This window comes from Streptomyces nitrosporeus (genome assembly GCF_008704555.1).
Classification (GTDB): domain Bacteria; phylum Actinomycetota; class Actinomycetes; order Streptomycetales; family Streptomycetaceae; genus Streptomyces; species Streptomyces nitrosporeus.
Map to the genome: position 1 here is coordinate 454812 of NZ_CP023702.1, position 114836 is coordinate 569647.

Consider the following 114836-nt stretch of genomic DNA (forward strand, 5'->3'; position numbering starts at 1 on the left):
GTAGGCGGCGCTCAGCGCCGAGGCGTTGGGCAGCAGTTCGGGGCCCACCAGTTCGCCGACGAAGGCCATCCGGGTGGGTACCTCGACGGAGTTGACCAGTCCGAGGCCGAGCGCGAAGAGGTAGATGTGGGTGAGGCGTGCGAGGTCCCCGAGGACGAGGACGGCGAGGAGCAGCGCGAGCAGCCCGGAGACGAGGTTGGCGAGGGTCAGCAGGGTCCGTTTGTCGTAGCGGTCGGCCAGCCTGCCTCCGTGCAGGGTGAACAGCAGGACGGGGGTGAACTGCAGGGCGGTGACGGTGCCGAGTTCGGTGGCGGAGTCGCCGGTCATCTCCAGGACGAGCCAGTCCTGGGCCACGACCGACATCCAGGTGCCGGCGACGGAGACGACCTGGCCGCCGGCGAAGAGCCGGAAGTTGCGGACGCGCAGGGCGCGGAAGGGGTGGGCCGCGGCGGCCGGTTTCACGGTGCGGCGGCGGGCCGGCCGGTGGCGCCGAGGCATTCCTCCAGGAATCCGAGGGCGCGCAGGTGGTAGGCGCGCGCGGTCGCCCCGAGGCTGATGTTGTGTCCGGCGCCGGGGAGCCGGTCGACGAGGACCCGGGGCGCGCCGGACAGCAGGGCGGTCAGCTCGGCGAGGTCGGCGTCGGTCTGCCGCCACCACCCCTCGTGTTCGGCGAAGGTGAGGCGCACGGGGGCCGGGACGCGGGGCAGCAGCCGGGGGGCGAGCTCTGTCCAGTCCGTGACGGAGGCGAGCTCGCGCCGGGGCATGGGAGCCACGATCTGCTCGGCCGCCCGGAAGGTGCCCGGGGGGTAGTGGTGCAGCGGGCCCCAGTTGAGGTGGCGCAGGCTGCGGTCGTGGCCCCGCACGAGCCGGGCCGCGTCGGCCGCGGGGCGGTGGCCGCAGCCGGACACGTCCAGGCCGAGCACGGAGCCGGGCGGGGCGTCGGCGGCCATCGCCAGGGCGACCTTCCCGCCGAACGAGTGACCGAGCAGGAAGAGGGGCCCGGCGGGGCAGCGGTCCCGGAACCCGTCGATCGCGGCCCGTACCGTGGTCACCTGGTCGAGCAGCGGCTGCCCCTCGGGCAGCCGGGCGGCCGAGGCCCCGTAGCCGGGCCGGTCCAGGGCGAGGACGGTGCAGCCGAGGCCGGCCCCGAGGGTCAGCAGGGAGGTGTCGGGGTGTGCCTGGCCGTCGAAGTAGCCGGCGCTCATCCCGCCGCCGTGCAGGGCGACGACCGTGGCCCTGGACGGCCGCCCTTCCGCGGGTGCGCTCAGCAGGGCGGAGAGCGGGAGCCCTCCCGCGTCGAGGCTGATCCGGCGTACGCCCGGTGAGAGCGCCTCCCGTGCCTGGTGGCCCGTGGGGCTGTGGGTCGTCGTCTCCGTCATGCCGCACCTGTCCTCGCCGTCGCGCCGCGGGGCGCCGGATTCCCAGAATCGGCCGTGTGCCCGGGCCCTGCAAGGCGCTCCGGGCCGGGAGCTGCGCCGTAGGACTCCCTCAGAGCCGCACGAGGTTTCCGGTGCCGCCCCGCCCCGGGGCCCCGGCCGGCCGGGCCGGCACCCGGGCGGCGTGGGCCGAGGCGGTCCGCCGCCTCCCGGTCCGGGGCACACCGCCCGGCGGGTGGGTCGGTGCCGTCCGGGAGGAATCCGCTCGTGCATGATGCTCGCCAGGAGCCGCGCACCGGAAGCCGGGCGGGAAGGACGTGACAGCTGTGGGCACGGAGCGGTCTGCCCTGGAGCACCGGCGGGCCCAGGAGCGTTCATGGCCGCCGCCCTGGCTGCGCCTGCTGCCGCCCGCGCTGATCGTCCTGACGGTGGTCCTCGACCAGGTGACACCACCGCGCTATTTCTTCGGGTCGCTGCTCTCCGCCTCGATCGTGCTGGCCATCTTCACCTATCCGCCGCTCGGTGTCGGCGCCACCGGCGCGGCCGGATGCGCCGCGCTGGCTCTCATCGAGGCGGTCGAGGACTACGTCGGACCGCAGACCGTCACCGTGCTGATCCAACTGGGCACGGTCACCTTGCTCTCCGTCGCCCTGTGCGTGGTGCGCTACCGTGCCGAGGACCGTCTGCGCCGTGTGCGGGCGGTGGCCGAAGCCGTACAACTCGCCCTGCTACGGCCGCTTCCGGCCCAGGTGGGGCCGGTGCGGATAGCCGGCTTCTACCGGGCGGCCGACGACGAGGCGCTCATCGGAGGGGACCTCTACAGCGTCCGTCCGACCCCCTTCGGGGTGCGTGTGATCGTGGGGGACGTCAAGGGCAAGGGCGTGGGCGCCACCCGGACCGTGGCCACGGTGATCTCGACCTTCCGGGAGGCGGCCCTGCTCCAGCCCACGCTCCCTCAGCTCGCCGACCGGATCGACGTGGCGCTGCAACTCGACCGGGACAACGTCAAAAGCCCTTCCGGTACCGGCGCCGCTCCGCCGCACACCACCGGGGAACCGGCGGAGACGGCGGCACCGGCGGACGAGCTCTTCGTCACCGCGGTCCTGCTCGAATTCTCCCCGGAGGCACGCGAAGTGCGGGTCCTGAACCGCGGTCACCAGCCCCTGCTCGTCATCAGCTCCTGCGAGACGTCCGTCGTGCGCACGGAGCACAGCCTGCCGCTGGGGATGGGAGACCTGCTGACCGAACAGCCGCCCGCCCTCACCCGCGTCCTGGGGCCCGACGACATCCTGGTCGCCTACTCCGACGGCGTCACCGAGGCACGCGATCCCGCCGGCGCCTTCTACCCCCTCCGCGAACAGCTCCAGGCCCACTGCGACGCCGGCCCCCGGCAGCCCTCCCCGTCCGGCCTCATCGACTTCATCCAGCACGACCTCGCCCGCTGGGCCCCCGCCCTCGCCGACGACGTCGTCGCGATCGCGCTCCAGCCCGCCCCGCCGGACCGGCGTTGACCCGCCCCGGCCCCGCACGGGGCCGGGATCCGGGGCGCGGACGCACCACCGCGCATCGGGCGGGGCCGCACCCGCCGTTCGCGCGTGCGGGGCGAGCCGGCCGGGCGGGACGCCGCGGTCCGGCGCCGGCGTGGCGCATGAGCGGAAGCGACGCGGAGGAGCACGCGTCCCGGACGGGCGAGGGGGCGTACGGCCCGGCGTCCGCGCACCGCGCGGCCCCGGCCGGTCCGGGTAACGGCCGGGTCACGGCGGAGGCGGCTCCGTCCGGTCTCATCCGGGGCCCGGGGGCCGGGCACCCCGCCGGACGGCGAGCAGGGCGACGTCGTCGGTGAGGTGCCCGTCGGTGTGGTTCCGGACGGCGTCGAGTACCAGGTTCAGCAGCTCCGCGGGGGCGATGCCGTCCGGATGGGCGGCGGCCAGCCGCTCCAGCCGGTGCCGCAGCGGGAAGAACTCCCCCGCCCGGTTCCGCGCCTCCGTCACCCCGTCGGTCACCAGCAGCACCGTCTCCTCCGGTTCGACGGAGACCCGGCGGACGGCCGGTGTCCCGCCGACGAGCCCGGCCATGCCGACCGGGGCCCCATCCTGCTGCGGCATCTGCCACACGCCTCGCGGGCCTGTCACGAACGGGCCCTCGTGCCCGAAGTTGACCAGCTCGACCGTGTGCGCGTCCTCCGCCGGGAAGGCGAGGACCACCGCGGTCGCGAAGCGCTCCGTCTCGTCGCCGCACGCCTGCCGCAGCAGGTTGTGCCGCCACAGCCCGTGCTCCATACGCCGGGCCACGAGGTCGAGGTCCTGTTCGTGGTAGCCGGCCTCACGGAAGGCCCCCGTCACCGCGCCCGCGGTCGACACCGCGGACAGGCCTTTGCCCTGGACGTCGCCCAGGACCACCCGGGCCCCGAACGGGGTGGCCAGCACGTCGTAGAAGTCCCCGCCGACCCGCGCCTCGACATCCGCCGCCCGGTAGCGGGCCGCGGACTCGACCCCGCCCCAGCCCGGCGGAAGCGGACGCAGGACGACCTCACGGGTGGCTTCCGCGGAGCTCTGCAGATGGCGGACGTAGGCGTGGGCCCGCGCCCGGAGCACCGCGATGACGAGCGCGAGGAGCGACGCGGTGACCTGGAGGAGGAAGTCCTCGGTCCGGATGTCCGCGGACGGGTGGGTGACGTCGACCCAGCGGTTGAGCGCCACCGCGAGCACCCCGAAGAAGAGGGTGACTCCCGGCGAGCAGACCCCGGAGGCCAGCAGCGGCACCATCAGCAGCCAGTTCGCCACATGGATGGCCGGACCCAGCTCGCCGAGGGCGAAGATGACGGTCAGACAGCTCATGGGAAGCACCCACGCGGCCCTCCCGTACCGCGTCAGCAACGGCTCCCGTTCTCCCGGCGGACGGACCGGGCGCCGGAACACGGCCCTGCGGCCCTTCCGGGCCCCGCGACGGTGTGTGTTCGAGGTCACCGCCCCAGTCTCCATCCGCCGGGCGCCTCCTCGCGGCACCCGCGCCCCCGGCGCGCGCCTTCCGGGCCGCCGCCGCGTTGGTCCCGGGGGCGCCGGGTGTCCGGGGCGGCGTACGGGTCGTCTGCCGCCGGTCGCGCCTGGTCCTGCGGACCGCAGGGCAGGGCCTGATGGCTTCGGTCGCCCTGGGGCGTGCCGAGGTCGAACGGCTGCTGTGGGAACAGGACGTGCGAGGGGACACCGTCGCCGTCGCCGTCGTCGTGTCGCGTCGTGTCGCCGGAGAACACCCTCGTCGGCGGTGACGTCGGCCGCGTCCGCCGTCCCGCCGACGAGTGGGAGGCCCGCGGGGCGGGGATCCGCGTGGTCGGGGCGGATGTCGCCTCGCACGCCGCACACATGGATCCCGTCCTGTCCGGCCTCGCCGACGCGCTCGCGGAGGTGACCGGCAGGACGCCGGTCACGCCGTTCTGCGGCACCGTCACCGACGCCCCGCGCGCTCAGGCCGGCTTCGGCTCCGCCTGCCGGCCGGACAGCCTTCCCCGGGCCGTGTGGTTCGGCGACGCGGTGCGGGCCGCGGCCGAGGACGCGTACCGGCTGTTCGTCGGGATCGGCCTTCACCTCGGGCTCGTCCACACGGCCCTGACCCGGTTCCCTCCGGCGTGGCACCGCCTCGACGCCTGCATCGCCGGCCGCACCGGCGTCGCCGGGATCATGGCCACACCGCTCGTGCGCACCGCCGCCGAGCCGGCCGCCCGTCTCCCAGTCGGGCCGGGGGCCGTGCGGCGTCCGGTGTGATCCCTCGTCGAGGCAGACGCACCGGCCGGCCCGGGGGCGTCGAGGACGGGCAGGCCCGCGAAGTGCTCACGGAACGGATCAGGGCCGGTTCCGGATTGCTCCGGTACCGGCCCTGATCTACGACTGTCTCCAGTCGGGACGACAGGATTTGAACCTGCGACCCCTTGACCCCCAGTCAAGTGCGCTACCAAGCTGCGCCACGTCCCGTTGCCCGTTTGACCTGGGGTTTCCCCCTGGCTGAGCGCGCATGAGAACAATACCCCACACGAGCGGGTGGTCACGAATCCCTTTCGCACTTGACCTCGACCTAGGTCGAGGTTGAACGCTGGGTGGCATGACGGACACGCCCGAAGCACCGGTGTACGGATACGACGACCTGCACCGGCTGATGAGCCTGATGACCGGCGACGAGAAGCACGGCCCGGCCGCCACCTCCACCCTGGACGCCCTGTGGGTGCTGTACGACCGGGTGCTGCGCGTCACCCCCGGCACAGCCGACGCTCCCGGCCGTGACCGGTTCCTGCTCTCCAAGGGGCACGGGCCGATGGCGTACTACGCGGTCCTGGCCGCACGCGGCTTCTTCGGCGAGGAGCTGCTTCCCGGCTTCGGCTCGTACGACTCGCCCCTCGGGCACCACCCGGACCGGGTGCTCGTGCCCGGTGCGGAGATCGGCAGCGGCTCCCTGGGGCACGGGCTCCCTCTGGCCGTGGGGAGCGTGCTGGGACTGCGGGCGCAAGGACTCGCCGGCCCGCGGGTCTGGGTGCTGACCGGTGACGCGGAGCTGGACGAGGGCAGCAACCACGAGGCGATCGCCTACGCGGGCCCCGCGGGCCTCGAACAGCTGCACACGGTGGTGATCGACAACGGCTCCGCGAGCTACGCCAGGCCGGGCGGCATCGCCGCACGGTTCGAAGCGGCCGGGTGGTCGGTCAGGACCGTGGACGGCCGGGACCACGGAGCGCTGTACGCGGCGTACACCGCGCCGCACCCCGGCCGCCCCCACGCGGTGATCGCCCGCGTCGCCCCGAAGAGCTGAACCGCACCCGCCCACGGCCGGAACCCGGCACCCGAGCACCCGAGGAGACCGATGGACACCATGCGCGACCGCTTCGTCACCACCACCACCGAGCTGCTGGACGAGGACCCCCGCCTCGCCGTGGTACTCGCCGAGATCAGCTGCGACGGTTTCCGGGCCGCCGCCCGCGCCCACCCCGGCCGGGTGGTCAACGTGGGCATCCGGGAACAGCTGCTGATCGGGGCGGGGGCCGGGATGGCCCTGACCGGGATGCGCCCCGTCATCCACACCTTCGCGAGCTTCCTGGTGGAGCGGCCCTTCGAACAGGTGAAGCTGGACCTGGGGCACCAGGCGGCGGGCGCCGTGCTCGTCAGCGCCGGTGCCTCCTACGACTGGCCGGCCGGCGGCTTCACCCATATGTCACCCGGCGACATCGCCCTCCTGGACACCCTCGACGGCTGGACCGTCCACGTCCCCGGCCATCCCGACGAGGCGGAGGCACTGCTGCGGCACGCCGTCGTGGGGGAGGACCGTGTCTACGTACGCCTGTCCCTCCAGTCGAACAGCCTGGGCCGCCCGGTGACCGGGGAGGGCTTCCTCACCGTGCGCCGGGGCTCTGCCGGTGTGGTGGTCGCGGTCGGCCCGATGCTGGACAACGTGCTCGCCGCGACTGAGGGTCTGGACGTGACCGTCCTGTACGCGACGACCGTGCGCCCCTTCGACGCGGACGGGCTGCGCGAGGCGGTGGGAGCGGGTGCCACGGCCGACGTCGTGGTGGTCGAGCCCTGCCTGGCCGGTACGTCGGCCGGCGCGGCCGGCGACGCCCTGGTCGCCCTCCCCCACCGGGTGCTGGGGCTCGGTGTGGCCCGCGCGGAGCTCCGCCGCTACGGACGGCTGGAGGAACACCTCACGGCCCACGGCCTGGACCCGCGCGGGCTGCGGACGCGGATCGACGCGTTTCTGCGTCCCTGACTCCCGGGCCGGGACGGCTCACGGATGGGCTCCGAACCCCGAGAACGGCGCCGGCGCCGTGGCGTTGATGAGGTGCTGCACCAGGGTGACCAGCGCCCCGGTGCCGGAGCTGGCGATCCTGGCGTCGCACAGCACGACCGGCACGTCGGCCCCGAGGTCGAGGGCCGCCCGCACCTCCTCGGGCTCGTAGCGGTAGGCGCCGTCGAACTCGTTGACGGCGACGATGAATCCGATGCCGCGCCGCTCGAAGTAGTCGACGGCGGCGAAGCACTCGGTGAGCCGCCGGGTGTCGGCCAGCACGACCGCGCCCAGCGCCCCCTTGGAGAGCTCGTCCCACATGAACCAGAACCGCTCCTGCCCCGGCGTACCGAACAGGTAGAGCACATGCTGGTCGGAGAGCGTGATCCGGCCGAAGTCCATGGCCACGGTGGTCGAGGTCTTGGACTCGACGCCGTCCAGGTTGTCGGTGCCGACGCTGACCTGGGTCAGCAGCTCCTCCGTGCTGAGCGGCGCGATCTCGCTGACGGCGCCCACGAATGTCGTTTTGCCGACGCCGAAGCCGCCCGCGACCAGGACCTTGAGGGCCACGGGGAAGTACCCGGAACCCGGGGTGCCGTCAGAGCTGTCGTCGTAGACCATCGAGCACTGCCTCCAGCAGGGATCGGTCGGTGGGCATGTCATGGAAGGCCGGGGCGTGCGCGATGACCGCGCCGCAGTCGGCCAGATCGGACAGGAGGATCTTGGTGATGGCCGCGGGGAGCCGGAGGTGCGCCGCGATCTCCGCCACCGAGGTCGGGCCCTCGCACAGACCGAGGGCCACCGCGTGTTCCGGGCCCAGGGGGACGTCGGGCTCGATGCCCGTGGCCATCATCAGGGAGAGCAGGTCGAGTTCGGCGGTGGGCCGGGTCCGGCCGTTGCTCACGGTGTACGGGCGGATGAGCCGGCCGGCCGCGTCGTCGAGCAGGGGCCCGTCCTGCGGGGCCGGCACGCTCACAGCCCCGGTGCGAACGGCGTCCCGGCGGTCTGCCGGGCCGGTGTCACCAGATAGGGCCGGACGCTCTTGACCAGCATCGCCATCTCGTAGCCGAGCACGGCGGCGTCCGCCTCCCGGCCCGCGAGCACGGCCAGGCAGGTCCCCGACCCGGCGGTGGACACGAACAGGAGGGTCGAGTCGAGTTCGACCACGACCTGGCGCACGTCACCGTTGTCGCCGAACCTGGCGCCGGCGCTGCGGCCCAGCGAGTACAGTCCCGCGGCCAGTGCGGCCATGTGGTCCGCGCTGTCGGGGTCCATGCCGTGGACGGACCTCACCAGGCCGTCGGCCGAGAGCAGTACGACGCTTCTCGTGTAGGGCACGCGCTGGGCGAGTCCGCCCAGCAGCCAGTCCAGGTCCGCGGCCTGACCGGCCTGCATGTCGCTCGTCATGGTGCATCTACTCCTTGAACGTGTTCTCGGGTCGTGGGTCGGGGGCGGGCATCCGCAGTTCCCCGAAAGCGGGTGCGGGCACCGTCCCGGAAGCCGCCGGACCGCGGACCGGCAGCGGGGCGAGGCCGTGCGGGGGCCGCCGGGGCCCGGCGGCCCCCGGGGGGACCGGGACGCCGGTGGTGTGCGGCGTGGTTTCCCGCGCCGGGGCGGGAACGACGGGGTCCTCGTCGGCCGTCTGGGCCTCGGCGAGATCCACCCCGCGGCGGAAGGCGGCCATCAGCCCCGGGTCGTGCAGGACGGTTTCGCCCTGGAAGGCGCGGGACGCGGGCGCCTCCTTGAGCTGTGGTGCGAGGTGTTCCTGGTTGCTGCGCCGGGGCAGCCGGGGGCGAGCGGGTGTTTCCGGGCGGGCCGCCTCGGGCGGCCTCGCGGTGCTGCCGTTCGCGGCCCCGGTGCCGTCGGCCGCCGCTCCGGCCGCCGTCCGGCCGTCTTCGGCCGGGGCCCCGCCGGGGGTTCCTTCCGCCGTGCCGCCGAAGAGCGCGGTGTCCTCGCCGTGACGCGGAGGCGTCGTCGTACCGCCCCCGCCGTACGGTGCGCCGGCAAGGTACGCGGCCGGGGCGCCGTCGCCCGTGTGCGCGGCCGCGAAGCGGTCGCCGACGGATCCGGGGGGTGGACCGACGGCGTCCGCCGTGCGCTCCGGCGGTGTGCCTCCGGTCACCGGCCCCTCCGGCCGGCCCGCCGGAGGGGCGGCCGGGCCGGGGGCGTCCACGCGCTCGGGGTGCGGGGCCCTGTGCTCATAGGCGTCCCCGGCCTGCCGGGGCGGCCGGTCGAGCCGGGCCGGTTCCTGCCGCGGGCGGGAGGCGGCCGGCGGTGCGGCCGTGCCGCCTCCGGCGGGCGGGCGGTGTACGTCGGCGGGCTGCGCCCGCGGCACCGCGCCGGGTACGGCGTCGCCCGCCGTACCGGGGTCCTCGTCGGCGCCCAGGAGTGCCTCCGGCAGGACGAGCACGGCTTGGGTGCCCCCGTAGATGTTGCTCTGCAGACGGACGGCGATGCCGTGCCGGCGGGCCAGGGAGGCGACGACGAAGAGGCCGATCCGGCCGTCCTGGAGCAGGTGGGCGACATCGACCCGGTCGGGGTCGTTGAGCAGCGTGTTCATCCGCTTCTGCTCGGGCCCCGGCATACCGAGTCCGCGGTCCTCCACCTCCAGGGCGAGCCCCGCGGTCACCCGCTGGGCCCGCAGCAGGACCTGGGTGTGCGGGGCGGAGAAGACCGTGGCGTTCTCGACGAGTTCGGCCAGCAGGTGGATGACGTCGGCGACGGCGTGCCCGTTCAGGGTCCCGTCGACCGGCGGCACCAGCTTGACCCTGGGGTACTGCTCGACCTCGGCCGTCGCGGAGCGGAGCACCTCGATCATGCTCACCGGGCTGCTCCACTGGCGCCGTGAGACGGCTCCGCCGAGCACGGCGAGGTTCTCCGCGTGCCTGCGGATACGGGTGGCGAGGTGGTCGACCTGGAAGAGGCCCTTGAGCAGGTCGGGGTCCTCGACCTCGTGCTCCAGCTCGTCCAGGATCTGGATCTCCCGGTGCACGAGGGACTGAAGCCGCCGCGCGAGGTTGACGAACACCTCGACCTTCTGTTCGTCACCGGCCTTCCGCTCGTCGCCGGTGCCGTGGGAGAGCCGGGACGCCTCGACGAGGGCGGCGACCGCCGCGTCCTGCCCTCGGTCCATCTCGTGGGCGAGCAGGTCGAAGGGGTCCTCCCCGGCCCCGGCGGGCCGGGCCGCGTCGCGCTCCGGCACGGGCCCGCCGTCGCGGAGCAGTTCCATGACCCGCTGGAGTTCGGCGTGGTGCCGGGCGGTGGTGCGCCGCAGGGCGAGGGCACGGTCGGACACCGCGGCGCAGACCCGGCCGGCCCCGACGAGGGCCGCGGCCACAGCCGCGACGGCCAGCGCACCGGAGCCGCCGAGCACCGCCAGGAGACCGCCGGACGGGCGGACCCCGGAGAACCGGATGGTGAAGATGACGGCGGCGGCACCGCTCAGCGCGGCGGCGACGGCCGGCAGCAGCGCCGCGCGCAGGATCTGTGGTCGCATACGGGCCTCGGGGGCGGGCCGCGGGGTGCGCGGCCGGCTCGCGGCCGGGTGCGAACGGCCACCCGGACGGCCGTGCCGCCCGCCTTCGCGGCGTTCCGGTCGCGCGGCGGGGGCGCGAAGTTGAGACATCATCGTCCTCGGTACGGGGGCACCAGGAATCGGCAGTTCGTGTGGTGACACCTAAGGGGGTCGGTCGGTCAAGAGAGTCAACGGCTGGGAGGGCCCGCTCGATATGGCTCGACCGATATGGCCCACCGTTGATCACCGGCCACACACGGTAGTCGTGAATCGTCCGTGTCCGGTGCGCAGTTGGCGAACTTGCCCGGGAGCCGTCCCGCTCTGGTATGACGTCCTGCACAGACTTCCGAATGCGCCCGACATTCCGATCGACACCACACTCCACAGTCGTTCGGACGCTCGAATTCATGGCGCTCCCGCCGCCCGCCGCCCGGCGGTGCGCGGGCCGGAGCGACGGCGGCACGGCGGACGCACGGCCGCCCTCAGCGCCGAAACCGGCCCCGTCCGTCCGGCGGGAGGCCGTGCCCGGCGAGCGGGCCGACGGCCATGCCTTCCGCCCGCAGGCCGCCGACCAGTTCCGGCAGCATCGCGAGCGCCGCCCGCCAGCTCCGCCTTCCCGACAGGTCGGCGTCGTGCAGCAGCACCGTGCCGCCCCCGCCGCGCAGCTGGCCGCGCACCGTGGCCAGCACCTCCCCGGGGGTGGCGTCCGGCTCCCAGTCCCGGCCCCAGGCCGACCACAGCACCGGCCTCAGTCCGCAGCGCCGTGCCGCGGCCCAGCGGCCCCCGGTCAGGATCCCGTAGGGCGGCCGGTACCAGAGCGGCCGGGTGCCGGCGGTCCGGCGTACCGCTTCGGCGGCGGCAGAGACCTCTCGCAGGTCCCGGCCGGGGGCGGGCGCCCAGGGGCGGCTGTGCGTCCAGCCGTGCACGGCGAGCTCGTGGCCGCGCCGGACGATGTCCCTGCCGAGCCCGGGATGGCGCAGCAGGCTCTCCCCCAGCACGAAGAACGTGGCGTGTACGGACAGCTCGTCGAGCAGTTCCAGGAAGTACGGGGTGGACCCGGGGTCGGGGCCGTCGTCGAAGGTCAGTGCCACCCGGTCGGGGTGGCCGAGGCCCGCCAGGGCGGGGAGGCAGGCCCGGCGCAGGCCGGGGAGCCAGGTGCCCGCGGGCACGACGTGGGCGGCCGCCACCAGTGCGGCGGCGGCCGCCGGGACACCGAGCGCCAAGGCGGCCTTGGGCTGTCCGGGGTGCATCGGGGTTCGTTCCTCCTCGTGCTTCGTCGCTCTCACCGGCCGCCGCCGCGTGCGGTGCCGGCCGGTGGCCGTGCCGCGTCCCAGTCGCCTGCGACGGCCGGGGAGAGGGAGAGCCCCACCGTCCCTGCGACCAGCAGGCCGATGCCCGCCACGGCCGTCACGGGGTGGGAGCCCAGTGCGACCCGCTCGCCGAAGAGCACCCCGCCCAGTGCCACGCTGACCAGTGCGTCCCCCAGGGTGAGGGACGGCTGCGAGGCCGCCAGCGAACCGGCGCGCAGGGTGCCCTGGAGCAGCAGCATGCTCAGCAGTCCGGCACCGCAGGCGGCGTAGAGGTACCCGGTGCCGAACACGGCGGCCGCGCTCTCGGGAACGCGGCCGGTCACCTCCTTCATGAGCGCGGCCGTGCAGGCGAAGCAGGTGGCCGTGCCGAGCCCGAGCACCGCCGCGGAGACCGCGCCGCGGAACATCCTGCCCAGTACGCCGAGTACGGCCACCGCGGCCACGGCGCAGGCGGCGACGGGCAGCCAGACGCCCGCCTGTCCGGTGCTGTCGCCGGTCGAGGGGCCGGCGGCGGTGAGGAAGAGGGCGAGCCCGGACGCCAGCATGAGGAAGGACAGCCAGGTGAGGCCGCCCGGCCGGTGGTGGAAGACGAAGGTGCCCAGCAGCAGGGTGAAAAGGAGTTCGGTGGCCATCAGGGGCTGGACCACCGACAGGCTGCCGACCGCCAGCGCCCCCGCCTGGAAGCCGGCGGACAGCCCCAGGGCCGCCGCCCCGGCCAGCCAGAAGGGACGCCGCAGCAGGCGTACCAGCCGGGCGGCCGCCGAACCCACCCGCCGCACCCGCGGGGGTTCCTCGGACTCGGTCTGCTGCATGACGGCCCGGCGCTGCAGGACGGAGGCGGCGGCGTTGGCGAAGGCGGCCAGCAGCGCCAGCAGCACGGCGAGGGAGCTCATCTGCCCGTCGGCCCGGGGCCGTCAGCCGAAACGGACGGCGAGCCGCCGGTAGAGTCCCGGGGCCACCGCGCGCACCGCGCCGGGCAGCCGCAGCCAGCCGGGGACGTGGACGTCGTCGCGGCCGGAGACGACGGCTTCCCAGACCGCGTCCGCGATCCGCTCCGGGGGCACCGGGCGGGGCCATGAGCGCGGGTACCGGGCCCCGCGGGTCGCGAAGAACGGGGTGTCGACCACGGCGGGGACCACCAGGGTGACGCGCACTCCCGTCCCCCGGAGCTCCTGGCGCAGCGCGTCCGCGAACGCCGCGACGGCCGCCTTGGCCGCGGAGTACACCGCCTCGCCGCGGACGGCCGTGGCACCCGCCACCGACCCGATCAGCACGATGTGGCCCCGGCCGGCCTCGATCATGCCCGGCAGCAGCAGCCGTACGAGGTGGACGACGGAGGCCAGGTCCACGGCGATGATCCGGTCGACGGCGGCCGCCGGCATGGAGCGGAAGGGGCCGGCCCAGCCGATTCCGGCGGAGGCCACGAGCAGATCGACCCGGCCGGCGGTGTCCAGGGCCTGCTCGGCCAGCTGCTCGGTGCCGGTGAGGGTCCTCAGGTCGGCGCGGAGCGCCGTCGCGCGGGCCGAGGCGGCCACCGAGGCCAGCCGTTCCCGGTCGCGGCCGCTCACCAGCAGCCGCCATCCCTCTTCGGCTGCGATCCGGCCGCAGACCGCGGCCCCGATCCCCGAGGAGGCTCCCGTCACCAGGGCGACGCCGGTCCGGCTCTCCCGCCCGGCCACGGTACGGCCGCCCGGCGTGTCACGGCGGACGGTGTCCGTTACGCGTGCCATGCCCTCTCCCTGTGTCGGCTCTGTGCGGTGCCGCCGCCTTCACGAGGTCGGACATGACGGGACATGAAGGCCGAGTCCGGGTATGGAGTATCCCGGGACCCGCCGGGCCCGCATCAGAGGTGATCGTGTGCGCAGGCCATCACCGGCGGACCGACCTCATAGCTGGACCCACTGTCTGCCGACGCCCGGGAGCTCGCAACCGATGAACGCACCGCAGGGACGCTTTCTGATCCTCAGCGCCGGGATGGGCTCGGGGCATCACGCGGTCGCGGCCGAACTGGCCCGCCGGCTGGAGGCCGGCGGCGGACGGACCAGGACCGTCGATGTCCTCGGCCTGCTGCCGCCCGGTGCCGGCCGCGGTCTGCGGACGTTCTACCGGACCGCCATCCACCACGCCCCGGCCGTCTACGCGGGGGTGTACGCGGCCTTCTTCCGCGCCGGCGAGGGCCCGCGGCCCGGGAGCGCCCCGCTGGCCGCCCTCGCGGAGCGCCGGCTGCTGGGGCTGGTCCGGCAGGAGCGGCCGGATGTGGTCGTGTCGGTCTTCCACCTCGCAGCCCAGGTGACAGGCCGGCTCCGGGCGCGCGGAGCGCTCACCGTGCCGAGCGCGGTGGCCGTCACCGATTTCGCGGTGCACCGCCAGTGGCTGCATCCGGGGAACGACCTGTACCTGTGTCTCACCCAGGACCTGGCGGACGGCGTGCGCCGGGCCGTCCGCCGTCCGGCGTACGCCTCCGGTGCCCTGGTGGCGCCCCGGTTCCTGGCCCCGGCAGACACCGCCGGGGACTGGCGCCGGCGTCTGGGGGGCCGGGGCCGCCCGCCGGTGCTGATCTCGACGGGCGCCTGGGGGGCGGGGGGCGGTGTGGGGAAGACCGCCCGCCTGGTGGCCTCGGCCGGCTACCGGCCCGTCGTGCTCTGCGGGAGGAACGACCGGCTGCTCCGGGAGGTGTCGCGGGCCGCGCCCGCGCACGTCCTGGGCTGGGTCGAGGACATGCCGGGGCTGCTGGCGGCGTCCCGCGCGCTCGTCGACAACGCCGCCGGCCAGACGGCGCTGGAGGCCATGGCGGCCGGGGTGCCGGTGATCAGCTTCCGGACGATCCCCGGGCACGGGAAGGCAGGTGCCCTGACGATGGCGGAGCAGGGGGTCTCCGCGTACGCCCCCGGCCCCGGCGCGCTGGTCCGGGCCCTGGACGCGCTGACCCGGCCCGGACCGGCACGGGAACGGCGGATCTCGGCGGCCGCGGGCCTCTTCGCGGGCGAGGGCGTACGTCCGCTGGAGGCCCTGCTGCGGCCGGCCGGGCGGCTCGGCGCGGGCTGAGCACGGCCTGCTCAGGCGTCGTCCGTCACCAGGTCCATCTGGAGGGTGCCGCGGGCCGGTGGCACATGGACCGGAGGCCAGTGGCCCCACCCCTCGGCGGGCTCCTCGGCCACGGCACGCCACCACGGTTCGACCGGTCCGGGGTCGGCGGGTTCGAAGGGCAGGCCCGGCCGGGGAGCGGCCATCGTCGCCCCTACGGACTCCATGGCCCGCATGGTCCACTCGGCGGGTTCGGCCCACGGGTGGAGCGCGAGGTTGAACGTGCCCCAGTGGATCGGCAGCATGACCCCCGCGGCCGGGTCGTCGCCCTGGAGGTCGAGATGGGCGCGGACGCCCTGGTCGGGGTTCATGTGGATGTCGGGCCAGGCGCCCGGGTCGGGCGCACCGTGCCTGCGGTCCGCGGGCCAGTTGTCGGAGTACGCGCCGATCTGGACCATGGTCGCGTCGAACGGGCCGTGCTCCGCGCCGATGTCGCGGAAGCCGGAGAAGTAGCCCGTGTCCCCGCTGTGGTAGACGCGGTGGTCCGGGCCGGCCACGACCCAGGACGCCCAGAGGGTGTGCTGCTGGTTGCGGAGCCCCCGCCCGCAGAAGTGCCTGGCCGGGGTGGCGGTGAGCCGGACACCGGCGACCCGGACCGACTCGTTCCAGTCGAGCTCGTGGATGCGGCCGACGGGCACTCCCCAGTGCTCCAGGTGCGCGCCGACCCCCAGCGGTACGGCGAAGACGGTGCCGGTGGCCGCGAGGGCCCTGATCGTGGGCAGGTCGAGGTGGTCGTAGTGGTCGTGCGAGATGACGACCACGTCGACGGGGCCGAGCGCGGCGGCCGGTACGGGCGCGGGGTGCAGGCGCTTGGGGCCGGCGAAGGGGAACGGGGAGCAGCGCTCGCCCCAGACGGGGTCGAAGAGCACCCGGGCGCCGTCGATCTCGACGAGCACGCTGGAGTGGCCGAACCACGTCAGCCGCAGGCCCGTCCTCGCGGGACGGGCCAGGTCCGCCACCGTGGTGGCGTGGACCGGCACCGGGCCGGCCGGAGCCCTGCGGGCCCGCTCCTCCTTGCGGAAGTACCCCCTGGCGAAGTCGGTCATGGAGCCGGTGGGTACGGTCCGTTCCTCCACCGGGTTCTGGAACACACCGTCGGCGAAGTGCGGTGAGCTGCGGATGCGGTCCAGCCGCGCCCCGGCCGGCTCCGCGCCGAAGGCGGCGGGCCAAAGCGAGCGGAGTCTTCCGCGGAGTGAGGGCTGGCGGTCGGCGCCGGTCACGGGGCCTCCTCGGGCAGTAGGGGGTGGTACTTCGTCAGGCGGGGCGGCACAGGCCACGGGGGGTCAACGCACCGGCCTGCTTCCACGTGCCCGTGCGGCGCGGTCTCACGCACGCGGCTGCCCGTAGACATGGCCGATGCGCAGGGTCAGCACGACCCTGCGGTCCTCCACCATGGCCCGGCGGTAGTCGTCCCAGTCGGGGTGCTCGCCCCTGAGGTCGCGGTAGAGCGTGATCAGTTCCTCCACCGTCCCGTCGTGGAGCTCCGCGGCCGGCGGGGTCAGTTCGGCGGTGGCGTCCACGGCGGTCCACGCCCACCGGTCGTCGCTGGTGACGTGGTAGCTCGCGCGTGGGTCACGGCGGAGGTTGCGGGTCTTGGCCCGGTCCTCGGTGACCGAGATCCTGATCACTCCCTCGCCGGGGTAGTAGGCGTGGTTCACGTTGGACAGCTGGGGCCTGCCGTCGCGTCCGAGGGTGACGAGCACGCCCCCCGTGTGTTCGCCGACGAGGCGGAGGAGTGCTTCCCGTCCGGGTTCGTTGTCCGTCATGCCGGTTCCAACGTCCGTGCGCGCCCGGGGATTCCGCGTTCCGGCCGGCACCGGTGCCGACGGGTGCCCGGTGCGGGCACGGGGCCGGTGCGGGCACGGGGCCATTGGATAGGGTGACGAGATGGCGAGGATACGGCTGAGTGTGGCGGAGCGGCGTGAGGAGCTCCTGCGCGCCGCCGTCGAGCAGATCGAGGTGCGGGGTGTGTCCTCGGTGCGGATCGCCGACGTCGCCTCCGTCCTGGGCGTGAGCAACGCCCTGGTCCTCTACCACTTCTCGTCCAAGGAGAAGCTGGTCGCGGCGGCCTTCGCCTATGCGGCGGAGGCCGACCTGGCCCATCTCCGGAAGCTGATGGCCCGTCGGACCAGCGCGGTGCGCCGGCTGCGGGCCGCGGTCCGCTGGTACGCCCCGACCGGCCAGGCCAAGGGCTGGCGGCTGTGGATCGAGGGCTGGGCCGCGGCGTTGCGTGACCCGGTCCTGCGGGAGGTCGCCGGTGACCTCGATCAGCAGTGGAAGGCGGAGCTGGCCGAGGTCATCGAAGAGGGCGCGGCCGCCGGTGAGTTCCACTGCGACGACCCCGTCTCGGTGGCGTGGCGGCTCACCGCCCTGCTGGACGGCCTGGCCGTCCAGACGACGTCCTACCGGGGTCCGCTCTCCCGCTCCACCATGCTGCGGTGGACCGATGAGGCGCTCGCCCGTGAACTGGGGATCGCTCAGGCGGCGCTGACCTCCTGAACGGTGACGGCCGCCTGAAGGGTGACGGCCGCCCGGGCCGCACACACGGGTGGTGCCCCCCGGCGGCACCGCCACGCGGCCCGTGCTCCACCCTGCCGTGGCGCCACCGTGCCGGACCGCTGCCGCGCGGGCAGCCGCGGGCCCGGCGCACCCGCCGTACCCGTGCGCGTCAGGTCTGGCGCGCCGGGGCGTACGCGTCGGCGTCCAGTCCGAAGGTCCAGGCGACCCCGGCCCTGGCCGTCCGCGTACCGGGCGGCACCCTGAGCCAGTAGGTGCGGCAGGTCCCGTCCGGCTCCGGCGTGGAGTTGACCACCTCGACCGTGACCACGTCCTCGTCGCCGTCGAGCGGGATCCGCCAGAGGATGCCGGTCTCGTCGCGGTGCACCGGTTCGGCGCCCGACTCGCTGAGGTAGCGGTCGTAGCCGTAGTACTCCAGCATCACGCGGCGCAGTTCCGCGTTGTCCTCGGCGCGTATCCGCTCGGGCGTCAGGGCCGCCAGCTCGTCCAGGAATTCGGCCGGGACGGGCATGCCCCGCCAGGCGTACAGCGCGAAGCCGTCGCGGTAGGCGAGTGCCGGGCCGTCGCCACGGTCGAGCCTGCCCGCCTCGTCGCGGTGGAGGTCCACCGGCCGCTCGCTGATGACCACGGCCCGTTCGTAGGGCCACCACCAGCCGGCGTTCCGGGCGACCCGGGCCAGGCCGGTCAGCCGGTCGCCGCGGCCGTCGAAGGCGGCGAGCCAGGCCGCGTCGTGCTGGCCGAGCACCGCGTCGAGCAGCACGAGGCGCACATCGGACTCGTCCTCCGGCACGGTGGTGAGTTCGGCGACGACCCCCGTCCGTATGCGCTCGGCCAGGGCGGCCGTGGTCTCCCACAGCTGGGCGCCGGTGGCGGACCACAGGGCCGACCAGCCGGCCGGGCCCAGTTCGTCGTACATGCGGCGGCGTTCCTCGGCCCAGGGGCGGGTGCGTACCTCCTCCCGCACCGAGCGTCCCGCGTCGGTGAGCTTCTCCACCGTCTCGACGGCCGCCCGGGGCGAGTCCGCCCAGATGATCCGCTCCGGTTCGGCGAGTCCGGCGCTCCGGTAGGCGAGCCGCACCCCCTCCTCGGCGGCGCTCCGGTCCGCCTCGCCCGTCTGCGCCGCCACGGCCCGCCAGTCGTTCACGTACTGCATCGGTGTCTCCCCGTATCCTTCTCGTCTTCTTCCGGCCGCGTTCCGCCTCCGGTGCGGCCGGGTGCCCGTCCCGGGGCCCGTCTGCCGCCCCGTCGTCCTGTTCCGTGCGGTTCCCACCGCCGTGGCGCCCTCGCCCCGGGGGCCGCCGCCGGTGTCAGTCCGCCACGATGCGGACGGCTCCCGGGGCGTACTCCCGTTGACGCACCACGCGGAACCAGCCCTTGGGGAGGGCTATCACGGCGTGCTCCTCGTGCACCACGCGTCCGCCCTCGGGGAGATGGAGCAGCATCGGACCGAACGGGCCCGCCTCGCGCAGGAGTCTGCCGGGCCCCTGGACCGCGTGGGCGTGGCCGGTGACCTCGCCCAGGGCGAGGACCAGCCGGCCCCGGCCGTCCCGCAGTTCGCCCGGCGCGTCGAGGAACTGCGCCGGCACCTCCGACTCCTCCAGCGCCATGATCAGCACATCGCCCTGCCGGTACACAGACGTCTCCCCTCCGAGGCGGCACCCTGTGTGCCGACCACGTACGGAACGCTACGGCGGGGGTCTGACAACGCGTCCGCCGGCCGGTCGCGGGACCCGGTACGGAGGGCGTTCCGCCGCAGGCCGGAGGGCGCGGGGGCGGCCGCGCGGGGGTGGCACGGCCGGCGGCACACAGGCCCGGCCGCACCGTTGTCAGTGGGACTTGATAGACCTTGCGGACAACAGCCGTCCTCAGCAGCAGGAGATCAGCGCGATGTCCGGTGTGGAACACGTAGACGAGTTGCTCGGCCTTCCGGCCCTGGACTTCGACCCCGAGGCCGACAGGGCCGCACTGCCCGCGGCGGGGGATGTGGCCTGGCGCCTCCGCGTCGAGCCGTACTCCTCCGACGGCCCGGCCTGGGAGGAGCTGTTCGCCGCCTTCCTGGAGGCGGTGGACCCGGCCGGGGTGCGGGCGCTGATCATCGGGCAGTGGGGGGAGTCGTACGAGGAGACCTCGGCCTACCCGATCGGCCTCGTCGTGGCCGCGGCCGGCCGTCTCACCTCGCTGGAGGCCGTCTTCGTCGGCGATCTGGAGATGGAGGAGGCCGAGATCTCCTGGATCGAGCAGTCGGACGTCACCGTTCTGCTCGACGCCTTCCCCGGTCTGGTCGCGCTCGGTGTCCGGGGCGGCAGCGAACTGGAGTTCCCGCCGGTCAAGCACGATTCCCTGCGGGCGCTCACCATCGAGACCGGCGGTCTGCCCGCGGCCGTGGTCCGGGGCGTGCTGGACAGCGAACTGCCCTCGCTGGAGCGCCTGGAGCTGTGGCTGGGGGTGTCCGCGTACGGCGGGGACGCCACCCTGGCCGATCTCGCGCCGCTCCTCACCGGCACCCGCTTCCCCCGGCTCCACCACCTCGGTCTCTGCAACAGCGAGCTGGAGAACGAGATCGCGTCCGCCATGGCCTCCGCGCCGGTCGTGGCCCGGCTGCGGACCCTGGCGCTCTCCGGGGGCACGCTCGGCGACGAAGGCGCGGCGGCGCTGCTGGAGGGCCAGCCGCTCACCCATCTCGGCACGCTCGATCTGCACCACCACTTCCTGACCGAGCCGATGGAGCGCAGGGTCACCGAGGCCCTGGAGCCGCACGGGGTGCGCGTCGACCTGTCGGAGCGGTGCGAGCCGTGGGACGGGCGCGGTGCAGCCGGGCGTTACACGACGGTCGCGGAGTGAGCGGGCGATGACGGTGACGAGCGCCGTGCCGTCCCCGGCGGGCGGCACGCCGCCCCTCGCGGTCGTCGGTGTCCCCGGCAACCGCAGGGTGGCCCTCTTCCAGGACGCGGTGCGTGCGGCCGGACTGCCTCCGGCCCGTGTCGTGCCCTGGCGCGAGGTGCTGGGGGGTGAGGCGGTCTTCCGGCCGGGCGAGCTGGTCCGGGTGGACTCGCCCGGCGAGGACACGGAGACCGAGCGGCTGCTGCGCGGGGTGGACGACCCGACCCGGGTGGAGGGCTCGGCCCTCTGGTACACCCGGTTCACCGCCGCCGTACGGGACGTGGCCGCCCGCGCGGCATCGGCCGGCGCCGTACTGCTGGACGATCCCGGCGACATCGCGGTGCTCTTCGACAAACGGCTGTGCCACGGTGTCATGGACGCCGCCGGAGTCCGGGTACCGGACTCCCCCACCTCCGGAGCGGGGGCCGCCCCGGTGCGCGGCTGGGCGGATGTCCGCCGGCTGATGGCGGACCACCGGATGCCGCGGGCGTTCGTGAAGCTCGCGCACGGATCGTCCGCGTCCGGGGTGCTGGCCGTGGAGACGGCGGGCCCCGGCCGGGCCCGGGCGACGACCTCCGTGGAACGGGACGGGGCCGGCCGCCTCTTCAACTCGCTGCGGGTGCGCCGGCTGACGTCCGAGCGCGAGGTGGCGGCGGTCGTCGACGCGCTCGCCCCGGACGGCCTGCACATCGAGCGCTGGCTGCCCAAGGCGTCCGTGCCGGGCGGGCGGGTGGCCGACCTGCGGGTGGTGGTCGTCGCCGGCCGGGCGACGCACGCCGTCGTGCGCACCAGCCGCTCCCCCATGACCAACCTGCACCTGGGCGGGGTACGAGGCGACCTCGACCAGGTGCGGGAGACGACCGAGGCCGCGGGCGGCGACTGGGCCGGCGCCCTGTCGCTCTGCGAGCGGGCCGCCGCCTGTTTCCCGGACACCCTGTGCGTGGGCGTCGATCTGCTCCCGGCCATCGGCTGGCGGCATTTCGCCGTCGGCGAGGTGAACGCCTTCGGCGACCTGCTGCCGCGTCTGACCGGCCTGCCGGGCAGCGGCGCGGAGGGGCTCGACACCTACGCGGCGCAGGTCGCCGCGGTGCCGGGGAGGTCCGGCCGCCGCACCGCCCGAGAAGAAGCCCCTGGCAACGACCGAGCAAGGAACCACCGTGCCGCCCCTGCCCTCTGATCCCGCCCTCCGTGCGCCCGGCGCACCGGACGTACCGGATGCCCTCTCCCCCGACATGAACGCGGTGGTGGGCAGCCACGATCTGCTGCTCGTCACTCTGGACACCCTGCGGTTCGACGTCGCGCAGGAGCTCGCCGCCGCCGGCCGCATCCCTCACCTGGCCCGCCATCTGCCCGGTGGCGCCTGGGAGAAGAGGCATGCCCCCGGCAGCTTCACCTACGCCTCCCACCAGGCGATCTTCGCGGGTTTCCTGCCGACTCCGGCGTCCCCGGGCCCTCATCCCCGGCTGTTCGCGGCGCGTTTCGCGGGCAGCGAGTCCACCGCCGGGAACACCTTCGTCCACGAGGCCCCCGACCTGCCCTCCGGTCTCGCCCGGGCCGGGTACCGCACGGTGTGCATCGGCGGTGTCGGGTTCTTCAACCGGCGGCCGCCGCTCGGCTCGGTGCTGCCCGGCATGTTCCAGGAGAGCCACTGGGAGCCGGAGTTCGGTGTCGCCTCGCCGACCTCCTTCGAGGCGCAGGTGGCCCGCGCCGAGCAGGTCGTGGCCGCGCTGCCGCCGGACCGGCGGCTGTTCCTCTTCGTCAACGTGTCGGCGATGCACCAGCCCAACTGGTTCCATCTGCCCGGTGCCACCGCCGACGCGGGTGACTCCCGCGCGACCCACGCCGCCGCCCTGGAGTACGTCGACCGGCACATCGGCCGCCTCTTCGCCGCCGCGAGCAGCCGCCGGCGGTGTTTCGCGATCGTCTGCTCCGACCACGGCACCGCGTACGGCGACGACGGCTACACCGGCCACCGGCTGGGCCACGAATCCGTCTGGACCGTGCCGTACGCCCACTTCTTCCTCGACCCGGGGGCATCCTGATGACCAGCACCACCGACATCACGGGCACCGCGGACGCGGGTGACCCGGCCGCCGGCGGCCCGTACCGGAGCTATGTCTACGCCTACCCGCACAAGACGGCCTACCGCCCCCTCGGCGGGCACCCCGCCGGACGGCCGCCGCTGAGGGAACTGTGGGCGGGCGAGCCCAAGGACGCGCTCTCCCTCTACCTCCACATCCCGTTCTGCGAGGTCCGCTGCGGCTTCTGCAACCTCTTCACCAGGATCGGCGCGCCCGACGAGCTGAGCACGCGTTACCTCGACGCCCTGGACCGGCAGGCCGGGGCGGTCCGGGACGCGCTGGGCGACCGGGAGCCGGTGCGTTTCGCCTCCGCCGCCTTCGGCGGGGGCACGCCCACCTTCCTCACGGCGGGTGAGCTGGAGCGGCTCTGCGACATCGCGGAGAAGCGGATGGGCGCGGATCTGCTCTCGGTCCCGCTGTCGGTGGAGACGTCCCCGTCGACCGCAACGGCGGACCGGCTGGCGGTCCTCGCCGGCCGGGGGGCGACCCGGGTGAGTATCGGTGTCCAGAGCTTCGTCGACGCCGAGGCCCGCGCCGCCGTCCGCCCGCAGCACCGCTCGGAGGTGGAGGCCGCCCTCGGCCGGATACGCGACGCCCGCGTTCCCGTCCTCAACATCGACCTGATCTACGGCATCGACGGGCAGACGGAGCGGAGCTGGCTCTTCTCGCTCGACGCCGCCCTGGCCTGGGGCCCCGAAGAGCTGTACCTCTACCCGCTGTACGTACGGCCGCTGACGGGTCTCGGCCGGAGCGCCCGGGTGGCCGGCGCCGCCGATCCTGCCTGGGACGAGCAGCGGCTGCGGCTGTACCGCGCGGGACGCGACCACCTTCTGGCCCACGGCTACGAGCAGGTGTCGATGCGCATGTTCCGCCGTGCCGGCGCTCCGCGGGCCGGGGCCGAGGACCACGCCTGCCAGACCGACGGCATGATCGGTCTGGGCTGTGGTGCCCGGTCCTACACCTCCACGTTGCACTACTCCTTCGACTACGCCGTGGAGATGCGGGAGATCCGGGGCATCATCGACGCCTTCACCGCCGCGGAGGACTTCTCCCGTGCCGAGGTCGGCCGTTACGTGACGGGGGACGAGGCCCGCCGGCGCCATCTGCTGCAGTCGGTGCTCCAGGCCGAGGGCATGCGGACGGACGGTTACCGGGAGAGGTTCGGGTCCGAGCCCTTCGCCGACTTCCCCCGCGAGCTGGGGCTCTTCGCCCGGCGCGGCTGGCTGGACCCGTCGGCGGGCCCCGGACTGCTGCGGCTGTCACCGGAGGGGCTGGCCCACTCCGACGCCCTGGGCCCGGAGCTGTTCTCCCCTTCCGTGCGGGCCGCGATGGCCGCGTACGAGGCGAAGTGAGCCGCCCGGTGGACGTGCGCCCGCCGTCCGTCGCGGCCCCGGCGGGATCCGGGGCCCCGACGGCACCCGACGGTCTGACGATCCTCTACCGCGGCCCGCTGGCCTCCTGCGACTACGACTGCCCCTACTGCCCGTTCGCCAAGCGCCGGGACAGCGTCGAGCGGCTGCGGGCGGACCGCGCCGCGCTGGAGCGCTTCACCGGATGGGCGGCCGGGCGGACCGGCGAGCGGCTGTCGGTGCTGTTCACCCCGTGGGGCGAGGGCCTGGTGCGCTCGTGGTACCGGCGGGCACTCGTCGAGCTGTCCCGGTTGCCGCACATCGGCCGGGTCGCGATCCAGACCAACCTCAGCGGCCGCACCGCGTGGCTGGCGGACGCCGACCGGGACAAGGCCGCCCTGTGGTGCACCTACCATCCGGGCCAGACCCCGTACGGACGTTTCCTCGGCCGGTGCCGGGAGCTGTCGGAGCTGGGGGTCCGCTTCAGCGTGGGGGTGGTGGGTCTGGAGGAGCACCTGGAGGAGGCGCGAAGACTGCGGGCCGCGCTGCCGTCCGAGGTGTACCTGTGGGTCAACGCGGCCGAGGGCCGCAGCTACACGGACGAGGAGGCCGGCCGCTGGACGGACCTGGACCCGCTGTTCCCCTACAGCCGGTATCCGCACGCCTCGGCCGGTCTGCCCTGCCGGACGGGCGAGTCGGTGATCTCGGTCGACGGTGACGGGACGGTGCGCCGCTGCCATTTCGTCCGGACCGAGCTGGGCAACCTCTACGACGGCAGCTACCGCCGCTCGCTCGGGCCGCGTGGCTGCCCGCTCCAGGTCTGCGACTGCCATATCGGCTATGTGCACCTGGAGACACTGCCGTTGTACGACGTCTTCGCGGGCGGTGTGCTGGAGCGGATCCCCGCCTCTCCGGCACCCGCCTTCCCGGCGCCCGCTGCCCCGGCAGCCGCTCCCCCGGTGCCCCTCCTCCCGGCGTCCGCCCTCCCGGCTCCGGCCCCCGCCGGGACGGCCGCGCCGGGCGGGCCCGCCAGAGCGGCCGCTGCCCGGCGTACGCTCCCGCTGCTCCCGCCCTGACCGGGCCCCGGGCCCGCGGCGACCTGCCGGGCCCGGGATCAGGGGCCCCGGGATCAGGGGCTCAGAGAGGCAGCAGGTCCGGACGCTTGGCTTCCACATGGTCTCCGGAGGACTCGCCGCGCAGCCGGCGTCCGATCCACGGGACGAGGTACTCGCGTGCCCAGTGGATGTCGTCGCGCCGGACCTCGAGGGTGCCCCGCTGCGCCTGCGGCGGCCACGCCTGGTCCGGATCGGCCGGCACGTCGAGCCCGAGCACCTGGGCCGCCCGCAGCGCCACCCGGGTGTGCCCCTCGGGCGAGAGGTGCAGCCGGTCGTCGTCCCAGGCCCGCCGGTCCTGCACGGACCGCAGCGACCACAGGTCGAGGACCGGGCAGTCGTAGCGGTCGGCGATGGCCCGGACATGGGCGGTGTACGTGGCCACCTTGCCGCGCAGGTGCCGGAGCACCGGGATGCCACGGGTGTCGAAGCCGGTGGTCACCATGACCGTTCCGACCGACCGCTTCAGGTCGGCGACGGCCCGCTCGAAGCGTTCGGCCACGTCATCGGGGTCGGAGCCGGGCCGGATGATGTCGTTGCCGCCCGCGCAGAAGCTCACCAGATCCGGTGCGAGCTCCTTCGCCCGGGGAACCTGCTCCTCGACTATCTGGTCGAGGAGGCGTCCGCGTACGGCGAGATTGGCGTACCGGAAGTGCCCGTGCGGATCGTCCGCGCGGCCGGTCGCTGCATCGGGGAGGGGGAGCTGGTCCGCGAGGAGGACCGCGAAACGGTCCGCCCAGCCGACGAACGCCCCGTCGGGGCCGGGGTCGCCGACTCCCTCGGTGAAGCTGTCGCCTATCGCTGCGTACGACCCGATGATGCCTCGTTGGTTGTTTCTCGAATCGTCTGCCACGGGCACACATCTTGCCTTGCGGAATGTGACCTACGCGACCGTAATAAGGGGTTGACGGGTGGTGACAAAGACCACCCGGTCAGTTTTTGGTAAAGGAGGAATAAGTGGGGCCGGCGAAGGCGCCGCGGCAGGGGCCGCCGTGGGACGGGCTCCCGGGACGGAGGGGTCCGGGAACGGCGGGAGGGGCGGTGCGCCGCCGCGCACCGCCCCTCCCGTCCGGATGGAGCCGTCCCGCCCGTCCCGGCGGGTGAGGCCGTGTCAGATGGAGACGCCGTGCGAACGCAGGTAGGCGATCGGGTCGACGTCCGAGCCGTAGCCCGGGCCGGTGCGGACCTCGAAGTGGAGGTGCGGACCGGTGGAGTTGCCGGTGGAGCCGGAGAGGCCGATCTGCTGGCCGCCGGTCACGCTCTGGCCCGCGGACACGCCGAGCGAGGACAGGTGGGCGTACTGGGAGTACATGCCGTCGCTGTGCTGGATGACGACCTCGTTGCCGTACGAGCCGCTCCAGCCGGCCGAGACGACGGTGCCGTCGCCGATGGCCCGGACGCTGGTGCCGGAGGCCGCCTGGAAGTCGGAGCCGGTGTGGTAGCCGCTGGACCAGCTGGCGCCGGAAGCGCGGTACTGCGTGGTGACGTTGGCGCTCTCCACCGGGGTGGTGAAGCCGGAGCCGCTGCTCTCGGCCGCCGGGGCCTCGGACGCCTCCTCGGCCGGCGCCTTCGCGGTCTGCGCGGCCGGGGTCGCGGGCGCGGTCTCCGCCGCCTTCTCCTCGGTGGCGGACTGCGCGGCGGCCTGGGAAGCCCCGGCCCCGAGGGTCAGCTTCATACCCGGGAAGATCAGACCGGGGTCGTCGCCGACGACGTCCCGGTTGTCCTGGTAGAGCTTCTCCCAGCCGCCCTTGACCTTCTGGTCGGACGCGATCTTCGCCAGGTAGTCGCCCGCGACCACGGAATAGGTCTTCGGGGTGCCGGTCTTCCCGGAGTCCGACGCGGCCGCGGCCTGGTGCGCGGCGGTGGCGCCGGCCGCGGGGGCGGCCTGCTCGGCCGCGAAGGCGCCGGTGGCGCCGATCAGCGGGAGGGCGAGAACGGCGCCGCCGGTCCCGACGGCGAGGACGCCGCGGACGATCGGACCGGACTTGGCACGGCGGTGCTTACCCTGTGCGGGCATGGGGGTTTCCTCTCCGGCGCCTGCGAGGTGAGCTGTCGGGTTCGGGCTGGAGATGCCCGGCCGCGTGGGGACGCGTCTTAACCCCGAGCCGTTCCGGATCGCTCCGGCCGGCGGCTTACCTGGTTCCCCCGCTCCTGCCACACGTGGTGAGTGCGGATTCCGGGCGGCGGCAGGATTAGGCGTTCCGTCCGGATTGACGGTGACCGTAAGCGAGCCGGGACGCCGGGAACAAGCCGCGGATTGCGCAGCGGAATGCGGGCCTCAATTCCGTGCCGGAATTCCGGTCACCCTCCGTGGATCACGGATCTTGGATTTCCGCGCGGGGTACGGAATGTCCACCGCGGATGCCGCCACACACCGTCACGGATATGATCCCGCTCACCCGCCTCCCACCATCTCCCGCACAAGAAGGGCATGTTCTCTTAAATGCACCAATACGGACATGCGGTATTCGGTGATCATTTCTCCGCCGGGATATCCGGCCCTGCGGGCGGGACGATCGCCGGACGCGTCGATGTCGTATCGTCGCGGGCGTGCCCCGTCGGCGAGCGGCGCCGACGCCAGACACCCCAGGAGTCCTTGTGACGCAGCTGCCAGAGGTTCCGCCGGCCGACACCGAGCTGACCGGCGTACGCAACTTCCGCGACGTGGGCGGGCTGCCGACCACGGACGGCCGCAGGGTGCGGTTCGGGCGCCTCTACCGCAGCGGCCACCTGGCGCACGCCACCGGGGCCGACACCGCGTTCCTGGCCTCCCTGGGACTGCACACGGTCTTCGACTTCCGCAACGCGGCCGACCGCAAGCTGGACGGGCACGACGTGGAGCTGCCCGGGGTCCGCAACGTCGGCATCCCGCTCTCCGACCCGGCGGACGGCGCCGAGTTCTGGCGGCTGGTGCGGAACGGGGACATCGGGCAGCTGCGGTCGATCCTGGCGGGGACCAAGGGCAGGGACCGCATGATCGCCTCCTACCGGACGATCATCAAGGACCGCACCGCGGAGCACAGCAGGGTGCTGCACGCACTGGCCGAGGACAGCATCCCTGCGCTGATGCACTGCGCCGCCGGCAAGGACCGCGCCGGCCTGTCGATCGCCGTGACACTGCTGGCCGCCGGGGTGGAGAAGGACGCCATCGAGGCCGACTACCTCAAGTCCGACGACGTGCGCCGCAGGTACCGGGTGCAGCGTGGCGACACGTCGGCGGCGGGCATGTCGGACGAGGTGGCGGAGTTGCTCGACCCGCTCTTCGGCGCGCACCGGGATTACCTCGCCGCGGCCTTCACCACCATCGAGGAGACCTGGGGCGGCACGGAGCGCTATCTGTCCGAGGGGCTGAAGCTGGCTCCGGAGACCCGCGAACGGCTGGTCGAGCGCCTGATAGAGGACGTCTGACACCGGCGGGGCGGCCGGTGCGCCTCGCGGCATCCGCCGCCCGGCTCCCGCCGGAGGCGGGGCACCGGGGTCCGGCGGCCGCCTCCCGGGAGCTCCGGGCGCCCCTTCCGTCCCCGTCCGGGGTTCTCAGCCCTCGCCCGCGACGGTGAACAGCAGGTAGAGGAAGGCCGCGATGACGTGACCGGCCACCAGGTAGGCGAAGAGCCGGATGACGACGCCGCGCGGCATCCTGCGTTCCTGGGTGTCCCGGTTCTTCGGCTTGGCGGGGCTGAGCGGGTCGTAGTGCTCTGAATCGGACATGGCATGTCCTCTCTTCCGCCCGGAGGCCGGAGGGAGACGGAGGGTTCGAGGTGGCCGGAGAGGGCCGGGGGCGCCGTCAGAGACGGTGGGCCCCGTCACCCAGGCACAGTTCCGCCACGGGGCTCTGCAGCAGGGTGTGGACGAAGAGCAGTTGGGCGCCCGCGCGGTCGAGTGCCGAGATCCGGTGCGGGGTGAGGGAGCCGTAGTGCGCGCTGTCCCCGGGATCGAGGTCGTGCAGCGTCTCCCCCAGGACGACCCGCAGCCGCCCCCCGAGGACGTAGAGCCACTCCTCGCCCGGATGTACGCGTACGAGGTCGCCCTGGGTCCCGTGGGGCACATGGACCCGCAGGGCCTGCATCGCGTGGCCGGAGCCGCCCGCCTGCCGGTAGCGCCACCCGTCCGCTCCGTCCGCCGCGGCGGACGGAGCCGCCCCGCCGCCGAGCGGCCCGCCGCGGACGATCGCGTCACGTTCGGGCGGCATCTCGCCGAGGAGCTCGGAGACCGTCGTACCGTAGATCCGGGCGAGCCCGAGCAGCATGGGCAGCGACGGCTGTCTGCGGCCCGTCTCGAGCCGCGAGAGGTGGGCCGGGGAGAGTCCGGCCCGGCGGGCGGCGGTCTCCAGGGTGAGACCCCGGTCGCGGCGCAGCTCCCGCAGGCGGGGGGCGACGCCCGGCACCTCGTCGGGTACCGCTCCTTCAGGGGGGTTCATGCCCTCCATTGAGCCAGCACCTTTCCTCTGAGGCAAATTCCTTACCTCAGGGGCAAATCTTGGGAGGCTTCCGGTGGGCCGGGCCGGCGGACGCGCCGGGCGGCGCCTTCACCGGTTGGCGACGGCCTGCTTCACGAGGGTCCGCCCGAAGTCCCACATCAGTCCGCCCCCGCTGTGCGCGTCGTCCATGACGGCCGTGAAGGCGTTCACGAAGCGGTCGACCTCGGCCTCGCCGATGACCAGGGGCGGAATCAGCTTGATCACTTCCAGGTGGTCGCCGGACACCTGGGTCAGGATGCGGTGCTTCTGCAACAGCGGTACGACGACCATCTGCGCGAACAGCCCCTTGCGGGCGGCCTGGAGCATCGTCCAGCGGCTGCGCAGTTTCAGCGACGAGGGCCTCCCGAACTCGATCCCGATCATCAGCCCCCGGCCGCGTACCTCGTGCAGCAGTTCGTAGCGGTCCACGAGCGCGCCGAGCCGCTCCAGCAGCAGGCCGCCGGTGCGGCGGGCGTTCGCGACGGTCTGCTCGTCCTCCATCACCGCGAGCACCGCGAGGCCGGCCGCCATGGCCTGGGCGTTGGAGCCGAAGCTGGCCGAGTGGACCAGGACCCGGTCCATGGAGGAGTACACCCGTTTGAAGATCCACTCCTTGCCGAGGGTCGCGCCGGCCGGCACGTATCCGCCGGAGAGCGCCTTGGCGACGCAGACCAGATCGGGTTCGACGCCTTCCTCGTGCTGGTAGGCGTAGAAGTCGCCGGTCCGGCCGAGGCCGGTCTGCACCTCGTCGGCGATGAGCAGCGCCTTGTGCCGGCGGAGGAGCTCCTGGGCCTCCCGCAGGAAGCCGGGCGGCGCCGCGTGCACCCCCTTGCCCTGGACCGGTTCGACGATCAGGGCCGCCACGTCGCCGCGCGCGAGTTCGCGCCGCAGGGCGCCGAGGTCGCCGAGCGGGACGGCGGTGTCGGGCAGCAGGGGCGCGAAGCCGTCCCGGAAGCCGTCCTCGCCGTTGACCGAGAGCGAGCCGGTGGTGAGTCCGTGGAAGGCGTGGACGCAGTAGAGGATCCTGGGCCTCCCGGTGGCGTACCGGGCGAACTTGAGCGCCGTCTCGACGGCCTCGGTGCCGCTGTTGCCGAAGAACACCCGCTCCAGGTGGGGGCTGTACGACAGCAGCTTCTCCGCCAGCAGTCCCGGCAGCGGCTGGCAGTCGAAGCGGGTGAGGTCGGCGAGCGAGGCGTCGAGCACGTCGTGCAGCGCCTGCCGTACGACGGGGTGGTGGCGCCCCAGCCCCATGACGCCGAATCCGGCCAGCATGTCGAGGTAGTCGTTGCCCTCGGTGTCCCAGAAGTAGGCGCCCTGGGCCCGTTCGTAGACCTTGTCGAAGCCGATGGTGCGGAGCATGCGCGGCAACTGGTGGTTGAGGTGGCGGGAGTGCAGCTCGTACCGTTCGTCGCCGCGTTCCGCCAGCAGCTTCGCCAGGTCGAAACCGCCCGGCCGGTCGTTCTTCATCTGCCCGTTCTCCTTCGGCATGTCACCCGCCCCGTGTCCTCCCGCCCGCCCCGCCCCGCCCGCCGTCTCCCGGGCGGCGGGGGCCGGAACGGTGCCCGGTCCCCGCCGTCCGTCACCTCAGCGGTTGGAGGCGATGGTGTCGCGCGCCGCCCGCAGGGACTCCTTCAGGGACGCGGTGGTGGCGAGGACGGCCGTCGGCTCGTAGCCGCAGTGCGCCATGCAGTTGGCGCAGCGCGGGTCCTTGCCCCGCCCGTAGGCCTCCCAGTCGGTCTTCTCGACGAGTTCCCGGTAGGTGGGGACGTAGCCGTCGCTCATCAGGTAGCAGGGGCGCTGCCAGCCGAAGAGGGAGTAGTTGGGAATCGCCCAGGCCGTGCACGGGAAATCGGCCTTGCCTTCCAGGAAGTCCAGGAAGAGCGGGGAGTGGTTGAGCCGCCAGCGGGCCCGGTTGCCGCCCGAGAACGCCTTCCTGAAGAGTTCGCGGGTCTGCTCGACGCCCAGGAAGTGCTCCTGGTCGGGCGCCTTCTCGTAGGCGTAGGCGGGCGAGATCATCATCTCGTCGACCTTCAGCTCGTCGTTGAGGTAGTCGAGGACCTCGATGACGGTCTGCGGGGTGTCGGTGTTGAAGAAGGTGGAGTTGGTGGTGACCCGGAAGCCGCGCCGTTTGGCCTCCTTCATCGCCTCCACCGCCTCGTCGAAGACGCCTTCCTTGGCGACGGACTCGTCGTGCCTCTCGCGCAGCCCGTCGATGTGCACGGCGAAGGCGAAGTAGGGCGAGGGTGTGAACCTGTCCAGCTTCTTGCGCATCAGCATGGCATTGGTGCAGAGGAAGACGTACTTCTTCTTCGCCACCAACTGGCGCACGATTTCGTCGATCTGAGGGTGCATCAGCGGTTCGCCGCCGGCGATCGACACCATCGGGGCACCTGATTCGAGCACCGCCCCGACCGCCTGCGCGACCGGCATGCGCTGCTTGAGCACACCGGCCGGGTGCTGGATCTTCCCGCAGCCCTCGCACGCCAGATTGCAGGCGAACAAGGGCTCCAGCTCGACGATCAGCGGAAACTTGTCCCGCTTGCGGAGCTTCTGTTCGAAGAGATACGTCGCAACCTTGATGGACTGACGGAGCGGCATGGCCATCTGGGCTCACCTCCTGGGGAGCAGCAAAGATCGGTGCCATTCATGAAAAGCCGGAAGGACAGCACGGAGGACACGGAATGCCGATATTCCACCGCGTACCGTGCCGATACGGACGAGCTCATGCTCCGGGGCGTCGACGACCACCCGTACGGCCGCAACCGGACGCGGCCCGGTCCGTACGGCGGTGCGGAGGGTCGCGGCGGACTCCATGTCCACCGCGACGGCGCCGGTGGCCCGCAGCCCGGTGCGTTCGGCGCCCCGGACGACGTGGTCGGAGCCGGCCAGCGGGCCGGTGTGGACGGTGCGCCCGGGCACCGCCCTGACGAGGGCGTCGACCAGTACGCCGGTACCGGCACAGGGGGTGGTGCCGCCGTGGTCGCGGGTCTCCTCGGCCACCACCAGGTCCCCGGGGTGCATCCCCGGGCCGAGGCCCGCGCAGAAGCCGGAGGCCAGGACGGCCGCGTTGCGGGACCCGTCCCGGCCGAGCGCCCACCGCACGGCGCTCTCGGCGGCCCGGGGCCCCATGCCGGTACGGATGACGGTGACCGGCCCCGAGGCGCCGCCCGCCCTGCCGGTGCGCAGGGCGAACAGCTCGATGCCCAGCGCGCAGGCGATCACCAGGGGCGGGACGGGCGGCGGCCTTCGGGGATCGCCCATGGCCTCACGCCTCCTTGCCGGCGGCCGCGGCCGTGCGGAGGGCGGACGGTTCGCCGTGGACGAAGCGTCCGAGGGCGGTCAGGGGGAAGACCTGCCGGTAGAGGTGGTAGTTGATGGAGAAGTCCCAGGGGAAGCCGGTCCCGGTGAAGTACGGCTCGTCCCAGGAGCCGTCCGGCTGCTGGGTCTCGGTCAGCCAGGTCACGCCTCTCCGTACGGACCTGCTCCCGCGTTCCCCGGCGGCGAGCAGCGCGAGAAGTGCCCAGGCCGTCTGCGAGGCGGTCGAGGCGCCGTGGCCGATCCACTTCTCCTCCACGTAGGACCGCAGGTCCTCGCCCCAGCCGCCGTCGTCGTTCTGGACGGACTCCAGCCAGGTGACGGCCCTGCGGACCGCGGGGTGGCCGGCGGGCAGCCCGGCGGCGACCAGGGCGGGCACCACCGAGCCGGTACCGTAGATGTAGTTGACGCCCCAGCGGCCGAACCAGGCTCCGCTCTCCTCCTGTTCGGCGAGCAGCCAGTCGATGCCCCGCCGGGTGGCGGGGTCACCGGCGCGGCCCTCGACGGCGAGCATCTCCACCACATGGGCGGTGACGTCGGCGGACGGCGGGTCGATGACCTCGCCGAAGTCGCAGAACGGCAGCCGGTTGGGGAAGGGGCTTGTGTTGTCGGCGTCGAAGGCGCCCCAGGCGCCGTTGCGGGACTGCATGCCGAGGTTCCAGCGGACGCCGCGTTCGATGGCGGCGTCGACCCGGGCCTGGTCGGGATGGCGGACCCGGCGCAGGGCCAGGACCACCTCGGCGGTGTCGTCGATGTCCGGGTAGTTGTCGTTGTGGAACTCGAACGCCCAGCCGCCCGGCGCCAGCCGGGGTCTGCGTACGGCCCAGTCACCGGGCCGTACGATCTCCTCGCCCAGCATCCAGTCCGCCGCGCGTACCAGGGCGGGGTGGTCGGGGGCCACCCCGGCGTCGGCCAGCGCGATGGTCGCGAGGCAGGTGTCCCAGACGGGTGACTGGCACGCCTCGATCATGCGGGAGCCGTCCTCGCGCCAGACGGCGAAGCGGTCCAGCGAGGCGAGCCCGGCCCGCATCACGGGGTGCCCGAGGTCGTAGCCGAGCAGGTGGAGGGCGATGACCGAGTAGACGGCGGGCGGCTGGATCCCGCCCCAGCAGCCGTCGTTCTCCTGCCGCTCGATGATCCACCGGGCCGCCTCGTTCATCGCCGCCCGCCTGAGCCGGCCCGGTGCGATCCGGTGGTAGGCGTGCAGGGCCTTGTCCAGGCGCTGGAAGAGACCGTCCCAGCTGGCCGCGGGTGCCATGGGCCGGGGCGGGTTCGGCCGCGTGGCGTCGGTGTGCAGTTCGTCGAGGGCGAAGGGCGCGGGGCGCACGGGCCGCTTCGCGGAGACGACGGTCAGCGGGACGATGGTCTGGCGCGCCCAGCATCCGAAGTCGTAGATGTTCAGCGGGACCCACGAGGGGAGGAACATCAGCTCGGGCGGGAGTTCCGGGAGGTCGTCCCACTTCCACCAGCCGAAGAGCGCCAGCCAGATCCGGGTGAAGACCCGGGAGGCGGCGATCCCGCCCTGTTCCCTGACCCAGCCCGCGGCCCGGCGCATGTGCGGGTCGTCCGGCCGGTCCCCCGCGAGGCGCAGTGCGACGTACGCCTCGATGGTGGCGGAGAGGTCGGGGGGGCCTTCGTAGAAGGTGTTCCAGGTGCCGTCGCCCATCTGTTCGCCCCGGATGAAGCGGGCGGCGGCCTGGACGGTGGCCGGGTCCTGGATGCCCAGGAACTGACGGAGCAGCAGGTCCTCGGCGTCCATCGTGACGTTGGTGGCGAGGTCCCCCTTCCACCAGCCCTCGCCGTCCTGCCTGCCGAGGAGGTGCTCCACCGAGCGCCCGGCGGCCTGTCGTGCGGCGGCCAGCACGTCGTCCGCCGTGATGGTGGTCTGTTCGGCCGTGGCGCCGGGGACCCCGCGAAGGTCGGTGGCCCCGGTGCCCGGGTCGGTCGTCGCTGTCATGGCTTCCCCTTCGTGCAGTTGGTCCTCTGCTGTGCTGGGGTCTCCGTCGGCGGGCACCCCCGAGGGGGCGCCCGCCGGCGACGCGCGTCATATCTGAATGGTCATCATCTCTTTCGTACGACGACGAAGTCGGCGAGCGCCGTGAGCTGCGCCCGCACCCGTTCCGGCATGTCGACGGCGTGCAGGGCCCCGAGGGCCACCGCGTGCTGGCGACGGGCTTCCTGAGCGGTCCACTCGCGGCCGCCCGCCTCCTCGATGAGTGCCGCGCGGGCGGCGAACTCCTCTTCGGAGAAGCTGTCGAAGTCGCTGCTCTTCGCGTCGGCGGACAGCAGGTCGCCGAGGCGTTCGGAGGCCGGTCCGCCCGCGGCGAGCGCGGCGACGACCGGCAGGGACTTCTTGCGCTGGCGCAGATCGCTCCAGGTCTGCTTGCCCGTGGACCCCGGGTCGCCCCAGATGCCCAGCAGGTCGTCGACGGCCTGGAAGGCGAGGCCCAGATGGTAGCCGTACGACTCCAGGGTGTCGGCCGTGCGGTCGTCGGCCCCGCCGAGCACCGCGCCGATGGAGACCGCGCAGGCCAGCAGGGCGCCGGTCTTGTTGCCCTCCATCTCCAGGCACTCCTCGACGGTGACCCGTTCGCGGTGCTCGTAGGAGATGTCCTGGGCCTGCCCGTCGATGAGCTTGCGGGTGGCGGTGGTGAGCCGTCGGGCCGCGCGGCCCGCCTCGACGGTGCCGAGCTCCAGCAGGATCTCGTTGGCCAGCGCGAAGAGCGCGTCGCCGACGAGGATCGCCTGGGCCGGGCCGTGCACCTTCCACACGGTGTCGCGGTGGCGGCGCTGCTCGTCGCCGTCCATCAGGTCGTCGTGCAGCAGCGAGAAGTTGTGCACGAGTTCGACGGCGACCGCGCCGGGGATCCCGGCCTCGGCCGGGGCGCCCGCCGCCTCGGCGGACAGCAGTGCCAGCGCGGGACGTACGGCCTTGCCCCCGTCGCCGTCCGCCGGGCGGCCGTCGGCGTCGATCCAGCCGAAGTGGTAGGCGGCGACGGTGTCCATGGGCTGCGCCAGCCGGTCCACCGCGGCTCGCAGCACCGGCGCTGACAGGGCCCTGCCGCGCTCCAGAAGCGCGGTGACGTCCGTGGTTTCCGCCACGGTGTCGAAAGCCGGGTTCGCCGGGGTCACAGACTCTCCTCTTGTTCCGGTGGTACTGCTCATGCCGCCTCCTGCAGCGGATGTCGGTGGGGCCGGCCGAGAGCGTGGAGCGCGGCGTCCGCGGCGGCGAAGCCACTGCGGACGGCACCCTCCATCGTGGCGGGCCAGCCGGTGGCGGTCCACGCCCCCGCCAGGTGGATCCCCGGCGCCCGGGTCCCGGGTCCGGGCCGCAGGCGCCCCACCCCCGGGGCGGGCGCGAAGGTCGCGGTCCGCTCGCGGGTGACGAAGAAATCGCGGATGCCCGCGCCCCGGGCGGCCGGAAGCAGCCGCTCCAGTTCGGGCAGGTACCGTGCGCGCAGTTCGGCGACCGGCAGGTCGATCTCGTCCTGGACCGCGGACTGCGAGACGGCGAGGTACTGGCCGCCGCCCTGGAGTCCGGAGGACTCCGTACGGTCGAAGACCCACTGGACGGGCGAGCCGATCGCGGCGAAGAAGGGCCTGCGCAGCACGGTGCGGTCGTAGACCACGTGGACGTTCAGGATCGGGGAGTCGGTCAGCTCCAGCAGCCGGCCGGGGTTGTCGATCGCGCCCGCCGGCAGCAGGTCGTGCGCCTGGCCCTGCGGTACGGCGAGGACGACGGTGTCCGCCCTCAGCGGCCCGCCGTCCGCGCCGACGGTCCACCCGCCGCCCTCGGCGCGGGTGAGGGAGGAGACCTTGCTGCGCAGCCCGATGCTCACGCCCGCGGACTCCAGGGCCTTGCGGGCGAGGGTGTCGTGGAGCTCGCCGAGCGGTACACCCGCCCAGCCGATGTCGGCGGCGCCGGGGTCGGAGAGCAGTCCGGTCCTGAACACCTTGGCGGCGAGCGCCATGGACGCCTGCGGTGCTCTGGCGTTGAGCGTGGCCACGCCGACGAGGTCCCAGAGGGCTTCGACGGCACGCCGCGACTGCCCGTTCCGGCGGAGCCAGGTCGCGAAGTCGATGGTGTCCAGGGCGGGGTCGGCCGGGTCGAGGCGGCCCAGCGCCAGCGCGGCGCGGGCGACGCCCGCCTTCTCGGCGAGCGACAGGTGGGGGTAGCCGGCGAGGCCCTGGGCCAGGTGCAGCGGGACGGGCAGCCCGGTGCGGCGCAGCCGTCCCAGCCGCGGCCCGCCGGGGCGTCCCACGTCGAGGACGGGCACGTCGAGGCGGTCCTGCAGGGGGGCCAGCCTGGTGCCTTCGATCCGGTCGAGGAACCAGCGGTAGGCGGTGCAGCAGCGCAGGTAGACGTGCTGGCCGTTGTCGACCCACAGATCGCCCCGGCGGAAGGAGAAGGCGAGCCCGCCGAGCCGGGGACGGCCTTCGAGCAGGGTCACGTCGAGACCGGCGTCGGCGAGCCGGAGCGCGCTGGTCACCCCGGCGAGCCCGCCGCCGACGACCACCGCCGTCGCCGGTGCGGCCGTCGGGTGGGGATCCCGGCCCGTCATCCGTTCGCCTTTCGCCGTGCCGTCGCGGTCAAGGACGCGCGGGAGGGACGGGGGGTTGCCCGTCCGGTGCGGGTCGCCGTCCCGCCGTGCGGCGGGCGGCCCGTCGTGGCCGTCATCAGGCGCGCCCCCTGACCGTGCGGCGCGCGATGTGCCGCGCGTCGAGGCCCGAGAGGCCGCGTACCGCGACGTAGGCCTTCTCGTGTCCGGGCAGCGAGACCCTGCCGCGCAGGACGGCCCCGGGGTCCCGCTCGATGCGGTCGAGGAGGCGGCGGTAGATGCCGGCCATGGCGGCCACGCAGGCGCCGCTGCGCCGGTCGAGCATCGGCAGCAGCCGGTAGCCCTCGGCGAAGAGCGCCCGCGCGCGCCGTACCTCGTAGTGGACCAGGCCCTCGAAGTCGGAGCCGGGCGGCGGGGCGGCCCGGTGGAAGCCTTCGGAGCAGCCGAACTTGGCGAGGTCGTCGGCGGGCAGGTAGGTGCGGCCGTTGGCCGCGTCCTCCCGGACGTCACGCAGGATGTTGGTGAGCTGGAGGGCGAGGCCGAGGGTGTCGGCGTACTCGGCCGCGCGGTCGGCGCCGGGCACCCCGGGCTGGGTCCCGAAGACCCCGAGGCTGAGGCGTCCGATGGCTCCCGCGACGCACCGGCAGTAGGTCCTCAGGTCGTCCCAGGTCTCGTAGTGCTCGCCGTGCACGTCCATCAGGACGCCGTCGATCAGTTCGTCGAGGCCGCCCAGCGGCAACGGGAACCTGCGGGCGGCGTCGGCGAGCGCGACGGCCACCGGGTCGGTGTCGTCCTCCTCCACATCGCCCTTCCTGATCCGGTCCAGGAGTGCGCGGGTGTCCTCCAGGCGGGCCTTCTTGGTCTCCGGTCCGAGCGCACCGTCCCCGATGTCGTCGACCCGACGGGAGAAGGCGTACAGGGCCGACATGGCCTGCCGCTTCGTGTACGGCAGGAGCCTGATGCCGTACGCGAAGTTGCGGGCCTGCTGTCCGGTGACCGCCTCGCAGTAGCTGTACGCGGCCTGTACCGGTGCCGACGTGTACGTCGTCTGTCCCTCCACGGTCCGGCTCACCTCTCTCTGTGGGCTCTTCGCAGGACTGCTCCCACCTCACGCAGCAGACGGGGTGCGGTGGGCTTCGGCGGTCCGGGCAGTACGTCGTGTCCGGCGGCGGTGACGGCGGCGAGGGCGGCACGGCCGCCGCCGACGAACCCGGCGAGCAGCAGCCTCAGCCTGCCGTCGACACTGCCCACCAGGGCGGTGCCCTCGGCCAGCAGCGCGTGGGCGCGCTGCGCCTCGAACGCGATCAGGGCCCGCACCGAGGCGCCGGCGGACGCCTGGGCGAGGTCGTCCTCGGCCACGTGGAAGCGGGCCATGTCCTCGGCGGGGAGATAGATCCGGTCCCGGGCCAGGTCCTCGGCGACGTCCTGCAGGTGCTCGACGATCTGCAGGGCGGTGCAGACGGCGTCGGAGCGGCGGACGCGCTCGGGGCTCGTCGTGCCGGTGATGGCCAGGACGAGGCGGCCCACGGGGTTGGCGGAGAGCTCGCAGTAGGCCTGGAGCTCCTCGTAGGTGCCGTAGCGGCGGACCTTCTGGTCCTGCCGGTTGGCCTCGACGAGCGCGAGGAAGGGGTCGGGGGTGAGCGCGCGGCGCCGCACGGTGGGGCGCAGCGCGCGCAGCAGGGGGTGGTGCGGGCCGTCGCCGGCGGTGGCGAAGACCCGGTGCAGGTCGGTCTCGAAGGCGTCCAGCACGGCGAGCCGGTCGTCGGCCTGCGCGGGGTCCACGCCGAGGTGGCGGGCGTCGGCTCCGCCGGGTGCGAGGTCTCCGTCGCCGATGTCGTCGACGAGGCGGGCGAAGCCGTACACGGCCATCAGGTCGTCGCGCCAGGCGCGGGGCAGGAAGAACGGGGCCACGGGGAAGTTCTCGTCCGCGGCTTTGTCGAGGGTGGCGGCGCCGGTGCGCGCCCGCGGGACACGGGTCACCGCTGGCCGCCCGACGCGGGGACGGCGAAACCACGTCGGAGCTGGAGATTTCCCATCATTGCCGTCATATCTCCCGTTCTACACTGCCGACCCAAAACATCCCTTTTCGGACACGCCGCTCGTTCTCTCCTGTGCGACCGCATCGGCGATCGACGCACCGGGGGGCGCGTATTACCACGAATGGCCACGAATCAGCACCGGTACAGCTTACGTTGTACACCTCGTACGGCCGCGCCCGGGGGCGGTACGCCCGGGTGCGGGAGCGCGCGTCCCGTCCACCTTCCCCGCAGGCAAGGTGGTTGGCGTCATCCGCCGGAAGGAGATACCCCCGCGGCACTGCCGCCCGTGGTGTACACCGCACGCATGCGGTGGCCCCCGCCGCGTCACCCGGCGGGGGCCACGGGAGCGGGGGTACCGCGGTTACTTGCCCGTCTCCCGCTCGTATGCCTTGAGGACCTCGTCGGTGGGGCCGTCCATCAGGAGTTCGCCCTTCTCCAGCCACAGCACCCGGTCGCAGGTGTCCCGGATCGTCTTGTTGTTGTGGCTGACGAGGAAGACCGTGCCGGCCTCCTTGCGCAGCTCCCGGATCCGCTCCTCGGAGCGCACCCGGAACTTGCGGTCACCGGTGGCCAGGGCCTCGTCGATCATGAGGACGTCGTGGTTCTTGGCGGCCGCGATCGAGAAGCGCAGCCGCGCGGCCATACCGGAGGAGTACGTCCGCATCGGCAGGGTGATGAAGTCGCCCTTCTCGTTGATTCCGGAGAAGTCCACGATGCCCTGGTAGCGGTCACGGATCTCCTCACGGCTCATGCCCATCGCGAGCCCGCCGAGAACGACGTTGCGCTCCCCGGTCAGGTCGCTCATCAGGGCCGCGTTGACGCCCAGCAGGGAGGGCTGGCCGTCGGTGTAGACCTTGCCGCTCTCGGTGGGCAGCAGACCGGCGATGGCCCGCAGCAGGGTGGACTTCCCGGACCCGTTGGTGCCGATCAGCCCGATCGCCTGGCCCCGGTAGGCCGTGAAGGAGACCCCGCGCACCGCGTGCACCTTGCGGACGCCGCGCGGTTCGCCCTTGCCGCGGCGCAGGATCCTGCTCAGGGCCGCGGTGGCGCTGCCCTTGCCGCCGCCCGTCCCGTTGACCCGGTACACGATGTGCACGTCGTCGGCGATCACGGTGGGCACGTGCCCCTTGGACGTTTCCTCAGCCACGGCCGTACCGTTCCTCTGCCTTCCAGAAGTACACGAAGCCCACGACACCCACGACGAGCGCCCAGGCCAGGGCGACGGCCCACACGTGGTCCGGCAGGTTCTCCGAGCCGTAGCCGTCGATCAGGGCGAAGCGGACCAGGTCCATGTAGACCGCCGCGGGGTTGTACTGCAGTACGTCGGCGATCCACCGGGGCTTGTCCGCCAGCATCACCGGGATGGAGAACATCACGCCGGAGGCGTACATCCAGGTACGCATGATGAACGGCATCAGCTGCGCCAGGTCGGGGGTCTTGCTTCCGGCCCTGGCCATGATCAGCGCCAGCCCGCTGTTGAACAGGAACTGCAGCGCCAGCGCGGGGATCACCAGGAGCCAGGAGAGCGTCGGGTAGCTGCCGAAGCCCACCGCGACCGCCAGCAGGACGATCATCGAGAACATCAGCTGCTGGAGCTGCTGGAGCGAGAAGGAGATCGGCAGCGAGGCGCGCGGGAAGTGCAGGGCGCGGACCAGGCCGAGGTTGCCGGAGATCGACTTCACCCCGGCCATGACCGAGCTCTGGGTGAAGGTGAAGACGAAGACACCCGTCACCAGGAAGGGGATGAAGACGTCCTGGGTCATGCCCTTCCTGGTCCCGAGGATCAGACCGAAGATCAGGAAGTAGACCAGGGCGTTCAGCAGCGGGGTGACCACCTGCCAGACCTGGCCCAGTTTCGCCTGGCTGTACTGGGCGGTCAGCTTGGCGCGGGAGAAGGCCAGGATGAAGTGCCGGCGGCTCCAGAGCTGTCCGATGTACTCGAACAGTCCGGGCCTGGCACCGCTCACGGCCAGGCCGTACTTGTCGGCCAGCTGGGACGCGCTCAGCCCTTCGTCGGCGGACGGGGGGGTGCCGAGCGCGAGCCCGCCGTCATGGGTCGTGTCACTCACAAGTCAGAACTCTCGTCTTCACAGTGCGCAGCGGGAGCGGGCGCGGCCAGGGCGGACAGGGGTCCCCGTACATATGTCTACAGCTCATGCTCTCAGAGGGAGAGCCTCTCAGATGACGGGTGGCCGGCCCAGTCTGGTCAGCCGCCACACCGTACGCCACCGCATGGGGCGCCGGGGCCCGCAGGGCTTGGTCCAGCCCTCCCGGAAGCCGCCGAACCACGCCTTGAGCGCGGGGCGGGAGGGCCTGCGCACCAGGGTGAGCAGCAGCCAGACCCCGACGTAGACGGGGACCAGGATCGCGGGGAGGTTCCGGCGGGCCAGCCAGACCCGGTTGCGGGCCACCATGCGGTGGTAGACCGCGTGCCGGGAGGGGGCGGTGGTGGGGTGGTTGAGCACCATGTCGGCGCGGTAGTCGATCAGCCAGCCGGCGTCCAGGGCGCGCCAGGCGAGGTCGGTCTCCTCGTGCGCGTAGAAGAAGTCGTCGGGGAGCGGGCCGACCTCGGCGATCACCCGGGTACGGACCGCGTTGGCTCCGCCGAGGAAGGTGGTGACCCTGGAGGAGCGCATCGGGTCGGAGGCCCGCAGCCGCGGCACGTGCCGCCGCTGGGTGACCCCGGTGTCGGGATCGGCGATCCGGAAGGTGATGATGCCCAGTTCCGGGTCGGCGGCGAAGGCCTGCCGGCAGAGCTCGGCGGTGTCCGTCTTCGGCAGCAGCCCGTCGTCGTCGAGGAAGAGCAGCGCGTCCACGTCGGAACCGGCCGGGCCGAATGCCTCGATGCCGACGTTCCGGCCGCCGGGGATGCCGAGGTTCTCGGGCAGTTCCACGGTCCGTACGCCCGCGGGGACGTCCGGTACCGGGGCGCCGTTGCCCACGACGACCACCTCGATCCGGTCGCCCTCCTGCCGGGCGACCGAGTCGAGCAGGGCACGCAGTTCGTCAGGGCGGTTGCCCATGGTGATGATGACCGCGCCGAGTTTCATGGGGGAGCTCACTTCAGTCTGCTGGACGCCAGGATCGACACGAGGTGCAGGAGGGTCTGCAGCAGGGCGATACCGGCCAGCACCGCCACCGCGAGGCGGCTGAAGAAGAGGTCGTCCCTGACCGCGTCGAGGACGGCCACCAGCAGGATGACCAGGGACGCCTCCACGCCGAGGATCAGCCGGTGGAACTTGAGCGCGCCGGCCGCCCTGCGGGCCAGCGCCATACCGGAGGAGCGCGGCTCGGACGCCGCCTCCTTGACCGGCGGCAGCCCGCCCTGGTGGCGGGCGACCCCGACCAGGTCGGTCTCCGCCTTGATCAGGATCGCGCCGAGCGCGGCGAGCGTACCGAGGAACGCCCACAGCCAGTCGATCCGGCCGGTGCCCCACAGGTCGGCGGCGCGCAGCCCGAAGCCGACCAGCACCGCCGCGTCGCACAGGTAGGCGCCGACCCGGTCCAGGTAGACCCCGCCGAGGGAGAACTGCTTCTTCCAGCGGGCGACCTCGCCGTCGACGCAGTCGAGCAGCAGGTACAGCTGGACCGCGAGGACGCCGAGCAGGGCCCCGGGGATGCCGGGCACCAGCAGGGCGGGCGCCGCGAGGACACCGGCGACGGTCATCACATAGGTCAGCTGGTTCGGGGTGATCCTGGTGTTCACCAGGTGCCGGTCGACGCGCAGCGAGATCTCGCGCATGTACAGCCGGCCCGCCCAGTGCTCGCCGCTGCGCCGGTCCTTGACCCCCGGCGGGTGCACGACGGGCCGGAGTTCAGCTATGGATGGCTTGTGCATAGTCGGCGTACGCGTCCCTGATCTGGTCGGTGGACAGGTTGAGGTGTTCCAGGATCGTGAAGCGTCCCGGCCGCGTCTGCGGGGCGTAGGCGACGGCCCGTACGAACTCGTCGGCGCTGAACCCGATCTCCTCGGCCAGGACCGGCAGCCGGTGGCGCCGGAGCACGGACGCCATGTACCGCGACTCCTCGTGGGCGCCGCGCAGGTGCATCGCGAAGCAGGCGCCGAGGCCGACCTGCTCGCCGTGGCTGGCCGCGCGCTTCGGGTACAGCAGGTCGAAGGCGTGGTTGATCTCGTGGCAGGCGCCCGACGCGGGCCGGGAGTCCCCGGCGATCGACATCGAGATACCGGTCAGGACGAGCCCTTCGGCGAGCACCTTGAGGAAGGCGTCGTCGCCGACCCCTCCGGGGTGGCGCAGCACGGCCTCGCCGGCCTGCCGGGCCATCGCCGCGGCGAGCCCGTCGAGGTCCTCGGCACGGACCGCGTGGGCCAGTTCCCAGTCGGCGACGCAGGAGATGTTGGACACCGCGTCGCCGATGCCGGAGCGGACGTAGCGGCCGGGGGCCTCGCGTATCACGTCGAGGTCGATGACCACGGCGATCGGCGTGGGGACCCCGTAGGAGCCGCGTCCGTTGTCGTTGTCGAGGGTCGCGACCGGGGAGCAGAGACCGTCGTGGGACAGGTTCGTCGCGACGGCGACCATGGGCATGCCCACGCGCGCCGCGGCGTACTTGGCCACGTCGATGATCTTGCCGCCGCCCAGGCCGACGACGGCGTCGTAGCGGTTGCCCTTGATGCCGTCGGCGAGCCGCACCGCGGCGTCGATGGTGCCGTTGCCGACCGGGTACCAGTCCGCCCCGGACAGCGCCGGTGCGAGCCTCTCGCGCAGCACCCGGCCCGACCCCTCGCTGATCGCGACGGCCAGCCGGCCGGACGTGGAGATCCGCTGGTCGGCCAGGAGGCCGGCCAGGTCGTCCAGCGCGCCCGGCCGGATGTCGACGACGACCGGCGAGGGGATGAGGCGGGTCAGTACCGGCACGCGATCTCCCTGCCGCGGGCCAGGTCGTCGTGGTTGTCGATCTCGACCCAGGTGACCTCGCCGATGGGGGCGACGTCCACGGCGAAGCCGCGGTTCACGAGCTCCTGGTAGCCGTCCTCGTAGTAGAGGTCGGGGTCGCGCTCGAAGGTGGTCCTCAGCGCGTCGGCGAGCTCCTCGGCGGCCTCGGGCTCGATCAGCGTGACGCCGATGTACTCGCCGGTGGCGGTGGCCGGGTCCATCAGCTTGGTGATCCGCTGGACGCCCTTGTCACCGTCGGTGACGACCTTCATCTCCTCGTCGGCGAGCTTCTTCACCGTGTCGAGGGCCAGGATGATCTTCTGGCCCTTGCCGCGGGCCTCCAGGAGCGTCTTCTCGACGGAGACGGGGTGGACGGTGTCGCCGTTGGCGAGGATGACGCCCTGCTTGAGGACCTCGCGGGCGCACCACAGGGAGTAGGCGTTGTTCCACTCCTCGGCCTTGTCGTTGTCGATGAGCGTCAGCTTCACGCCGTACGTCTCCTCGAGCTCGGCCCGGCGGGCGTAGACGGCCTCCTTGCGGTAGCCGACGACGACGGCGACCTCGGTGAGCCCGACCTCGGCGAAGTTGGCCAGCGTCAGGTCCAGGACCGTCTTGTCACCGTCCACGGGCACCAGGGCCTTGGGCAGCGTGTCCGTGTAGGGACGCAGACGGCGTCCGGCTCCTGCAGCCAGTACGAGGCCGATCATGCGAGTTCTCCTTCGTCGTGTACGGCGGGGGCCGAGGAGGACACCCAGAAGCGGATGGACTCCACGAGCACCACGAGAGCCACGGCGGCCGCGAGCGCGGTGAGCGCCGTGGTGAAACCTGAGCCCGGGACGAGCAGGGCGGCGAGTACGGCCACGACCAGCGTCCGGCCCTCGTGCCCGCCGACGGTGCGCACCAGCCACCGCGGTGGCGCGCCGGTACCGCCTCGGATGCGGTACACCGTGTCGTAGTGATGGTAGGCGACGGCTGAGACCAGCCCGAACGCCGCGGGGACGGCGTGCGGGACGTCACTGCGGGCGGCCAGCACCAGGACCGTGCAGTACTCCGCGGCCCGGAAGGCGGGGGGTACGAGCCAGTCCAGGGTGTCCGCCAGCGGCCGTGAGACGGCGAGCCCGGCGAGGACCGCGTACAGCACGGCCGCCCCTACGACGAGGAACCCGTCCAGCGGGGCGAGGAGCGCGGCACCGACCATCAGCAGGCCGGCGGCGAGGGCGAGCAGCGGGGCGGTGAAGCCGCCGCCGGGGCGCCGGAGCACCGCGCCGACCCCCTGGGCGAGCGGCCCGGAGTCGGCGAGGTCGGCCAGCGCCAGGGCCGCACGCTCGGTGCGCCGGGCCTTGCGGGTCAGCGAGCGCAGCAGGCGGCCCGCGGTGGTGTAGCAGGCGGCCAGGGCGCAGCCGGCGAGCAGGGCGTAGAAGACGATCCGGGGCGTGGTGAGGGCGGTCAGTACCGCGATCATGGCCCAGCGCTCCCCGATGGGGAGCACTATCATCCGGCGCGCCCACACGGTCCAGCCGACGCTGTCGAGCCGGTCGGAGAGGGCGGCGGTGGGACTGGTGTTGGAGACCGCGTCGTGGTTGGCCTCGTTGAACGAGAAGTCGACCACATGGCGGCAGGCCTGGAGCACCATCGCGCCGAGCGCCAGGACCCACACGTCGTCACCGCCGCGGGCGGCGCCGAGGGCGAGGCCCGCGTAGTAGGCGTACTCCTTGGCCCGGTCGAAGGTGGCGTCCAGCCAGGCGCCCATCGTGGAGTACTGGAGCGAGTAGCGGGCGAGCTGCCCGTCGGTGCAGTCCAGCACGAAGGACAGGAGCAGCAGGATCCCGGCGGCGACGTAGCCGCCGCGGGTGCCGGTGGCCGCGCTCCCGGCCGCGATCAGCGCGGTGATCAGCGACGCGGTGGTGACCTGGTTCGGGGTGAGGCCCCGGCGGGCGCACCAGCGGGCGATGTAGCGGGAGTAGGGGCTGATGAAGAAGGTGGTGAAGAAGCCGTCGTGGGCCTTGACCGCGCTGCGCAGCCGGACGGCCTCGTCGTCGAGCGCCGCCACGGCGGCCTCGGCCGCGGCCCGGTCCTCGGGGCCGGCGGGCACCGTGGCGGTGAGCGAGCCGAGCTCCGGGCGCTGTACGGCGGTGCCCTCCGCGTCCAGGGCGACGGCCAGCCGGCCGGGTACCGTGCGGTCCCCGTCGGCGGGTGTGCCGTCGGGCGGCGCCACGGGGCCGCCCGCCCCGACGGCGGACGCGGCACCGCGCAGGGCACGCAGCAGGGCGGTCCGCGCCCCGGGCTGCGCGGTGAGCGCTCCGGGGACGGCGGCGGCGGGGAAGCGGGGGTCGGTCAGTCCGAGCCTGAGCGCGTGGACATGGCCGACGAAGCGGGGGTCCACCAGGGCGACCCGCTGGTCGGAGGGGACCGCGGCCAGCAGCTCGGCTGCCCGTGCGGCATCGGCGGCGGCGGTCACCTCGAAGCCGAGTGACCGCAGATCGTCCTCGAGCGACGATCCGGGTACCGGCGCACCGGTGAGGATGGCGGTCGACAGACGAACTCACTCCTTGGCGGTGGCGGGTGACGGCGCGCGACAGTGCGGCCCGAGGTGGGCCAGCGGCTCGTCGGCTGAGGCTATCGGATGAACGGAAGACCGAGTTCACCGCCCGTTTGTGCTTCGTTCGGGTGAAGCGGTCATCGTGCTCGCGCCGTTCGCGATCATCATCGTCGATCGGCGTCTCGTCCGACAAACCGCGCCCTCTAAGCTGGCCGCCATGACGTGGCTGATCACAGGTGGTGCGGGGTACATCGGGGCTCATGTGGCGAAGGCCATGACCGGGGCCGGGGAGCGGGTGGTCGTGCTCGACGACCTCTCCTCCGGCATCGAGGGCCGGCTGGGCCCGGACGTGACCCTGGTCCGCGGCTCGGCGTCGGACCGCCCCCTGCTGGACCGGGTGCTGTCCGGGCACGGTGTCACCGGGGTGGTGCACCTCGCGGCGAAGAAGCAGGTCGGCGAGTCCGTCGAGGACCCCCTGCTCTACTACCGGGAGAACGTGGCGGGGCTGACCGCACTGCTGGAGGCCGTGGTCGCGGCGGGGGTCCGCCGCTTCCTGTTCTCGTCGTCGGCCGCGGTGTACGGCGTCCCGGACGTGGACCTGATCACGGAGGACACCCCGTGCCTGCCGATCAACCCGTACGGCGAGACCAAGCTGGCCGGGGAGTGGATGGTGCGGGCGACGGGGCGGGCGCACGGCGTCTCCACGGCCTGCCTGCGGTATTTCAACGTGGCGGGGGCCGCCGAGCCCGCGCTGGCGGACACCGGGGTCCACAACGTCGTCCCGATGTTCTTCGACCGGCTGACCCGGGGGGAGGCCCTGCGGGTCTTCGGCGGCGACTACCCCACCCCGGACGGCACCGCGGTCCGCGACTACATCCATGTCACCGACCTCGCCGACGCGCACCTGGCGGTGGCCCGTTCGCTCGACGGCCGGCCGGCGGGCAGCGACCTGACGGTGAACATCGGCCGGGGCGAAGGGGTCTCCGTACGGGAGCTGGCCGTCCTGGTGGGCGAGGTGACCGGGCTGCGTGCCGAGCAGGTGGTCGAGCCGCGCCGCCCCGGTGACGCGGCCAGGGCGGTGGCGTCGTCGGCGCGGGTGGAGTCCGAGCTGGGCTGGACGGCCCGGCGCGGGATGCGGGAGATGATCGCGTCGGCGTGGGAGGGCTGGTGCCTGCGCCACCCGGAGGCACGCGCCGAGTGACGCCCCCCCGCACCGGGCCCACCGCTCTGACCTGCATACGTTTCCGCAGGTCAGAGCAGATGACAACGGTGTTCAGTGCCGTGTTGCCCAGGGTCGCCGTCCCGTAGTTCACTGGCGGCAGCGGGCGGCCGGAGCCCGTGGTGCCGTACGTACGCGGGAGGGGTTTCGATGGGGGCTGGCCATGATCACGGGCACGCGCACGCGGGGCCGCCCCCGACGGGAACGGCCGCGGCCGCCTACCGGGGGCGGCTGCGTATCGCCCTGGCCATCACGCTCGGCGTCATGGTCGTGGAGATCGTCGGAGGGCTGCTCGCCGACTCGCTGGCGCTGATCGCGGACGCGGCCCACATGGCGACGGACGCGCTGGGGCTCGGGATGGCGCTGCTGGCGATCCACTTCGCCAACCGCCCGGCCGGCCCCAACCGCACCTTCGGTTACGCGCGGGCCGAGATCCTCGCGGCGCTGGCCAACTGCCTGCTGCTGCTCGGTGTCGGCGGCTATCTCGTCTACGAGGCCGTCGACCGCTTCATCACCCCGGCCGAGACCCGCGGGCAGCTGGCCCTGGTGTTCGCCGCGGTCGGTCTGGTCGCCAACGTGGTCTCGCTCTCCCTGCTGCTGCGCGGGCAGCGCGAGAGCCTCAACGTGCGGGGCGCCTATCTGGAGGTGCTGGCGGACACCCTCGGCTCGGTGACCGTGCTGGTGTCGGCGGGGGTCATCATGGCGACCGGCTGGCAGGCCGCCGACCCGATCGCCTCGCTGCTGATCGGTCTGATGATCGTGCCCCGCACGGTGAAGCTCCTGCGGGAGACCCTCGACGTCCTGCTGGAGTCGGCTCCCGCGGGCGTGGACATGGAGGAGGTGCGCGCCCACATCACTGCCCTGCCGGGGGTGCTGGGCGTCCACGACCTGCACGCCTGGACGATCACCTCGGGGATGCCGGTGCTGTCCGCGCACGTGGTGGTGCACCAGGAGATGCTGGACTCGATCGGCCACGAGAAGCTGCTGCACGAGTTGCAGGGCTGTCTGGGCGACCATTTCGCCGTCGAGCACTGCACCTTCCAGCTGGAGCCCAGCGGGCACGCCGAGCACGAGGCGAGGCTCTGCCACTGAACCGGGCACGGGGCGGGGCTCTGCCGTTGTGCGGGTGCCGCGTACCGTCGCGGTCCGTGCCCCTGCCGCCCCGCTGCCGGGCGGGTGGGGCTCCGGCGCTCGCGCCGGCTCCGGTGGCGGTCCGCCCGGAGGGCCCGGAGCGCCCGCGGCAGGGTGCGGGGCGCGCGGTGGTGCGGGGCGCGCGGTGGTGCGGGCGGCGCTGGACGCGGCGCGACCGGGCGGTGAGTTACTCGTACTGGTGATCGATCTGCTGCTCGGGCATCCCGGGTGCCACCCCGCTTCCGCCTCCGCACCGGCGTCCCGGTACAGGACCCGGCAGGGCTTCGGGGTGCCGGACAAGGCGATGACGACCCTGGTCCTGGACGTGCCGGTTCCGGTTCCGGCGGGCGCGGTCGCGCATCCGGCCGCCCCCGGGGCCCGAGCCGCCCCCGTTCCGCCGCGCCGGGCGGCCTCCCGGAGGGCGCGGCGGGACGGACATGCCCGCCCCCGAAGTGCGGACCGGCGGCTTTTGTACGGCAGACTTGTCCGGACTCCAGGGGTCCGGCGCACGAGGCCGGTCACCAAAGCGAAGGATGGGTATGCCGACCACACCAGCCACCGCGGCGCACAGCTCGTCGAACGGCACCGCAGACGCGATCATGCTCGAACTGGTCGACGAGAGCGGCACCACCATCGGCACCGCGGAGAAGCTCGCGGCTCACCAGGCCCCCGGCCAGCTGCACCGGGCGTTCTCCGTCTTCCTCTTCGACGAGCAGGGCCGGCTGCTGCTCCAGCGCCGGGCGCTCGGCAAGTACCACTCCCCCGGCGTGTGGTCGAACACCTGCTGCGGCCACCCCTACCCGGGCGAGGCGCCCTTCGCGGCCGCCGCCCGGCGGACGTACGAGGAGCTGGGTGTGTCGCCCTCGCTGCTCGCCGTGGCGGGCACGGTCCGCTACAACCATCCCGACCCGGCGTCGGGCCTGGTGGAGCAGGAGTTCAACCACCTGTTCGTCGGGCTGGTGCAGGAGGGGCTGCGGCCGGATGCGGAGGAGGTCGGCGAGACGGCCTTCGTGACCGCGGACGAGCTCGCCGAGCGGCACGCCGTCGCGCCGTTCTCGGCCTGGTTCATGACGGTGCTGGACGCGGCGCGGCCCGCGATCAGGGAGCTGACGGGTCCGACGGCCGGCTGGTGAGTCCGGGGGCGGGCGGGTCCGGGCCGGCGGCGGGTTCGCGGGTCGCGGGCCCGGCGGCCACGGAGGGTGCTCCGCCGGGCAGGCCCTCGCGGTGGTGAAGAGCGCGAGCGGGGCGGATGGCGGGCGGGAGGCCGCAGGGCGGCCGGGGCGGGGCTCAGAGCCTCGTCTTCAGCGGCAGCACCGCCCAGATGATCTTGCCGCCGTCCGCCGTGCGCTCGGCGTCGCAGCCGCCGCCCGCCTCTGCGGTGATCTCGCGGACCAGCAGCAGTCCCCGGCCTCCGGTCTGCCCGTGGTCCGTGATCAGGGCGGTGGGGCGGTAGGGGTGGCTGTCCTCGACCGAGACCCTGATCCACTCAGCCCCGATGGCCACCTCGACGGCCATCTCGGGCGAGAGCAGGGCCGCGTGCTTGACCGCGTTGGTGACGAGCTCCGACACGATCAGCAGCAGCCCCTGGAGGATGCCGTCCTCGACCGGTACGCCCTGCCGCGCGACCAGGTCCCGTACGGCGTGCCGGGCCTGCGGCACCGAGGAGTCGACGGTGGGCGCGGTGAAGCGCCACACACCCTCGTAGGGAGCGGCGGCCGGTACGGGGTGCTCCGGGTGTGCCTCCGGGCGGTCCGGGTGGGCGCCCGGAGGATCGGCGTGGTCCGGAACTCTTTCGCGGCTCTCCATGGACCGGCACCCGCTCTCGACTCGTCTGCCGTCACTGACCATCGATGAACGAGTGTCGGTTCCAGCGTGGTCCCATACCCACAGCCGACCGGAACTGCCCAGTTATAGCCGTAATTTGAGCATGTGGGTATGCCGGCGTCGGGTGATTGGACTGCTTCTCGTCCTGTTCGGGTGCCATCCGGTCCGTCACCGTGGAGACGGTCCTCCGGCCGCCGACGGCCGGCGGTGCGTGACTGCTTCGCGGCCCCTCGCCGGTCGCAGGTGCCGGCCACGGGCCCGGACGGTGTGGATAGCATCCGGCGCATGGATCTCAGGGAGCAGGCGCGGACGGCGGGACCCGGGCTGGCGCACACCGTCGCCGGTGGCGTCGCCACCGTCGTCATCAGCAACCCGGCCAAGCGCAACGCGATGACCGCGGACATGTGGCGGGCGCTGCCCGGTCTGCTGGAGGCGCTGGCCGCCGATCCGGACGTGCGGGTGCTCGTGCTGACCGGCGCCGGCGACACGTTCTGCGCGGGTGCGGACATCACCTCGCTCCAGGACTCCCCGGCGGGACCGCAGGCGCTCGCGGTCGAGGCCGAGGAGGCGCTGGCGGCCTTCCCGAAGCCGGCTCTGGCGATGGTGCGCGGGTACTGCGTGGGCGGCGGCAGCCAGCTCGCCGCCGCCTGTGACCTGCGGTTCGCGGACGAGGGCGCCTCCTTCGGGATCACCCCGGCCAAGCTGGGGATCGTCTACCCCTCCTCGTCCACCCGGCGGCTGGTCCGTCTCGTCGGTCCCGCCACGGCGAAGTTCCTGCTGTTCTCGGGTGAGCTCATCGGCGCGGAACGTGCCCTGCGTACGGGGCTGGTGGACGAGGTGCTGCCCGCCGGCGGGCTGGAGGAGCGGGTCGGGGAGTTCGCCCGGGTGCTGGTCTCCCGGTCGCAGCTGACGCAGGCCGCGGCGAAGGAGTTCGCCGACGGCCGGACGGACCGGGACGCGTACTGGTCGGCCGAGGCGCGCGGAAGCGGCGACACCGCGGAGGGTGTCGCCGCCTTCGTCGGGCGCCGGGCGCCCCGGTTCACGTACGCGGTGTCCGGGCGGCCCCTCACCGTCCGCCCGAGGACGGACGGCTCCGGCTCCGGCTCCGGCTCCGGCTCCGGCTCCGGCTCCGCAGGGTGACGTGTACGGCACCGGCGGGCGGGCCGCCGTGCCGCCGGTGCCGTGCGTCCCACATCACACCCGTACCGGGGTTCCGGTCCGTACCGACCAGTCAGTAGCGTGCCGTCATGAGTACTCTCCCGCCGCGTGCCGGACGCCGCTGCCACAACGCGCTCAACCCGCTGCACTCGTGTGTCTACTTCTCCCCCGACCTGGGCAAGGAGTTCGGCGAGCTCGGTCTGACGGACACGAGCGCCGTCTACTTCGCGTCCCGTGCCGCCGCGCTCGGCGCGGTCGGGCCGGGCACGGTCACGGCCGCCTTCTACAACTTCAGCCATGAGCTGGTGGCCCGTCATGTGCCCGCGGTGTGGTCGGTCCTCTCCCCCGCCGACGCGCTCGCCGCGCGGCTGCGGGCCGCCGACTCGACGCTGCGCCGGGTGCTCGGGGAGGAGGCCGTCTCCTCGCCGGAGATGGCCGAGGCGGCGCAGCTGGCCCTGCGCGCCGCGGAGGCCTGTACCCGGCACGCCAAGCCGCTGTACGCCGCGCACGCCGACCAGCCGGTTCCCGGCCGGCCGCACCTGGCGTACTGGCACGCGGCGTCGCTGCTGCGTGAGCACCGGGGCGACGTCCACCTCGCGGCGCTGCTGGCCGCCGGTCTCGACCCGGTCGAGGCGCTGGTCAGCCACACCGCGACGGGCAAGGGCATGTCGCCGCGCTGGGTGCTGGGGACCCGGGGCTGGCGGCGCTCCGACTGGGACGCGGCGGCGGAGCGGCTGCGCGGGCGCGGCCTGCTCGACGCGGAGGGCGAGCTGACCGAGGCGGGCACGGCGCTCAGGGCTGAGCTGGAGGAGGCCACGGACCGGATGGACGCGGCCCCGTACGAGCATCTGGGGGCGGCCGGTGTGGAGCGGCTGACCGAGCTGGGCCGCGGCTTCCTGTTCACCGCCGCGTCGAACGGGGCGTTCCCGGAGGGCATGATCGGCAAGGGCTGAGGACCACCGGAGCCGCCCGCGGCCGCCGGCCTTGTTGACCGCCGCGGGCCGCTCCGCCGCGGCCGGGCCTGTTTACGGCCGCCGTATCCGGTCAGGCGAGTACGCGTACCCCCTCAGAAGGAGACACATTATGCGTACGATCGCAGACGCCTTCCGCATGATCGGTTCCGCCGTGGGCACCGTGGTGACCCTGCCTTTCCGGTTGCTCGGCAGGCTTTTCGGCGGCGCGTCGCGCGGTGGCCGGGCCCGTAGGGCCTGACCGGCCGCGCGATCCGCCGGGGTGTGTCGGAGGAGGTCGCGCGACACGGCGCCCGGCCACCCGGCACAATGCAGGCGAAGGGGACCACCGGGTGCGGAACGCACCACCCGTGTGGCGCCGCCAGCACAGCCAGTACGGGAAGGCGAGTCGGTAAAACCGTGACGACGTCCATCGAAGGCAGGATCGCCGAGGAACTCGGCGTACAGGAGCGTCAGGTGAAGGCGGCGGTCGAGCTGCTCGACGGCGGGTCGACCGTGCCGTTCATCGCGCGCTACCGCAAGGAAGCGACCGAGATGCTCGACGACGCGCAGCTGCGCACGCTCGAGGAACGGCTGCGTTACCTGCGGGAGCTGGAGGACCGCCGTACCGCGGTCCTGGACTCCGTGCGCGAACAGGGCAAGCTGGACGCGGAGCTGGAGGCGCGGATCCGGGCGGCCGAGACCAAGGCGCGGCTCGAGGACATCTACCTGCCGTTCAAGCCCAAGCGCCGGACCAAGGCGCAGATCGCGCGCGAGGCGGGGCTGGAGCCGCTCGCCGACGGACTGCTGGGCGACCCGTCCGTGGAACCGTCGGCCGCGGCCGCCGCGTTCGTCGACGCGGACAAGGGGGTGGCGGACGCGGCGGCGGCGCTGGACGGCGCGCGCGCCATCCTCACCGAGCGTTTCTCGGAGGACGCCGACCTCACCGGTGAGCTGCGGGAACGCATGTGGTCCCGGGGCAGGGTCGTCGCGAAGGTCCGGGAGGGCAAGGAGGAGGCGGGCGCGAAGTTCGCCGACTACTTCGACTTCTCCGAGCCGTTCACCGCTCTGCCCTCGCACCGCGTCCTGGCGATGCTCCGGGGCGAGAAGGAGGACGTACTCGACCTGGTCCTGGAGCCGGAGGACGGTGAGGAGGCCGGGCAGCCGGGCCCCTCGGCGTACGAGAACATGGTGGCCCGCCGGTTCGGGGTCGCGGACCGGGGCCGGCCGGGCGACGCGTGGCTGCGGGAGACCGTGCGCTGGGCCTGGCGGACGCGGATCCTGGTGCATCTGGGCATCGATCTGCGGCTGAGGCTGCGTACGGCGGCGGAGGACGAGGCGGTCCGCGTCTTCGCGTCGAACCTGCGTGACCTGCTGCTGGCCGCTCCGGCCGGGACGCGGGCGACGCTGGGCCTGGACCCCGGCTTCCGTACGGGCGTGAAGGTGGCGGTCGTGGACGCCACCGGCAAGGTCGTCGCCACGGACGTCATCCACCCGCATGTGCCCGCCAACAAGTGGGAGCAGTCGCTGGCGACGCTGGAGCGTCTGGCGCGGGAGCACCGGGTCGAACTGATCGCGATCGGCAACGGCACGGCTTCACGCGAGACGGACAAGCTGGCCGGTGAACTCTGCGAGCGGCACCCGGAGTTGAAGCTCACCAAGGTGATGGTCTCGGAGGCCGGCGCGTCGGTGTACTCGGCGTCGGCCTTCGCCTCGCAGGAACTGCCCGACATGGACGTGTCGTTGCGCGGGGCCGTGTCGATCGCGCGGCGGCTCCAGGACCCGCTGGCGGAACTGGTGAAGATCGACCCGAAGTCGATCGGGGTCGGCCAGTACCAGCACGACCTGGCGGAGGTGAAGCTGTCGCGTTCGCTGGACGCGGTGGTCGAGGACTGTGTGAACGGGGTCGGGGTGGACGTCAACACCGCTTCGGCGCCCCTGCTCTCGCGGGTGTCCGGTATCGGTTCCGGGCTCGCGGAGAACATCGTGGCGCACCGCGACACCAACGGTCCGTTCCGTTCACGCCGGGCGCTGAAGGACGTGGCGCGGCTCGGCCCGAAGGCCTACGAGCAGTGTGCGGGCTTCCTGCGGATCCGGGGCGGGGACGACCCGCTGGACGCGTCGAGCGTGCACCCCGAGGCGTATCCGGTGGTGCGGACGATGGTGAAGCGGACGGGTGGTGACGTCGCCTCACTGGTCGGCAACACCGGCGTGCTGCGGTCGTTGCGGCCGGACGACTTCGTGGACGAGAAGTTCGGTCTGCCCACGGTCACGGACATCCTGAGGGAGCTGGAGAAGCCGGGCCGCGACCCGCGTCCCGCCTTCCGGACGGCCACCTTCAGGGAGGGCGTGGAGAAGATCGGCGACCTGGCCCCGGACATGGTGCTCGAAGGGGTCGTCACCAATGTCGCGGCGTTCGGCGCCTTCGTGGACGTCGGTGTCCACCAGGACGGCCTGGTGCACGTGTCGGCGATGTCGCGGACCTTCGTCAAGGACCCGCGCGAGGTGGTCAAGCCGGGTGACATCGTCAAGGTCAAGGTCATGGACGTCGACATCCCGCGGAAGCGGATCTCGCTGACGCTGCGGCTGGACGACGAGGCCGCGGCGGGCGGCGGCCAGGGGCCGCGTCGCGAGCGGAACGGCCAGGGCGGCGAAGGGCGCCCGCCGCGCCAGCGGCAGGGCGAACAGGACCGGCGGCAGGCGGGGCAGGGCGGAGGCGGCCAGGGCGGAGGCGGCCAGGGCGGAGGCCGGCGGCAGGGCGGCCAGGGGCGCCAGGGCGGCGACCAGGGCCGTGACCGGCGCGGAACCGGCGCTTCCCGGCAGGCGGCACCGGCCAACAGCGCCATGGCGGACGCGCTGCGGCGCGCCGGGCTGACCGGCGGGGCGGAGCGGGACGGCCGCAAGCGCTGAGACGGCACGCACGGCGGTGGGGCGGACAGGAGTTCCTGTCCGCCCCACCGCCGTTCGGCATGCGCCGACGGCCACGGGCTCCTGCCGTGGGGGGCGCCGCCCTACGGCCGGCACATCCGGCCGACACCTGACACCTGACGGCCGACACCTGACGGCTGACGGCTGACGGCCAGGCATAGAAAGCGGTTGCTACCCAAGCATTGACATGCTCAGGACCCGCCGTCACGCTGATGTCCAGCCCAGGGCACCCCCGGCCGCACCCGCCCGCCGCATCCCGGCGGCACGGGCCGCACCGGCCACCCCTCCGGCGACCCGGGGACCGGCCACACCCCCCGGGGCTCCGCACCGAACGATCCCCGGCACCACCTTCTTGACCGCACCCCAAGGGTGACGTACTGTCACCGTCGTTTTCATACATGAACTTGGTTCAGAATGAAGATCATTGCTTCTGGGCCGAGCTCATCCTTTACCCCCGCACACCCCCGACGAGGTGCCTGCGGACACCACCGCAGGCGGTGAAAGGAACCATCAGTGCGCACCAGAAATCAGCACGTCAGAAGGCGAGGCGGCCGTGCGGCCGCTTCGCTCGTGGCGGCCGTCGCCACGATCGCCGCAGGTCTCACCGCACTGTTCGCCACCGGCTCGGCCACGGCCGCACCGGCCACCGGCTCGTACACACTGAAGAACGCCGCCAGCGGACTGTGTCTGGGCGTACCCGGCGCGAGCAGCTCCGCGGGGGTCCAGCTGGCCCAGGCCGCCTGCAACGGGGCCGCCGGCCAGACCTGGAAGCTCACCGCCTCCGGCAGCGGTTACACGCTGACCGCCGCGCACAGCTCCAAGTGCGCCGGGGTGAAGGACGCTTCCACCAGTGCGGGCAAGGCGGTGGAACAGCAGAACTGCGGCGGTGCGGCGACCCAGGTGTGGACGCTGACCCCGGTCAGCGGCAGCACCTACCGGGTGGTCAACAGCAACGGCGGCAAGTGCCTGAACGTCAAGGACGGTTCGACGGCCGCCGGCGCCCTGGTCCAGCAGAACTCCTGTGACTCGGTGACCAGCAAGAGCTGGACCTTCACCGCGGCGGGCACCACCCCCACGGACCCGCCGACCGACCCGACCGACCCGCCGACGGACCCGCCGACCGACAAGCCTTCCTGGCCGGCCGCCAACGGCAGCCAGGCCGTCTCCTCGACCATGAAGGTCTCCGGCACCTACGACGGCGGCATGAAGCGGCTGTACGGCAGTGGCGATCTGGGCAGCGGCGGCCAGGACGAGGACCAGCCCGCGCTGATCGAGCTGGCGGACGGCGCGACCCTGCAGAACGTCATCCTGGGCGCCCCGGCGGCGGACGGGGTGCACTGCTCCGGCGCCTGCACCATCAAGAACGTCTGGTGGGAGGACGTGGGCGAGGACGCCGCGACCTTCCGCGGCAGCTCCTCCTCCACGGTCCGCACGGTCGACGGCGGCGGCGCGAGACTGGCGCAGGACAAGGTCTTCCAGCACAACGGCGCGGGCACCCTGGTCGTCAAGAACTTCCAGGTCGAGGACTTCGGCAAGCTGGTCCGCTCCTGCGGCAACTGCTCGACGCAGTACGGCCGTCACATCCAGCTGCAGAACATCTGGGTGACGACCCCGGGCGACTCACTCGTCGGTATCAACACCAACTACGGTGACACCGCGCGGTTCTCCGACGTCACGATCTACGACGACGCCGGCCGCGACCTGGACGTCTGCGTCAAGTACAAGGGCACGACCAGCGGCGAGCCCAGCAAGATCGGGTCCGGGGCGGACGGCACCAACTGCATCTACTCCTCGTCCGACATCAGCTACGTCGACTGACGCCCTCCGGCGGCACACCGGGCCCGCTCCTCCCGCCGGGAGGGGCGGGCTCCGGCGTCAGCGGGCCTCGACGACCTTGCCGTCGGCGACCTCCAGGCGGCGCGTCGTACGCACCGCCTCCAGCATCCGCCGGTCGTGGGTGACCAGCAGCAGTGTGCCGGTGTACGAGTCGAGTGCCGACTCCAGCTGCTCGATCGCCGGCAGGTCGAGGTGGTTGGTCGGCTCGTCCAGCACCAGGAGGTTGACGCCCCTGCCCTGGAGCAGGGCCAGTGCGGCCCGGGTTCGTTCGCCCGGCGAGAGGGTGGTGGCGGGACGCAGCACATGGGCGGCGCGCAGTCCGAACTTGGCGAGCAGGGTGCGCACATCGGCCGGTTCCGTGTCCGGCACGGCCGCGCAGAAGGCGTCGAGCAGGCTCTCGGTGCCGTGGAAGAGCTTCCGCGCCTGGTCGACCTCGCCGACGACGACGCCGGAGCCGAGCGAGGCGTGGCCGGAGTCGAGCGGCAGCCGGCCGAGCAGGGCTGCGAGCAGGGTGGACTTCCCCGACCCGTTGGCACCGGTGATCGCGACCCGGTCCGCCCAGTCGATCTGCAGGGTGGCGGGGCCGAAGGCGAAGTCCCCGCGGACGACGGCGGCGTCCCGGAGCGTGGCGACGACGGAGCCGGAGCGGGGCGCGGAGGCGATCTCCATCCGCAGCTCCCACTCCTTGCGGGGCTCCTCGACGACGTCGAGGCGTTCGATCATGCGCTGGGTCTGCCGGGCCTTGGCGGCCTGCTTCTCGCTGGCCTCGCTGCGGAACTTGCGGCCGATCTTGTCGTTGTCGGTGGCCTTGCGGCGGGCGTTCCGCACACCCTTGTCCATCCAGCCGCGCTGCGTCTGGGCACGGCTCTCCAGGGCGGAGCGCTTGTCCGCGTACTCCTCGAACTCCTCGCGGGCGTGGGCGCGGGCGCGTTCGCGTTCCTCCAGGTAGGAGGCGTAACCGCCGCCGTAGAGGTTGATCTGCTGCTGGGCGAGGTCGAGTTCGAGCACCTTGGTGACGGTCCGCATGAGGAACTCCCGGTCGTGGCTGACCACGACGGTGCCGGCCCGCAGCCCGGACACGAAGCGCTCCAGGCGCTCCAGGCCGTCCAGGTCGAGGTCGTTGGTGGGTTCGTCGAGCAGGAAGACGTCGTAGCGGGACAGCAGCAGCGAGGCGAGCGAGGCGCGGGCCGCCTGGCCGCCGGAGAGGGCGGTCATCGGCAGGTCGAGGCCGACGGTCAGGCCGAGTTCCGCGGCGGTGTCCTCGGCGCGTTCGTCCAGATCGGCACCGCCGAGGGCGAGCCAGCGCTCCAGCGCCTCGGCATAGGCGTCGTCGGCGCCGGGCGCCTGGTCGACCAGGGCCTGGGTGGCGTCGTCCATTGTCCGCTGGGCGTCGGCCACCCCGGTGCGCCGCGCGAGGAACTCGCGTACGGATTCGCCCGCACGGCGCTCGGGCTCCTGCGGGAGGTGTCCGATGTTGGCGCCGGGCGGGGAGAGCCGCAGTTCGCCGTCCTCCGGGCGGTCGAGGCCCGCGAGAAGACGCAGCAGCGAGGACTTGCCGGCGCCGTTGGCCCCGACGAGCCCGATCACGTCCCCGGGCGCGACGACGAGGTCGAGGCCGGCGAAGAGGGTGCGGTCGCCGTGCCCCGCGGCGAGGTCCTTGGCGACGAGAGTGGCAGTCATGAGGGTGAGATCCTAACGAATGGCGGGGGCGCCGTGGACGGCGCCGTGGCGTCCCGCCCCGCGGCGGGGCGGATCGCCGGGACGGCCGAGGGGCCGGGGCCCGGGAGGTCCGGGGGCCGGTGTGCGGGAGACCGACGGGAGTGGTGCGGGTGAGCGGCGTGACAGCGGACGTGATCGTGGTGGGCGGCGGGGTCATCGGGCTGACCACGGCCCTGGAGCTGACGCGGCGCGGCCACCGGGTGCGTGTCCGGTCCCGGGACGCGGCGCGGGACACCACGTCCGCGGTGGCCGGTGCGCTGTGGTGGCCCTACCGGATCGAACCCGAGGCGCTGGCCGGTGACTGGGCGCTGGAGACGCTGGCGGTGTACGAGGAGCTGGCCACGGCGCCGGAGGAGACCGGCGTGCGGATGGTGGCGGGCCTGCACGGGGGTGAGCGGCTGTCGGGGCTGGGGCCGTGGGCGCGGCGCCTGACCGGGGCACGGGAGGTGCCGGAGGGGCTCCGGGTGACGCTGCCGCTGATCGACATGCCGGTCCATCTGGCGTGGCTCCAGGAGCGGCTGGTCAGGAGCGGCGGGGTCCTGGAGCGCGGTACGGTCCAGGACTTCGCGGAGGCCGCCGCCCTGGCGCCGGTCGTGGTCAACTGCACCGGTCTCGGGGCACGTGCCCTGGTCCCCGACCTCGGGGTGCGGCCGGTGCGGGGGCAGCTGGTGGTGGTGGAGAACCCGGGCATCGAGGAGTGGTTCACCCGTGCCGACCCGGCGTCGAGCACGACGACGTACTTCTTCCCGCAGCCGGACGGGCTGGTGCTGGGCGGCACGGCCGAGGTGGACGAGTACGGCACCGGGGCGGACCCCCGTACGGCCGAGGAGATCGTGGCGCGCTGTGCGCGGGTGCGGCCGGAGATCGCCGGGGCCCGGGTGACGGGCCACCGGGTGGGGCTGCGCCCCTCCAGGGACGCCGGTGTGCGTCTGGAGGCCGGGACGCTGCCGGGCGGGGGCCGGCTGGTGCACAACTACGGGCACGGGGGCGCGGGTGTGACCGTCGCCTGGGGATGTGCCCGGGCGGCGGCCGCTCTGGTGGGGTGAGCGGTGGGGGTACGCCCTGGTGGAGTGAGCGGGGGGAGTACGCCCTGGTGGGCTGAGCAGGGAGCGTACGCCGCCGGAGGCGGCGCGCGGGAGCTTCCGGGCCCGGGCGGCCCGCGGGAGCTTCCGGACCCGGGCGGCGCGCGGGAACTTCCGAACCGGGCTGCCCGCGGGAACTTCCGGACCGGGCCGCTCCGCCGGTCCGGGGGCCGCGCCGGGAGAGGCCGCCCCGGAGGTGCGTGGACCGCCCCGCCCCGCACCGGTGGGGCGGGGCGGCCCACGCGGTCAGGCGGACGGGCCGGGCTTGTGCCGTTCGTCGCGGGTGATCTCGGTGGAGCCGCCGGGGCCGATACGGATCTCGAAGTCGCCGTCGTACTTGGCGTGCCCCTCGATCACCGCGGACTCGACGGCCTCCACCCCGAACTCGCGGCGGACGATCAGCGGGTCGTGCCGCAGGTCCCGCATGAGGGAGACGCACATCCCGAGCATGACGACGGTGAACGGCGCGGCCACCAGGATGGTGAGGTTCTGGAGCCCTGCCAGCGCGTCGCCCTGCCCGTCGCCGATGAGGAGCATGACGGCCGCCACGGCTCCGGTGACCACGCCCCAGAAGATGACGACCCACCGGGCGGGTTCGAGCACGCCCTTCTGGGAGAGCGTGCCCATGACGATCGATGCGGCGTCGGCGCCGGAGACGAAGAAGATGCCGACCAGGATCATCACCAGGATGCTCATCACGGTGGCGATCGGGAACTGCGCGAGCACCCCGAAGAGCTGGGCCTCGGCCGTGTCGCCGACTCCTTCGAGTTCACCGGCCCGTTCCAGTTCGATGGCCGAGCCGCCGAACACGGCGAACCAGACGAGGCTGACCGTGCTGGGCACCAGGATGACCCCGCCGACGAACTGCCGGATCGTCCGGCCCCGGCTGATCCTGGCGATGAACATCCCGACGAAGGGCGTCCAGGAGATCCACCAGGCCCAGTAGAAGACGGTCCAGCTGCCGAGCCAGCTGGCCACTTCGCCCTCCCCGGTGGCCTCCGTGCGCCCGGCGAGCTGGGGGAGCTCGCCGAAGTACGAGGCGATCGAGGTGGGCAGCAGGTCCAGCACGATGATGGTGGGGCCGACGACGAAGACGAAGACCGCCAGGATGAGGGCGAGCACCATGTTGATGTTGGACAGCCACTGGATGCCCTTCTCCACGCCGGACACCGCGGAGGCGACGAAGGCGGCCGTCAGGACGGCGATGACGGCCACCAGGAGTCCGGTGCCGGTCTTCTCCATCCAGTCCAGTTCATGGAATCCGCTGCCGATCTGGAGGGCGCCGAGCCCCAGTGAGGCGGCCGAGCCGAAGAGGGTCGCGAAGATGGCCAGGATGTCGATGATCCGGCCGGCCGTCCCGTAGGCGTGGCGTTTCCCGATGAGCGGTTCGAACACCGCGCTGATGGTCTGCCTCCGGCGCCGCCGGTAGGCGCTGTAGGCGATGGCGAGGCCGACGACCGCGTAGATCGCCCAGGGGTGCAGCGTCCAGTGGAAGAGGGTGGTGGCCATGGCGGTCTGCATGGCCTCGGCGGCGTCGGCGGGGCGGGTGCCGGGAGGCGGGTCGACGAAATGGGCCAGCGGCTCGCTCACCCCGTAGAACATCAGGCCGATCCCCATGCCGGCGCTGAACATCATCGCCACCCAGGAGACCGTGCGGAACTCGGGTTCCTCGCCCTCCTGGCCCAGTGAGATCTTGCCGTAGCGGCTGATCGCCAGCCAGAGGGCGAAGACCACGAAGCCGGAAGCGGCCAGCATGAAGGCCCAACCACCATTGTGGATCAACCCGTTGAGCAGCTCGGTGGAGGCGCTCTCCAGCGATTCGGTGGCCGTGGAGCCCCAGATCACGAAGGCCACGGTGAGCACCGCAGCGACGCCGAAGACCACACGGTCGGTCACCGGGCGGCGGCCGTGGTGCGGTTCGGCCGGGAGATCCGCCGTGACCGGCAGATACTCCCCCCGCCCACCCGTTTCCTGCTCGTCGTGTGTCACAAATGGCACCTTTCACGCATTGCGAGTATTTCGCTCTCCGTAGGCAGTACCACACGAGGCCCGGACGACAGCATCAACAAGCCGTAACCACTTGACCGTTTATGAAGGGATTCGCCTCCCGGCCGTGCTGACGGGCCGTACCGGCCGGGCGGTTAGGCTGACGGCGTTCGTGTGCTCAACTGTTTTCCGCTCCGGCCCGGCCGGGGCTCGCGCGTACGAGGAGCGCCTCTTGCCCGACCCGACCCTGGACCCGGCTCCCGACCCGCGGCACGACGTCCGGCCCACCCTGGAGGCGGTCGCGGCGCGTGCCGGGGTCTCCCGGGCGACGGTGTCCCGCGTCGTCAACGGTGGCGCCGGGGTGCGGCAGCCCCTGGTGGACCAGGTGCGCAAGGCGGTCGACGAGCTCGGGTACGTCCCCAACCACGCGGCGCGGACCCTGGTCACCCGGCGCAACGGCGCGGTGGCCGTGATCATCGACGAGCCGGAGTTCCGGATCTTCTCGGACCCGTTCTTCTCCCGGCAGATCCGCGGGATCAGCCGGGAGCTCAACGCGCACGACGCCCAGCTGGTACTGCTCCTGGTGGAGGGCCGGGGCGACTTCGACCGGGTCACCCGCTATCTGGCCGGTGGCCATGTGGACGGGGTCCTGGCCTTCTCCCTGCACACCGACGACGAACTGCCCGCGGTCATCAGCAGGTTCAGGGTGCCGACGGTCTACGGCGGACGCCCGGAGCGCACCGGGGCCGAGGGCGGCGCCGGGACGCCGCCGGTGCCGTACGTGGACTGCGACAACCGGGGCGGCGCCCGGGAGGCGGTACGCCACCTGGTGGCCCTCGGCCGGCGGCGGATCGCGCACATCGCGGGCCCGCGCGACCAGACCTCGGCGCTGGACCGGATCGACGGCTACCGCGACGTGCTGCCGGACGCCGGCCCGGAGATGACGGTGGAAGGCGACTTCACCGCCGAGGGCGGCGCGCGGGCGGCAGAGGAGCTGCTGGACCGCTGCCCCGGTGTGGACGCGGTCTTCGTGGCCAACGACCTGATGGCCTCGGGTGTCCTGCGGGTGCTGCGGGAGCGGGGGCTGCGGGTCCCCGAGGACGTGGCGGTCGTCGGCTTCGACGACATGGCCTCGGTCGCGGAGAGCACCGATCCGCCGCTGACCACCGTCCGTCAGGACGTGGAGGGCATGGGCCGGCTCATGGTCCGGCTGCTGATGGAGCGGCTGGACAGCGGGGCGGGCCAGTGGCCCGCCTCCGTGGTCACTCCCACCGAGCTGATCCTGCGCGACTCGGCCTGAGGGCGGCCCGTCCCGCACGGCGCCCTGCCCGCGGCCGGCGGCCGGGCGCCGTCCTCACCCCGCCGTGCCGCCCGTCGCGGGGCCCTTCACACGGCCCGCCGCACCGCCCGCCGCCCGCCACGCGGCCCGCGCGTCCCGGGCGAGCGGCAGATAGCGCAGCCGTTCGGGGAGTACCGGGACCACGCGCCGTACGACCCCGCAGAACCTGCGCAGCCTCCGCTCCTGGGCGTCGGTCCATTCGAGGCCGATGGCCTCCCGGGCGTCCGGCGGCATCAGCCCGACCGTGAGGAACCGGCGGAACCTGGCCAGCGGCGGGAACAGGAGGGGCCACAGCACCCGGGCGAGCAGGCGCAGCACACGTGGGCCCCGGTCGGGGGGCGGTACGGGGCCGTCGACGGAGATCAGGTCCTCGACGACGGCGGTGCGTTCGATCTCGTCGGCGAGGATCCCGCGGTAGTAGGGCCAGAACTCCTCGACCGTCCGGGGCATGTCCCGGTCGTGGATGCCGAGGACCCGGCCGACCTGGAGCCATTCCCGGTACAGGGCCCGCTCCTGTTCCCCGGTGAGCGGGCGGACCAGATAGCGGGTGGCGTGGCGGTAGACGGGGAATCCGGTGGCGTGCACCCACGCGTAGTTGGCCGGCTCCAGCGCGTGGTAGCGGCGGCCCCGGGTGTCGGTGCCCTGGATGGTGCGGTGCATTCTCCGCAGCCGGCGGCCCTCTTCCGCCGCGGCCTCTCCGCCGTACACCCAGAGCTGGAGCGAGCGCAGGGAGCGTTCGCCCCGGCCCCAGGGGTCCGTGCGGAAGACGGAGTGCTCGTCCACGCCCGCGCCGACGGCCGGGTGGGCCACCTGGAGGGTGAGGGCGGCGGGCAGCATGAGCAGGCCCCGGACGTCGCCGGCCAGACTCCACAGCACCCCGCCGGGCGGGGGCGGAGCGGCGGCCGTACGGCCGGTGTCCGTGCTGCTCATGCGGGGTCCCCTGTCGTCGGCGGGCGCCCGGTCCGGTGCCCGGCCTGCGTGTTCCAGTATGCGAGCGCGGACGGACCGCCGGCCCGTGGGGGCGGGGCCCGGGGCGTCCTGCGGGACGCGGCGGCCCGGGGCGGGGACCCGCTCGGGCGGCCCCGGGGGCTTTGTCCGCCGGGATCCGCTTCTTCGAATTCCTGTCAGCAGTGTTGACGCACCCCATGAAACAAGTCGATAGTATTTGTAACTTTGACTCCCGAGGGTGGGGAGCGGGTGTGCCGCGCCGCCGCGGCCGACGGCGCGGGCCGGGCCCCGGTGGTGCCCGCTCCACCCGGCTCACCACGCGCCCCGCGCCTGGACCGGCGCTTCCGTCCCACAGGAGGTTGTCAGATGGGCCGCTACAGCCGGCTACGCGAGATCCGCCGGATGGACCCGGCGCGTGACTGCGCCGAGATCCTCAGGCTGATGTCCCAGTACGAGTTCCCCTGGGACTACCGGCAGGGCATCAGCGTCGCCTTCCTGCGCGACTACGGTGTGCCCCGGATCTCCGTGCTCCTGGACCGCACCCAGGAGTTCGAGCGCAACGGCCAGAAGCGCTACGACGACACGGTCCTGTTCGGCTACGAGATGGCGGCGGACGGCTTCGGTTCCGAGCGCGCCCGTGCGGCGGCCCGCCATCTGAACCGTATCCACGGCAGGTACCGCATCCCCAACGAGGACTACCTCTACGTCCTCGCCACCACCGTCGTCGGCCCCAAGCGCTGGATCGACCGGTTCGGCTGGCGCGCCCTGTGCCCCCAGGAGGCCCAGGCGCTGGCCGAGGTGGGGAAACGGATGGGGGCGATGATGGGGATCGAGGGGGTCCCGGACACCTATGCCGGCTTCGAGGAACTGCTCGACTCCTACGAGCAGTCGATGTTCGCCTACGATCCGGCGAACCGCCGGGTCGCGAACGCCACCTTCCGGGTGATGGCGTCCTGGTACCCCGCGCCGCTGCGCCCGCTGGTGGCACGCTTCTCGCTGGCGCTGCTGGACGAACCCCTGCTGGAGGCGCTCGGGTTCGAGCAGCAGCCGCGGTGGGCCCGGTCCCTGGCCGAACGGCTCGTGCGGGCCCGTTCCCGCGCCGTCGGGCTGATGCCCGCCCGGCCCCGGTGGCTGCCGTCCAGGCCCCGGCCCCGCAGCTACCCCTTCGGCTACCGCCTCGACGACCTCGGACCGCACTGGGCGCGGAGCCGGCCGCTGGAGCCTCTGCCCCAGGAGCGGTGCTGACCGGTCCGGGCACCGCCCGCCCCTGCCGCCGGACGGTGCCCGGGCGCTACCCGGCGGCGCCCGGCGCCGCTCCCTGCCGCCCGGGGACGCTGATCAGCGGGACCAGATAGCCGCGGGCGAAGGCCCGTACCTGTTCGTCGTCGTCGAGGGCGAAGCAGCTGACGGGGTTGAGGAGGAAGGAGACGGTGATCCGCACCATGAGTTCGGCCACCGGTGTGGAGTCCGACTCCGGCCGTCCTTCGGCCCGTTGGGCGCGGTGCAGCCGGTCGGTGAGGTAGTCACGCATGGCGAGGAAGGCGGGGCCGCTCTCCAGGGTGAGGAAGGGGAGCATGATCTCCGGTTCCAGCTTCAGCAGGCCGCCGACCAGCGGATGCCGGCGGATGTGCCCCAGGACCGCGACGAAGCCCTCGACCAGCCGGTCCTCCATGGTGGGCAGGGCGGCCACCGCGGCGTCCACCTCCGCGACGAACCGGCGGTACTCCCGCAGCAGGCAGGCCGACACCAGGCTGTCCTTGTTGCCGATCCGCCGGTACACGGTGACCCGGGAGACCTTGGCCCGCTTGGCCACGTCGTCGACAGTCGAGCGGCGCAGGCCGAACGTCATGAACTGTTCGCGCGCCGCGTCCAGGATCTGCCCGGTGAGCGCGTCCGCGGGTTCCGTCTCCCTGAGCGCCGTGGCCAGCAGCGCGTCCTCGTGATCCGGTGACGTCATGAGCCCTCTCCGTTCCGCCGCGCCCGTGTGCCGCGAGCCCCTTCACCCTAAAGGGCCGGGCCCGCAGGTCCCCGCGGCTCTCCCCGTCCGCCGGGCCCGCAGGTCCCCGCGGCTCTCCCCGTCCGCCGGGCCCGCAGATCCCCGCGGACGGGCCCTCAGCCGTGGTCGTAGACGGTCACCGCGAGGCCGCGGGCGGCCAGCCGCCCGGTCACCAGGGGTTCGACACGGGACCAGGTGCCGCCGGCCAGGCCGCAGCCCATCCGCGGCATGTGCACGGAGGCCCCCAGCTCGACGGCCTTTTCCGCCACCTTCTCCAGGCCGGCGCCGAGGGCCTCGTAGCGCACCGGCACGCCCTTGCTGCCGGTGCGTACGCCCCGCTGGCCTATCAGGTTGGCCACCCAGACGTACGGCTCGACCTGGACGAACTGCACGGCGCCGAGGGCGAAGTCGTTGTGCGCGCGCTCACGGTGCCAGCGGCGGTACGCGGCCTCGGGGCCGGGCCAGCGGCGGGACAGGGCCAGCACGAAGCCCTTCCCCCAGCCGCCCAGGTCGTTGCAGCAGTGCACGATCAGCTTGACGCCCTTGCCCTGGGGGGAGGTGGCGTCGCCCCGTACATAGGTGATTCCCGGCATGGCCCCACCGTACGTGCCGCCACCGACAACGCTCCCGGCTGACGCGGGGCGCCGGCCGGGAGCGGGGCGGGGCGCCCGCCGGGTGTGGTGGCGGGCGCCCCGTGGAAGACGGCGCGGGGTTACTCCTCGCAGCTTCCGGCGAACGTCTCGCGGGTCACCACGTCGGTGTCGGCGGCGGTGGTGTCCAGCCAGGCGATCCGCTGTCCGTCACCGAGCGACGGGGCCAGCTGGGCGCCGGAGGAGCAGGAGACCCGGCTGAAGCCGTCCACTCCGGCCAGGAGGTCGGTGACCGTGGAGGCGTACACCTTGCCCGGTCCGGTCCAGGAGCCGAGCGCGCCCCATACGTCGTAGGCCGAGTAGGCGAAGTAGTCGTCGTTGACCGTGAACTGGGCCATGGCGGTGCCCTTGGGGAAGGCCGGCTTCACGGCCTCGGACAGGTCGTCGAGGGGCGCGGACCGGAAGTTGGTGGTCGGGAGCAGGCCGCCCGTCTCCCGCCAGAAGACACGGTCGGAGGTGAACTGGATGTCCGAGACGTGGTTGAAGAGCCAGCCCGGGATCCGGTAGGTCTGCGTGGTGCCCTCGGCGACGTCGTGCAGGGTCAGGGTGTCGCCGTCGCCGGCCGCCCAGGCGACCTGGCCGTTCTTCATCGCGAGCCGGGCTGCCCTGGTGCCGGTCTCCGGGGTCAGGTTGACCGTCCGGCCGTCGGCCTCGCGGAGCATGACGTCCTGCTCGCCGTCGGCGGTGGTGCTGATGTAGGCGAGCACCCCGTCGTCGGTCACGGGCTCGGTCTCGTCCGCGTCCGGGCGGTCGACGAGCTTCCTGACCGCTCCCTGCCCCTTGGCTCCGGTGCGGTAGACACCGATGCCGTCGGCGGTGATCCGGGTGAAGACGATGCGGTCGTCGTCGAGGGACGGGTCGAGAAGGTAGGCGTCCTTCTGGGCGATCTCGCGCTGGGGCTTCTTGCCGAAGCGGCCCACCGTGATACCGAAGGCGGCGCTTCCCCGGTCCCAGGCGACGGCGTCGCCGTGGCCGATCGCGTAGACGTCGCCGTTGATCTGGGCGGCCTGCTCGTCGATGCCGGCGTAGACCTCGTAGGCGGGCAGGACCCTGGCGCTCAGGGTGGTGCCGTCGTGCGTGCCGCTCCTGTACTCCCAGCCCTTCACGATGCCGTGGCTGTCGAAGGCCCGGCCGATCGCGGCGAGGTCCGCGCCGGAGACGCGGAGGGACCGGGCGGCGAGGGTGACCGCGTCACGCATGTCGGTGAAACCGGAGAGCGGGGTGAGGTAGTTCTGCGCCGCCCGGTAGACGATGCGGTCGGCCAGCTCGCTGTCGAGGCTCTCGCGTATGTCCCACAGCGCGCCGCCGACGATGGTGGAGTTGCGGTGCACCCCGCCGTTGTCGAAGTCGAGGGTCATGAGCTCGTAGTCCCGCTGGGCGTTGCGGCCGTCGTTGAGGTCGCGCAGGGCGCACTCCTCCAGCGGGACGGTGCCGTTGCAGAGGTACTCGCCGATGAGTCCGGACGCCGGGTCGTCCATGGCGATGCCCTTGTCGGCGGTCTCCATGGCGTTGCCGAAGTAGTCGGAGATCGCCTCGTTGAGCGCTCCGGACTGGTTGAGGTAGACGAGGCCCGCGGAGTGCTCGGTGACCCCGTGCGTCATCTCGTGGCCGACGACGTCCAGACCGACGGAGAGCGGGACGCCGTTCATGTGGCCGTAGACCATCTTGGAGCCGTCCCAGAAGGCGTTGGCGTAGTCCTTGCCGCCGCTGGAGACGTTGACGACGGAGTGGATGGTGCCGCCCCTGCCGTCGACGCCGTCCCGGCCGAGCCGGTTTCGGAGGTACTCGTAGACCTTCGAGGCGTTGATGTGGGCGTCCACCGCGCCGGATGCGGTGTTGGCGCCGTCGAAGCGGTCGCTCGCGGAGGAGGACGGCAGGACGTCCTCGGGCACGGGGCCGCCGGCGAGGTCCAGGTAGGTCTTGCGCTGCGCGTCGTAGGTGCGTATCTGACCGCCGGTCACGGGGTACATGGCGCGCGCCGAGTCGACGAGCGTGTACGAGCCGTCCGCCTCCTCGTTGACGTCCAGCTCCACCTCGCTGCCGTCCACCCGTACGCCCGTGCCTTCGGCGGGCGAGGCGCCGGCGGCGTCGATGTTGTCGTACGAGAGGGCGATCCCGCCCACATGGGCGTCGACGTACACCTCCTGGCGCACGGGGTTGCCGCCGGCCTCGCCGCCGGTGACGGTGAAGTGCCAGGTGAGCTTGCCGCCGTGGGCGTCGGGAAGCACGGTGAGGCCGTGGGACTCGGTGCTGCCGCCCCGGACGCGGGAGAGGTTCCCGTCGAGTGCGAACATCCGCCGCTTCGCGGTGGCCTCGCCGACCTCGGGGACCGTGGAGACCGTGAGGTCCGTGTAGAGGGTGCCGGTCGCCGAGGTGATCTGCCGGCCGCCGTCGGCCTTCTCGGTCTGGACGGCGTACTGGGCGCCGAAGACCGGGACGCCCTCGTGCTTCTGCTGGAAGCGCACCGAGGACTGCTTGCCCTCCTCGGTCGTCCGCACCGCCTTCAGGTCGGACACGGGCACCTTGTAGATGTCCTGATGGGCCTTCAGGTGCGCCCGGGCGGCCTCGGCGGGCGTGCCCTTCCGCGCGGCGTCGTCCAGCCCCTGAGTCATCCTCGGCGCCACCGGGACGGGGTCCTCGGCCGTGACGCCCGCGGCCGGGGCCTCGGGGGACGCCCAGGCGGGCGCGGCCAGCAGTGCCGAGCCCGTGGCGGTGGCGGTGGCGACCACGCCAGCCGCCAGCAGCCGTCGGATCCTTGCAGTTCTCACAGAACCCTCCACATCGCACACCCATCGGCGGAACGCACTGTTGTACGTTCCATCCGGTTGACGGGGTCGATCCTTCGGTATGCGGAGTCGGCCAACAAGGGATGGCGGCGGCGCGAAGACGCCGTGGCGCAATTACGCCTCGGGGGCCGTGGACCGTGTCCGGGCGGGGCCGTCGAGCCAGCCCTCCCGGGCGGCGTGCCAGCCGAGCTGGAAGCGGGTGGCGGCGCCGACCTCGTCCATCAGGGCGCGCAGCCGCCGCTGCACGGTGCGGTGCCCCATGCCCAGCTGGCGCGCGATGGCGGCGTCGGTCAGACCGACGTGGAGCAGCGCCACGATGTCCCGGTCGGTCCCGGCGGGCGTGGCCTCCCGGCCGTCGCCGGAACCGCTCAGCCGCCATCCCTTCTCGAAGTGCTCCTCGAAGAGCGAGCAGAGGGCGGTGAGCAGCCCGGTCCGGTGCACCACCAGTGCCACCGGCTCGGTCTCCCGTTCCGGGTTCAGGGGCAGCAGGGCGACCCGCCGGTCCACGATGACGAGTTTGATCGGCAGCCGGTCCGTGACGGAGATGTGCTGGCCCAGCGCGACGCACGAGGCCAGCACCGCCGCCGTCTCCGGGCGTTCCAGCCCTTCGCGTTCGACCACACTGCGCACGGTCACCCCGCGGCGCATCAGTTCCTCGTCCGCCTCGGTGTGGTTGTCCTCGTAGGAGAGCACCGCCGGCGCGTGCCTGGTCGGGACCAGGGTGCAGACCTCGTTCACGGCCTGGCGCTGCATCGTCAGGAGCCGGCGCCGGATGGCGGCCGGACCGGTCAGCACCTCGACGGGCACTCCCGAGGCGTGCGCCTGGGCCGACCGGTGCCGTTCGGTGAGGTCACCGACGAAGGACTCGACCTGGCGCAGCGCGGCCCGCCGGGACTCCAGGAGCGACCCGAGGGCCAGCACGGGTGACGCCGCCCGGTACCGGACGCTGCCGTCGGTGTCCGGCCGGCCGGCACTGGCGAGGCCGCGTTCGACGAGCGATTCGAGGGCCCGGGCCACCAGCGGACCGCTCAACGGCCCTTGGAGGGCCTCCGGTTCGCAGTCGGGGCGGTCCACGAGCAGCCGGTAGACCGCGTCCTCCGCCTCGTCGAGCCCGAGCAGCGTCAGCAGCGGGGCGTCCGGGTGCCCGGCGGGCGGGACGGCGGGCGCGTCCGCGGCCCCGCGTCCTTGCGGCGGTACGGTTCCCGGTCCCGGCGCCCCGCCGTCCCGCTCCCCCGCGCCCCCGTGTCCCGGCCGGGCCCGCGCGCCCTCACCACCCCTCACCCGCGCCGCCCTCCCCACGGTTCCTGTCCGGCGGTCACACTATCCGCTGGGCCGGGGACCGACACGGAGCTGTTCCGGCGACCGGGCCATGGCGTCCCCGCGTATCCTCTTGCCCGTGCCGGACTCGTCCCCGCACCGTGTCGCGGTGCTCGTGCTCGAAGGTGCGAAGCCTCTCGATGTCGGTATCCCCGCGCAGGTGTTCACGACCCGCGCGAGCATGCCGTACGAGGTGCGGGTGTGCGGTGCGGCGCCCGGTCCCGTGACCGGCGGCGACGGTCTGTCGTACCACGTCGCCCACGGTCTCGAAGCGCTCGCGTGGGCCGACATCGTCTTCGTCCCCGGCTACCGGCACCCGGACCGCGACGATCCGCCGCGGACCGTCGTCGACGCGCTGGCCGCCGCCCACCACCGGGGGGCACGGCTCGCCGCCATCTCGACGGGGGCCTTCGCGCTCGCCGCCACAGGTCTGCTCGACGGCAGGCGCGCCACGACGCACTGGCACTACACGCGGGCGCTCGCGGCGAAGCGCCCGCTGGTCCGGGTCGACGCGAACGTCCTGTTCGTCGACGAGGGCAGCCTGCTGACATCGGCCGGTGCCGCTTCGGGCATCGACCTCTGCCTGCACATCCTGCGCGGCGATCTGGGGGTGTCCGCGTCGAACCACGCGGCACGGCGCCTGGTGGCGGCTCCCTACCGCAGCGGCGGTCAGGCGCAGTACGTGCCGCGCAGTGTGCCCGAGCCGCTCGGCGAGCGGTTCGCCGCCACCCGGGAGTGGGCGCTGCACCGGCTCGGTGAACCCCTGACCCTCGATGTGCTCGCCCGGCACGCGGCGGTGTCGCCCCGCACGTTCTCGCGGCGCTTCGCCGAGGACACGGGGTACACGCCGATGCAGTGGCTCATGCGGGCCCGTGTCGATGTGGCCCGTGAGCTGCTCGAACGTTCGCAGCGGGACATCGAGCGGATCGCCGCCGACGTCGGTCTCGGCACCGGTGCGAATCTGCGGCTGCACTTCCGGCGCGTCCTCGGCACCACACCGAGCGAGTACCGGCGCACCTTCGCCCGGGGGCGGTAGCCCGCCCCGTGGCGTGATCCTTCCGGACCGTGGCGATCACGCCGCTGTCACCGGCGAACGCCGCGCGGGAGCCTGGTGGCGAACCCGGAAGGAGACCGCTCATGACCCGTATCGCCATCAACGGTTTCGGCCGCATCGGACGCAATGTGCTGCGTGCGCTGCTCGAACGCGACAGCGCCCTCGAGGTCGTCGCCGTCAACGACCTCACGGAGCCCGCCACCCTCGCGCGGCTGCTCGCCTACGACACGACGGCGGGCCGGCTCGGCCGTCCGGTGACGGCCGACGGGGACACCCTCGTCGTCGACGGCCGCCGTATCACCGTGCTCGCCGAGCGGGAGCCCGCACGGCTCCCCTGGGCCCGCCTCGGCGTCGACATCGTGCTGGAGGCGACCGGCCGCTTCACGTCGGCCGCGGCCGCCCGCGCCCATCTCGACGCGGGCGCGGGGAAGGTGCTCGTCAGCGCGCCGGCGGACGGCGCCGACGTCACCCTCGCGTTCGGGGTCAACACCGACGCGTACGACCCGGCCGCGCACACGATCGTCTCGAACGCCTCGTGCACGACCAACGCGCTCGCACCGCTGGCAGCGGTGCTCGACGAGCTCGCCGGCATCGAGCACGGTTTCATGACGACGGTGCACGCCTACACGCAGGAGCAGAACCTCCAGGACGGTCCGCACCGTGACGCCCGCCGCGCCCGCGCGGCCGCTGTCAACATCGTGCCGACCACGACGGGGGCCGCCAAGGCGATCGGCCTGGTGCTGCCGAACCTCGACGGCAGGCTGTCGGGGGACTCGATCCGCGTGCCGGTGCCGGTGGGGTCGATCGTCGAACTGAACACGACCGTCGCCCGCGACGTGACGCGCGAGGACGTGCTGGCGGCGTACCGGGCCGCGGCGCGGGGGCCGCTCGCGGGTGTGCTCGAGTACTCGGACGACCCCCTCGTCTCCTCCGACATCACGGGCAACCCGGCCTCTGCGGTATTCGACTCGGCTCTCACCCGCGTCGACGGCCGCCACGTCAAGGTCGTCGCCTGGTACGACAACGAGTGGGGCTTCTCGAACCGTGTGGTCGACACGCTCGGCCTCCTCGCCGCCGGCTGACCGGGGGCCGGGTGCGGCCGTTCCCGGTGGCCGGCGGATACGCCGGGGCATCGGGAACGGCCGCTCACCGGCGGTCCGCCCCGTCCGCCCGGAGGCCGTGCGCCCGAACCGGTTCACCGCTCGCCGGCGGCCTCCAGGACCGCGCGGAGACGCGAGAGGCATTCGCCGGCGAAGAGGGGGCGGGTGTCCCGGTAGTACGACACCCCGCTGATCCCGACGGCGACGGCCCACGCCCGGGCACGCAGCCATGTCGTGTCGTCGAGGCCCAGGGCGTCCCGGTACGTCTGCCGGGCCGCGGGCGGGAGATCCCACAGGGGCGAGTGCTCGGCGTCGGGAAAGCCGACCGAGAGGCCTCCGAAGTCGATGACGGCGTGGAGTCTCCCCCGCTGGACCAGGAGGTTGGCGGGTCTGAGGTCTCCGTGGAGCCACACGTGGCGGGCGGACGGCTCGGGCAGGAGGAGCGCTTCCTGCCACAGGTGCCGCAGGTGTGCGAGGCCGAGGCCCTGGACCGTCCGGCAGGCGTCGAAGCACCCGCTGATCCACCGGTCGCAGGCGCGCAGGCCGCCTCCGCGGTACCAGCTGAGCCCGCCTTGGCGGGTGGCTCCCATGAGGGGGACGGAGTGCAGGCTCCGCACGACCGTCGCCAGGTCGCTCCCGAAGGCGGCCCGGTCGGTGACCGACGCCGGGCCGGCTTCGTCACCGTCGATCCACCGGTACACCGACCAGGCGAGCGGGAACGCGGGGCCCGGCACGCCCTCGTGCACCGGCTCGGGGATGCGGCAGGGAAGATGCGGTGCCAACCGCGGCAGCCATGTCTGCTCCTCCCGTACGGCCTTCGCGTTGTCCGGGGCGCGTGGCAGCCGGACGAGCAGGTGGTCGCCGAGCCGGTACATCGTGTTGTCCGTGCCCGCGCCGGCCGGTGAGACGGGGAGGGCGGCCCATTCCGGCCGCTGTTCCCGCAGCAGTGACCGGACGACCGCCTCGTCCGCACGGACCTCGTTCTCATGGAGTGCCACGGTGCCGGCGTTCCGCCCGGGCTCCGCCGCCGCCAGTGGTTTTCCCGGGGCGCCCGCCGTCCGGAGCCCGGGCGGGGTCCGTCAGGCCGCGGTGTCCGGTGCGCGGTCCCTCCGGGCACTTTCACAACAGTGGTGCGACAGCAATACTGTTGGACCTGATCGACCGAGCCCGGCAGGACGGGCCCGTCCGCCACGAGGAGCAGCCATGGCCACCGGGACCGAGGAGCCGACGCTCACCGTCGACGAGCTGGCGGCGCGCGCCGGTGTGACCGTACGCACCGTGCGTTTCTACAGCACCCGGGGCCTGCTGCCGCCCCCGGTGATCGGGCCGCGCCGGGTCGGGCACTACGGTCCGGCCCATCTGTCGCGGCTCGCGCTGATCGAGGAGCTCCAGCACCAGGGCATGACACTGGCCGCCATCGAACGCTATCTGGAACAGCTGCCGCCCGATCTGAGCGCGCAGGACCTGGCCATCCACCGGGCCCTGGTGGCTTCCTGGGCGCCGGACGCCGCGGAGGACCTGGAGCGGGCGGAGCTGGAGCGGCGGGCGGGCCGGGCGCTGAGCGGGCCGGATCTGGACCGGCTGGCGGCGATGGGGGTCCTGGAGCACCCGGCCGGGGACGGCCCGTACCGGGTGGACGTGGGGCTGCTGCGGCTCGGGGTGGAGCTGCTGGACGTACCGATCGCGCACGAGACGATCCTGGCCGCGCGGACGGTGCTGATGGAGCACACCCGCTCGGCCGCCCACGAGCTGACCAGGCTGTTCCGCGACGAGGTGTGGAATCCGTACCGGGAGCGGGAGTCCGACCCGGAGCATGTGAAGGCGATGAAGTCGCTGTCGGCCCATATGCAGCCGATGGTGCTCCAGGCGCTGCTGACGGCGTTCCAGCGGTCGCTCAAGGAGGAGCTGCGGGCCGCGTTCACCGACGGGTGAGTCCGTGGTGGGCGCGGCCCGCGGGGGCGTGCCGGGTCAGTCGTGGAAGGTCTCGCCCTTCTCGGCCTTCTCCACCAGCAGCGGCGGCGGCAGGAAGCGGTCGCCGTACCGTTCGGCGAGCTGCCGGGCGCGGGCCACGAAGCCGGGCAGTCCGCCTTCGTAGCCGTTGATGTACTGGAGGACGCCGCCGGTCCACGGCGGGAAGCCGATGCCCATGACGGAGCCGATGTTGGCGTCGGCGACGGTCGTCAGGACGTTCTCCTCCAGGCAGCGGACGCTGTCCAGGGCCTCGGAGAAGAGCATCCTCTCCCGCATGTCCTCGAACGGGATCTCGCGTCCCGGCTCGGTGAAGTGCTCCCGCAGTCCGGGCCAGAGCAGGCCGCGCCGGCCGTCCTCGCCGTAGTCGTAGAAGCCCGCTCCCCCGCTGCGGCCGGGACGGCCGAACTCGTCGACCATCCGGTCGACGACCGCGTCGGCGGGGTGGGTGGCCCAGGTGCCGCCGGCCTCCTCGACGGCGCGGCGGGTCTCCTCGCGGATCCTGCGCGGGAGGGTGAGGGTGAGTTCGTCCATCAGGCTGAGGACCTTGGCGGGGTAGCCGGCCTGGGCGGCGGCCTGTTCGACGGAGGCCGGGTCGATGCCCTCGCCGACCATGGCGACGCCCTCGTTGATGAAGTGGCCGATGACGCGGGAGGTGAAGAAGCCGCGGGAGTCGTTGACGACGATCGGGGTCTTCTTGATCCGGCGTACCAGGTCGAAGGCGCGGGCGAGCGCCTCGTCACCGGTCCGCCCGCCCTTGATGATCTCCACCAGGGGCATCTTGTCGACCGGTGAGAAGAAGTGCAGGCCGATGAAGTCGGCCTGCCGCTCGACGCCTTCGGCGAGGACGGTGATGGGCAGGGTGGAGGTGTTGGAGCACAGCAGCGCGTCCGGCTCGACGATGTGCTGGATCTCCTGGAACACCTTGTGCTTGAGAGCGGTGTCCTCGAAGACCGCCTCGATCACCACGTCGCAGCCGGCCAGGTCGGCCGGGTCGGCGGTGGGGGTGATGCGGGCGAGGAGTTCGTCGCGCTTCGCCTCGGTCGTGCGTCCCCGGCTCAGCGCCTTGGCGAGCAGCTTCTCGCTGTACGCCTTGCCGCGGGCGGCGGCCTCGGCGGAGACGTCCTTGAGGACGACGTCGATACCGGCGCGGGCACAGGAGTACGCGATGCCCGCGCCCATCATCCCGGCGCCGAGCACGGCGACCTTGCGGACCGGCCGCTCCTCGGCACCGGCCGGGCGACTGGCGCCGGAGTTGACGGCCTGGAGGTCGAAGAAGAACGCCTGGATCATGTTCTTGGAGATCTGGCCGGTGACCAGCTCGGTGAAGTACCGGGCCTCGATGGTCTGGGCGGTCTCGAAGTCGACCTGGGAGCCCTCGACGGCGGCGGCCATGATGTTGCGGGGCGCGGGCATGGGGGCGCCCGCCAGCTGCTTCTTCAGATTGGCCGGGAAGGCCGGCAGGTTGGCGGCGAACTTCGGGTTCGAGGGGGTGCCGCCGGGGATGCGGTAGCCCTTGACGTCCCAGGGCTGGTGGGATTCGGGGTGGGCGTCGATGAAGGCGCGCGCCTTCTCCAGCATCTCCTCGGGAGTGGTCGCGACCTCGTGGACCAGGCCGTTCTCCAGGGCCCGGCGCGGGGTGTACTGGGTGCCCTGGAGGAGGACCTTGAGGAGGGCGTCGGTGAGGCCCATCAGGCGTACGGTGCGGGTGACACCGCCGCCTGCGGGGAGCAGGCCGAGGGTGACCTCGGGCAGACCGATCCGGGAGCCGGGGGCGTCCAGGGCGATGCGGTGATGGGCGGCGAGGGCGATCTCGTAACCGCCGCCGAGTGCGGCGCCGTTGATCGCGGCGACGACCGGTTTGCCGAGGGTCTCGATACGGCGCAGGGCGCGCTTGACGGACATCCCGGCGTCGAACGCGTCCTGGGCGTTCCCGGGGCCGATGCGGATCATGTCCTTGAGGTCGCCGCCGGCGAAGAAGGTCTTCTTCGCGGAGGTGTAGATGATGCCCCGGATGGAGTCCTTCTCGGCCTCGGCGCGGTCGGCGACGGCCTTCACGGAGTCCCGGAAGGCCTGGTTCATGGTGTTGGCGGATTGTGCGGGGTCGTCCAGGACGAGGGTGACGATGCCGGTCTCGTCCTGTTCCCAGCGGATGGTGGTGCTCTCGGTCATGGGTCTTCTCCGTAAACGGGGTCCGGGAGGGATGGCGTGAGCGGGACGGGTCAGAGACGCTCGACGACGGTGGCGATGCCCATACCGCCGCCGACACACAGGGTCGCCAGCCCGTAACGCTTGTCCCGGCGTTCGAGCTCGTCGACGAGAGTCCCCAGGATCATCGCGCCGGTCGCCCCGAGAGGATGCCCCATCGCGATGGCACCACCATTGACATTCACCTTGTCCAGACTCAGCCCCATCTCCCGCACGAAACGCAGGACCACCCCGGCGAAAGCCTCGTTGATCTCCACCAGATCGATGTCCCCGATGCCCAGCCCCGCCCTGGCCAACGCCTTACGCGTCGCCGGAGCCGGACCCGTGAGCATGATCGTGGGCTCCGAACCCGACACCGCCGCGGAAACGATCCGCGCCCGCGCCCTCAGCCCGTACCGCTCACCGACCTCCCCGCTCCCCACCACCACCAGCGCCGCCCCGTCCACGATCCCCGACGAATTACCCGCATGATGGACATGATCGATCTTCTCCACCCAGTGATACTTCTGCAGCGCCACCGCGTCGAACCCGCCCATCTCCCCCACCGCGGCGAACGACGGCCTGAGCCCGGCCAGCGAATCCGCCGTCGTCCCCGGACGCATGTGCTCATCCCGGTCCAGCACCAGCAACCCGTTACGGTCACGCACCGCAACCACCGAACGGGCGAACCGCCCCTCCTTCCACGCCACCGCCGCCCGCTCCTGCGACAACGCCGCGTACTCATCCACATCACGCCGCGAGAAACCCTCCACCGTCGCGATCAGATCCGCACCGACCCCCTGCGGCGCGAAACCCGTCTCGAAACTCGTCATCGGATCCATCGCCCAGGCACCCCCGTCACTGCCCATCGGGACCCGCGACATCGACTCCACACCCCCCGCCAGAACCAGGTCCTCCCACCCCGAACGCACCTTCGCCGCCGCCAGGTTCACCGCCTCCAGACCCGACGCGCAGAAGCGGTTCTCCTGCACCCCCGCCACCGAATCCGGCAGACCCGCCGCGAGCGCGGCGATACGGGCGATGTCGGAACCCTGGTCACCCAGCGGACTGACCACACCCAGCACGACATCGTCGACCGCCGCCGGATCCAGATCCGGGAAACGCCGGAGAGTCTCATGGATCAGACCGACGACCAGATCGATCGGCTTCGTACCGTGCAAAGCCCCATCGGCCTTGCCACGGCCACGCGGGGTACGGATCGCGTCGTAGACATACGCTTCGGTGCTCAAGACAGCAGCCTTTCGAAAAGGGTGGGCAGGAAGAGGTCAGCCGAGCAGGGAGCGGCCGATGATCTCCTTCATGATCTCGGTCGTCCCGCCGTAGATGGTCTGGATGCGGCCGTCGGTGAAAGCCCTGGCGACCCGGTACTCACTCATGTAGCCGTAACCGCCGTGCAGTTGCAGACAACGGTCGGCGACCCGCTTCTGCAGCTCCGTCGCCCACCACTTGGCCATCGAGGCATGGACCGCGTCCAGAGCCCCCTCGGAGTGGTCGGTAACACACCGGTCCAGGAAAGCCCGCGTGACAGCACACTCGGTGGCCATCTCCGCGATCTCGAAACGCACATGCTGCAACTTCGCCAGCGGACGCCCGAAAGCCTCACGCTCCTTCACGTACCGCGTGGTGATCTCCACCAGGTGTTCGGCGGCGGCGATCGCGGCGACCGCTATGCCCATGCGCTCCTGGGCGAGGTTGGTCATCAGGTGGATGAAGGCGCCGTCGCGTTCCCCGAGGAGGTTCTCCTTGGGGACGCGTACGTCGTCGAAGAAGAGTTCGGCGGTGTCCTGGGACTTCTGGCCGATCTTGTCGAGGTTGCGGCCGCGGGTGAAGCCCTCGGCCCCGCGCTCGACGACGAGCAGCGAGAGGCCCTTCGCACCGCCCTCGGGGGTGGTGCGGGCGACGACGATCACCAGGTCGGCGAGGATGCCGTTGGAGATGAAGGTCTTCGACCCGTTCAGCAGCCAGTGGTCGCCCCGGTCCTCGGCGGTGGTACGGATGCCCTGGAGGTCGGAGCCCGCCCCCGGTTCCGTCATGGCGATGGCGGTGACGGTCTCGCCGCTGCAGAAGCCGGGCAGCCAGCGGCGCTTCTGCTCCTCGGTGGCGAGGGTGGTGAGGTACGGCCCGACGATGTCGTTGTGCAGCCCGACCGCGAGGCCGGCCACCCCCGCGCGGGTGAACTCCTCGGCCAGGACCGCGCTGTAGCGGAAGTCGCCGTTGCCTCCGCCGCCGTACTCCTCCCCGACCGCCATCCCCAGCAGGCCCTGACGGCCCGCCGCCCGCCAGGCGTCCCGCGAGACGATGCCGTCCTGTTCCCACTGCTCGTAGTACGGGAGGACCTCCTTCTCCAGGAAGGTGCGGACGGTCCCGCGGAACGCCTCGTGTTCTTCGGTGAAGATCTGCCGCTGCACTTCGGGCCTCCTTGGGCCGGTTGGTTCGGTACGGGCGGGGCGGGCGGGCCGTGTGGAGCGGCGGGACGGGCGCTTCCGTCAGCCGGCGGCCCCTTCGCCGGGGGGCACGAGGCCGGGCACTCCCCATTCCTCCGCGACGGCCTCGGTGTCGGCACCCGGGCGGGCGGGCCCGCGGCGCACCGAGACGGGGGTCGCGGAGAAGCGGGGCGCGGGCGCGGGCTGGGTGAGGCCGTCGTGCTCCACGTAGGTGGAGCGGGCGGCGAGGTGGGGGTGGGACGGGGCCTCGCGGAGCGAGAGGACCGGGGCCACGCACGCGTCCGTGGGCTCGAAGACCTCCGTCCACTCGGCCCGGGTACGTGACGCGAAGCGCGCGGCGACGAGGTCGCGCAGTTCGGGCCACCGGCCGGGGTCGCTCCGGTCCGGGGCTTCTTCCCCGATCCCGAGCAGCGCGGTGAACTCCTCGTAGAACCGCGGTTCCAGGGGGCCGACGGCCATGTACCCGCCGTCGGAGGTCTCGTAGGTGCCGTAGAAGGGACAGCCTCCGTCGAGGATGTTGGTGCCGCGCCGGTCCTGCCAGGTTCCGGCGGCGAGCATGCCGTGGATCATCGTGGCGAGGTGCGCCGACCCGTCGACGACGGCGGCGTCCACGACCTGCCCGGTGCCGTCGGGCGTACGGGCGTGCTGGAGGGCGGCGAGGACGCCGACGACGAGGTAGAGGGAGCCGCCCGCGTAGTCGCCGAGCAGGTTGGCGGGTACGACGGGCGGCCCGCCGGCCCGCCCGATCATGGAGAGGGTCCCGCTGAGCGCGATGTAGGCGACGTCGTGCCCCGCCCGGCCGGCCAGCGGCCCGTCCTGGCCCCAGCCGGTCATCCTCCCGTACACCAGCCGGGGGTTGCGCTCCATGCACGCGTCCGGGCCGACCCCGAGGCGTTCCGCGACGCCGGGCCGGTAGCCCTCGATCAGGATGTCGGCGCGCCCGGCGAGTTCGAGGACCTGTTCGGCGCCGCCCTCTGCCTTGAGGTCGACGAGGACCGAGCGCTTGTTGCGGTTGGTGAGGTCGTACGCGGGGTCGATGCCGAGGACGGAGCCGCCCGGGCGGTCGACGCGCACCACGTCGGCGCCCAGGTCGGCGAGCAGCATCGCGGCGAACGGGCCGGGGCCGATACCCGCCAGCTCGACGACGCGCACCCCGGCCAGCGGGCCGCCCGGGCGGTGTCCTGTCGTTGACATCAAGCCCCCAGCGGTGTGACACAACTGATGTAACATCGATGATGCTAAGAAGAAGGCCCCCTCCGCACAACCCTTTCGGCCGAGCAAGCGCTTAGAAGTCCTGGAGCGATCCTCCCGCACCCGGGGCCTCCCGGCCGGGCAACGCCACGGCCCCCTCCGCTACCCTCTGGCAGCCAGAGCCGGTCATGACGACCGGTCCCGCTTCGGCGCCGGCCGCCACGGAGGCAGAGTGAACAGGCAGAACGGGGTGGAACGCCCCCTGGACATCGTCCTTTTCGGCGCCACGGGCTTCGTGGGGGCGCTCACCGCCGCCTATCTGGCCGAGCACGCCCCCGAAGGCTGCCGCTGGGCACTGGCCGGCCGCGATTCCTCCAAGCTGGAACGCCTCCGTGAACGGCTCGCCGCGGCCTTTCCCCGCTGCGCGGAGCTGCCGCTGGTCACCGCGGACGCCGACGACGACGGCGCGCTCGGCGACCTGGCCCGGTCCGCCCATGTGGTGGTCTCGACGGTGGGGCCGTACGTCAGGTACGGCGCGAAGCTGGTCGCCGCCTGCGCCGAGGCCGGCACGGACTACGCCGATCTCACCGGCGAGCCGGAGTTCGTGGACCGGATGTACCTGGAGCACGACGCCCGCGCGCGGGAGACGGGCGCCCGGCTCGTGCACGCCTGCGGCTTCGACTCCGTACCGCACGACCTGGGGGTCTGGTTCACCGTCGGCCGCCTGCCCGAGGGGGTCCCGCTGACGGTGGACGGGTTCGTCCGCACCCACGCGGTCTTCTCCGGCGGTACGTTCGCCTCGGCGCTCACCGCGCTGGGCCGTGGCCCGCAGACGGCCCGCGCCGCGCGGGAGCGCCGACGGCGCGAACCCCGGCCGGTGGGCCGGCGGGCCAGGGCGCCGCAGGGGTCACCGCACTTCAGCTCGGCGACCGGCACCTGGGCGCTGCCGCTGCCGACTCTGGACCCGAGGGTGGTGGAACGCTCGGCGCGGGCGCTGGAACGGTACGGCCCGGACTTCCGCTACCGGCACTTCGCCTCGGTGAAGCGGCTCCCGGTGGCACTCGGCGGGACGGCCGCGCTCGGGGCGCTGGCCGGTGCCGCGCAGGTCCCCCCGCTCCGGGAGTGGCTGATGAGCCGTTACGCGGCGGGCAGCGGGCCCGGCGAACGGCGCAGGAGCCAGAGCTGGTTCACGGTGCGCTTCGTCGGGGAGGGCGGAGGCCGGCGGGTCTTCACGGAGGTCTCGGGCGGCGATCCGGGCTACGACGAGACGGCGAAGATGCTGGCCGAGTCCGCCCTGTGCCTGGCCCTGGACGAACTGCCGCGGACGGCGGGGCAGGTGACCACGGCGGTGGCGATGGGGGACGCGCTGCTGGAGCGGCTGCGCTCGGCCGGGATCGGCTTCCGGGTGGCCGCGGCGCTCTGAGCGTCCGCACCACACGCGCCGGCCGTCGCCGGGGCTCAGAGCATCCAGGACGCGAGTGTGACGACCATGGAGACGGTCCATGCCGCACTCGCGAAGACGCCGAGGGTCATACCGACGGCGATCTTGCGCTGAGCCAGGCGAACGGTTCCGGTGCTCATACGGGGCGTGTTGTGGTCGATCATGTGTACCAGCCTGCCCTGAATGTTCGACGAACAACATCCGTACATGTACTCAGTCGGCAACAATCCGGCCGCGCCGGCGGCCGGATCAGGCCACGGCCTCCCGCAGCGCGGCCCGGCAGAGGGCGTCCGCCCTGCGAGTGGTCTCCGGCTGACGGAAGTCACGGGCCAGGGCGAGGGTGTGGGCGCACGCGTTGTCCAGTCCGGTGCGGTGGCCGACGGAGACGAAGACGGGTCTGGTGCCCTCCTGGGTGCGCAGGGCCCGGCCGACTTCCTCCTCCCCGTCCAGCAGCGGGCTGAAGTCGCCGCGGTGGGGGCCGGGTTGTCCGTACCGGAAGGTGAAGGGGTTCTTCGCGACACCGATCACGGGGAGCCCGGTGAGCACACCGAGGTGGCTGGCGAGGCCGAACCTGCGCGGGTGGGCCCGTCCGTAGCCGTCGCAGACGACGAGCCCGGGGTCGGCGGTGAGCGCCTCCAGCGCGGCGAGCACGGCCGGGATCTCGCGGAAGGCCAGCAGCCCCGGCACATAGGGGAAGGTGACCTTGCCGCGCGCGGTGGACCGGTCGACCACGTCGAGTGTGGCCGCGTCCAGCACGACGGCCGCCGCGACCACGACGTCCCGCTCCTCGTCGTACGCCACGTCCACGCCGGTGACATGGCCGGTGCCGGGCGGCGGCCCGCTCTCGTCGAGCACCACCCGCTCGCGCAACACGTCCTGGAGGGCGCGGGCTTCGGCTTCGTCTGCGGGCATCGGGAACGTCGTCATGGTGCGGCCGAGTCTAACGACGGCGCCGGCGGCCGGGCGGTCCGGTCCGTACCGCGAAAAGGACTGCGGGCACACCGGAAAGACGCCGCGGGTGCCCCGGGAAGGGACTGCGGGGGCCGTGGAGAGGGCACTGCCGGTGCCGTGGAGAAGGAGCCGCGGGTGCCGTGGAAAAGGGGCTGCGGGTGCCGTCGCCGCCCGGGGAGGATGGGGGCATGGAGCTGAGCGGGGACAGGATCACACTGCGGCCGGTGACCGGGGACGACGTCGCCGCCCTCGACCGGATCGTACGGGAGCCGGCCGTCGCGGCGTGGTGGCCGCCCCCGGACGGCTACGAGGGCAAGCTGGCCGTCGTCCACGGGGGCGAGGTCATCGGTGCCGTCCAGTTCTCCGAGGAGGGCGGCCAGGAGTTCCGCCGCGCCGGCATCGACGTGTTCCTGACGACGGGGCACCACGGGGAGGGACTCGGCACCGACACGGTCCGCACGCTGGCCCGGTGGCTCGTGGAGGAGCGCCGCCACCACCGTCTGACCATCGACCCCGCCGCGGCCAACACCGCGGCGATCCGCTGTTACGGCAAGGCCGGGTTCAAGCCCGTGGGGATCATGCGGTCGTACTGGCGCAACCACCGGACAGGCGTCTGGGAGGACGGCCTGCTGATGGACCTGCTCGCGGACGAGCTGACCTGACCCGGTCGCCCGGCAGGCGCGGAACGCGCGCTTTTGGCACCCGCCGTCCGGGGCCGACTTCCGATCATGCGCCGTTCCCCGGGCCCTCAAACGCCCCGGAGCACCCTCTCTCCGGGCCTGCACCATCCTGCTGTCCATCCTGCAGCCTCGTGCCAGCCGATGACCTTCCGTTCGCCCGGCCGCCTCGCCATCGTTGAGCGCACAGACGGCAGCACTCTCCGGCCGGGCCCCAGGGTCCGGGGGACCGCGCTGCCGTACGGACCCGGCGGCGCCCGGCGCCGACCGGGCTGACGGAGGAGGGAACGTGCAACAGGCAAGAACCCCCCGCTGGGCGGCCGTGGGGCCGCTCGAAGAGGGCGCCGAGGGCGAGGTGTTCGGCGGCGCGGCACCGATCGCCGCCACGCAGGTGGTCGTCACCGTCGCCGCCGCCGTGGTCGTCGCCTACGCGGCCGGCGCCATCATCGGCCAGACCGAACCCGTGATGCAGTGACCGGGCCCCGGCGAGCGGGGGCCGAGCGGCTCCCGTTCCGTCACACCGCCCCGGCCACGACGCGTGAGCTGGTCCCGGACGACACCGGAGACCCCGGTGCGGCCGCCGGTCCGGTCGCCTCGGTCGTCGTGGCGGAGTTCGGCGCCGTCGTGGCGGTCAGTTTCATCGGGGGCAGCGAGTACCCGCATCTCTGAGCGGGCCCCTCGCGCCACCGGCCCGGCACCCCACGCACCCGCGTGCCATCCGATCACACAAGGAGAAAGAGCATGAACGTCGCCCTGTGCCCGGTCACCCCGGCCACGTCGCGTCCGCTGTCCGAGACCGACACCGGCTTCACCCGCACGGAGGCCACCCCGGTCGCCGCCACCCCGGTGACCGCGGCGGCTTTCGTCGCGGGCATCGCGCTCGGCGTGGCCGTCTGCCAGGCGATCGGCTCGCAGGAGCCGGTCATCCAGTAGCCGCTCCCCCACCCGGAGAAGAACGACGAGGAAAAGGAGATCGACATGAGTGATGTGTCCTTTCTGCGGAGACCCGGCGCCCTCACCGACATCGGGATCGAGGATCCTGAGGGCCGGTACACCACCGCACACGCACCTGTCATGGCCACACCAGCAGTGGCATCGGGTGTGATCATCGGCTACGCCCTGGTGAACGCGTTCGTGGCCGGACGTGACGGCGGGCCCATCCAGCCCGTGCCGGAGATCGTCCTCGGCTGACGCAGACGTCCGGTCCCGGCACGGTCGGCGTACCGGCCGTGCCGGGACCGGCGAGGGCGGCCCGCCGGGGTCTCCCGCTCCGGAGCGCATCCGTATCCGGGTGGTCCGCACGCCGGGCCCCCGCCACCGGTCCACCCGGCGGCCGGGGCCGGTGCCGGTCACCCGGCTTCCGTCCAGGAGAACCTTCCATGCCTTCTTCCCCCGACAGGCCCAGAGCCTCCCGGCCCACGGTCCGGGCCGTGCTCTCGGCCCTCACCGGTCCTGTGCCCGTCTCCCGCACCCAGGCCATCGGCGCCGCCGAGCGCCTGGCAGCGGTGACCTCCCTGCTGTCCAGCCTGGAACACCTCACCGGCCCGGAGCACAAGCGGACGGGCGGACTGAACGACTGGGCCCTCGCCCGGCACGGCCACGCCCGCTACGGCAGGCCGCTGCGCAAGCTGCTCGACGCCGTGGCCGACGAGCGGACCACCCGGGTGCTGCATGCCGCCCGGGTGGCCGCGAGCGCCGCCCTCCTGCTGCCGGGCGACAGCCGCCGGCGCGGGGCCGCCAACCTCTTCCTCGGCGTCAGCGGGGCCCTGCTCTACCCCACCCACCGCTACGGCACCGACGGGTCCGACCAGGCGTCCGGCATGGTGCAGACCGCGACCGGCCTGGCCCGGCTCGTCCCCTCGCCCGCGGCCCAGGACGCGCTGCTGTGGTACGTCGCGATCCAGTCCAACCTGTCGTACGCCGTCTCCGGCTGGGTCAAGCTGCTCGGCCGGGACTGGCGCGACGGCTCCGCGCTGACCGGCGTCATGCGCACCAGGACCTACGGGCACGAGGGGGTCTGGCGGCTGGCCCGGCGCCACCCCCGCGCCGCGCGCACCCTGGCGCACGGCGTGCTGGCCCTGGAGTGCCTCTTCCCGGTGCTCTATCTCAAGGGCGGCCTGCTGGCCCGGCCGGTGATCGGCGCCGCCGCCGCCTTCCACGTCGCCAACGGCTTCGTCATGGGCCTGGGCAGGTTCGTTCCGGCCTTCACCGCGATGCATCCGATGGTCGCCTACACCAGCGCCCCGCGCAGCCACCCCGCGGTCGCCGGGCGGGACGACCGCATGCCGGCGGCCCTGGGCCTGCTCCTGGCGGGCACCGCGGCCGTCGCGGCCACCGTCGCCGCCCACCGCAGGCTGCGCGCCACCGACCACGCGTACGGCGGCACGGTCACCACCCGGCACGGCAACGAACTCGCCCACGACGGCACGGCCACCGGGCAGGGTTCCGGCCCGGTGACGGTCCTGGTGCACGGACTCGGTGCCCTGCCCGCCCACTTCAGCTGGTACACCAGGGCCCTCGGCGCCGGCGGACACCAGTGGCTGGCCTACAGCCGGGCCGGTTACGGGGCGAGCAGACGGCACGCCGGCACGCCGTACCACCTGGGGGAATCGGTGGACGACCTGGTCGACCTGGTCGAGGCCGCCGTCCCGGCGGGGCGTCAGGTGTCGCTGGTGGGGCACTCCCTGGGCGGTGAGATCGCCCGGCGGGCGGCCGTCCGGCTCGGCGGGCGGGTGCACTCCGTCGTCTACGTGGACAGCTCCCATCCCGAGCAGCTCGACCGGTCCGGCCAGCAGGGCCGGAACGCCCGCCACGTCGAGGAGATGATCCGCACCACCTCCGTCAGCCTGCGGCTGGGCCTCGGCATCCTCATGCAGACCCCCGACTGGGTCGAGAACCTGCCCGCCCCCGTGCGGAGCCGCGCGATGGCCGAGTACGCCGACCCCCGGGTGTGGACCGCCGCCCTGCGGGAATGGCGGGCCGCGGAGCGGGACTTCCGCTCCTTCCAGGGCCCCCTCCCCCCGCTGGACACCCATGCCCTGGTGCTCTCGGCCCAGCACACGGTGGACCGCGACCCGGACCATCTGCTCATGCACAAGGACCTCGCCGACGCCCATCCGCCCGGCCGGACCGTGCGCAGCGCCGTCATCGAGGCGGCCGACCACGACGGCATCCTGACCGACCCCCGGTTCGCCGCCGAGGCGGCCCGCCACCTCGTCGGCTTCCTCGGTGACACCACCGCCCGGAACACGGACGGGCGGCACCCCGCCCCGGCGGAACAGGAGGCCCGGTGAACACCACCGTTCTCACCCGTCCCACCCGTCAGGTGTTCTCCCGGCACTTCGGCGGCACCGACGGCACGGTCCGGCTGCTCGCCGGCCTCGCGCTGGTGGGCACCATCTGCTCCCAGCACCCGCAGCCGTCCTTCAGCAGGCTCATCCGGCTCGACGTGTTCTCCACGCTCTTCCCCAACTGGCGCTTCTTCGCGCCGAACCCGGCCCAGCACGACCTCCAGTTCTACTACCGCACCCTCGACGAGGCGGGGGAGACCTCCGACTGGGTCCCCGTCGAGGTCATCGCCGGGCGCAGGGCCCACCAGATCCTCTGGTTCCCCGGCCGCCGCGCGGAGAAGGCCGTCTTCGACCTGGGCGCCGAGGTGATGCGCCACCTCGACAAGGGCTTCGCGGTGGCCCGCGGCCTGCCCGGGTACCGCATCCTCTGCGCCTACTTCCGGGCCGGCATCGAGCGTTCGGGCGCCACCGGGGTGAAGGGCTTCCAGTTCACGCTCGTCCGCAACGCCGGCTACGACGACACCGAGGAGCCCGAGATCATCTTCGTCTCCCCCTACACACCGATGCGCGCCCCGTCCGCTCCGGCGGCAGAAAGCGAGAAGGCATGAGCACCGCCACCGCCCCGTCGGACACCGCGGCCCCCGAGATCGCGGACATCGGTTACGGCAGGGTCTTCGCCGGTTTCTACGACCGCCTCTTCCCCGAGGACGGCGCCGCCGCCCGTACGGCCGCGGCGCTGGCCTCCTGGCATCCCGGCGGTCCCGCCCTCGAACTCGGTGTGGGCACGGGCCGCATCGCCGTACCGCTCGCCCGGCTCACCGGCGAGGTCGTCGGGGTGGACTCCTCCCCGGAGATGCTCGAACAGCTCCGCTCCGCCACCGGTCCCCAGGACGCGGTGACCCCCGTGCACGGCGACATCCGCACCCATGACGACGGCACCCGCTACGGGCTCGTCTACTGCGTCTGCGGGACGCTGTCCCTGGTGCTCGACCCGGCGGACCAGCGCGCCGCGATCACCCGCGCGGCGCGGAGCCTCGCTCCCGGGGGCACCCTGGTGGTGGAGACCCACAACCCGGGCTTCGTCCGCACCCTGCACGAAGGGCTCAGCCGCACCTCCTTCTTCGTGCCCTACCCCGAGCCGGGGACGGGACTGCAGACCTACTCCACCCTGCTCCTCGAACAGAACCTGTGGCACACCTCCCATCTGCTGCACGAGCCGGGCGGCACCCGCATCGGGAGCGAGATCACCCGGCTCACCACACCGGAGGACGTCGACGCCTACGCGACCGGTGCCGGACTCGAACGGACGGGCCTGTACGGGGACTGGTCGGGCGGGCCGTTCGTCCCTGAGCGGAGCCCCGTCCACATCAGCCGCTTCACGCACGCCGCCGGCCGGACGGAACAGCCGTGACCGCCGCCACCGCCACCGCGGTACCGCGCGGGCTCGTCGCCGGTCTGACCCGCGACCAGCGCAGACTGCTGGCGGGCGGGGTGCTGCTGGGGTCGGCCGGGGTGGTGTCCACCCTCGTACAGCCCAAGCTGGTCGCCCGGCTCATCGAGGCGGCGGGCCGGCACGAACCGGTCGCCGCCCTCGTCGCCCTGCTGGCCGTGCTGTTCGTGGCGGACGCCGTGCTCTCCGCGACCCAGGGCTGCCTCATCGGCCGGGCCGGCGAGAACATCGTCCGCGAGGCGCGGGTCCGGCTCTCCGGCAGGGTCCTGCGCGCCGATCTCGCGTATCTGGACTCCCAGCGGCAGGGCGACGTGCACACCCGGCTGGTGGGTGACACCGCGCTGATGAAGATCGCGCTGACCCAGAGCCTCGCGCAGATCCTCCTCAACGGCCTGATCGTGGTCGGCGGGACCGTGATGATGGCTTTGATCGACGTCTGGCTGCTGCTGGTGACCGTCGGCTGCCTCGGTGTGGCGAGCGTCGCCTCCGTCGGGGTGGCCCGGGGCCTGCGCAAGGCGGCCCTGGTGAACCGCGCGGACACCGGTGAGTTCGGCGCGGACCTCCAGCGTGTGCTGGCCGCCCTGCCCACCGTGAAGGCGGCCGGTGCCGAAGGCCGCGAGGAGGACCGGCTCGCGGCGCTCGCGGACCGGGTGCGCCGGTCCGGCAACCGGGTCACCGTCCTGAACGCGCTGTTCTCACCCGTCCTGAACGTGGGCCTCCAGGTGTCGCTGGCCGCGGTGATGGGCATCGGCATGGCCCGGGTGGCCACCGGTTCCCTGGGGGTCGCCGACTTCACCGCCTTCACGATGTACCTCTTCTACCTCGTCTCCCCGCTGGTCCTGGTGTTCCTCTCGGTCGGCACCTACCAGCAGGGCCGGGCCGCCGTGCAACGGGTGGACGAACTGGCGGGGATCCCGCAGGAGGACGCCCCTCCCCCCCGGGGTGCCGCCGCTCCCGCCGCGCCAAAGGACGGTGACGGGCCGCCGGCCGGCGGCGCGGTCCACGAGGGCGGCCACCCGGCGGTGGAGTTCCGCGACGTCGGCTTCGGCTACGGCGACCGGCCCGTCCTGGAGGCGGTCTCCTTCACCGTCCCCCGCCGTGGGCTCACCGCGCTGGTCGGCGTCTCCGGCGCGGGCAAGACCACCGTCTTCCAGCTCATCGAGCGGTTCTACCGGCCCGGGCGCGGCAGCGTCGTCCTGGACGGCAAGGACATCGCGTATCTGTCCCCCGCCGAATTCCGCGGCCGCGTCGGCTACGTCCAGCAGGACAGCGCGGCCATGCGCGGCACCGTCCGGGAGAACATCGTCTACGCGGCACCCGACGCCACCGAGGCGGACATAGCCGAGGCCGTCGAGCTCGCCGGTCTCGGTGACGTGGTCGCGGCCCTGCCCGACGGTCTGGACACCCGCCTCGGCGACCAGGGGACCGGCCTCTCCGGCGGCCAGCGGCAGCGGCTCTGTGTGGCCCGTGCCCTGTTGCAGAAGCCCGCGGTGATCCTCCTCGACGAGGCCACCGCCCATCTGGACTCCGAGGCCGAGGCGGCCCTGCGCGACAGTCTCCGGCGCATCGCGCGCCGCTGCGCGGTCGTCGCCATCGCCCACCGCATCTCCACCGTGGCCGAGGCCGACCGCATCGTGGTCCTGGACGGCGGCCGGGTCCGGGCCGTCGGCACGCACCGGCAGCTCATCCGGGAGGACGACCTCTACCGGCGGCTGGCCGCCGCCCAGTTCGCGGACGGCGCCCGCGCCGCCTCCCCGGGGGAGGACGTGTCCGGTGCGCCGGTGGCGCTGCCCGCGGCGGGGGTCGCCGGATGACCCCCGGCCCCGCCGAGGGCCCGCCCCGGCGGGCGGGGAGCCCGCCGCCCGTACCCGGGGGCGGCCCGGCCGGTACGCTGCCCGCCCGGGGGCGGGGGTGCCCCCGGTGAGCGCGGTGGACGCGGCCGTCGTCGGCAGCGGACCGAACGGCCTCGCGGCCGCCGTCACCCTGGCCAGAGCGGGACTGCGGGTCGCGGTGTACGAGGCCGCCGGTACCGTCGGGGGCGGGCTGCGCGGAGCCGACCTCTTCGGCTCCGGCGTGGTCCACGACATCTGCTCGGCGGTCCATCCGATGGGGATGTCCTCCCCGTTCTTCAGGGAGTTCGGGCTCGCCGCGCGTGTGGACATGCTCCGCCCGGAGGTCAGCTACGCCCACCCCCTCGACGGCGGGCGGGCGGCCCTGGCCTGGCACGACCTGGACGCGACCTGTGCCGGGCTGGGACGGGACGGAGCGCGCTGGCGCCGGCTGATGGAACCCCTGCTGGCGCACGGCGACGACCTGGCCGGGCTGCTCCTCTCCGACCTGCGCCGCCCGCCCGGGCTCCGGGCCGCGCCGGCGCTGGCGGGCCGGGTCCTGCTCCACGGGACCCGGCTGGGGCCGCGGTCCTTCCGCGACGAGGAGGCACGGGCCCTGCTCGCGGGCGCCGCCGCGCATCTGACCGGCCCGCTGCCGTCGCTGCCCGGCGCCGCCGTGGGACTGCTGCTGGCCACGCTCGCCCACGGTCCCGGCTGGCCGGTTCCGCGCGGCGGCAGCCGGAGCATCGCCGAGGCGCTGGCCGCCGACATCCGGGCGCACGGCGGAGTGCTGCACACCGGGCGGAAGATCACCGACCTGCGGGAACTGGCGGGTGTCCGGGTGGTGCTGCTGGACGTCTCGCCCACGGCCCTGGCGGCCCTGGCCGGGGACCGGCTCCCCGGGGGCTATGCCCGGGCGCTGCGCCGCTACCGGTACGGTCCGTCCGCCGGCAAGGCCGACTTCCTCGTCTCGGAGCCGATCCCCTGGTCCGCCCCCGGCACCGGCCGGGCGGTGACCGTGCACCTCGGCGGCACCGCGGCGGAGGTCTTCCGCCAGGAGACGGCCAACGCCCGCGGTACGGCGGGCGAGCGGCCCTTCGTGCTGGTGGTGGACCCGGCGGTCGCCGACCCGGAGCGGGCCCGGCCCGGTCTCCGTCCGGTGTGGGCCTACGCCCACCTCCCGCACGGGTCCGCCCGCGACCCGCTCCCCCTCGTCCGGGCGGCGATCGAACGGTACGCCCCGGGCTTCACCGGCACCGTGGTCGCCGAACGCGGCATGTCCGGGGCCGATTACGCCCGTTACAACCCCAACTACGTCGGCGGGGACATCGCGACGGGCGCGATCGGCCTCCGGCAGAGCGTGTTCAGGCCCGTCGCCCGGTGGGACCCGTACCGTACCCCGCTGCCGGGCGTCTACCTGTGCTCCGCGGCCACCCCGCCGGGGCCCGGGGTGCACGGGATGTGCGGCCTGCTGGCCGCCCGCACGGCACTGCGCCGGGAGTTCGGCCTGCCCCTGCCGCCGCTGGGACGGGCCGGCGCCGGGGCGGACGGCCCCGGCGGGGCGGGGGCGGGGTGAGGGCGCCCGGCGGGGCGGGCGCGCGGCCGGGCCCCGGGTCCGCTCACACCCAGCCGCGCTCGCGTGCGAGCAGGGCCGCCTGGGCCCGGTTGCGGGCGCCCAGCAGCCGCAGGACGTCGGAGATGTGCCTCCGGTAGCTGCGCAGGGACATCCGGGCCTCCCGGGCACCCGCCTCGTCCTTGCTGGCGGCGCACATGACGGTGAGCACCAGGTGCTGGGTGTCGGTGAGCCGCGCGACCTCGCCGGTGTCGGCCGCGACCAGGCCGGCGAAGTCGGCCGCGGTGGCCCACAGCCGTTCGAAGAGTCCGACCAGGCTGCTCACCAGCCCGCCCTCCTCCGTGTACAGGGCTCCGCGTGCGGGGTCGCGGGCGTCGATGGGCACCAGGGCCGCGTGCCGGTCGTAGACGAGGATCAGCTCGGAGAGTTCGTCGGCGACCCGGACGGCCGCTCCGGCACGGTGCAGTTCCCGCAGGCGTGCCAGGGCGCCTGTGTCCGCGAGGGCTGTGAGGCGTACGAGGACGCGTACCCGGACCTCCTTGCCCAGCCGGCCGGGGCCGAGGTGCTGGGCGTACGCGGCACTCTCCGGCGACAGGGTGTCGTAGGGTTCGGCCGACAGCACCTCCGACCGGGCGTCGAAGGCCAGTTGGCCCACCCGGGCCCGTACCTGCCGCAGATCCCCCAGCCGGTGCAGGGCGGCTCTCTCCCCTTCCGGTGAAGCGGGCCCCGGTGCCGGTCTGTCCCGTTGCAGCGACCGCAGGATCGGCCGGATGTCGACGAGCTGGCGCATCGTCCGGTGCGCCGTGTCCAGCCGCTCACCGGCCAGGCGGGGCACGGCGACGACAGGGTCCACGGCCCAGGTGCTCTCGTCGTCACCGTGCAGCAGCCACAGTCGTCTCAGCTGTGCGATCGCCTGTGCGCCGTCCGCCCGGTCCCGGGGGAGCACGTCGTGGGCCGCGCGCTCCGGTGTCCCGGGGTTGCGCAGGAAGTGCCGGTAGATGTCCTCCTCGGTGCTGGTCAGGCCGAGTACGGACATGCTGTGGGTGTTCATGTCGCCTCCCCGAGTGCTCAGTCCCGCTGCCTGGTGTGACCACGGGGACAAGCTAGCCCCGGCCTCGTACGGCGAAGTCTCACAGAGGTCTCATGAAGAGAACTCCGCTCGCGGCCTTCTCGCGGCAAAGGCCGGTCATTAGGGTGTTCGCCGTGATCACCGGCGGTCCGCCGGGGAGCGGGGCAGGGGGTCTCATGGCTGGGGCGGCGACGGGGTCTTCGGTGAGAGCGACACCGGAGGTCCTGAGGGCGGCGGTGGAGGAGCACCGGCTGGTCAACCTGACCGGGCCGCTCGGCAGCGGGAAGTCCTGGCTGGTGTCGCGGCTTCCGTCGGCACGCACGGTGGACCTGGCCTGCGCCGGAGCGGGGGACGCCGTGCGCACGGCACTCGGCGAACGTACCGCGCAGCCGCTCGTCCTGGACGGCGCGGACGGCCCCGGGGCCCTCGCGCTGCTGGAGCACGTACGGACCGCGTACGAAGCACGTCCGGCACCGTTGGTCCTGGTGAGCCGCCGGTCCTTACTGGCCCGGCCCGGGTGGACCCTCTCGGGCGCCGCGGTCGTCGAAACGGCGCCCTGGCCCGACGACCGCGTCGCACGGCTGGCGGTGGCCGCGCAACTGACCGGCCCGGCGGCCCGGGAGCTGGTCGTCCGGCTGGCCGGGGGCAACCCGCTGATCGCCGGCGCGGTCTGCCGGGCGCTGCACGCGGGCGCCACGCCGGACTCCCCCGGGGCCGTCGCCGACCAGGTCGCCCAGGAGATCACCGAGCGGCTCTCCCGCGAGCAGCCCGCCCACCGGTGGCAGCGGGCCCTGGAGAGGCTCGCCGCCATGTGGGGCGGCGACCGGGAATTGCTCGGAGCCGACCGGGAGCTCTTCGGCACCCTCGGCGGGCTCAGCCTCGTGACCCGTACGGAACTCGGTCTCGCCGTCGTCGAACCGTTCCGCAGCGTGTTCGAACAAGCCTATCGGTGGCGGCAGCCCGCGGCCCACAGCGGTTCGCGGTCCCGCGCGCTCACCCACCGCGGGCGGCAACTGGGCTCGGAGACGGCCGTCACCCGCCGGAGCAGGATCGCCGAGGGGGTCATGGCCCTCAGCGGCGACGCCGTCATCCACGAGACGCTGTTCCCGGCGAGCCCCGCCGACGGCGCGATCCAGACCGCCGTCCCGGGCGACGCCGACGCCATCGGAGGGCTGATGCACGGCTGGGCCCGGCAGGGGGGCATGGACACCCGGCGCACGGAACGTCTGGTGGAGCAGTGGCTGCGCGACGATCCCGCCGGTTTCCGGCTCGCCCGGGACCGGGACGGCCGGGCCGTGGGCGTCATGGGTCTGGTCCGGGTGGCCGACCGCACCGTCAGCAGCGTGGAACCCCTGCTCCAGCAGCACACCGAGCGGGTGCTGAGCGGCCGGCGGGCGCAGTCGCTGGTGCTCGGGGCCGCGTACTGCCCGGACCGGGGCCTGCACGCGCGGCTGTTGCGCGACCTGCTGCACCACGTCATGGCCAACGGCCTGCTGCTGACCGTCTCCACACCGAACCCGCACTACCAGCGGCTGCTGGACCGGCTCCGTTTCCACCAGCACGGCACCACCACCGACGACGTCTACCAGTGCGGCCGCAAACCCGAGATCTACAGCCAGGACTTCGAGCGTGACGCGATCGCCGGCTGGGTGGGACGGCTGGCCCTCGGCCCGGGCGGCGCCCCGCACTCCACCGGCCGGGACGTCGGCCAGGCCCTCGCCCACATCACCGATGCCGGCTGGCTGGCGCACAGCCCGCTGCTGCGCCCCCCGCACACCACGACGGCGGGGGACCTCCAGGAGGCGCTGCGGGAGGGGGTGCGCGCGCTGGCGGACAGCGAAGAGCCCGGGGAGGCCGAGGCTGGCTGGATCCTGCTGCACTACTACCTCGGGCGCCCGCAGACCCATCAGCAGCTGGCGCGCCGGCTCCACATGAGCCGGGCCACGTACTTCCGCCGGCTGCGGTACGGACTCGACGTCCTGGGGCGGCGGCTGACGGCGGGCTGAGCGGCCCCGGACCGGTACGGCTCTTGTGGGACAGCCAAGGGTCCTGTCCGCGGTCCCCGGCGGTGTCCTGCGCCCGCTCCCCGGGCCGCGCGACCCCGGGTCGCGAGCCCCGGACCGTGAGGCCCCGGGGGCCCGGCGGTGCCCGGCGGGCGGGCGCCACCCCTCCGGGAACACGCGCTAGCCGGAATTTGACAGACCGGCACGGGGCGCCCGCAGCCGTTGACCACGGCGCCCCGTGGTGTGAGGGTTCCGCCAGCCGCGCCACGTGGCGGCCGGCACCGGCCGGCCGCCGGTCGGACGTCCGCACCCCCGGACAGTCGATTGGCATGCCCATGCCCGGACGTGGAACACGCAACTCTCACAAGGAGCGACGATGCTCAGACAGACCGCGGTGGCCGGGATATCCCTGGCCCTGGCAATCGGCGGGGTGATGGCACCGGCGTCCGCCTCGGCCCGGTCCGCTCCCGCGCCGGAGCGGCCGGATCCCGTGGCGACGGCCGTCGCCGCCGCCGACCGGGCCGTGAACAGCGGCCTCGACTCCCTCGCGGCCGGCGGGCCCGAGGAGCGGTACGACCGGCACCAGGTGACCCCGTGGGCGGAGGGCCTCTACTCCGTGGCCTACGAACGCACCTACCACGGCCTGCCGGTGGTGGGCGGCGACGCCGTCGTGCTCGTCGACGGCCGGGGCGGGGTCCGCTCCGTGCAGACCGCCGCCGAGGACGCGATCGCCGTACCGACGAAGGCCCGGATCACCGCCGACCAGGCGGTCAGGACCAGCCGTTCCCGGCTCGCCACGGTGCAGAGGGTCGAATCCCGGCGCCTGGTCGTCCACATCGAGGACGAGGTCCAGACCCTCGCCTGGGAGACCGTGCTGACCGGCCGCACGGAGCGGAAGGAGCCGAGCCGGCTGCACGTCTTCGTGGACGCGCGCACCGGCAAGGTGGCCGGCAGCTACGACGACGTGCACGCCGGCACCGGCACCAGCGAGTGGAACGGCCCGAACCCGCTCACCATCGACACCTCGCGCTCGGGCAGCAGCTACGTGCTGCGTGACACCACCCGTCCCGGCCTCCAGTGCTCGGACTACAGCGGCGGGGTCTTCACCAAGTCGACCGACTCCTGGGGCACGGGCAACGCCACCAGCAAGGAGACCGGCTGCGTCGACGTCATGTTCGCCGCCCAGAAGCAGTGGAACATGCTCCGCGACTGGCTCGGGCGCAACGGCCACAACGGCAACGGCGGCAGCTGGCCGGTCCGGGTCGGGCTGAACCAGCTCAACGCCTACTGGGACGGCTCCACGGTCACCATCGGCCGCAACAGCGCGAACAAGTGGATCGCCGGCATGGACGTCGTGGCCCACGAGTTCGGCCACGGGCTGGACACCTACACCCCCGGCGGCGCCAACAACGAGAGCGGGCTCGGCGAGGCGACCGGCGACATCATGGGCGCCCTGACCGAGGCGTACTCCGACCAGCCGGCCCCGTACGACACACCCGACTACACCGTCGGCGAGGAGATCGACCTCCAGGGACGCGGCCCCATCCGCAACATGTACAACCCCGCCCTGGTCAACAACGACCCCGCCTGCTACTCCGCGTCGATCCCCTCGACCGAGGAGCACGCGGCGGCCGGCCCCATGAACCACTGGTTCTACCTGCTGGCCGAGGGCTCCAGCCCCGGCGGCGGCAAGCCCTCCAGCCCCACCTGCAACAACCAGCAGGTGACCGGGGTGGGCATCCAGAACGCCGGGAAGGTCTTCTACGGTGCCATGCTGCTCAAGACCAGCGGCATGACCTACAAGCGCTACCGCACGGCCACCCTGACCGCGGCCAAGAACCTGGACCCGGGGTGCGGGCTCTTCGAGGCCACCAAGGCCGCCTGGAACGCGATCAGCGTCCCGGCGCAGAGCGGTGACCCGGTCTGCACCGGACAGCAGGCCGACTTCTCGCTCTCCCTCAGCCCGTCCTCCGGCAGCGTCGAGGCCGGGGCCGCGGTGAACGCCACGGTCGGCACGACCACCGTCTCCGGCGGCGCCCAGCAGATCTCCCTGACCGCCTCCGGCGCCCCGGCGGGGGTGAGCGCCACCTTCAGTCCGGCGACGGTCACCTCGGGTTCCTCCTCCACCCTGCGGATCTCCGCCTCGGACGCCGCGGCCGCCGGTACGTACACCCTGACGGTCAAGGGGACGGCGGGCACCACCACGCACACCGCCCAGTACACCCTCGCCGTCTCGGGCGGCACCGGCCCGTCCGATCCCCCGGACGTCGACGTGGCCGCCGTCCAGGCGCACCTGACCCGGTACCAGTCCATCGCGACGCAGAACGGCGGCAACCGCCGCTCCACCGGTGCCGGTTACGACGCGTCGGTGGCGTACACCAAGGAGAAGCTCCAGGCGGCCGGTTACACGGTCACCGAGCAGACCTGCGCCTCCGGCTGCACCGCGGGCGCGGGCACCAACCTGATCGCCGAGTGGCCGAAGGGGGACGCGAACAGCGTCTACATGTTCGGTGCCCATCTCGACGGTGTGTCCGCCGGGCCCGGCATCAACGACAACGCCTCCGGCTCCGCCGCGCTGCTGGAGGCCGCGCTCACGCTGGCCGGGCAGAACCCCGCCATGAAGAACCGCGTCCGCTTCGCCTGGTGGACCGACGAGGAGCAGGGGCTGAACGGCTCCGACTACTACGCCACCGCCCTCTCCTCGGCGGAACGCGCCCGGATCAAGGCGTACTACAACTTCGACATGGTCGGCTCCGTCAACGGCGGGTACTTCATCAACAACCTCAACTCGGTGGCCTCCGCCCCGATGAAGGAGTACTGGGCCTCCCTGGGGCTGGCCCCGCAGGAGAACGTCGAGGGACAGGGCCGCAGCGACGACTACTCCTTCCAGCGGATCGGCGTCCCGACCTCCGGCTACGCCACCGGCGCCTCGGCCGTGAAGTCGGCCGCGGAGGCGGCCAAGTGGGGCGGCACGGCGGGGCGTTCCTACGACCCCTGCTACCACTCCTCCTGCGACACCACCGCCAACATCAGCGCCACCGCGCTGAACCGCAGCGCGGACGGCATCGCCTACACGCTCTGGAAGACCTCGGTCGGCACCACCACCGTGCCGGTGAACGACTTCTCGCTCTCCGCGAACCCCTCGGCGGGCACCGTGCAGCCGGGCTCGTCCGCCGGGGTCACCGTCTCGACGGCCACCGTCAGCGGTGACGCCCAGACCGTGCGCCTGTCGGCGTCGGGCGCTCCGTCGGGTGTGACGGTCTCCTTCGCCCCGGCGTCGGTGACCTCCGGTCAGTCCTCGACCGCGACCGTGCAGGTGGCGGCCGGCACGGTGCCGGGCACCTACACCCTGACCCTCACGGGGACGGGCGAGGCCACCCACTCCACCACCTACACGCTCACCGTGCCCGGTGACGGCGGCGGGCAGACGACCTGGCGGCTGGGGGCCACCTACGCGGCCGGCGACCTGGTCACCTACAACGGCACCACCTACCGGTGCCTCCAGGGGCACACCGCCTATCCGGGCTGGGAACCGCCGAACGTCCCCGCCCTGTGGGTGGCCGTCTGACACCCACGCACCACCGGCCGCCGCGGCACCCGGACACGGGGCCGCGGCGGCTCCGTGTCCGGGTGCCGGGGGGCGGCGGGGGACGGCCCCCTGCCCCCTGATGTCCCGTCACCTCGGTGCCGACGCGAAAACGGGGCAGGGGTGCAGGAGGAGGATGCGCGGTGATGCAGCTCACGCCGCGTGCCGATGCACGGACCGAGGCGTTCCGTCGTCTACTCCGGTGCCGGGAACCGTTCATCCGACGCGAGAGGGAGCAGGTCTTGTCCAGCGTTATCGAGCAGTCCGTGCAGGCCCGCATGGTGGCATCCGCTCCCCGGATGGAGACGCTTCCCGCCACCCTGCACTACGACCGTCAGGACCCCTTCGCCGTCCGCATGGCCTTCCCCGCCCCGGCGACGCTGGAGGGCGCCGACGTCTGCTGGGAGTTCTCCCGGGAGCTGCTGGCCACCGGGATGGAGGCGCCGGCCGGCGTGGGGGACGTGCGGGTGCGGCCCTTCGGCTACGACCGTACGGTGCTCGAATTCCACGCCGCCGAGGGCATCGCCATGGTGCACGTGCGCACCGCGGATCTGCGCCGCTTCCTGGACCGGGCCCACGCGCTCGTGCCGGTGGGCGACGAGTACCGCTTCCTGGACCTGGACCGCGATCTGACGGACCTGCTGGACGGCCGGGACTGACGGCCCGGACCGGCCTCCGGCTCGCCGCCGGCCCCGGGCACACCGGTCCCGTGGACCTCGACGGCTGCGGCACATCGGCCCTGCCGCGGCCTCCCGCCCCGCCGCCGGGGTGTGGCACGGTCCGCGGCGCACCCCGGACCGGCCCTCCGCGTACGGCCCTGACCTGCCGTGATGACGGCAGGCGACCATGCGCGGCAAGGTCCGGGCTTGGCTATGGCCTTACCGTCGCCTTAACCTACGGTCACGTAACCTACGTAGCCGTAGGTAATTCTCCCGTCCCCAGGAGTTCCCCGTGACGATCACCGCTGCCCACCTCGGCAGTTCGAAGGCGTGGACCGACGCCCAGCTGCTGTACGCACTCGAGGAGGTGGTGGAGAAGGAGCTCAACCGTCATCTCAAGGTCGCCAAGGACTGGATGCCCCACGAGTACGTGCCGTTCTCCGACGGCCGCAACTTCCCCGGCGTCTTCGAGGACGGCGAGGCGTGGGCGAGCGACCAGTCCAAGGTCACCGACATCGGCAAGATCGCGCTGGTGGTGAATCTGCTGACCGAGGACAACCTCCCCAGCTACCACCACGAGATCGCCTCCCTCTTCGGACGCGACGGCGCCTGGGGCACCTGGGTGCACCGCTGGACGGCCGAGGAGGGCCGGCACGGCATCGTGATGCGCGACTACCTCCTCACCTCGCGCGCCGTGGACCCGGACAAGCTGGAGCAGTTCCGCATGGCGCACATGGCGGAGGGTTTCGAGTCCGACAACCGCCACTCCATGCTGCACTCGGTGGCGTACGTCGCCTTCCAGGAGCTGGCCACCCGCGTCTCGCACCGCAACACCGGCCACCAGTCGGGCGACCCCGTGTGCGACCGGATGCTGGCCCGCATCGCGACCGACGAGAACCTGCACATGGTCTTCTACCGGAACCTGCTCGGCGCGGCCTTCGAGCTCGCCCCGGACCTGACCATGCAGGCCGTGCGCGACGTCGTCGTCAACTTCCGGATGCCCGGCCACGGCATGCCGGGCTTCGAGCGGGCCGCCGCGCAGATGGCGATCGGCGAGATCTACAACATGCGCATCCACCACGACGACGTGATCCAGCCCGTGCTGCGCTACCTGAAGGTCCTGGACATCGACGGCCTGGGCCCGGAGGGGCTCAAGGCGCAGGACGAACTCGGTCTGTACATGGGCGGTCTCGACGACGAGGCCGCCAAGTTCGACGAGAAACTGGCCGCCCGCAAGGCCCGCATGGCGGCCCGCGCCGGAGCCTGACGCCGGCCCGGACCGCCGCTGCGGTGTGTGACGGGTGACGGCGTGCCCGCCCGGGCGCCGTCACCCGGGGCGTACGGCGGCGGGGCGCCGGGTCCCGGCCCGGTCCGTGCGGGCGGTCGCGCACCCGCCCGGGGGTCCGGCCCCGGTGGTTCACGGAACGTACTCTGTGGCGGGTGAAGCCAGTGACACGCCTCGTTCTCGTCGGCGCGCCGATAGCCGTCGTCGTCTCCGTCCTGTTCAGCAGTGGTGACGCAGAACCGCCTCAGCTCGTCCCGCAGGCCGCCGGCCCCGCGCGGACGAGCCAGGCTCCGCAGCCGGAGGCGGCCGAGGAGGCCGAGGAGAACGCCGCCGCGATCGACGCCCTGCCGCCCGGCCTGGCCGCCCCCCGGATGAAGGAGATCGCCTCCCGGCTGGTGGCCAGCGCGGACGCCTCCACCCTCGACTGGCGCAGCCAGTACGGCGCCATCGAGGACCTGGGGGACGGCAACGGCTACACGGCCGGAATCATCGGGTTCTGCTCCGGCACCAACGACATGCTTCAGCTGGTCGAGGCCTATACCGGGAAGCACCCCGACAATCCGCTCGCCCGCTACCTCCCGGCGCTCCGCGCGGTGGACGGCAGCGATTCCCACGAGGGCCTGGACCCCGGCTTCACCGCCGCGTGGCGGAAGGCGGCGGAGGACGAGGCGTTCCGTACCGCCCAGGACGAGACGCGTGACCGGCTGTACTTCGAACCCGCGGTGCGCCTGGCCAAGATGGACGGGCTGGGCACCCTGGGGCAGTTCATCTACTACGACGCCATGGTGCTCCACGGGCCCGGCGTCGAGGAGAACGGTTTCTACGGCATCCGCGACGCGGCGATGGCGTCGGCGGACACGGCGGCGGAGGGCGGCGACGAGCGGGAGTACCTCGACACGTTCCTCGACGAGAGCCGGTCGGTGATCCTGGCCCGCACCGTCCAGCGGGACACCAGCCGGATCGACACGGCGCAGCGGGTCTTCCTGCGGGCGGGCAACCTCACGCTGGACACCCCGCTGGAGTGGCGGGTGTACGGGGAGTCCTTCCGCATCCCGTGACCCGCCCCGGCGGGCCGGGGAGCGGCACCGGTCAGCGCCGGGAGCCGCCGCTTCTGCGCAGCTGCTCCCGCTCCTTCTCGGAGAGGCCGCCCCAGACGCCGAACCGCTCGTCGTGGGTGAGCGCGTATTCGAGACAGGCCACCCGCCCCTCGCACGCGCCGCACAGGATCTTGGCCTCGCGGGTGGAACTGCCGGGGGCGGGGAAGAAGAACTCGGGCCCGGCCTGCGCGCAGAGCGCGGTCTCCTGCCAGGCGAGCGGGTCCTCGGTGATGGTGTGTGTCGGCATGAGGCACACGGTGCCCGACGGCGATAAACAGCCGATCAACGACCTGTCAACGGCTTGTTCCCGGCCCCGGCCCGCAGGTCCCCGGGCCCGCCGGAACCCGGTCCGCCGGGACCCGTTCCACCGGCCCCGGCCCGCCGGTCCACCGGCCCCGGCCCGCCGGTTCTCAGCCCTGTCCCGTCGGGGCGGGCCTGATCACCGCGAACGCCGCTCCCGCCGGGTCGGCGAAGGCGGCGATCCTGCCGGCCTCCGGCACGTCCACGGGTGCCTCGGTCACCGTACCCCCCAGGCGGTCGACGGCGGCAGCCGTCGCGTCGCAGTCCTCGACGGCGAAGTACGGCAGCCAGTGCGGGCCCGCGGCGGCCCGGGACGGGACGGAGTCGAGGGCGACCAGTCCGCCGAAGGCGGAGCCGGCGCCCTCACCGCCCGCGGGGCGGACCGTGGTGTAGGTGCCGCCGGGGAGGTCCATGGTCTCGGTCCGCCAGCCGAAGACCGTGTGGAAGAAGGCCGCGGCGGAGGCGACATCCGGGGTGCGGAGCTCGGACCAGGCCAGCGAACCGGGCTCCATGATCATGCCGAGTCCGGTGTTGGTGCCGGGCTGCCACACACCGAAGTACGCACCGGTGTTGTCCGTGAAGCCGCCCGTGCGCCCGTAGTCCAGGACGTCCATCGGCGGGAAGGCCGCGGTGCCGCCGGCCTGCTCGACGGTCCTGGCCGTGGCGTCCGCGTCCGGGGTCTGGAAGTAGACCGTCCACGCGGGCTTCCCCTGCTCCTCGGACACGGTCATCACACCGGCGACCGTCCTGCCCCGCAGCTGGTACATGCTGTATCCCCCGGTCTCGGGGCCGCCGCGCACCAGCTCCCAGCCGAAGAGGCCCTGGTAGAAGGCGGTGGCCGCGTCGATGTCGGGGGTGCCGAGGTCGGCCCAGTCGGGGGCGCCGGTCTCGAAGGCGGGGTCGAGCATGGTGTGCTCCTCGGACGGTGTGGGTGTCCCGCTCCCCCGCGTCCGGGACTCCTGCCCTACCGAGTCTCGCACCGGGCACCGGCAGCCGCAGCCCGGTACCCGGGCGGCCGGTGGGCCGCCGGGCCGAAGGGACCGGGACGCCCCGGCCGTACCGCCGGGGCGGACGGGCCGGGGCGCCGCCGGGGGCGCCGGAGAGGTCACCACGGGATACCGGGACACCCTCCGTCGCAGTCGAAGGCGTAGAAGGTGCCGCAGTCGTCGACGATCACCCGGCACCGGCCGTTGCCGGCCTCGCAGCGGCCCAGCACGCAGTACGGGTCGCGGACGGAACACCCGCAGTCGGGGATGGCCACGTGAACCTCGCCGCCTCCCTGGGGCGGGGTGCCGTCCGGGCCGAGGCTCGCGAGCATCGCGTACGCCTGCTCGGCGCCGTACGCGTCGACCGCGTCCCGGTGCAGTTCCAGCAGGCGCCCCCGGAGCGGCTGGGCCGGCCCCGTGGAGCCTTCCGCCCTGACGAAGTTGGACGGCTCGCCCGCGATCGTCCGCGCGTCCGCCAGCACCGCCCGCTGGGCGGGGCTCAGCTCCGTCCGGGCCTGTTCGAACGCCTTCAGGTGATCCGACCACAGCCGGGCCCGTACCTGCGGTGTGGACGCCGCGTGAACGGCCTTGCGGTACGCCGGAGGGTAGGCGGTGACCTCGGCGTACGTCTGCGGCAGCTTCCCCTCGGCGGCACGCCGCGCCGCCCAGCGGTGGGCGCTCGCCTCCTCCTGTTCGGCGAAGGCGGGGGTCCTGCCCGTCAGGACCAGCGCGGCCGCGACCGCGGCCCCGCCGGTGTAGCGGAGGAACCGCGCCCTGCTGACGGCCGCCCGGCCGCCGGGGGCGCCGGGGAGCGCGTCCTCCTTGCCCGCCGCCCGGCGGCGCAGCCGGCCGAGGGCGTACAGCACCCGCCGGGCCGGCCGGGGGCCCAGGGCCCGCATCAGCGGCACCGCCATGCGGGGGCCGGTCCACGCGCCCAGCACCGTCCGGTCCGTCTCCCCCCGCGTGCCCGAGGCCGCGGAGAGACGGAACAACGTGGGTGCCCATGGTGGTTCCGCGCCGAACCGCTGGGTGCGCCACCGTTCCACTTCCGGGCTCCGCAGGGGGGCGACCCTCAGCCGTCCCCGGGATTCGGTCTGCACCGCGGCCGAGATCTCACGGCATGTGCCGCAGTCGTCGTCGAACGCGAGAACCCAGTGTGCCGTCCGTTCCTCTGCCACCGTCTGCTCCTCGTCAAGCCTGTGTGCCACGAAGCTGCGAAGCGTGCGTTCCAGCTGGTCAGCGAGGGTGGCAGCCCATCGGACGGGCGCGCAACGGCGCTCGGGGCGCGGGCCTGGGAGCGGCTGGCCGGAATGTGACGGGAACGGCGCCCCGCCCCGTCGGGGCGCCGGGACACGGGCAGTTCACGACCCGGTGGCGGGGTGCGCGGGGATCGCGGCGGCCCCGGGGCACTGACCGGAACCCGTCCCTCCGTTCGGGTTCCGGTCGGTTACGGGGCCTGTTGCGGGGCCGCGTGCCCCGGCGTGCGGTCGCGGCCTCCCGGGTGCCGGTGCCGCCACACCCAGAACACCGTGCACGACACCAGCGACCAGCCGGCCAGCACCAGGTAGGGGAAGAGGTACTGGTGGCCCTGGTAGTAGACCGCCGTGTGCTGGGCGTTGACCGAGGCCCCGGGGGGCAGCCAGCGCCCGACGTGCCCGAGGAGCGACGGCAGCAGCGGCCAGGACACCGCGCCGCCCGAGGACGGGTTGCCGAGCAGCACCATCACGCCCCAGGTCGGGATCATCGCCCAGCGCCCCATGAGGGTGTTGAACATGGTGAAGACCATGCCCGAGGTGAACATGGTGAACGCGAGGATCAGCCAGGACTGGACGAACGGCAGGTCGACCGCCCCGAGCCCCCAGTCCACGACGGCGGCGATGGAGAAGCCGCCCAGCAGCGCGTAGCCCAGGGTGAACAGGATCCGCTCCAGCGGGAGCAGGGAGCGGGCGTTCACGCTGAGCTGGATCGCCCCGACGAATCCGATGATGACGGCGGCCAGGGAGATGTAGAACAGGGCGAGGCCGCGCGGATCGCCCTTCTGCTGGGGCTTGATGTCGGTGACGGTGAGGCGCACGCCGATGGTGTCGGCGACTTTGACACCGGTCTCGGCCAGCAGTTGCGCGACGGTGGCGCCGGAGGCGGAGGCGACCTCCATCACCACGCCGTCCCCGGCGCTCCGCAGGATCACGAAGACCTTCTGCTCCTCCACCGCCTGGCGGGCCCGCGCCTGGTCGGGGTAGCGGTGCAGTTCGAGGGAGGCGTGGAGCGCCTTCTCCATCCCGGCGAGGAACTGCTGGGCGTAGGGCGTCCGGGGCCCTTCGACGACCGCTGCCGGGATCCGGTGCGGGGTGGGGTTGGCCATGGCGTAGGTGTAGGAACCCGCGAAGAGTCCGGCGGCGGCGGCGAGGATCAGGGTCAGGACGACCGCCGGGAAGTAGGGGGACTCCTTGAACCCCTGCCACCTCTGTGCCGGGGTAGGCGGCTTCCCGTGGGCACCGTGCGTACCGCCCGACCGGGGGCGCGCGTCATCAGCGTGCGCGGGGGTGCCCGCATCACCGGCGTGCGCAGGACTGTCCGCATCACCTGCGTGCGCGGTGGTCTCCGCGTCACCGGCGTGCGCAGGAGTCTCCGCATCACCGGCGGCGCCCGGCCCGCCGTCCGGAACGCCGCGCGCGCCCTCCACGGCGTCCCGTGCATCCCGTGCGTCCCGTGCGTCCGGTTCCTCCGGTGTGGCCGCGCCGCCGCCGCTCACTTCCCGCCCCCGTCACCGTCGTCGCCCTCGTCGCGCCGGGCGCGGCTGGGCTGGACCCGTTTCGGCTCGCCGGGCATCTTGGGATGGTCGGGCGGGTAGGGCAGGTCCCCGAGACCGCGCTCCTCCTCGTCCCGCTCCGCCAGTTCCAGGGCCTGGTCGAGCCGGAAGGCGTGGTCGTCCATGTCGGCGTGCGCGTCGCCGAGTCCGGCGTACCGGCCGGGCATGGTGCGGATGTCGAAGTCGCGGGGTTCGGCGTCGTCGATCTCGTCCCAGCGCAGCGGTGCCGACACGGGGGCGTGCGGGAAGGGGCGTACGGAGTAGGCGGAGGCGATGGTGCGGTCGCGGGCCGTCTGGTTGTAGTCCACGAAGATCCGCTCGCCGCGTTCCTCCTTCCACCACGCGGTGGTCACCCCCTTCGGCATCCGGCGCTCCAGCTCCCGGCCGAGAGCGATCGCGGCACGGCGCACCTGGGTGAAGGTCCACTCGGGCACCAGGGGTACGAAGACGTGGATGCCGCGCCCGCCGGAGGTCTTGGGCCAGCCGCGCAGCCCGTGGTCCTCCAGCACGGAGCGCAGCCCGTGGGCGGCGCGTACCGCGTCGGCGTAGTCGGTGCCGGGCTGCGGGTCGAGGTCGATGCGCAGTTCGTCGGGGTGTTCGGTGTCGGCCCTGCGGACCGGCCAGGGGTGGAAGGTGAGGGTGCCGAGGTTGGCGGCCCAGAGGACCGCGCCGAGTTCGGTGGGGCACATCTCGTCGGCGTGCCGGCCGCTGGGGAACTCGATGCGGGCGGTCGGCGTCCAGTCGGGGAGGTTCTTCGGGGCGCGCTTCTGGTAGAAGGACTCGCCCTCGACCCCGTCGACGAAACGCTGGAGGGTGGTCGGCCGTTCCCGGAGGACGCGGAGGATCCCGGGCCCCACCGACAGGAAGTACTCGGCCACGTCCCTCTTCGTGTAGCCCTTCTCCGGGAAGTACACCTTGTCCGGATTCGACAGCCTGACGGCCCGCCCGTCCGCTTCCAGTTCCACCACTGCTCCTGCTCCCATGCCGGACACCGTAGGCGCCCACATATGCCGCATATCGGGAGACACGCTCGGTGGGCCGGACAGGGATCAGGACCGGCCGGTCCACAATCGGCGCATGGATCTGCCGGTGATGCCTCCCGCGAAACCGATGCTCGCCAAGTCCGTGTCCGCGATTCCGCCCGGTATGCAGTACAAGGCGAAGTGACCGCCCTTGCACTGTGACCTGCGATGTCCGCGCTGCGAGCCCCGCCCCAGGGCACTTCCAGGGCACACGTAGGCCCCGGCACGGGAGGGCACGACCGGGCAGCCGAGTACGTACGTCAACCGGGTGCTGGGCGCCCCCGCAAAGCCGGACGGCCCTTGCGAGGGCGCGAGCTACTCGCGAGGTTTACACCGAACCACCTGGCCAGGGAGGTGTGGAGGTGTAGTGCCGATGGGGAAGTCCCAACCGGAAGCGTGATCACCATGACACTCGACCTCTCCCGACTGGATCAAGAAGACCTGTCGACGCTGACCGACATCCTGCCCGGCATGCTCTGGCGGACCCCTCCGGGAAGCGAACGGCACGCCTGGGCAGACACCCTCATGTGACAGGCCATCGGCGCCCAGCAAGCCTACGAGCAGGGCCGGACCCCCTCAGCCAATTAGGTGCTTCAAGAAGTCGGTCACGAACTTTTGGACCTCTTCCTTCGTCGTGCTGTCCTCTACGCACAGCCGGTCCACTTCTCTGACCCCGGCGTGCTTGAACAGTCGGTCCCGGCTGCGGTCGGCAGACGCCCGCCCTTTGTGATGAGGGCCGTCGACTTCGATCACACCGACGCGTCCGCGATACGTGATCAGGAAGTCAGGTTCGAAGGTGTGTCCGGGCACTCTCAGCGCCCCCAGAGGCATGATCCCGATAGTCTCGTTGCTCGGGAGCCGGACTTGATGTTCCTTGAGCACTTGGTAGACGCGGTGTTCCCACTCGTTCGTGAGATGGATGCCGTCTTCGCTCGGATGCCGGGGTTCCAGCCGAACCTTCCGGGCCTGGTTCGACTGGTGGCCACCCTTGAGTTCACGCGCCAACTGCTCGCGCCAGTTGGGACCAACCCGGGGAATGACCTCCCGGATGTGGACATCTTCGATGTTCCGCCCACAAGACATGCCGACCGTCTCGAAAGCTGACCTGATGTCGTTGCGTAGATAGCCCGTGTTGTGGATGAGGTGTGGTTCAAGCTCAAGAACTACCTCTTCCAACTCCCTCACGTAGGAGTGGCTCATCGACTCTTCCTCGAAGGTGTGCCTCTCGATGCGGACGGTCGTAACGTCCAGCATCAGAGCGGCTGCCTTCGTATGTCCACGTTGAGCCAACAGTATGGACGCGGCTCCGATGACCTCATCGTCCGTCAGCTCGACGCGAGAGCACACCTCTTCACTCATGGGTCGGATTGTCGCACCAGACACGGACAATCGAAGACCCGCTCAGGAGAGTTCAGGCGGGAGGCCCGCCCTGATGGCTTCCGCGATCCGCTCGGCGACCTCGGCGCGCACGATGCCCAGGTGGACGTACGGCTTTCCGCTACGGGTCACCATGGGCCGCACGCTTCCCCACACGCGTTCCGGCAGGCCGAGTCCGGCAGCGCTTCGCGGATGGCTTCCGCCGCGTCCGTGGCCTCTCTGCGGCCGTCCCGGTACGTCTGCATGTCCATCGTCACCGGCGCCCCCGGCGTAATCGCGGATCTGCGTGGCGTGCTTGGAGGCATGGCCGATGTTTCCCTCCGCCTCGGCGGCCTTGGGGTTCCGCCGCTCCGTCGCGCACACCGCACAGCCCGGAGCCGGGGCGCAGGCCAGCAGCCATGCCTGAAGCCCACGGGGAGGACGGTGGGCAACTCTCGGGTGGTCTTGCGTGCCGGCATCCGTGCTCTCCATGGGGTCTGCGGCACCGGGGTTTCCTGACGGCAGGAAGCGCGGGCAACAGCAGTCCAGCAAGTTGCATGTGGTTGCACGGTGGCCCTGAACAGCCTTGACGCCCAGGCTCGGACACCGTGAGGCTGCGTACAACCAGCTGCAACCCAGCTCAACTTGAGGAGGGGCTATGCGTCTACGGTTCATCGGGAAAGCCCCGGAGTCCGGAGATCACGGATGCCCGGCGGTGTGGGTGGACGAAGAGACGGACCGGATCGTTGTCCAGGGGGTGACAGCCGACGCGGAGACGACAGCCCGGACCGTCAAGGACAGCCCGCTTCCGGCCCACGAGGGCGTGGTGTGGCTCCCGCCGCGCATGATTCCGCTTCTGAGGAAGGCACTTGATGGCATCGCAGAGCCTGAGCAGCTTCACCGAATTGATCCGGTCGGCTGATCGGTCCGCCGTTCATCTGGAGATGCGCGACGTGTACGCCATCCCCAACGAGGACGAACGCTTTGCGGCGTGGCGGAACGGACACCGGCTCACCCCGGACGACCGTGCGTCGTGGTGGCGGCCCTGGCTGGATGTGGTGCAGGAGGTCACGGCGAAGGGTGTCCGGCTGCGCCGAGCCCGGATCGTGAGCGAGCCGCCCAGCGAGTACATCCGCTATGAGCACTCGTTCACCTTCACCAACATCGCAGCGGGCGAGGAAATCCGTTGGCTGCCCCGCCGGTTGGCGTCGAGCCTCCCGCTGCCCGGAAACGACTTCTGGTTGTTTGACGGCCGACTCGTCCAGTTCAACGTGTCCGACGGTGACGGGCGTTGGGTCCACACCGACCAGACCGATGATCAAGGGACGGCCGGATTCTGTGCCGACGCCTTCGAGGCCGTCTGGGACCTCGCCACGCCGCACGACAAGTACACCGTCTGAAGAGACCAGTTCATGCCCACGTCACCACTCTCCTCCGCTCAGGCTGCCCGCGCCGCCATCGCTGCCCAACTGGACGGCATACGGCGGGATGCCGGGCTCACCGGACATGAACTGGCCGTGCGGTGCGGGTGGCACAAGTCGAAGGCCTCTCGCATCGCACGGGCCAAGACGGCCCCCTCGGACGCCGACATAAGGGCCTGGTGCGAGGCGTGCGGGGCCGGGGAGCGCGCTCCGGACCTGATCGCCGCGTCCCGTACCGCCGAGTCCATGTACGTCCATTGGCGGCAGATCCACCGGGACGGGATGCGGAGGGTCCACGAGAAGACCGTCCCGCTGTACGAGCGAACGGGCCGCTTCCGCGTGTACGCCTCCAACGTGGTGCCCGGAATGCTCCAGACCGCCGACTACGCGACAGGGCTCCTGCGGTCCATCACGGCCTTCCAGGGCACCCCTGACGACGTGGCCGACGCCGTACAGGCCCGGCTCAACCGGTCCCGAGTCGTCTACGAAGGCAACCACCGGTTCGCCCTGCTGCTCGAAGAGGCCGTTCTTTACTACCGGGTGTGCGACGGACCCGAGCTGGCCGCTCAACTACGCCATCTGCAAGGGGTGATGGCCCGGCCGAACGTCTCGCTGGGGATCATCCCGTTCACGGCCCGGCGTACGGTCTGGCCGCTCGAAGCGTTCTACGCGTTCGATGACGCCCAGGTGGCCGTGGAAACCCTGACGGCGGAGGTCAACATCACGGCACCGAGCGAAGTTCACACATACCTAAGGGCGTTCGCGGAGCTGTCCCGGACGGCCGTATACGGAGCAGGTGCTCGGGGTTGCCTCACCAAAGCCCTCAATTGCGCTCTTGCGTAGCTTCCGCGCGGCATTCCCGGCAGCGGGCGCAGCCCTTCGGGAAGACTGCCCTCACCGCCCAGGCATGGCTTTCCACAGTCCGCGCAGGAAACGACGCCCGTTCTCCGTGGCGGCATTCCGTTGACGCGGGCAGGAGGGTCACGAGCACGCTGGTGGCGTACGCGGTCGCCCCGGTGCCCGCGGTCTCCAGGATGCCGGCAGCGTTCTCACCGCCGGTCGCCCCGCTCACGATGTCCGCTTCGAGGGCGTCCAGGACTCCGCACGTCATCTCCGCTTCCGAGGAACGGCCGGAGGTACTTGTGACCGGTGAAGAGACGCAGCGGGGCCTGCTCCGACAGGTGCGCATACACCCTCACACGGTCCTGGACGGACTTCACGGTGCAGGCCGGCATGGGCCCGGTGGCGGCGTCACGACGGCGGCGAGCCCGTGCAGCGGTCGCCGTGGGCGCGCACCTGGCGGAAGATGGTGACCGACGCGCACCAGATCCTTGCCGACCGGGGCGAGGAACAGATCCCGGCGGGGACGACGCTGCACACACTCCACCACACGTGCGCCTCGCTACTGATCAGGCAGGGGAAAGCGGTCGAGGTGGTGCCGAAGCGGCCAGGCCACCCGGCCGGCCATTGAGCAGGCGCTGGGCACGGTCCTGGACGAGTCGGACCAGGGCGCGTCTCAGGGCACGGGCCAGCCGGAATCCACAGGAACGGGCGGAAGGTGACAGGAAGATGCTGTCCATCACCGACCATGACAGACGCAGGTGAGTGGCTATGGATCTGCCGGTGATGCCTCCCGTGAAACCGATGCTCGCCAAGTCCGTGTCCGCGATTCCGCCCGGTATGCAGTACGAGGCGAAGTGGGACGGCTTCCGGGCGGTCGTCCACCGGGACGGTGACGAGGTGGTGCTGGGCAGCAGGAGCGGCAAGCCTCTCACCCGCTACTTCCCCGAGGTCGTCGACGCGGTGCGGGAGAACCTGCCGCCGCGCTGCGTGGTCGACGGGGAGATCGTGCTGGCACACGAGGGGCGGCTGGATTTCGACCGGCTGAGCGAGCGCATCCATCCGGCCGCCTCCCGGATCCGGCTGCTGGCCGGGCGGACCCCCGCGTCACTGGTCGTCTTCGACCTCCTCGCCCTGGGGGGCACCTCGCTGACCGGCCGGCCGCTGACGGAGCGCCGGAAGTCCCTGGCCGGGGTGATGGCGGACGCCTCCGCACCGGTCCACCTGGCCCCCGCGACGACGGACCCGGCACTGGCGCGGGAGTGGTTCGAGCGGTACGAGGGGGCGGGCCTGGACGGTGTGGTGGCGAAGCCGCCGGACCTGCCCTACCGGCCCGGCGAGCGGGTGATGTACAAGATCAAGCACGAGCGGACCGCGGACTGCGTCGTGGCGGGCTACCGCTTCCACAAGAGCGGCCCGGTGGTCGGTTCACTGCTGCTGGGGCTGTACGACGACGGGGGCGTGCTCCAGCACGTCGGGGTGTGCGCCGCGTTCCCGATGAAGCGGCGCGCCGAACTGGCCCGGGAACTGGAGCCCTTGCGTGTCGACCCGGCCGGCCATCCGTGGGCGGACTGGGCCCGGGAGTCGGCGCACGAGGACGCGCGGCTGCCGGGCGCGCCGAACAGGTGGTCGGGCGGGAAGGACAAGTCCTGGGTGGCGATCCGGCCGGAGCGGGTCTGCGAGGTGGCGTACGACCACATGGAGGGCGACCGTTTCCGCCACACCGCGCGGTTCCGGCGGTGGCGGCCGGACCGCACCGCTTCGAGCTGTGCTTACGCGCAGCTGGTGGAAGCGGTGCGGTACGACCTCTCCGAGGTGTTCGGCGCCCGCTGACCCGTCAGCCGGCCGCCGCCGGGTCCTGGGTCGGGCAGGTGCCGTCGGCGGGCCCGTCGGCCGGGCCGGTCTCCGGTGAGGGGCAGGGGTCCGCGGTGGACCCCGGGCCGGGGGTCGTGGTCGGGCCGGCCGTGGGGTCGGTGGTCGGGTCCGGCGTCGGCTCGGTGGTGCCGGGGCCCGGGTCGGGTGTGGTGCCGGGACCGGTCGGTTCCGGGGTGCCGGGATCGGTCGGCTCGGTGGTGCCGGGGCCGGTGGGTTCGGGGCTCGGGCCGGGGTCCGTGGGGGTCCCCGGCCCGTCCGGGCCGGGACTGCCCGGGGCCGAGGGGGACGGCGGGGTGGACGGGCCGGGCGGGCCGCTGGGCTGGGGGCCGATGACGATGCCTCCGCCGTCGCCCTTGCCGCCGTCGCCCTTGCCGCCTCCGGCCGCCGGGCCGCCGGGGCTGCCGGGGCCGCCCACCGGGGCCTTCGGCACGATGGCTCCCCCGGCGCCGGGGCTGCGGGGGACGGGGCCCTCGCCGTCGGCGACCGGGTGGGTGCCCTTGCGGTAGAACTCCAGCCAGGACAGGACCGTACGCAGATAGGTGTCCGAGTGGTTGTAGCTCAGGACCGCCCGGTCCAGGTCCGCGCCCACGGACAGGTCGCGGGTGCCCGCGCAGAGGTAGTGGCCGGCGGCGAGGGCCGCGTCGGCGATGTTGTTCGGGTCCTCACGGCCGTCGCCGTTGGCGTCCCTTCCCCAGTGCGCCCAGGTGGAGGGGATGAACTGCATGGGCCCGACCGCCCGGTCGTGGGTGGCGTCACCGTCGTAGGCCCCGCCGTCGGTGTCCTGGATCAGTGCGAATCCCCGGCCGTCGAGGACCGGCCCGAGGATGGGGGTGAGCGTCGTCCCGCTCGCGTCGACGCGGCCGCCGCCGGCGTGGCCGGACTCCACCTTGCCGATCGCCGCGAGCAGTTGCCAGGGCAGCCGGCAGCCGGGGTCGGTGCGGCCGAGGGAGGAGGCCGCCGAACGGTAGGCGGCCAGGACGGTGGCGGGGATGCCGGCCTCGGCCCAGGACCGGGTGGCGGCCGGGGCGGTCCTCTTCCCGGGTGGGGGAGGCTCGGGGGAGGTGAGGGGCGGCAGTTCGGTGTGGTAGCTGTCGTCGTTGGGCACCTCGGTCCACACGACGTCGTCCGCCGCGTTCCTCATGTCGTCGGCCGTGTCGCCGCCGGCCGGCCCGGGGGCCTGGGACGCGGTGAGCGCCACCATGGCGGCGACCGCGGTGACGGTTCCGCCGATCCCGCGCCGGACGTTTCCGTTGAACCTCATGTGTCCTCCCTCTCCCGGGTCAGCGGGTGAACGTGTCGATGGCCGCGATCCGCCAGGTCTCCCCCTGCCGGACGGCGTCCACGGCGAACATGGCCGCCGCGTACGTCGTCTCCTCCGCCTTGCCGGTACGGGTGTTGCTCTGGTCCGCGAAGATCAGCAGCCGGGCCCGGTCGCCGTCCAGGAATTCGACGCCGCTCTCGGTGACGGTCGTGGTCAGCACCAGCTTCTGCTTCGGCGCCTGCGCGCGTACCTCGGCCAGCATGTCCTCGTGCTGCTGGACCGCCTTGCCCGTCAGGTGCTTCCGCGCGGCCAGGTCCGCCTTCCCGGGCGAGGCGTAGTTGTACGAGAACACCGCGCCGACCGCCTGGGTGATCTGGCCCTTGACCTCGCTGGTCCGGCCGATGTCGGTGAGGGCGGTGTTCTGCCGGGTGGG

General features: G+C 73.0%; 103 protein-coding genes, 1 tRNA gene, 2 pseudogenes and 1 riboswitch (2 of these 107 cut by a window edge). Of the genes and pseudogenes, 48 read left to right on the forward strand and 58 right to left on the reverse strand.

All coding sequences use genetic code 11. The features are described from left to right. Window positions 1-498, reverse strand: partial view of an MFS transporter gene (locus CP967_RS02045; RefSeq protein ID WP_150486262.1) — the beginning only. 831 nt of this gene lie to the left of the window's left edge; only the first 498 of its 1329 coding nucleotides appear in the window; it begins with the start codon at window positions 496-498; its stop codon lies beyond the left edge, outside the window. Next, complete coding sequence (locus CP967_RS02050) at window positions 459-1379, reverse strand: alpha/beta hydrolase (protein WP_150486263.1); 921 nt, start codon at window positions 1377-1379, stop codon at window positions 459-461. The genes CP967_RS02045 and CP967_RS02050 overlap by 40 nt, the downstream gene beginning before the upstream one ends. A gap of 323 nt (window positions 1380-1702) precedes the next feature. Here CP967_RS02050 and CP967_RS02055 point away from each other — a divergent pair, with 323 nt between their 5' ends. Then, a complete protein-coding gene (locus tag CP967_RS02055; RefSeq protein ID WP_150491651.1) occupies window positions 1703-2887 on the forward strand; it encodes a PP2C family protein-serine/threonine phosphatase in 1185 nt (394 codons plus the stop codon). 270 nt (window positions 2888-3157) lie between these two features. Here CP967_RS02055 and CP967_RS02060 read toward each other — a convergent pair whose 3' ends face one another. Beyond that, a complete protein-coding gene (locus tag CP967_RS02060) occupies window positions 3158-4213 on the reverse strand; it encodes a PP2C family protein-serine/threonine phosphatase (RefSeq protein WP_167535310.1) in 1056 nt (351 codons plus the stop codon). A 296-nt stretch (window positions 4214-4509) separates the two neighbouring features. Here CP967_RS02060 and CP967_RS35055 point away from each other — a divergent pair, with 296 nt between their 5' ends. Continuing rightward, window positions 4510-4641 carry a hypothetical protein gene (locus CP967_RS35055; RefSeq protein ID WP_268253053.1) on the forward strand — a complete coding sequence of 44 codons (132 nt, stop codon included), beginning with the start codon at window positions 4510-4512 and terminating at the stop codon, window positions 4639-4641. Then, complete coding sequence (locus CP967_RS02065) at window positions 4610-5134, forward strand: acyltransferase domain-containing protein (RefSeq protein WP_167535311.1); 525 nt, start codon at window positions 4610-4612, stop codon at window positions 5132-5134. Before CP967_RS35055 ends, CP967_RS02065 begins: the two co-directional genes overlap by 32 nt. Before the next feature lie 133 nt (window positions 5135-5267). On the opposite strand, the gene CP967_RS02070 is transcribed toward CP967_RS02065, so the two are convergent. Beyond that, window positions 5268-5341, reverse strand: a tRNA-Pro gene (locus CP967_RS02070). 127 nt (window positions 5342-5468) lie between these two features. Here CP967_RS02070 and CP967_RS02075 point away from each other — a divergent pair. Next, a complete protein-coding gene (locus tag CP967_RS02075) occupies window positions 5469-6170 on the forward strand; it encodes a thiamine pyrophosphate-dependent enzyme (RefSeq protein WP_150486266.1) in 702 nt (233 codons plus the stop codon). A 51-nt stretch (window positions 6171-6221) separates the two neighbouring features. After that, complete coding sequence (locus CP967_RS02080; RefSeq protein WP_150486267.1) at window positions 6222-7121, forward strand: transketolase family protein; 900 nt, start codon at window positions 6222-6224, stop codon at window positions 7119-7121. Between the two features lie 18 nt (window positions 7122-7139). Here the strand turns inward: CP967_RS02080 and CP967_RS02085 are convergent, their stop codons facing one another. From CP967_RS02085 to CP967_RS02115, 7 genes are all read right to left on the reverse strand, one after another. Continuing rightward, window positions 7140-7760: a GTP-binding protein gene (locus CP967_RS02085; RefSeq protein ID WP_150486268.1), complete on the reverse strand. Its 621-nt coding sequence runs from the start codon at window positions 7758-7760 to the stop codon at window positions 7140-7142. After that, complete coding sequence (locus CP967_RS02090; protein WP_150491652.1) at window positions 7738-8109, reverse strand: DUF742 domain-containing protein; 372 nt, start codon at window positions 8107-8109, stop codon at window positions 7738-7740. Before CP967_RS02090 ends, CP967_RS02085 begins: the two co-directional genes overlap by 23 nt. A gap of 2 nt (window positions 8110-8111) precedes the next feature. Next, window positions 8112-8546, reverse strand: coding sequence for a roadblock/LC7 domain-containing protein (locus tag CP967_RS02095; protein WP_150486269.1), 435 nt, complete (start codon window positions 8544-8546; stop codon window positions 8112-8114). A gap of 7 nt (window positions 8547-8553) precedes the next feature. Beyond that, a complete protein-coding gene (locus CP967_RS02100; RefSeq protein WP_150486270.1) occupies window positions 8554-10764 on the reverse strand; it encodes a sensor histidine kinase in 2211 nt (736 codons plus the stop codon). Between the two features lie 371 nt (window positions 10765-11135). Then, window positions 11136-11903 carry a polysaccharide deacetylase family protein gene (locus CP967_RS02105; RefSeq protein ID WP_150486271.1) on the reverse strand — a complete coding sequence of 256 codons (768 nt, stop codon included), beginning with the start codon at window positions 11901-11903 and terminating at the stop codon, window positions 11136-11138. A 32-nt stretch (window positions 11904-11935) separates the two neighbouring features. Further along, entirely contained in the window at window positions 11936-12856 is a 921-nt protein-coding gene (locus tag CP967_RS02110; RefSeq protein WP_150486272.1) for a DMT family transporter, read from the reverse strand. Window positions 12857-12877: 21 nt separating this feature from the next. Continuing rightward, window positions 12878-13693 carry an SDR family NAD(P)-dependent oxidoreductase gene (locus CP967_RS02115; RefSeq protein ID WP_150486273.1) on the reverse strand — a complete coding sequence of 272 codons (816 nt, stop codon included), beginning with the start codon at window positions 13691-13693 and terminating at the stop codon, window positions 12878-12880. Window positions 13694-13895: 202 nt separating this feature from the next. Here CP967_RS02115 and CP967_RS02120 point away from each other — a divergent pair, with 202 nt between their 5' ends. After that, window positions 13896-15008: an MGDG synthase family glycosyltransferase gene (locus CP967_RS02120; RefSeq protein WP_150486274.1), complete on the forward strand. Its 1113-nt coding sequence runs from the start codon at window positions 13896-13898 to the stop codon at window positions 15006-15008. 11 nt (window positions 15009-15019) lie between these two features. Here CP967_RS02120 and CP967_RS02125 read toward each other — a convergent pair whose 3' ends face one another. Further along, complete coding sequence (locus tag CP967_RS02125) at window positions 15020-16267, reverse strand: MBL fold metallo-hydrolase (protein WP_150486275.1); 1248 nt, start codon at window positions 16265-16267, stop codon at window positions 15020-15022. A 105-nt stretch (window positions 16268-16372) separates the two neighbouring features. Then, window positions 16373-16813, reverse strand: a complete 441-nt coding sequence (locus tag CP967_RS02130) for a PPOX class F420-dependent oxidoreductase (protein WP_150486276.1) — start codon at window positions 16811-16813, stop codon at window positions 16373-16375. A gap of 121 nt (window positions 16814-16934) precedes the next feature. On the opposite strand from CP967_RS02130, the gene CP967_RS02135 reads away from it, so the two are divergent. Further along, window positions 16935-17546 carry a TetR/AcrR family transcriptional regulator gene (locus CP967_RS02135; RefSeq protein ID WP_150486277.1) on the forward strand — a complete coding sequence of 204 codons (612 nt, stop codon included), beginning with the start codon at window positions 16935-16937 and terminating at the stop codon, window positions 17544-17546. 169 nt (window positions 17547-17715) lie between these two features. Here CP967_RS02135 and CP967_RS02140 read toward each other — a convergent pair whose 3' ends face one another. Together CP967_RS02140 and CP967_RS02145 are read right to left on the reverse strand one after the other, a co-directional pair. Next, on the reverse strand, window positions 17716-18717 hold the full coding sequence (locus CP967_RS02140) for a DUF6745 domain-containing protein (protein WP_150486278.1): 1002 nt from the start codon (window positions 18715-18717) through the stop codon (window positions 17716-17718). A gap of 154 nt (window positions 18718-18871) precedes the next feature. Beyond that, window positions 18872-19198, reverse strand: coding sequence for a hypothetical protein (locus tag CP967_RS02145; RefSeq protein WP_150486279.1), 327 nt, complete (start codon window positions 19196-19198; stop codon window positions 18872-18874). 253 nt (window positions 19199-19451) lie between these two features. On the opposite strand from CP967_RS02145, the gene CP967_RS02150 reads away from it, so the two are divergent. The 5 genes from CP967_RS02150 to CP967_RS02170 are packed head-to-tail and all read left to right on the forward strand — an operon-like array spanning window position 19452 to window position 24950. Then, complete coding sequence (locus CP967_RS02150) at window positions 19452-20405, forward strand: STM4015 family protein (protein ID WP_150491653.1); 954 nt, start codon at window positions 19452-19454, stop codon at window positions 20403-20405. A gap of 7 nt (window positions 20406-20412) precedes the next feature. Continuing rightward, entirely contained in the window at window positions 20413-21621 is a 1209-nt protein-coding gene (locus CP967_RS02155) for an STM4014 family protein (RefSeq protein WP_190175359.1), read from the forward strand. 55 nt (window positions 21622-21676) lie between these two features. Next, entirely contained in the window at window positions 21677-22486 is an 810-nt protein-coding gene (locus tag CP967_RS02160; RefSeq protein WP_150491654.1) for an STM4013/SEN3800 family hydrolase, read from the forward strand. Beyond that, complete coding sequence (locus CP967_RS02165) at window positions 22486-23877, forward strand: STM4012 family radical SAM protein (protein WP_150486280.1); 1392 nt, start codon at window positions 22486-22488, stop codon at window positions 23875-23877. The genes CP967_RS02160 and CP967_RS02165 overlap by 1 nt, the downstream gene beginning before the upstream one ends. A 14-nt stretch (window positions 23878-23891) precedes the next feature. Next, on the forward strand, window positions 23892-24950 hold the full coding sequence (locus tag CP967_RS02170) for an STM4011 family radical SAM protein (protein WP_150491655.1): 1059 nt from the start codon (window positions 23892-23894) through the stop codon (window positions 24948-24950). Between the two features lie 61 nt (window positions 24951-25011). On the opposite strand, the gene CP967_RS02175 is transcribed toward CP967_RS02170, so the two are convergent. Together CP967_RS02175 and CP967_RS02180 are read right to left on the reverse strand one after the other, a co-directional pair. Continuing rightward, entirely contained in the window at window positions 25012-25839 is an 828-nt protein-coding gene (locus CP967_RS02175) for an SGNH/GDSL hydrolase family protein (protein ID WP_150486281.1), read from the reverse strand. Window positions 25840-26097: 258 nt separating this feature from the next. Then, window positions 26098-27003: a M23 family metallopeptidase gene (locus tag CP967_RS02180; RefSeq protein ID WP_150486282.1), complete on the reverse strand. Its 906-nt coding sequence runs from the start codon at window positions 27001-27003 to the stop codon at window positions 26098-26100. Window positions 27004-27005: 2 nt separating this feature from the next. Further along, window positions 27006-27162, reverse strand: a riboswitch (cyclic di-AMP (ydaO/yuaA leader). 422 nt (window positions 27163-27584) lie between these two features. Between CP967_RS02180 and CP967_RS02185 the strand changes: the two genes are divergently transcribed. Beyond that, window positions 27585-28394, forward strand: coding sequence for a tyrosine-protein phosphatase (locus CP967_RS02185; RefSeq protein ID WP_150486283.1), 810 nt, complete (start codon window positions 27585-27587; stop codon window positions 28392-28394). Between the two features lie 126 nt (window positions 28395-28520). Here the strand turns inward: CP967_RS02185 and CP967_RS33825 are convergent, their stop codons facing one another. The 17 genes from CP967_RS33825 to CP967_RS02265 all read right to left on the reverse strand — a co-directional run bounded on the left by CP967_RS33825 (window position 28521) and on the right by CP967_RS02265 (window position 46708). Continuing rightward, complete coding sequence (locus CP967_RS33825; RefSeq protein ID WP_167535312.1) at window positions 28521-28694, reverse strand: DUF6126 family protein; 174 nt, start codon at window positions 28692-28694, stop codon at window positions 28521-28523. 76 nt (window positions 28695-28770) lie between these two features. Next, window positions 28771-29403, reverse strand: a complete 633-nt coding sequence (locus CP967_RS02190; protein WP_150486284.1) for a helix-turn-helix domain-containing protein — start codon at window positions 29401-29403, stop codon at window positions 28771-28773. Window positions 29404-29511: 108 nt separating this feature from the next. Further along, the gene (locus CP967_RS02195) at window positions 29512-30909 is read right to left on the reverse strand and encodes an aspartate aminotransferase family protein (protein WP_150486285.1); all 1398 of its coding nucleotides are present in this window, start codon (window positions 30907-30909) and stop codon (window positions 29512-29514) included. A gap of 117 nt (window positions 30910-31026) precedes the next feature. Continuing rightward, complete coding sequence (gene hpnH / locus CP967_RS02200; protein ID WP_150486286.1) at window positions 31027-32046, reverse strand: adenosyl-hopene transferase HpnH; 1020 nt, start codon at window positions 32044-32046, stop codon at window positions 31027-31029. Between the two features lie 6 nt (window positions 32047-32052). Continuing rightward, window positions 32053-32703, reverse strand: coding sequence for a phosphorylase family protein (locus CP967_RS02205; protein WP_150486287.1), 651 nt, complete (start codon window positions 32701-32703; stop codon window positions 32053-32055). A 4-nt stretch (window positions 32704-32707) separates the two neighbouring features. Continuing rightward, window positions 32708-34714 (reverse strand): squalene--hopene cyclase, encoded by a 2007-nt coding sequence (gene shc, locus CP967_RS02210; protein ID WP_150486288.1) that lies wholly within the window; start codon window positions 34712-34714, stop codon window positions 32708-32710. Window positions 34715-34818: 104 nt separating this feature from the next. After that, window positions 34819-35922, reverse strand: coding sequence for a polyprenyl synthetase family protein (locus tag CP967_RS02215; RefSeq protein ID WP_150486289.1), 1104 nt, complete (start codon window positions 35920-35922; stop codon window positions 34819-34821). After that, window positions 35919-37319, reverse strand: coding sequence for a hydroxysqualene dehydroxylase HpnE (hpnE, locus tag CP967_RS02220; protein ID WP_150486290.1), 1401 nt, complete (start codon window positions 37317-37319; stop codon window positions 35919-35921). Before hpnE ends, CP967_RS02215 begins: the two co-directional genes overlap by 4 nt. A gap of 115 nt (window positions 37320-37434) precedes the next feature. After that, window positions 37435-38376, reverse strand: a complete 942-nt coding sequence (gene hpnD, locus CP967_RS02225; protein WP_150486291.1) for a presqualene diphosphate synthase HpnD — start codon at window positions 38374-38376, stop codon at window positions 37435-37437. Between the two features lie 8 nt (window positions 38377-38384). Further along, window positions 38385-39296 (reverse strand): squalene synthase HpnC, encoded by a 912-nt coding sequence (hpnC, locus tag CP967_RS02230; RefSeq protein ID WP_150486292.1) that lies wholly within the window; start codon window positions 39294-39296, stop codon window positions 38385-38387. Between the two features lie 420 nt (window positions 39297-39716). Beyond that, window positions 39717-40502, reverse strand: coding sequence for an ABC transporter ATP-binding protein (locus CP967_RS02235; protein ID WP_150486293.1), 786 nt, complete (start codon window positions 40500-40502; stop codon window positions 39717-39719). Further along, the gene (locus CP967_RS02240; RefSeq protein ID WP_150486294.1) at window positions 40495-41424 is read right to left on the reverse strand and encodes an ABC transporter permease; all 930 of its coding nucleotides are present in this window, start codon (window positions 41422-41424) and stop codon (window positions 40495-40497) included. Before CP967_RS02240 ends, CP967_RS02235 begins: the two co-directional genes overlap by 8 nt. 108 nt (window positions 41425-41532) lie before the next feature. Continuing rightward, window positions 41533-42405 carry a glycosyltransferase family 2 protein gene (locus CP967_RS02245; RefSeq protein ID WP_150486295.1) on the reverse strand — a complete coding sequence of 291 codons (873 nt, stop codon included), beginning with the start codon at window positions 42403-42405 and terminating at the stop codon, window positions 41533-41535. A gap of 8 nt (window positions 42406-42413) precedes the next feature. After that, window positions 42414-43193, reverse strand: coding sequence for a CDP-alcohol phosphatidyltransferase family protein (locus CP967_RS02250; RefSeq protein ID WP_150486296.1), 780 nt, complete (start codon window positions 43191-43193; stop codon window positions 42414-42416). Then, window positions 43171-44232: an iron-containing alcohol dehydrogenase family protein gene (locus CP967_RS02255; RefSeq protein WP_150486297.1), complete on the reverse strand. Its 1062-nt coding sequence runs from the start codon at window positions 44230-44232 to the stop codon at window positions 43171-43173. The genes CP967_RS02250 and CP967_RS02255 overlap by 23 nt, the downstream gene beginning before the upstream one ends. Continuing rightward, window positions 44220-44957, reverse strand: coding sequence for a phosphocholine cytidylyltransferase family protein (locus CP967_RS02260; protein ID WP_150486298.1), 738 nt, complete (start codon window positions 44955-44957; stop codon window positions 44220-44222). The genes CP967_RS02255 and CP967_RS02260 overlap by 13 nt, the downstream gene beginning before the upstream one ends. Continuing rightward, window positions 44954-46708 (reverse strand): DUF5941 domain-containing protein, encoded by a 1755-nt coding sequence (locus CP967_RS02265; protein ID WP_150486299.1) that lies wholly within the window; start codon window positions 46706-46708, stop codon window positions 44954-44956. Before CP967_RS02265 ends, CP967_RS02260 begins: the two co-directional genes overlap by 4 nt. A 298-nt stretch (window positions 46709-47006) precedes the next feature. Here CP967_RS02265 and galE point away from each other — a divergent pair, with 298 nt between their 5' ends. The 3 genes from galE (at window position 47007) to idi (ending at window position 50272) form a co-directional block, all read left to right on the forward strand. Continuing rightward, on the forward strand, window positions 47007-47990 hold the full coding sequence (gene galE / locus CP967_RS02270) for a UDP-glucose 4-epimerase GalE (RefSeq protein WP_150486300.1): 984 nt from the start codon (window positions 47007-47009) through the stop codon (window positions 47988-47990). A 168-nt stretch (window positions 47991-48158) separates the two neighbouring features. Next, window positions 48159-49100, forward strand: a complete 942-nt coding sequence (locus CP967_RS02275; RefSeq protein ID WP_150486301.1) for a cation diffusion facilitator family transporter — start codon at window positions 48159-48161, stop codon at window positions 49098-49100. A 578-nt stretch (window positions 49101-49678) separates the two neighbouring features. Continuing rightward, entirely contained in the window at window positions 49679-50272 is a 594-nt protein-coding gene (idi, locus tag CP967_RS02280; RefSeq protein WP_150486302.1) for an isopentenyl-diphosphate Delta-isomerase, read from the forward strand. 154 nt (window positions 50273-50426) lie between these two features. On the opposite strand, the gene CP967_RS02285 is transcribed toward idi, so the two are convergent. After that, window positions 50427-50945, reverse strand: coding sequence for an ATP-binding protein (locus CP967_RS02285; RefSeq protein WP_229888583.1), 519 nt, complete (start codon window positions 50943-50945; stop codon window positions 50427-50429). A 303-nt stretch (window positions 50946-51248) separates the two neighbouring features. Here CP967_RS02285 and CP967_RS02290 point away from each other — a divergent pair, with 303 nt between their 5' ends. From CP967_RS02290 to CP967_RS34485, 6 genes and pseudogenes are all read left to right on the forward strand, one after another. After that, window positions 51249-52103: an enoyl-CoA hydratase/isomerase family protein gene (locus tag CP967_RS02290; RefSeq protein ID WP_150486304.1), complete on the forward strand. Its 855-nt coding sequence runs from the start codon at window positions 51249-51251 to the stop codon at window positions 52101-52103. Window positions 52104-52210: 107 nt separating this feature from the next. Then, window positions 52211-53074, forward strand: coding sequence for an SCO6745 family protein (locus CP967_RS02295; RefSeq protein WP_150486305.1), 864 nt, complete (start codon window positions 52211-52213; stop codon window positions 53072-53074). A 130-nt stretch (window positions 53075-53204) separates the two neighbouring features. Beyond that, window positions 53205-53333 carry an LPFR motif small protein gene (locus CP967_RS35060; protein ID WP_373300437.1) on the forward strand — a complete coding sequence of 43 codons (129 nt, stop codon included), beginning with the start codon at window positions 53205-53207 and terminating at the stop codon, window positions 53331-53333. 158 nt (window positions 53334-53491) lie between these two features. Next, a complete protein-coding gene (locus CP967_RS02305) occupies window positions 53492-55981 on the forward strand; it encodes a Tex family protein (RefSeq protein WP_150486307.1) in 2490 nt (829 codons plus the stop codon). A gap of 588 nt (window positions 55982-56569) precedes the next feature. After that, window positions 56570-57055: pseudogene (locus CP967_RS34480) on the forward strand (RICIN domain-containing protein); the annotation flags it as partial. A 72-nt stretch (window positions 57056-57127) separates the two neighbouring features. Further along, window positions 57128-57817 (forward strand): annotated as a pseudogene (locus CP967_RS34485) (pectate lyase); the annotation flags it as partial. Between the two features lie 57 nt (window positions 57818-57874). Here CP967_RS34485 and CP967_RS02315 read toward each other — a convergent pair. After that, a complete protein-coding gene (locus tag CP967_RS02315) occupies window positions 57875-59515 on the reverse strand; it encodes an ABC-F family ATP-binding cassette domain-containing protein (RefSeq protein ID WP_150486308.1) in 1641 nt (546 codons plus the stop codon). Between the two features lie 149 nt (window positions 59516-59664). Between CP967_RS02315 and CP967_RS02320 the strand changes: the two genes are divergently transcribed. Beyond that, window positions 59665-60600: an FAD-dependent oxidoreductase gene (locus tag CP967_RS02320; protein ID WP_229888584.1), complete on the forward strand. Its 936-nt coding sequence runs from the start codon at window positions 59665-59667 to the stop codon at window positions 60598-60600. 282 nt (window positions 60601-60882) lie between these two features. Here the strand turns inward: CP967_RS02320 and CP967_RS02325 are convergent, their stop codons facing one another. After that, window positions 60883-62625: a BCCT family transporter gene (locus tag CP967_RS02325; RefSeq protein WP_150486309.1), complete on the reverse strand. Its 1743-nt coding sequence runs from the start codon at window positions 62623-62625 to the stop codon at window positions 60883-60885. Between the two features lie 229 nt (window positions 62626-62854). Here CP967_RS02325 and CP967_RS02330 point away from each other — a divergent pair, with 229 nt between their 5' ends. After that, the gene (locus CP967_RS02330; protein WP_150486310.1) at window positions 62855-63922 is read left to right on the forward strand and encodes a LacI family DNA-binding transcriptional regulator; all 1068 of its coding nucleotides are present in this window, start codon (window positions 62855-62857) and stop codon (window positions 63920-63922) included. A 54-nt stretch (window positions 63923-63976) separates the two neighbouring features. Here CP967_RS02330 and CP967_RS02335 read toward each other — a convergent pair whose 3' ends face one another. After that, a complete protein-coding gene (locus CP967_RS02335) occupies window positions 63977-64891 on the reverse strand; it encodes an oxygenase MpaB family protein (protein ID WP_150486311.1) in 915 nt (304 codons plus the stop codon). A 384-nt stretch (window positions 64892-65275) separates the two neighbouring features. Between CP967_RS02335 and CP967_RS02340 the strand changes: the two genes are divergently transcribed. Next, window positions 65276-66154 (forward strand): oxygenase MpaB family protein, encoded by an 879-nt coding sequence (locus CP967_RS02340; RefSeq protein ID WP_150486312.1) that lies wholly within the window; start codon window positions 65276-65278, stop codon window positions 66152-66154. Window positions 66155-66200: 46 nt separating this feature from the next. On the opposite strand, the gene CP967_RS02345 is transcribed toward CP967_RS02340, so the two are convergent. From CP967_RS02345 to CP967_RS02360, 4 genes are all read right to left on the reverse strand, one after another. Then, a complete protein-coding gene (locus CP967_RS02345) occupies window positions 66201-66866 on the reverse strand; it encodes a TetR/AcrR family transcriptional regulator (protein ID WP_150486313.1) in 666 nt (221 codons plus the stop codon). 155 nt (window positions 66867-67021) lie between these two features. Beyond that, entirely contained in the window at window positions 67022-67498 is a 477-nt protein-coding gene (locus CP967_RS02350; protein WP_150486314.1) for a macro domain-containing protein, read from the reverse strand. Between the two features lie 119 nt (window positions 67499-67617). Then, entirely contained in the window at window positions 67618-70323 is a 2706-nt protein-coding gene (locus CP967_RS02355; protein WP_150486315.1) for a M4 family metallopeptidase, read from the reverse strand. A gap of 132 nt (window positions 70324-70455) precedes the next feature. Beyond that, a complete protein-coding gene (locus CP967_RS02360) occupies window positions 70456-71622 on the reverse strand; it encodes a helix-turn-helix domain-containing protein (protein ID WP_150486316.1) in 1167 nt (388 codons plus the stop codon). An 88-nt stretch (window positions 71623-71710) separates the two neighbouring features. Here CP967_RS02360 and CP967_RS02365 point away from each other — a divergent pair, with 88 nt between their 5' ends. Continuing rightward, complete coding sequence (locus tag CP967_RS02365; RefSeq protein WP_150486317.1) at window positions 71711-72694, forward strand: GlxA family transcriptional regulator; 984 nt, start codon at window positions 71711-71713, stop codon at window positions 72692-72694. A 101-nt stretch (window positions 72695-72795) separates the two neighbouring features. Next, a complete protein-coding gene (gene gap, locus CP967_RS02370) occupies window positions 72796-73794 on the forward strand; it encodes a type I glyceraldehyde-3-phosphate dehydrogenase (RefSeq protein ID WP_150486318.1) in 999 nt (332 codons plus the stop codon). Between the two features lie 113 nt (window positions 73795-73907). Here the strand turns inward: gap and CP967_RS02375 are convergent, their stop codons facing one another. Beyond that, the gene (locus CP967_RS02375) at window positions 73908-74810 is read right to left on the reverse strand and encodes an aminoglycoside phosphotransferase family protein (protein ID WP_150486319.1); all 903 of its coding nucleotides are present in this window, start codon (window positions 74808-74810) and stop codon (window positions 73908-73910) included. Between the two features lie 205 nt (window positions 74811-75015). Here CP967_RS02375 and CP967_RS02380 point away from each other — a divergent pair, with 205 nt between their 5' ends. After that, window positions 75016-75744 carry a MerR family transcriptional regulator gene (locus tag CP967_RS02380; protein WP_150486320.1) on the forward strand — a complete coding sequence of 243 codons (729 nt, stop codon included), beginning with the start codon at window positions 75016-75018 and terminating at the stop codon, window positions 75742-75744. 36 nt (window positions 75745-75780) lie between these two features. Here the strand turns inward: CP967_RS02380 and CP967_RS02385 are convergent, their stop codons facing one another. The 4 genes from CP967_RS02385 to CP967_RS02400 form a co-directional block, all read right to left on the reverse strand. Next, the gene (locus CP967_RS02385; RefSeq protein WP_150486321.1) at window positions 75781-77952 is read right to left on the reverse strand and encodes a 3-hydroxyacyl-CoA dehydrogenase NAD-binding domain-containing protein; all 2172 of its coding nucleotides are present in this window, start codon (window positions 77950-77952) and stop codon (window positions 75781-75783) included. Between the two features lie 50 nt (window positions 77953-78002). Continuing rightward, on the reverse strand, window positions 78003-79217 hold the full coding sequence (locus CP967_RS02390) for an acetyl-CoA C-acetyltransferase (protein WP_150486322.1): 1215 nt from the start codon (window positions 79215-79217) through the stop codon (window positions 78003-78005). Window positions 79218-79253: 36 nt separating this feature from the next. Next, window positions 79254-80396 carry an acyl-CoA dehydrogenase family protein gene (locus CP967_RS02395; protein WP_150486323.1) on the reverse strand — a complete coding sequence of 381 codons (1143 nt, stop codon included), beginning with the start codon at window positions 80394-80396 and terminating at the stop codon, window positions 79254-79256. 78 nt (window positions 80397-80474) lie between these two features. Continuing rightward, on the reverse strand, window positions 80475-81626 hold the full coding sequence (locus CP967_RS02400; RefSeq protein WP_150486324.1) for a CaiB/BaiF CoA transferase family protein: 1152 nt from the start codon (window positions 81624-81626) through the stop codon (window positions 80475-80477). A 229-nt stretch (window positions 81627-81855) separates the two neighbouring features. On the opposite strand from CP967_RS02400, the gene CP967_RS02405 reads away from it, so the two are divergent. Next, window positions 81856-83046, forward strand: a complete 1191-nt coding sequence (locus CP967_RS02405; RefSeq protein WP_150486325.1) for a saccharopine dehydrogenase family protein — start codon at window positions 81856-81858, stop codon at window positions 83044-83046. 35 nt (window positions 83047-83081) lie between these two features. Here the strand turns inward: CP967_RS02405 and mmpA are convergent, their stop codons facing one another. Together mmpA and CP967_RS02410 are read right to left on the reverse strand one after the other, a co-directional pair. Next, window positions 83082-83228, reverse strand: a complete 147-nt coding sequence (gene mmpA / locus CP967_RS33830) for a morphogenic membrane protein MmpA (protein ID WP_167535313.1) — start codon at window positions 83226-83228, stop codon at window positions 83082-83084. Window positions 83229-83313: 85 nt separating this feature from the next. Next, the gene (locus tag CP967_RS02410) at window positions 83314-83991 is read right to left on the reverse strand and encodes an endonuclease V (RefSeq protein ID WP_150486326.1); all 678 of its coding nucleotides are present in this window, start codon (window positions 83989-83991) and stop codon (window positions 83314-83316) included. Between the two features lie 212 nt (window positions 83992-84203). On the opposite strand from CP967_RS02410, the gene aac(6') reads away from it, so the two are divergent. The 10 genes from aac(6') to CP967_RS02460 all read left to right on the forward strand — a co-directional run bounded on the left by aac(6') (window position 84204) and on the right by CP967_RS02460 (window position 92837). Next, entirely contained in the window at window positions 84204-84677 is a 474-nt protein-coding gene (gene aac(6') / locus CP967_RS02415; protein WP_150486327.1) for an aminoglycoside 6'-N-acetyltransferase, read from the forward strand. 304 nt (window positions 84678-84981) lie between these two features. Beyond that, window positions 84982-85167, forward strand: coding sequence for a hypothetical protein (locus CP967_RS02420; RefSeq protein WP_150486328.1), 186 nt, complete (start codon window positions 84982-84984; stop codon window positions 85165-85167). Continuing rightward, window positions 85164-85361 (forward strand): hypothetical protein, encoded by a 198-nt coding sequence (locus tag CP967_RS02425; RefSeq protein ID WP_150486329.1) that lies wholly within the window; start codon window positions 85164-85166, stop codon window positions 85359-85361. Before CP967_RS02420 ends, CP967_RS02425 begins: the two co-directional genes overlap by 4 nt. 72 nt (window positions 85362-85433) lie before the next feature. Then, a complete protein-coding gene (locus tag CP967_RS02430) occupies window positions 85434-85625 on the forward strand; it encodes a hypothetical protein (protein ID WP_150486330.1) in 192 nt (63 codons plus the stop codon). A gap of 45 nt (window positions 85626-85670) precedes the next feature. After that, a complete protein-coding gene (locus CP967_RS02435) occupies window positions 85671-85883 on the forward strand; it encodes a hypothetical protein (RefSeq protein ID WP_229888606.1) in 213 nt (70 codons plus the stop codon). A gap of 188 nt (window positions 85884-86071) precedes the next feature. Further along, window positions 86072-87985: an alpha/beta fold hydrolase gene (locus CP967_RS02440; RefSeq protein ID WP_229888605.1), complete on the forward strand. Its 1914-nt coding sequence runs from the start codon at window positions 86072-86074 to the stop codon at window positions 87983-87985. Further along, window positions 87982-88590, forward strand: a complete 609-nt coding sequence (locus CP967_RS02445; RefSeq protein ID WP_150486332.1) for a hypothetical protein — start codon at window positions 87982-87984, stop codon at window positions 88588-88590. Before CP967_RS02440 ends, CP967_RS02445 begins: the two co-directional genes overlap by 4 nt. After that, window positions 88587-89393, forward strand: a complete 807-nt coding sequence (locus tag CP967_RS02450) for a class I SAM-dependent methyltransferase (RefSeq protein WP_150486333.1) — start codon at window positions 88587-88589, stop codon at window positions 89391-89393. The genes CP967_RS02445 and CP967_RS02450 overlap by 4 nt, the downstream gene beginning before the upstream one ends. After that, window positions 89390-91246 (forward strand): ABC transporter ATP-binding protein, encoded by a 1857-nt coding sequence (locus CP967_RS02455; RefSeq protein ID WP_150486334.1) that lies wholly within the window; start codon window positions 89390-89392, stop codon window positions 91244-91246. The genes CP967_RS02450 and CP967_RS02455 overlap by 4 nt, the downstream gene beginning before the upstream one ends. Window positions 91247-91352: 106 nt before the next feature. After that, entirely contained in the window at window positions 91353-92837 is a 1485-nt protein-coding gene (locus tag CP967_RS02460) for a phytoene desaturase family protein (protein ID WP_167535314.1), read from the forward strand. 43 nt (window positions 92838-92880) lie between these two features. Here CP967_RS02460 and CP967_RS02465 read toward each other — a convergent pair whose 3' ends face one another. Then, window positions 92881-93885: a helix-turn-helix domain-containing protein gene (locus CP967_RS02465; RefSeq protein ID WP_150486335.1), complete on the reverse strand. Its 1005-nt coding sequence runs from the start codon at window positions 93883-93885 to the stop codon at window positions 92881-92883. A 221-nt stretch (window positions 93886-94106) separates the two neighbouring features. On the opposite strand from CP967_RS02465, the gene CP967_RS02470 reads away from it, so the two are divergent. From CP967_RS02470 to CP967_RS02490, 5 genes are all read left to right on the forward strand, one after another. Further along, window positions 94107-95909, forward strand: a complete 1803-nt coding sequence (locus CP967_RS02470; protein ID WP_229888604.1) for a hypothetical protein — start codon at window positions 94107-94109, stop codon at window positions 95907-95909. A gap of 373 nt (window positions 95910-96282) precedes the next feature. Continuing rightward, complete coding sequence (locus CP967_RS02475; RefSeq protein WP_150486337.1) at window positions 96283-99474, forward strand: M20/M25/M40 family metallo-hydrolase; 3192 nt, start codon at window positions 96283-96285, stop codon at window positions 99472-99474. 260 nt (window positions 99475-99734) lie between these two features. Continuing rightward, complete coding sequence (ssgD, locus tag CP967_RS02480; protein WP_150486338.1) at window positions 99735-100151, forward strand: spore wall synthesis regulator SsgD; 417 nt, start codon at window positions 99735-99737, stop codon at window positions 100149-100151. Window positions 100152-100443: 292 nt separating this feature from the next. Next, a complete protein-coding gene (locus tag CP967_RS02485; RefSeq protein ID WP_150486339.1) occupies window positions 100444-101418 on the forward strand; it encodes an acyl-ACP desaturase in 975 nt (324 codons plus the stop codon). 182 nt (window positions 101419-101600) lie between these two features. Beyond that, window positions 101601-102494 (forward strand): chitosanase, encoded by an 894-nt coding sequence (locus CP967_RS02490; RefSeq protein ID WP_150491660.1) that lies wholly within the window; start codon window positions 101601-101603, stop codon window positions 102492-102494. A 31-nt stretch (window positions 102495-102525) separates the two neighbouring features. On the opposite strand, the gene CP967_RS02495 is transcribed toward CP967_RS02490, so the two are convergent. The 5 genes from CP967_RS02495 to ligD form a co-directional block, all read right to left on the reverse strand. Beyond that, window positions 102526-102780, reverse strand: a complete 255-nt coding sequence (locus tag CP967_RS02495; RefSeq protein ID WP_150486340.1) for a WhiB family transcriptional regulator — start codon at window positions 102778-102780, stop codon at window positions 102526-102528. A gap of 163 nt (window positions 102781-102943) precedes the next feature. After that, window positions 102944-103741, reverse strand: a complete 798-nt coding sequence (locus CP967_RS02500; RefSeq protein ID WP_150486341.1) for a VOC family protein — start codon at window positions 103739-103741, stop codon at window positions 102944-102946. Window positions 103742-103938: 197 nt separating this feature from the next. Further along, window positions 103939-105027 (reverse strand): bacteriocin fulvocin C-related protein, encoded by a 1089-nt coding sequence (locus CP967_RS02505; protein WP_150486342.1) that lies wholly within the window; start codon window positions 105025-105027, stop codon window positions 103939-103941. Between the two features lie 239 nt (window positions 105028-105266). After that, window positions 105267-106571: an ABC transporter permease gene (locus tag CP967_RS02510; RefSeq protein WP_244338955.1), complete on the reverse strand. Its 1305-nt coding sequence runs from the start codon at window positions 106569-106571 to the stop codon at window positions 105267-105269. Beyond that, on the reverse strand, window positions 106568-107593 hold the full coding sequence (gene ligD / locus CP967_RS02515) for a non-homologous end-joining DNA ligase (protein WP_150491661.1): 1026 nt from the start codon (window positions 107591-107593) through the stop codon (window positions 106568-106570). Before ligD ends, CP967_RS02510 begins: the two co-directional genes overlap by 4 nt. A 462-nt stretch (window positions 107594-108055) precedes the next feature. On the opposite strand from ligD, the gene CP967_RS35065 reads away from it, so the two are divergent. Continuing rightward, the gene (locus tag CP967_RS35065) at window positions 108056-108181 is read left to right on the forward strand and encodes a hypothetical protein (protein WP_268253059.1); all 126 of its coding nucleotides are present in this window, start codon (window positions 108056-108058) and stop codon (window positions 108179-108181) included. Window positions 108182-108226: 45 nt separating this feature from the next. On the opposite strand, the gene CP967_RS02520 is transcribed toward CP967_RS35065, so the two are convergent. Further along, window positions 108227-109009 carry a hypothetical protein gene (locus CP967_RS02520; RefSeq protein WP_150486343.1) on the reverse strand — a complete coding sequence of 261 codons (783 nt, stop codon included), beginning with the start codon at window positions 109007-109009 and terminating at the stop codon, window positions 108227-108229. A gap of 869 nt (window positions 109010-109878) precedes the next feature. Here CP967_RS02520 and CP967_RS02540 point away from each other — a divergent pair. The 3 genes from CP967_RS02540 (at window position 109879) to CP967_RS02550 (ending at window position 113100) form a co-directional block, all read left to right on the forward strand. Beyond that, window positions 109879-110406 carry a DUF6879 family protein gene (locus CP967_RS02540; protein ID WP_150486345.1) on the forward strand — a complete coding sequence of 176 codons (528 nt, stop codon included), beginning with the start codon at window positions 109879-109881 and terminating at the stop codon, window positions 110404-110406. A 12-nt stretch (window positions 110407-110418) separates the two neighbouring features. After that, window positions 110419-111270, forward strand: a complete 852-nt coding sequence (locus CP967_RS02545) for a helix-turn-helix domain-containing protein (RefSeq protein ID WP_150486346.1) — start codon at window positions 110419-110421, stop codon at window positions 111268-111270. Between the two features lie 768 nt (window positions 111271-112038). Then, window positions 112039-113100 (forward strand): ATP-dependent DNA ligase, encoded by a 1062-nt coding sequence (locus CP967_RS02550; protein ID WP_150486347.1) that lies wholly within the window; start codon window positions 112039-112041, stop codon window positions 113098-113100. Between the two features lie 4 nt (window positions 113101-113104). Here the strand turns inward: CP967_RS02550 and CP967_RS02555 are convergent, their stop codons facing one another. Together CP967_RS02555 and CP967_RS02560 are read right to left on the reverse strand one after the other, a co-directional pair. Continuing rightward, window positions 113105-114403, reverse strand: a complete 1299-nt coding sequence (locus CP967_RS02555) for a lytic transglycosylase domain-containing protein (RefSeq protein ID WP_150486348.1) — start codon at window positions 114401-114403, stop codon at window positions 113105-113107. A 19-nt stretch (window positions 114404-114422) separates the two neighbouring features. After that, window positions 114423-114836 carry the 3' portion of a hypothetical protein gene (locus tag CP967_RS02560; RefSeq protein ID WP_150486349.1) on the reverse strand. It continues 405 nt past the right edge of the window, so only the last 414 of its 819 coding nucleotides appear in the window; its start codon lies beyond the right edge, outside the window; its stop codon occupies window positions 114423-114425.

Excerpts from the sequence above, each read along its gene's own strand:
- CP967_RS02205 (WP_150486287.1), bottom strand. The coding sequence starts at position 32,703 with ATGGGCGATCCCCGAAGGCCGCCGCCCGTCCCGCCCCTGGTGATCGCC.
- CP967_RS02080 (WP_150486267.1), top strand. The coding sequence starts at position 6,222 with ATGGACACCATGCGCGACCGCTTCGTCACCACCACCACCGAGCTGCTG.
- CP967_RS02345 (WP_150486313.1), bottom strand. The coding sequence starts at position 66,866 with ATGACGTCACCGGATCACGAGGACGCGCTGCTGGCCACGGCGCTCAGG.
- CP967_RS02500 (WP_150486341.1), bottom strand. The coding sequence starts at position 103,741 with ATGCTCGACCCCGCCTTCGAGACCGGCGCCCCCGACTGGGCCGACCTC.
- CP967_RS02450 (WP_150486333.1), top strand. The coding sequence starts at position 88,587 with ATGAGCACCGCCACCGCCCCGTCGGACACCGCGGCCCCCGAGATCGCG.
- CP967_RS02115 (WP_150486273.1), bottom strand. The coding sequence starts at position 13,693 with ATGGCACGCGTAACGGACACCGTCCGCCGTGACACGCCGGGCGGCCGT.
- CP967_RS02430 (WP_150486330.1), top strand. The coding sequence starts at position 85,434 with ATGAACGTCGCCCTGTGCCCGGTCACCCCGGCCACGTCGCGTCCGCTG.
- CP967_RS02295 (WP_150486305.1), top strand. The coding sequence starts at position 52,211 with ATGAGTACTCTCCCGCCGCGTGCCGGACGCCGCTGCCACAACGCGCTC.
- CP967_RS02140 (WP_150486278.1), bottom strand. The coding sequence starts at position 18,717 with ATGCAGTACGTGAACGACTGGCGGGCCGTGGCGGCGCAGACGGGCGAG.
- mmpA (WP_167535313.1), bottom strand. The coding sequence starts at position 83,228 with ATGATCGACCACAACACGCCCCGTATGAGCACCGGAACCGTTCGCCTG.
- CP967_RS02150 (WP_150491653.1), top strand. The coding sequence starts at position 19,452 with ATGTCCGGTGTGGAACACGTAGACGAGTTGCTCGGCCTTCCGGCCCTG.
- CP967_RS02260 (WP_150486298.1), bottom strand. The coding sequence starts at position 44,957 with ATGATCGGCCTCGTACTGGCTGCAGGAGCCGGACGCCGTCTGCGTCCC.
- CP967_RS02340 (WP_150486312.1), top strand. The coding sequence starts at position 65,276 with ATGGGCCGCTACAGCCGGCTACGCGAGATCCGCCGGATGGACCCGGCG.
- CP967_RS02155 (WP_190175359.1), top strand. The coding sequence starts at position 20,413 with ATGACGGTGACGAGCGCCGTGCCGTCCCCGGCGGGCGGCACGCCGCCC.
- CP967_RS02385 (WP_150486321.1), bottom strand. The coding sequence starts at position 77,952 with ATGACCGAGAGCACCACCATCCGCTGGGAACAGGACGAGACCGGCATC.
- CP967_RS02160 (WP_150491654.1), top strand. The coding sequence starts at position 21,677 with ATGAACGCGGTGGTGGGCAGCCACGATCTGCTGCTCGTCACTCTGGAC.
- CP967_RS02365 (WP_150486317.1), top strand. The coding sequence starts at position 71,711 with ATGGCGTCCCCGCGTATCCTCTTGCCCGTGCCGGACTCGTCCCCGCAC.
- CP967_RS02050 (WP_150486263.1), bottom strand. The coding sequence starts at position 1,379 with ATGACGGAGACGACGACCCACAGCCCCACGGGCCACCAGGCACGGGAG.
- CP967_RS02465 (WP_150486335.1), bottom strand. The coding sequence starts at position 93,885 with ATGAACACCCACAGCATGTCCGTACTCGGCCTGACCAGCACCGAGGAG.
- CP967_RS02215 (WP_150486289.1), bottom strand. The coding sequence starts at position 35,922 with ATGAGCAGTACCACCGGAACAAGAGGAGAGTCTGTGACCCCGGCGAAC.
- CP967_RS02290 (WP_150486304.1), top strand. The coding sequence starts at position 51,249 with ATGGATCTCAGGGAGCAGGCGCGGACGGCGGGACCCGGGCTGGCGCAC.
- CP967_RS02440 (WP_229888605.1), top strand. The coding sequence starts at position 86,072 with ATGCCTTCTTCCCCCGACAGGCCCAGAGCCTCCCGGCCCACGGTCCGG.
- CP967_RS02400 (WP_150486324.1), bottom strand. The coding sequence starts at position 81,626 with ATGTCAACGACAGGACACCGCCCGGGCGGCCCGCTGGCCGGGGTGCGC.
- CP967_RS35065 (WP_268253059.1), top strand. The coding sequence starts at position 108,056 with ATGACACTCGACCTCTCCCGACTGGATCAAGAAGACCTGTCGACGCTG.
- CP967_RS02110 (WP_150486272.1), bottom strand. The coding sequence starts at position 12,856 with ATGAGCTCCCTCGCCGTGCTGCTGGCGCTGCTGGCCGCCTTCGCCAAC.
- gap (WP_150486318.1), top strand. The coding sequence starts at position 72,796 with ATGACCCGTATCGCCATCAACGGTTTCGGCCGCATCGGACGCAATGTG.
- CP967_RS02130 (WP_150486276.1), bottom strand. The coding sequence starts at position 16,813 with ATGACGGACAACGAACCCGGACGGGAAGCACTCCTCCGCCTCGTCGGC.
- CP967_RS02180 (WP_150486282.1), bottom strand. The coding sequence starts at position 27,003 with ATGCCCGCACAGGGTAAGCACCGCCGTGCCAAGTCCGGTCCGATCGTC.
- shc (WP_150486288.1), bottom strand. The coding sequence starts at position 34,714 with ATGACAGCGACGACCGACCCGGGCACCGGGGCCACCGACCTTCGCGGG.
- CP967_RS02410 (WP_150486326.1), bottom strand. The coding sequence starts at position 83,991 with ATGACGACGTTCCCGATGCCCGCAGACGAAGCCGAAGCCCGCGCCCTC.
- CP967_RS02495 (WP_150486340.1), bottom strand. The coding sequence starts at position 102,780 with ATGCCGACACACACCATCACCGAGGACCCGCTCGCCTGGCAGGAGACC.
- CP967_RS02315 (WP_150486308.1), bottom strand. The coding sequence starts at position 59,515 with ATGACTGCCACTCTCGTCGCCAAGGACCTCGCCGCGGGGCACGGCGAC.
- CP967_RS02555 (WP_150486348.1), bottom strand. The coding sequence starts at position 114,403 with ATGAGGTTCAACGGAAACGTCCGGCGCGGGATCGGCGGAACCGTCACC.
- CP967_RS02285 (WP_229888583.1), bottom strand. The coding sequence starts at position 50,945 with ATGGAGAGCCGCGAAAGAGTTCCGGACCACGCCGATCCTCCGGGCGCC.
- CP967_RS35060 (WP_373300437.1), top strand. The coding sequence starts at position 53,205 with ATGCGTACGATCGCAGACGCCTTCCGCATGATCGGTTCCGCCGTGGGC.
- idi (WP_150486302.1), top strand. The coding sequence starts at position 49,679 with ATGCCGACCACACCAGCCACCGCGGCGCACAGCTCGTCGAACGGCACC.
- CP967_RS02435 (WP_229888606.1), top strand. The coding sequence starts at position 85,671 with ATGAGTGATGTGTCCTTTCTGCGGAGACCCGGCGCCCTCACCGACATC.
- CP967_RS02075 (WP_150486266.1), top strand. The coding sequence starts at position 5,469 with ATGACGGACACGCCCGAAGCACCGGTGTACGGATACGACGACCTGCAC.
- CP967_RS02105 (WP_150486271.1), bottom strand. The coding sequence starts at position 11,903 with ATGCACCCCGGACAGCCCAAGGCCGCCTTGGCGCTCGGTGTCCCGGCG.
- CP967_RS02095 (WP_150486269.1), bottom strand. The coding sequence starts at position 8,546 with ATGACGAGCGACATGCAGGCCGGTCAGGCCGCGGACCTGGACTGGCTG.
- hpnE (WP_150486290.1), bottom strand. The coding sequence starts at position 37,319 with ATGACGGGCCGGGATCCCCACCCGACGGCCGCACCGGCGACGGCGGTG.
- CP967_RS02135 (WP_150486277.1), top strand. The coding sequence starts at position 16,935 with ATGGCGAGGATACGGCTGAGTGTGGCGGAGCGGCGTGAGGAGCTCCTG.
- CP967_RS33825 (WP_167535312.1), bottom strand. The coding sequence starts at position 28,694 with ATGTCCGATTCAGAGCACTACGACCCGCTCAGCCCCGCCAAGCCGAAG.
- CP967_RS02245 (WP_150486295.1), bottom strand. The coding sequence starts at position 42,405 with ATGAAACTCGGCGCGGTCATCATCACCATGGGCAACCGCCCTGACGAA.
- CP967_RS02540 (WP_150486345.1), top strand. The coding sequence starts at position 109,879 with ATGGCATCGCAGAGCCTGAGCAGCTTCACCGAATTGATCCGGTCGGCT.
- CP967_RS02165 (WP_150486280.1), top strand. The coding sequence starts at position 22,486 with ATGACCAGCACCACCGACATCACGGGCACCGCGGACGCGGGTGACCCG.
- hpnH (WP_150486286.1), bottom strand. The coding sequence starts at position 32,046 with ATGGCCATGCCGCTCCGTCAGTCCATCAAGGTTGCGACGTATCTCTTC.
- CP967_RS35055 (WP_268253053.1), top strand. The coding sequence starts at position 4,510 with ATGGCTTCGGTCGCCCTGGGGCGTGCCGAGGTCGAACGGCTGCTGTGG.
- CP967_RS02550 (WP_150486347.1), top strand. The coding sequence starts at position 112,039 with ATGGATCTGCCGGTGATGCCTCCCGTGAAACCGATGCTCGCCAAGTCC.
- CP967_RS02545 (WP_150486346.1), top strand. The coding sequence starts at position 110,419 with ATGCCCACGTCACCACTCTCCTCCGCTCAGGCTGCCCGCGCCGCCATC.
- CP967_RS02520 (WP_150486343.1), bottom strand. The coding sequence starts at position 109,009 with ATGAGTGAAGAGGTGTGCTCTCGCGTCGAGCTGACGGACGATGAGGTC.
- CP967_RS02335 (WP_150486311.1), bottom strand. The coding sequence starts at position 64,891 with ATGAGCAGCACGGACACCGGCCGTACGGCCGCCGCTCCGCCCCCGCCC.
- CP967_RS02350 (WP_150486314.1), bottom strand. The coding sequence starts at position 67,498 with ATGCCGGGAATCACCTATGTACGGGGCGACGCCACCTCCCCCCAGGGC.
- CP967_RS02190 (WP_150486284.1), bottom strand. The coding sequence starts at position 29,403 with ATGAACCCCCCTGAAGGAGCGGTACCCGACGAGGTGCCGGGCGTCGCC.
- CP967_RS02085 (WP_150486268.1), bottom strand. The coding sequence starts at position 7,760 with ATGGTCTACGACGACAGCTCTGACGGCACCCCGGGTTCCGGGTACTTC.
- CP967_RS02275 (WP_150486301.1), top strand. The coding sequence starts at position 48,159 with ATGGGGGCTGGCCATGATCACGGGCACGCGCACGCGGGGCCGCCCCCG.
- CP967_RS02250 (WP_150486296.1), bottom strand. The coding sequence starts at position 43,193 with ATGCACAAGCCATCCATAGCTGAACTCCGGCCCGTCGTGCACCCGCCG.
- CP967_RS02060 (WP_167535310.1), bottom strand. The coding sequence starts at position 4,213 with ATGAGCTGTCTGACCGTCATCTTCGCCCTCGGCGAGCTGGGTCCGGCC.
- CP967_RS02195 (WP_150486285.1), bottom strand. The coding sequence starts at position 30,909 with ATGAAGAACGACCGGCCGGGCGGTTTCGACCTGGCGAAGCTGCTGGCG.
- CP967_RS02100 (WP_150486270.1), bottom strand. The coding sequence starts at position 10,764 with ATGTCTCAACTTCGCGCCCCCGCCGCGCGACCGGAACGCCGCGAAGGC.
- CP967_RS02475 (WP_150486337.1), top strand. The coding sequence starts at position 96,283 with ATGCTCAGACAGACCGCGGTGGCCGGGATATCCCTGGCCCTGGCAATC.
- CP967_RS02380 (WP_150486320.1), top strand. The coding sequence starts at position 75,016 with ATGGCCACCGGGACCGAGGAGCCGACGCTCACCGTCGACGAGCTGGCG.
- CP967_RS02120 (WP_150486274.1), top strand. The coding sequence starts at position 13,896 with ATGAACGCACCGCAGGGACGCTTTCTGATCCTCAGCGCCGGGATGGGC.
- galE (WP_150486300.1), top strand. The coding sequence starts at position 47,007 with ATGACGTGGCTGATCACAGGTGGTGCGGGGTACATCGGGGCTCATGTG.